Consider the following 94,961-nt stretch of genomic DNA (forward strand, 5'->3'; position numbering starts at 1 on the left):
GGTGTGGCGTTGGCTGCGGGGCTCGCGGCCGTGCTCGTCCTGCAGGGACGAACGTCCACCAAGCCCAATGCGGTGCGCGAGTATCGCACGGCCATCGGACAGACGGACACGGTCCGCTTGAGTGACGGCACGCAGGTGGTGCTGGCACCGGGCAGCAGCATGGCGCTCGATGTAGACTATGGGGACGCGTCGCGGCAGCTCACGTTGGAGGGCGCTGCGCATTTCACCGTGGTGCATGACGACGCGCGCCCATTTGTTGTACGCGCCGGCAACGTGCTGGTGCGCGACATCGGTACGGCCTTCACCGTGAAGGCGCTGGATGCAGGGAGTGCCACCGTGGCTGTCACCGAAGGGCGCGTGGCCGTCGCACCGCGTGGTCCCGCCTCACGCGAGGTGGAGCTCGCCGCCGGTGACTTGGGCGAGGTGTTCTCTGATACGGTGCGTATCGCGCGCGGTGGTGTGGATGCCACGGTGCTCAACTGGACACGCGGAGAACTCAGTTATCGCGATGCGTCACTGGCTGAGGTGCGTGCCGACCTCGCGCGCTGGTTTGGAGTCACCCTGGTGATCGCCGACCGCGAATTGATGTCGCGTTCCATCACCACCCGTTTTCGCACGGACTCCCTGGCGCCTGTTCTCGACGTACTGTCACTCGCGTTGGGCGCGGATCTCATTCAGCGGGGCGACACGGTGCAGCTCGTGCCCGCAGGCGAGACACCTCCGTCCGGACGATGACGGCCGGCGGCCTGTCCGTTCGGGCCGCGCTGATTGGCGCGATCCTTGTGTTGGCTGTGCCGCGGCGCGCCGATGCGCGATTTGCCGATGCGCGACTTGCCGATGCGCGATTTGCCGATGCGCGATTTGCCGATGCGCGATTTGCCGATGCGCGGCACGCGCCGGCGGAGCCCGGCTGTCTTACGCGGGTCACGGCCAGCGAGCGCGCGGCGTTGTGGGCGGCGCCGCTGGATCGTGTGGTGACGCTACGTCTGCCACAGGCCTCACTGCGCGCCGCGCTCGATGAGTTGGCGGAACGCAGCGGAATTTCGTTGTCCTACAGTGCCGAGTTGCTGCCGGTCGAACGCAACGTGTGTGTGCAGGTGGACCGCGTCCCGCTTGGGGCGGTGCTCGATCACCTGTTGCAGGGAGCAGCCCTGCGTGCGGTCGTCGTGGGCGCCACGGATATCGTGCTCGCGCCGGTGCGCACAACCACGCCACCCGCCGTCATGCCGCCCTCGGCAATGGCGGTCAGAACGCAGAGTGTCCGCGCCCCCAGTCTGCTCGATCGGGTGGTGGTGACCGGATCGCCGGATGGTGTGGCCCAGCGCGGTTCGCCGTTTGCGCTCGATGTGGTGGAGGGTGACGCACTGTCGGCGCACGGCGTGCGCACACTGGGCGATGCTCTGGAGTTGTCGGTGCCGGGCGTCTGGATGTGGGCCACCAGTGCGGGGTCGGTGAGCGCGCGTTTCGGGAGCATTCGTGGCGCCAGCTCTTTTGGCGTCACGGCGCCCAAGGTGTATGTGGATGGCGTGGAGGTGGCCAACCCCTTGCTGGTCATGCAGCTCGATGCCACGCGCATTGCCCGGGTGGAGATCATCCGCGGGCCCCAAGGGGCTGCGCTGTATGGCGCGGATGCCATCAGTGGTGTGGTTCATGTGCTCACGCGCTACGATGGCACCAGCGAGGGGCAGACAGATGTGCATGTCTCGAGCATGGCTGGTGTGACCAGCGCCGGCCTGGTTGCGCGCGATCCTCTCGTGCAGGACCACGCGGTCACGCTGCGTCGCGGCACGGCGGCGCGCAGCATCAGCGCGGGCGTCAACCTGGGCACGGTGGGTGAGTTTCAGCCCGGTGCCGCTGAACGACGGGTGCTGGCCGACGTGAACGCCCGCTACACCCAGCAACGTGCCGTATGGAACGGTCTCGTGCGCTTCACGCGGCAGGAGACGGATGGCGGACTGCTGGACAGCGCCACCTCACTGGGAATTCGCATTCCCATCGGTCCGCGTGACAGCGCGCTGGGACAGCAAGTGTCGCAGTACACGGCCGGCGGGAGCGTGTCCTTCATGCCGTCGCTGCGCTGGACACACACCTTCATTGCCGGCGTCGATGGCTACGCCTTGCAGGGGCTTTCCGGTGCTGCGGTTCCCGGTCCGCTTGGCAGTACCACCGTGTCGGCACTCGGCGATTCCAACGGCTCCGCCAACCGTCTCACCACGCGACTGCGCAGTGTCGGGCGCTACGACATTCGGCCCGGACTGCTTGGGACACTGACACTGGGCGCTGAACAGATCAGCACCAGCGAGTCGGTCTCGCGCGCGCCTGACCTGTCGGTCCTGTCGATCACGGGCGGCGGTTTGGGCGACTCGACGCGCAACGGTGGCCGTGGGCCCGCGGGGAGCGGCGCCGATAGTGTGCGGTATACGGCGCCCGGTGTGCGCCTGGTCGATCTCGAAAGTCAGTACGTGAGTCGCGGCCTGCTGGTGCAGGGGCAACTGGCCTGGCAGGATCGCTGGTTCCTGTCGGCCGGTGGGCGTGTGGAGCGCACGACGGGCGCAACACCCGAGGCACAGACGTCATTCCTGCCCATGCTTGGCGCTGCCTACGTCCGCGATGTGGGCGCGCTGACGCTCAAGACGCGCGCGGCCTTTGGGACGGGCATCAGGCCAGCTCGCACGGTGCTGCGCTCGGGGACCTGGATGGGTCAGGTCGGCGCTGGTGGCGGCGGCTCGCTGGAAGGCGCAGGCGGGCGACTGGGCGCCGTGTCGGGCGTGCCGGTGACGGCGCGCAGCGCATCCGGCCTCGATGCCGAACGGCAGCGTGGCGTGGAGTATGGTGTGGACGTGCATGCCGGCACGCGTGTGGCCTTGCATCTGACGCGGTTTGATCAGTGGGCCGACGGTCTCATTCAGGCGGTGCCCGTCATCACCAACACGCTCACGGGAAGCGGCCGCGTGGTGAAGAGCATGCGCTACTCGCTGCAGAACGTCGGGGCCATCACCAATCGCGGATGGGAGGTGGAAGGCCAGACGCGTCTGTCGCGACTGACGCTCGCCGGAACCCTCACTCTGGTGGACAGTCGTGTGGCGCAGGTGGCGCGCAGTTATGCCGGCGAGCTGCGTGCCGGTGATCGCATGTTCGACGTGCCATCGCGCACGGCCAGTCTCAGTGCAAGCTGGAACGCGGGACGATGGGCTCTGAGCAGCAGTCTCTCGCACGCGGCCGACTGGCTGTCGTACGACCGCGCGTCATTGGGAGTCGTACTGGCCGACTCCACCGACGTGCGGTTGCTCGAGGGGGCAGCCATGCGCAACTACTGGACGGCGTACGATGGCGTGACGCGCTGGCGCGCCAACCTGCAGGTGCGCCTGCGCGGCGCACTCACTGCGGTGCTGGCCGGTGACAACCTGCTCAACGTGCAGGGCGGTGCGCCGGACAATACCGCGCTGCTCATGGGACGTACGATCACCTTTGGTGTGCGCACGCGGTTCTGATGACCCGACGCGCGCGGCGACCATGCGCGCGGCGAATACCTGCGGTGACTACGCGTGACGGCGCGCTACTGCGGACGGGAAACGCCGATGTCGTCGAGCTGCACGGTGCCGGCTCGCTTGCGATCGAAAACCAGGCGTAGCGCGCGCAGCCTGGTGACATCGAGTGCGCTGTTGGCCTCGCGGAATGCCGCAAGCGGCGCGACATAGGTCTGCATGATGGGTTCCGCCAGGGTGGGGAACTGCGACTTGTCGCGGCCCCGTCGGCGATAGATGTAGCTCTCGATGGGCAGGCGCACCGCGCCGAAGGTGCTGAGGGGCAGCCGGGCCACGCGCCCGTCCGCGTCTTCCAGTTCGAGTGTGAAGTCGGGCGGGACCGTGTCCTTGGGCGGCTTGCCGGACGACTTGCCTGCCGCAGTGGGTTTCGGCGGCGTGGCCTTGCCTGCGCTGTCGCTCTTGGTGCTATCGCGCTTGCTGGTGTCACGCGGTACTCGGCGCGGCCCCGGCTTCTGGTCCGTGGTTCCCACGGTCAGGAGCAACGCATGTTGCGGCGTCAGCGAGAGCGCACGGGACAGCGAGTCGCTGAGTGACACGGTGAAGCGCGCGGGCCAACGCGGGGCCGTGGTGTCCTTGCCCACCGGTGTGTTGTTCCAGCCCAGTGTTGCCGCGTTGCTGCGGAAGGTGGCCGCGCGTGAGCGCGAGGGCATATCGGACTCGCGCCAGGTGCTGAGCGAGTCGCCGAGCAGGCGCACGCCGGGCACTGAACCACTGCTCACGTCCACATCCTCTTCGAAGGTGGCCAGCATGGTCGTGCGGGCGTCGGCGTAGCGGGTGAGATACATGGTGGGCGGCAGCCAGTCTCCGGCGCTGCGGTGATCGCGGAAGATCATGCGGTACTCGTCGCGGCCGTTGAGCGTGGCCTCGAGGAAGCCGCCAATGACCACACGGCCAAATCGCCGCTGCTCTTCGCCATCGATGAGGGCCTTGAGCTGCAGCGCACGCACGGAGTAGTCACCATTGTCGCGGTCGTTCCACACGGTGTTCCACTGTCCGTGATTGGCGCGGTGCATCCAGATGGCGCTCTTGAACTCGGGGCCCGGGCGCGTGAAGCGGAAGCGATTGTACTGCGTGAGGCCCATGAAGCTGCTCACGTCGCCATCGTGCGAGCCATGAATGACGAGGTAGCTGTAGTCGTGCACCGGCGTGGGTTGCTCGGCGGGACGATACTGGCCGTCCACCGGCGCAATGGCCACCAGCGCCTTGATGTTGAAGTTGAAGTTGAAACGCTGCGTGGCGTCGTCCGGGTAGGCCGGCAGGCGGTTGAAGGCGCCGGCAATGGCCACCGCCTCTCCACCGCGTGAGTGCCCCATGAGCGCGATGCGGGACATGTCCACCTTGCCGGCCAGTGGCTTGCCGGCGCTGTCGTTGAGCGCCCGAAACACTTCGAGATGCTTGAGCAACATCCAGCCACGCGCGTCGTTTTCACCGCGTATGCCGCCGTTCAGGAAATTCTCGTCGATGGACGCGAGAATGAAACCGCGCGAAGCGAGGAGTTCACCCAACCATTGATAGCCCGGATCGGAGTACTCCGTCATATCGTGATTGCCGTGCACGACGAGCACGAGGGGAAACGGCCCCGTGCCTTCGGGATACCACACGCGCGCATTGAGCGGGAAAGCGGTGTTGTCGTAGCCCCAGTACTTCTTGCGACTCTTTGCCGCCGCCGGCTCCATGCGGGCGTAAGGCGACGCGTCCACCGTACCGGTACGGTAGGTGATGGAATCGCGATACTCCGGCCGACGCCGATCCTTGCCGCTGCCGTAGTACAGGAAGCGGACGGCGTGTGTGCCTTTCTCCCCCGGGTTGGGCGCCGTGATACTGCGCTTGGCCAGCACGGTGCTGGCGTCACTGGGCGCAATGGTGAGGGGTTGCGCACAGGCGCCGAGGGCAAGGGCCAGCGTGGCGAAGACCGACGTCGTCAGGCGAGTCGGCAAACGGAAAACGCGCGGGGGCATCATGCCGAGAGATTACGACGCGGACAGGCGAAATGCGACTCTGGCCACGGGACTCGCGGCGGCCCGGTTCGTCCCCCAGTTTTCCGCATGGACCGTCGCCATTTCGTTTCCGCCCTCGCCAGCGCGTCGGCGCTGCCCGCCCTGTCCGTGACCTACGCGCCGGACGCCGTGCGTCGCCTGATTGACGCCACGCAGGTGGCCGGTGATCGGCCGCTGCCGGACTTCTCCGGTCTGACCCGCGGACGCACCGCTGAAGCCCTCGCCGCCGATGAGGACTTCTGGGAGCCCATTCAGCGCGCCTTCGACGTCGATCGCACCTGGGTGAATCTCAACAACGGGGGCTGTTCGCCGGCGCCGTCGCAGGTCATGGCCAAGCTGGAGCGCGACCTGCGCTTTTCGAACGAGCTGCCCGTGATTCACATGTGGCAGACGCTCGAGCCGCGCATCGAGGTGGTGCGCCGCGAGCTGGCGCAGGATTTCGGCTGTGATCCGGAAGAGATGGCCGTCACGCGCAACGCCTCCGAGTCGCTCATCACGCTGATCTACGGGCTCGATCTCAAACGCGGCGACGAGGTGCTGATCAGCAACCAGAACTACGGGCGCATGATCAACGCCTGGAAGCAGCGGGCCGCGCGTGAAGGCATCGTGATCAAGGAGATTTCGTTTCCGGTGCCGTGCACGGACCCGCAGCGCATCGTCGATGCCTTCGCGGCGGGCATCACACCGCGCACCCGTGTCATGGAGATCACGCACATCACCAACCTCACGGGACAGATTCTGCCGGTGAAGGAGTTGGTGACCATGGCCCGCGCACGCGGCGTGCAGACCTTCGTCGACGGCGCGCATGCCTACGCGCATTTCCCGTTCACTCGCGATACGCTCGACTGCGACTACTACGGCACCAGTCTGCACAAGTGGCTCACGGCGCCCATCGGCACAGGCTTTCTGTATATGCGACGCGATCGCATTCGGTCGATCTGGCCGCTCATGGCCCAGAATCCCGGGCAGGAAGGCGATATTCGCAAGTTCGAGGAGATCGGCACCCACCCGGCGGCCAACCACAATGCCGTGGCCATGGCCACGGCCTTTCATCGCGCCATCGGAGCCGATCGCAAGGTGGCGCGGCTGCGCTTCCTCCGGGATCGCTGGGCCAAACGCCTGATGGCTGAAGGGCAGGGCCGCGTGAAGGTGCTCACCCCGCTTGATTCGCCCTGGGGGGCAGGTATCGGCTTCCTCTCCATCGACGGCATGGATCACGACGCCCTGGGCAGCTGGCTCTTCGCCAAGCACCGGGTGGTGCAGACGCCCATCACGCACGCCGAGTTCCGCGGCATCCGTGTCACACCGAACGTGTACACCACGCTCGATGAAGTCGACCAGTTCTCGGAGCTCGTGCTGCGCGCACTGCGCGAGGGCATGCGATGAGGCCCGCGTCTCGCACCACGGCGTTGATGATCGCCGGGCTGCTCGGTGGGCACATGCTGGTGTCGCCGACGCTCGCTGCGCAGACCGCGCGGTCCCGCGCCTTCGAAGGCAGTGTCAGCATGCGTGCCACATTGCCTTCGCCCAATGGGCCGCAAACGCAGGTGATGGAGTACCTGGTCCGTGACGGCAAGGCGCGTGTGAACGTGGCGGGTGGGGCCATGAGTTTGCTGGTCCTGCCGGCTGAGTCCCGTGCGTATCTGCTCATGGCTGCGCAGGCGAGCTATCGCGAGATGCCGCTGCCTGCCGCCGCGAATTCCGGCGCGTCCGTCAGTGCGACGCCGCCGGGAGGCACTGCACGCGGCCCGGCGCCGGTCGTCACGAGCACACGACTTGGGCGCACGGAAACGATCGCGGGACTGCGCTGTGACGTCATGCGCATGGTGATGCGTGTCGCCGAGCGGGCCGATTCGCTGGAACTCTGCGTGACCACGGAGCTGGGTGAGTATGTCAATCCGCTCACCCTGATGCGCGGAGGAACCGATCCAGTGCAGGACGCCCTTCCGCCCGGCGGATTCCCGCTGCGTGTGGCGCGCTCAGACGGCACCGTGATGCTGGAGGTGACCAAGGTGGAGCGGCGGCGGCTTGACCCGGCTTTGTTCAGCGTACCGCTCGACTATACCCGGGTGGAGGCGCCGCGGCGGCGCTGAGCGGGATTGTGGGCCACGCCCGTCCCCGGCGTAGCGGATGGACACGGGCGGCAGGTGCTGAAACCTTGCTGCGCCCACCCCGTTAGGGAGAACAGCACCCGGCACCTGCGTTCTGTCCCCGTTGGGTCAGACCGTCATGACCGCCGGCTTTCATCCCCGGAGGACCCATGATCTCCTTCCTGTTGTCTTTTGCGATCGCCAGTGTGCTGGCCATCGTGTTGCATGGTTCGACCCGCAAGTTCGTGCGCAGCCGCCTGCGCTACGTGGATGCCATCCAGAAGGGTGGTGCGCCGTGGCTGGCCGGTGGCGCCGTCTTCCTCGTGGGCAGTCTGTTTGCCGGTCTGCTGCCGCTGGTCGGCCTGGGTACGGCGCTGACCGCCGGCCTCGCGGTTGGCGCGGGTGTGGCCGCAGGTGCCCGCGATATTCGCCAGGGCACTTCGCCGGTGGTTTACGGCCCCTGAGGCGCCGTCGTCGGGCGTCAGCGCCCCGGAATGCCATCCTCCCGCACGAGCAGGGCGATGGCGCCGGCGAAGTCGAGCATGAGCACATCACCCTCGCCATGCACGATGCGCACGGTCGCCGAATGCGGCGCCGCCGGATTGTCGGTGTGCAGCAGATCCCCGTCGCGGCGGTAGCGCAGTTCGATCACCTGATCGCGGCCGCCCACATCCACGTGATACCGCAGCTGCCCTTGAGGAAGAAACTCCATGCGCACGCCGGGCGCGAAATCAAGCGAAGGGTCGGCGCGCATCAGACGCCAGATACCGAGCAACCAGTCTTCCATCATGGGTGAACGATAATGCGCGGGACCATGACCCGCCGTGCGCTGACGGTGCTGCGCGCCGCCTCGCTCGCCACCGCGTGCGGCATGGCAGCGCTGACGTTCCCGACCGTGGCAACGATTAGCTGGGCGCAGGGCGCCACAACCGGGCCGGCCGCCGCTTCTACCCTGCGGGCCGACCATCGCGACTGGGACGCCGTGTTGCGCCGCCATGTGCGTGATGGCCGCGTGGACTATGACGGCGTGGCGCGCGACAGCGCGTTTGCACGCTATCTGGCGTGGTTGCCCACCGTGGCCGTGGACGCGCTCGACGAGGACGATCGCCTCGCGTACTGGATCAACGCCTACAATGCGTGGACCGTGCAGCTCATTGTGTCGAGTGGTGAACGCGAAACCATTCGCAATCTGCACAAGACCCTGGGCGTGTTCCGACTCAAGGGCCCATGGAGCGTGCCGTTGGTCAAGGCCGCAGGCAAGACCTGGACGCTGGACGAGGTGGAACACCGCATTCTGCGCACACAGTTCCGGGAGCCGCGCATTCACTTTGCCATCGTCCCTGCGGCCCGCGGGGCGGCGCCGCTTCGCAGCGAAGCCTACCTGGGCGCCACACTCGACGAGCAGCTGAACGAGCAGGCGCGCGTGTTTCTGGCCGACACGACACGCAACCGCTACAACGGTCGGGTGCTCTGGCTCAGCCCCGTCATCCTGCAGTATCGCAGCGACTTCGGCGCCAACAACGTGGAACTGGGCAAGTACTTCGCCCCCTTCTTTCCCGCCGCACGGGACGTGCTGGAGAAAGGGCGGTTTCCACTTGGCGCCACGAGTTTCGACTGGCGTCTGAACGGCCCGGTGGACCCGGCCCGCACCAAGGCGTCGGGCAAGGCCATGTGACGGGCATGTGACGGGCATGTGACGGGACTGAGGCACGGGGCGTCTGAACAAAACCGACCTCTCACCCGGAGCCTGTCATGTCGCCATCACGTCGTCGTCCCCGCGCTCACGCCCTGCGTCTCGATGTCTCGTCCATCGCCCAGGGCGGCCTGGCCTTTCTGCTCGCGTACGTAGTGGCCTACTTCGTCAGCGCCATCTGAAGCGACATCTGAGCGGCGAAGCACGCCGCCCGTGCAGACCGGCCACGGCCGATCTGCACTGACGGAATTGCCGTTCAGCGCCAGGCATCGGTGAGGCGACCCGATGCATCGCGCGTTCGTGGTACCCAGCAGAGCGCGACCAACTGAAGGTGCACATCGGCCGCCTTGGCCTTCACGACGGTCGTCTCCAGTGTTTCCTGTTGGGCATCGTAGGCCGCACCCAGGGCATCGACCTCTTCCTGCAGGCGCGCCTCGAGGTCCGCGTATTGCTGCCGCGCCGCCTCCAATGACTCGGCCGCCCGCGTGACATCGCTGGCCTGCTGCACCGCGCGTCCGGCACCGCGCGACGCCGTGGCGACCTTGCCCAGTGTGCCCACGCCCACCTTGCCGCGGCCGAAGATGGCGCCGAGGATGGCACCACCCACCGAGATGGCCGTGTCCATCTTGGCCTGCGACGCCTGCTGCTGCTCGCGTTGCACGGCCTGCTCGGCCTTGCGCACCTTCTCCACGGCGGTGGCCAGCTTGCTGCTGTACTTGCTGCGCAGCGCCGCGATCTTTTCGTCGCGCAGTTCGTGCGCGTGCACCTGCAATCGAATGCGGAAGTCGCGTTCCGATTCGCCGGGGTTTGAGGTGAGCTTGAGTGCGGCGCTCTTGAACAGCGTGACCTGTTCGTTGGCCACGAGCCATTTCTGCAGCGTCTTGCTCCAGGCGGCGTAGCTCTTGGCCGACGTCGCGATGGCCGGCACGTTGCCAAACTGCGCGCTGCCGACGGCCGAACGCGTGAGTTGTGACGGGTCGAGTTCCACGCGCTCACTGCCATCCCACTCCACCGCAATCGGGCCGTCGTTGACGGTGGTGAGCAGCGCCACACGCCGTTGTTCGGCCACGCCGAGCCTAGCGTTGGTGAGTTGCACATCGGCCAGGCCCAGCACCGCTGGCGTGTACAGCAGATCGCCGGTGTCCTGTGTGGGTGTGAGGAAGTATTGCGGCACGTCGTGTGGCAACACCGGCGGGCTGCTGCCAACGGAGGCAGGGCCCACTGCACCGGCCGGCGAAGACGCGGCGCCCTGCCCATTGGCCAACGCCGCGTTAGGGGCAGCCGGTGTGGCCGCACCCGCAGACTGCGCGGCCGTCACCTGCCGGATCTGATCGCGCGTCATGGGGCCAGCGAGATACGACAGCGTCCAGCGCGTTTCGAAGGTCACGGGTCCGGCCTCGTGCACGCTGTGCATGAGGAACACGCGCTTGCCGAGTCCCGCGATGGTCTGCTCCATGGCGGCGCGGTCGAAGGGCTGACCACCCGACACGCCTTCGAGTCCCTCCATCACGCGCATCTTGTCGCGCTCGGTTTGCAAGCGGCCGATGAACCAGGTGCCGGTGTTGGACAGACCGCGGTAGTCGAGATCGACCGGGTTCTGCGTGGCGAGCACCACACCCAGGCCGTAGGCGCGCGCCTGCTTGAGCAGCGTGAGCAGCAGCACCTTGCTGGGCGGGTTGGCCACCGGCGGCATGTAGCCGAATAGCTCGTCGATGTACAGAATGGCGCGCAGTGACCCGGTGCCCGGCTGTGCGCGCACCCACGCCAGAATGTCCGCCAGCAGCAGCGTCATGAAGAACATGCGCTCGGCGTCATTCAGGTGCGCGATGGAAATGACCGAGCCACGCGGCTTGCCCTGCGGCGTATACAGCAGGCTGGCGGTGTCCAGCGCTTCGCCCTGCATCCAGGTCTGAAAGCCGGGTGCTGCCAGCAGGTTGTTGAGTTGCATGGCGAGCGCCATGCGATCCTTGGGAGGAAACACCGTGTCCAGCGGCATCACGCCCACGGTGCTGAATGGTGGCGATTGAATGCCGCCAATCAGTCCGGCCAGATCGAGACTGCGTCCCTCGCGCCAGGCATGGTGCAGAAGATTCGCGAGCAGGATGTGTTCGCGGCTCGTAATGGGATCGGCATCGATGCCAAGCAGCGCGAGCAGCGAGGTCGCGGTGGCATTCACCCGTTCCTGCAAGGCCTCGGCATCCTGCTGCACGGCTGGTGGCGGCGCATCGAAGGCCTTGAGCAACGAGAGCGGCCGACCGGCGGTGCTGCCCGGTGTGTAAATGGTCACATCGGCGGCGTCCATGCAGCGCTGAATGCGCGCGCCGTCCTGGCCCCAACCAGCCAGACCATTGCGCCACAGCGTGGCCTGTTGTTCGGCGAACTGCTCGGGCGTGAGCCCGTTGTTGGTGGCCTGCTGCGGGTCCACCCAGGGGCGGAAGTCCGAGGGAGCCAACGCGGGAAAGCGCAGCGCCAGATTGCCCAGATCTCCCTTGGGATCTACGGCGATGACCGGCACTCGATCAATGAGCGCCTCTTCCAGCAGACCCACACCAAGGCCCGTCTTGCCACTGCCGGTCATGCCGATGATGACGGCATGAGTGGTGAGATCCTTGGCGTCACACAGGACGAACTCGTCGCGGCGTGTGCGGGTGCCGAGGTCGTACTGTTTGCCGAGGTAGAACGCGCCCAGGGTTTCGAAATCAGTCACGGTTCGGTGTTGCCGGAGAATCGGGGAGTCGCAGCTGCTGCAGCGTGGCGGCGGCGTGACGACGGATGTTCTCGATGTCCCAGGGTTGCACCGTGGCGGGCGCGCCATCCACCGTCTTGGTCTGTGAGCGCACCGAGTCCCCGGCAAAAGTGACGTCGAGTTCCACGCGCATGGTGGTGGGCGACTTGGCCGACTGCTGCACGGTCTGCGTGCGGATTTCGCGGAAGGCGGTGAGTGCGCCATCGGCGGTGAAGCGCAGCGTGCGTTCGGCGCGTCCATCGGTGCCGAAGCTGACCTGCTCGGTGATTTCGGTGATTTGCCCGTCCACGATGTTGCTGGACCAGGCGATCTGTTCATCACCGTTCTGCCACGCACCGGTGTCAGCGGCGGCCGCGGCGAGCGCGGTGGCTGCCGCGCTGTCAGTGGACGCATTGGGTGCTTTGTCGCCGGCGACGCAGGCCAGGAGCGGCAGCATCAGCAGCCACGGCGAGCGGCGCAGAACGGGAGACCGCAGGCGGGCGTTGCGGCGCGCCAAGGGGAGGAGAGGCGTCATGGAAGGAGGGCAGTAGGAGAGCAAGACGGACCTCGTACTGCGCTCAAGATACATCACCCTCGCCTAGGCCGGAGTGGGCTCCGGCCGCAGAGGCCGCAAGGCGCGCTCCACATCGCTCATGGCTTCGACCCGTCGGTGCAGATCCTGCACGACGGCCAACTGTTCGGTGAGGTTGCCGGGCGTAAGGGCTTCCGACTCGAGTCGCAGCAAGTCGAGACGAATGCTCTCGAGCGCAGCGACGGCCGTGCCCAGTCGCGCCTGGACCTGCTGTCGCTCGGCGTCGAGTGCCGCGACCTGACGGGTGCGCGCATCAGGACGCAGGGCGGTATCATGGCGCAGCGCGCGCATTTCGTCGGAGAGGTGATGTGCGCGGGCGCGCAGGGCCGCGGCTTCCTGCGCGAGCGCTGCGGTGGCAGCCGGCAGGGCCGCGAGCTGTGCCTGGGTCTCCTGTCCGAGTCGGGCGAGAATGGCGCCCGCCTCGTTGCCGAGCTGCCACTCCGTGGGTGCGCTGGCCGCAACGGACGGCGACACGACGTTTGCGGGCGTGAGACGCGCGGTCAGCCAGCGTGCGGCGGGCAGTCGCACATGGCGCTGCAGCCAGGCACCGAGTCCGGTGCTGCGGCGCAGTCCGGCCAGTCCGCGTTGAACGAGCACCGGAGGGGCAAGCCAGGTGGCCAATGCGCCAAACCACTCGATGACGGTTGGCAATTCGAGAGAGTCCATGGTGCCCTGCGCAAAGGCCAGTGCGGCGCCAAGCAGTAACAGGCTGCCGGCCTGCAGCGCGGGTATGGCGCGTGTGGGCGGCACCGAGGGCGCGGCCAGGGCCTGCGCCACGTCATCGGGCGCATTGCCCTCTCGCAATGCCCGCCGAACGAGCAGGGGCAACTCGGCCGAGCGAACCGTCGTGGCCACGGCCGCAAAAACCAGCACGCTCTCCACGATGGCCCTCATGATGCCGCGACTCAACGATCCGGCTTCCTCGCCGAGGATGAGAAAGAATCCAACCAGCGAGAGGGTGACGGACCAGTCGAGCAGCGTAGCGCTGGACTGCGCCGCGTGACGGGTCTCGCGCAGCGTCGGATGCTCGTCGCGCGCGGGCGGTTCGCGGTCGAGCGCGGCTACAAAATGCGCGGCCGTCGCAAAGCGCTCCGTTGCCATGGGCGCGAGGCACTGATCGATGGCGTCAGCCAGCGCGGCCGGCAACTGTGGCGCGAAGTGGCGCACGGCCGGTGGACGAGAAACGGCCTGCTGCGCCACGATGGCCATGGCGGACTGGCCGTCCACCGGGTAGCGACCGGTTGCGGCGAGATAGAGCGTGACACCCAGGGCATAGAGGTCGGCACGCCCGTCGAGCGCGTCGCCGAGCGCCTGTTCGGGGGCCATGAAGCGGGCGGTACCCGCCACCTCGCCCGACACGTCCGGACCATGCACTTGCTGCGCGATGCCAAAATCGGCAATGAGGGCGCGGCCCGTGTCCTTTTCGATCAGGATGTTCTCGGGTTTGACATCGCGGTGCACCACGCCGCGCTCGTGCGCGTAGCCAAGGGCCCAACCCACTTCGCGCCCGATGCGCTGGACCAGGTCGGGCGGGAGCGGTCCGCTGCGCCGCAGGCGGTCGGCCAATGTTTCGCCCTGCACGTAGGCCATGACAAACCACGCCAGCTCCCCCGACTCGGCCACCTCGTGAATGGGCACGATATGCGGGTGGAAGCACTGCGCCGCCGTGCGTGCTTCGCGCAGAAAGCGGCGGCGCATGGCCTCGCGGGCCCCAAGGGTGGGCGCCAGCAGCTTGATGGCGACCGGTCGCTCCAGCAGGACGTCGCGGGCAAGGAACACAATCCCCATGCCGCCGCGGCCGATTTCCCGTTCGAGCGAAAAACGGCCGGCGAGCGCCGCCTGCAGCGCGAGAAAGGCCGGGTCAGGGCGAGGGGAGGGCGAGAGGCTCATGTGGGGGCCTACGGAGAAAGGGCCGGCGTGGGTTTCGGCGCACGGCCAAGGCGCACGGCCCGTCGCCGGTCAGAACTCGCGGCGCTTCATCTCGCGGAAGATTTCCTTGGCGTCGCTGTCCTCGGCTTCCTGCTTGCTGCGCGTGGCCTCGAGGGTTGGGTCGTAAGGCTGGCGGGTGGGCTTCTTGGCCTGCGTGGCCTTCTGCTGGGTCTTCTTGAGCAGGGCCTTGAGCTGCGCGTCCTTCATCAGCGCTCCGGGGGAGGTGGGGACAAACACGAACCCCTCCACGTTGCGCGTCGTCCGGACCGATGTAAAGGCGGTGGGCGGGTCGGGACCGGGCCGTGACCGCCCGGAAAAAAATCAGTGTTGACACTTGTGCGAAGGCGCACTAGCGTCTAGCAGCGTTCAGATCCGTGGGGGAACCCATGGGTCCGGGACGTCACGCGGTTGTCGATTGGTAACCGTGACCCGCGCGGGGGTTTGGTCCGCGAACCAACACGAGTGCTCGGTGCGTACGGCAGGGCCGGACTCCGAACACACAGCAACAGGAGCAGTGCCATGCGTACGACCGGCAAGGTGAAGTGGTTCAACGACGCCAAGGGCTTTGGTTTCATCACGCCCGACGACGGCTCGAAGGATTGCTTCGTCCACCACTCGGCCATTCAGGGCGGCGGTTTCCGCACCCTGGCCGAGGGCGAGCGTGTCGAGTTCGACATCGTGCAGGGCCAGAAGGGCCCCGCCGCCGAGCAGGTCGTGAAGCTCCGCGGCTAAGCCGCGACGCTTCAAGGATCCGCACCGCGGGCCGCCAGTCATCGACTGGCGGCCCGTCGTGTTTTCAGCCGTGCCGTTGCCCAGTGTGCAGGGCCTGTGTTCAGTGCGGCCCGATGCGCAGGGACTTGGTGGCGAGCTGCACTTCGCGGAGGAAGCTCACGAGGCCCGCAATGAGACAGAGCATGCTGGCCACAAAGAGCGTGGAGACTACCTGCGCCGCGTTGAAGGAGCGCAGGGCGCTCACGAACAGCAGCGCAATGAGCAGGCAGACGAGCAGCGCCGCCAGGGTGCACAGCCCGATGGCGCGATTGATATGCCGCGCGCGACGCGACAGCATGCGCAGATCGCCGCTGGTGACGTGCTTGTGTTCACCGGTCAGGTCGGGCAGATGCCCTTCGAGCAGCCGCGCGCGATCGATGACGCGTGCCAGGCGATTGGTGAGCACACCAAGCAGCGCCGAGATGCCGGTGAGCATGAACACCGGCGCGATAGCGAGCTGAATGACGTGAGCGATGGCTTCGATGCGGACGTCGGTCTGCATGCGCGGAATGTACGGGGTCCTGGCCGGGCGAACAGGGGGCGGTTGAGGGGCCGGCAGTCGGGATTGGGTTGATGTGACTGGCCGGCCTTCCGTCCGCGCCGACAGCGCGCGAGGATTGACCATGCCGATCATTCCCCCAGCCCTCGCGCCGGCCACCTGCGTCATGTGCCACGCGGCGCTCGATGTGTTGCGCGCGCGTGAAGCCAGGACCTGCCGCAAGCCTGGCTGCGTGCACGGCTTTGCCATGCTGCCTGCCCATGCCAAGTGTCGGCAGTGTGGGGTGCCGTTGCCCTTGGAGAGGCAGGGCATTGGTGACTGCGGCGCGCTGGCCTGTATGCAGCAGGCTACACAGCAGCGCCTGTCCGCCGCACGTGCCGCCCACGAGGCGGCCTGGGAACGCGGACGGGCCCTGGTGGCCGACGCGGAGGCGGCGCGCGGGAGCACGCCGGAGGAGGCCGCGCATCATGGGGTGGCCATTGTGCCGCGCAATCATGTGCGCTCCACCCGCATGCGGCAGAAGCGGCGGCGCGAGCTGGAGGCGCATGTGCGGCAAAAGCTTGTGGACATGCGTGAGTTGACGGCCGAGCAGATCGCGCGGCACCGGGCGCAGCCAGAGCCGCTGCCTGCCGAGCTGGGGCCGTTGTTTGGCGCGGCCTGCGCGGCGTGCCGCGGCCACTGCTGCCGTGGCGCCGGGACTCACGCGTTCATCAACGAGCGCACGCTGCAGGAGTATCTGGCACGACATCCGGGCGCCTCGGACGACGAGGTGGTGGCAGCCTATCTCTCGTACGTGCCACCACGCAGTCAGCTGCCTGGTTGCGTGTATCAGGGGCCCAGGGGCTGCACCCTGCCACGTGACATGCGTTCAGCCATCTGCAATTCGCATCTCTGCCATGGTCTCGAGCGTGCGCTCGCGCATCACCGTGAGGTCGCGCCACTGCACGCCCTGCATGTGCTGCACCGCGAGGGGCAGACGGTGTCGTATCGGCGCCTGGTGGTGCTGCCATCTCCCGACTGAGTCCAATGAGACGGAACGCACAACGGCCCGGAGGATGTCGGCGCGTGATGCCGATGTCCTCCGGGCCGCTGCGTTGGCGAGTGTGCGTTACTTGATCTCGCTGTTGCCGCGGTAGTAGTCGCCCAGCAGATGCTCGGCAAAGTACTCCATGAGCATGCGCTGGTTGTACGTGCCCACGGCGCCGCGGTAGCCGTGCGGCTCGCCCGGGTAGATGTACAGGTCGAAGCGCTTGTTGGCGCGCATCAGCGCATTGGCGAGCTTGATGGTGCCACCCGGGTGCACGTTGTTGTCGAGGTCACCCGTGATGAGCGCGAGGTTGCCCTTGAGGTTGGCCGCGAGTTCGTGATTGGTGGGCACGCGAATGTCGAAGCGCACGTTGTCGAAATTCGTGCTGTCCTGTGCGACCTCACGCACCGAACCGCCGTTGCCGCCACCATTGTTGCCCGGCCCGCCGCGACGCTGCTGGGCGTTGGCTGCACCCGCGCGCGCACCACCACGGGCACTGTCCGCGCGTGCGACCACGCGCACCCCGTGGTTCCACTCCGACCAGTTCTGGTTGTAGATGTTGTTGTCGTGATTGCCGGATTCCGACCAGCCCACCTTGAAGAACTCGTTGTACGGCGGCAGCAGCATGGCGGCCGCAGTGAGGAAGCCACCACCTGAGTGGCCGTAAATGCCCACCTTGTCGAGATCGATGAAGCTGTGACGTGCCGCAAGCTGCTCGATGGCCGCCTTCTTGTCGGCCAGCGCGTAGTCGCGCAGGTTGCCGTAGCCGTAGCGGTGGTAGGCCAGTGAACGCAGCGGTGAGCCGCCGCGGTGACCGACCTGAATGACGATGAAGCCCAGCTGCGCCAGCTGCATCTGGCCACCGCCCACGCTGAAGCCGGTGGTGACCGCTTCCGTCTGCGGACCCGGATACACGTAGTTGATGATGGGATACTTCTTCGTGCTGTCGAAGTCGATGGGCTTCCACATGTTGCCGAAGAGTTCCGTCACGCCGTCAGCGGCCTTGACCGAGAACGGCGTGGCGCCCACGAAGCCCAGTTCCTTGAGCTTGCTGAGGTCCATCTCCTCGAGCTTGGTGAGCACGCGGCCCGTCTGCCCGTCACGCACCACCGACACCGGCGGCTGATCCATGCGCGAGTAGGTGTCGTAGATGTAGCGCTTGGTGGGCGAGACGATGCTCGGCGTGCCATTCTCGCCGAGCGTGAGCGCGTGATGCGCATTGCCCGGATCGAGCAGCGTCAGCCCGCTGCCGTTGCCGTTCACGCGATACAGGTGCGTCTGGTAGAGCTGCTCACCCGGCTCACGGCCCTGACCTGCGATCCACACCTGACCCGTGGTGGAGTCGATCTTCACGACGCGGCTGACGTTCCACTGCCCCGTGGTGAGCGGATATTTCTCGCCGCCGTCGAAGTTGTACACGTAGTACATGCCCCAGCCGGTCTTCTGCGACCACCAGAGGAAGTCGCCGCCCTTCTTGAGGTACTGCACCGGCTTGGGCTCGAGCGCGGCACCTTCGATGGCGTCGGTGAGCAGCGTCTTGATGGCCCCCGTGGCAACATCGATTTCGATGAGATCGACGGCACGCTGCGGGCGATCCCGGCGCAGCAGACGCAGCTTGTCGCCACTCACCGGCCAGTGCAGATCCATGAGCGCCTGATCCTTCCACTTGCGCACGTTGATCTGCTTGATGGCCGGCTCGCCGCGGCGGTACACCCAGAGCTCGCTCTGCGTGACGTTCTCCTCGCCGGGCATGGTGTACTTGTAGTGCAGCAGTACGGGGCGCGGATTGGCCAGCACGTTCACGAGGAACAATTCCTTGACCTTGCGCTGGTCGCGGCGCACCACGGCAAAGCTCTTGCCATCGGGCGACCAGGTCCCCTGCGGCCGCACGCGCATGTCGGTGGACGCGTTGTCGTCCTGTTCGTCGTCTTCACCCTGATTCTGCTGACCACCGCCGCCACTGAGTGCATTGAGCTGACGGCGATTTTCGGTGGTGTCGCGGAACCCGAAGCTGTAGTGCTCCGCGCCATCGCTGCTGATCTTCGTGGTGTCGCCCGTCTTCACGTCGACGAAGAACAGGTTGTGATCGCGCGCGAACACGAAGGCGCTGCTGTCGGGGTTGTAGTTCTGGAAGTTGCGGCCGGCGCCGCCACCACCAAAGCCACCGCCACCACCGCCCTGCGTGTCGCGCTCCTCATCAGCCGGCGGGGGCGCGTTGCGCGGCGGACGGCCCAGCGACTTGAGCGTCTCGGTGGCCAGCGTCCACTCGTACCGCACCGTGTCCACCGTGAAGCGGAAGCCCTTGTGGTTCTTGAGGAAGGTGATGGTCTGGAAGGGCAGGTTGGTGGCGTCGTACGGCTTCTTGCTCAGCAGCGTGAGCTGCTCGGCCATCTTGGCCGGATCGAAGAGCAGGCGCTTGCTGCCACCGGTGGGCGACGGCACGTAGAGCATGAAGCGATTGCCGTTCCGGTCGCGCCAGTTGTAGTACATCGTGTCCGACTGGCCGAGGAAGCGCGGCTGCACGCCGAACGTGTAGGTGATGTTGCGCAGCGTGGCCGCATTGAAGCGATTGGCCAGCGCCCAGTTGGCCTTGACCGGACGATTCTCATCGGGCTGCGTGGCCTGTGCGTTGTTCTGGGCTTGGAGCGTGCCGGCCGTGGTGGCCAGCAGGAGGAAGGCGCTCCAGCGTCCACGGGGACGCGTGAGGTGGGACATGGATGGGTCTCCGGGAGGGGTCCGGTGAATTACTCGCGCGGGCGGCGCGACGTTGAGTGGTGGTGAAGCGGGGACCGATTGTCGGCGAGTCGGGGTTAGCGGCCCGCCGTCTTGCGGTGCGCGATAGTCAGATGGTTCGGACCAGGTGACTCAATTGATTGCTGCGCGCCAGATCGCGGATGCGCTGCTCGACCCGCGGGAAGATGGTTTGGGCTTCGTCGGTGAAGCGCGTGAACAGCGCTTTGAGGTCGGCGGTCGAGAGCTGCCGTCCCTGGGCGTAATACTGATCGGCCGCGTGGCCCAGCGCATAAGTGGCGGCAAAGGTCACCGCCATGCCGGAGGCCACGCCCGCGGCCTGGCCTGCGGTGCCGCCCAGCAGACCGCCCAGCGCGCCGCCCAGCAGCCCGCCGGCCAGGCCGCCCAATGAGCGGCGGACCACCTTCTCCAGCACCTGCGCGGCGGCGCCAATGCCGAGTGCGGCGGCAAGGTCTTTCACCTGCGAGGCGTCGAGCGTCTGGCCGTGATGTTGGCCGATGCACTGCACGAGCCGAAGTTGCAGTGGCAGAATGCCGAGGTTGGCGAGGCGATCGGGCAGCAGTTCCAGCGCGGCGGTGAGAATGGCCTGGTCGAGAATGTGCTGGTCGAGTACCGAGGGCGCCGCCGCACCGCTGGTGGTGTTGCTGTCCTGCCCTGACGCCGCCACGGTGCTGACCGCTTCGAGGTCTGGCGCTGCGGCGCGTGCGGCGGGGGCCGTGTCGGCGCCCAGCGTGACGGCCAGTTCGCGCAGGAAGGCGGACTCGCTCGGATTGCGCCAGCCGTTGGCCTGGCAGATGGCAACGGCGGTGTCGTAGGCCAGCTGCCGCGCGGCGGGCGTGGTGAGGTCGGCTGCGAACGTGGCGGGTGTGAGCTCGCCGCGGGTTGCGCGGGCAATGATGGACTCGGTGTCGTCCAGGCCGAGGGCGAGGGCGGCCGTGTTGAGCTGCGCGCGTTCGTCGGGGTCGTGCGAGCCGTCAGCCAGCGCGGCGAGCGTGCCGATGGCCACGATGGCGCGGGCTTCGGCGGGCGCGAGCGCTGGCGGCGTGTTGAAGTCGGTCATGACGGAAGGGAGCGGCGGGAGGTAGCTTGCAGAGGGGCCGTGGCGCAGGCTGCGGCACGGGGCGGCAGGAGAACGTTTGGCTGAGCCCTGAACACTGCATCAAAACACGCAACGAGACGAGGGGACCATGGGACTGTTTGACGGCGCATTGGGTGATGTGGCGGGGTCACTGTTGGGAGGCAAGGGCGGCGACGCGCAGGAATTGGTGGGTGGCCTGCTCAAGCAGTTCGGTGGCCAGGGTGGCGCCAACAACGGATTACTGGCCGCGGCCATGGCGCTGGTGCAGCAGATGGGCGGGCTGGACGGCCTGATTGCCAAGTTCCAGGCGGGTGGTCTGGGCGACGTGGTGCAGAGCTGGGTGGGCACGGGCGCCAACTCGGCATTGAGCGGCGCGCAGCTCGAGCAGGTGCTGGGGCGCGACACGCTGGCCCAGGTGGCGTCACAGGCCGGCATGGCGCCGGCTGAGGCAAGCAGCGGATTGGCGAAGCTGCTGCCGGAGGTGGTGCATCAGCTCACACCCGGTGGCGCGGTGCCGGCCAACAGCGGCGCATTGGTGCAATCGGTATTGGGGATGCTGAAGCGCTGACGCCTTGCCTTTCGGATTCGGTGGAGCGAGGACGCCTCGTGCCCTGCCATGCCCGCATCACCGGTCGGGGCCGGTGATGCGGGCGTCCGTGCCACAGCGTATCGACGGCTCAGCGAATGGCCGTGGCAGGCATCATGGTGTCGACAAATGTGAACCAGGATAGTTGTGTGGCACCACTGAGCACGACCGTGGTGGCGGTTCCGCGCGCCAGGGGCAGTGAGGGCACCGTCAGGAGAACGGGGGCGCTATTGGCCGCGCGCACTTCGAGTGTGACGGTGGCCGGCAGCACGTCCACATAGTTGGCCCCCTCATTGAACTTGAGGTCGGTAAACAACTCGGTGGTGCCGTTCGCAGCGCGGACGTCCAGCATGGGCCCACCGGGCGCCGCGTGGATGACTCGCAGTCGCGCCATACCGCTGTCCGGAATCACTTCGTCATCCAGCACGCGGAGGATGCGCTTGGACATGTTCTCGGACATGAGCACCACGCTGTAGCGATGACCTTCCTGGAGCATTTCGTCGTCCGAGGCGATCGTCGTCGTGTCGCTGAGTGCGACATCGCGCACGTCGAAACGGGCCATGGTGGCGTCGTCCTTTGCGCAGGCGGTCACGGCGACGACGAGGAGGGCGGAGACCGCGAGCCAATGTGTATTGCGCATCTGAATCTCGGCGTAGGGTGTTCGTGGGGAACATTCGGCGTGAACGGCCCACCATGGAGTCTTGTCGCCCCACGATCGGCAGGGAATCGATCAGACGAGTGATCCGGCGGGAACGCCCGCCGAGTTAATGCCGCGTTGCCGCAAAAAACCGCTCTTCGGAGCGATGGAAGAGTGAGCGTGGCCACTCTACACTTCCCCCTGCAGCCCACTCGTCCATGGTCATGGGCGAGACCACGCCGGGGCCGTAGGCCTACGCAAGCAGACGGGACCGCGGCAAATGCACCCAATGCCATTCTCTTCCACGGGCGGGATTCCGCAACACAGCGGACGTGGAGCTGCGCCTTCTCTCTTGACCGGACTTCGCTCATGTTCCATGTGTGGCACACCGTGGTACCCCGCCGGCTCTCGCCCGCCGGCCGATGCGTGACGACGCATGCGATGGCGGGCGTGACGGCGTGTGTGACGAACCCGATGTCGTGCCAGTGGTGGTCCTGACGTGTTGGGCGCTGCCCTGTCTGTGCCGCAGCGTGTCGTCTTCTCCAAGAGAGAACAAGCCATGGGCCCACCGGCTGCCCCCGTTGAGGATCGGCCCCCGCCGGCTTCGACGCATCCGTCTCCCGTGTCGGTTGCCATCATCGATGACAACCGCCTGCTGCGTCGCGGCATGGTGAAGGTGCTGGCCTCGCAACCGGAGTACCGGGTCACCTGTGATGCGAGTGGCGTGGACGAAGCGCTCATCGGCCTCGCGCGTAACGCGCCCCGGTTGGTGCTGCTGGACGTGGGCCTCGCGGATGAAGACAGTGTGGAGTCCTGCGCGCGCCTGACCACGACCATCCCCTCGTCGCGTGTCATTGTCATGGGCATCGATGCCCCGCCTGAGGATTTGGCCGCCTTCATACGGGCGGGGGCCGTGGGTTTCCTCATGAAGGCGGCAACACTCGACGAAATGCTGGAGACCATGCGGCGGGTCGCGGGCGGACAGGACGCCCTGCCGAGCGCTCTCACGCACTCGCTGTTTACGCAGATCATTCAGGATGCCGGTCGCGAGAATCGGGCCATGATGGAGGACGACGTCCGGCTGACCGTGCGCGAGCGGGAGATCATGAGCCTGCTGGGTATCGGATTGAGCAACAAGGAGATTGCGGCGCGTCTCTACATTGCCGTGCACACGGTCAAGAGTCACGTGCACAACATTCTGGAGAAGCTGTCCCTGCGCTCTCGTCTGGAAATTGCGGCGTACTCACGCGGTGGAGAGCGTCAGCATGAACGCTGACGACGCCCGCGCATTGATCGTCGCGCATCGTGTGTGGCACGCTGCGGCTCGGGCTGCATCACCGGGCCAGCCGGCTGGCAAGACGGCCGACGTGGTGCTCACGGCGCTCGAGTCCGGCCTGCGGCGCTGGGTCGGCGCCGAGGGCTATGCGGCGCTGCTCAATCGCTGTGTGAGCGACACGCAGCAGCGGCATCCGGTGTTGCAGGCGTTCCCCGAGTTTGCGGAACTCGATCCGGACCTGGCGCCCGATGCGCTGCACGCGGCGGTGGTCGCGCTGCTCGAGTGCATGATGCATGAACTCAGTGAAGTGGTCGGATGGGAACTTGGCATCCGGCTGCTGGAACTGAGTGTAGCGCCGCTGTTTCGTGGTCTTCCATCCGCTGAATCGCAGGAGGCCGTATCATGAGCCGCACCGCAACACAGGACGGGTCACCGGGTGTGGCCATGGCGCTGTTGCCAACCGGCGTCCCCGGACTGGATGACATTCTGGGCGGTGGCCTGCCGGCGTTCTCCTTCTCGCTGATTGCTGGTGGTCCCGGCAGCGGGAAGACCACGATGGCCATGCAGATGCTGTTTGCCACGTCCACGGTCGAGCGGCCCGGTCTGTTCATCACGCTGCTCGGCGAAACATCGCTCAAACTACTGCGCTACCAGCAGACCTTCGACTTCTTCGACGTCAGCGCCATCGGCACGCGGGTGCATCTGCTCAATCTCAGCGAGGAAGCGCTGGACGGCGATCTGGATGCGGTGCTGGCGCGTATCGTGCACGACGTGACGGCGCTGCGTCCCGGCATGGTGGTGGTGGATTCCTTCCGCTCCCTGGTGCAGAGCTATCGCTCGGATGACCGGCTCTCTCGTGTGGCCGGCTTTGTGCAACGGCTTGCTCTGCACCTGACCACCTGGCACATCACGTCGGTGCTCATCGGCGAATCGCATCAGCTGGAGGCGGCCGATCCCGTCTACACGGTGGCAGATGGCATTCTGCTGCTGAGTCAGGACGTGGAGCGCAATTCGATCGTGCGGAAGCTCCAAGTGGTCAAAGCGCGCGGTCTTCGTCACCTGCCGGGCTTGCACACGCTGCGCATCACCGAAGAGGGCATACGGGCCTTCCCCCGCGCGCCGGTGCGTCTCGATCTGCATTTGCCCGCGACGTCGCACCGACTGTCCTCGGGCATCCCAGCCCTCGACGCCATCATGGGGGGCGGCATTCCGGTGGGAGACTCGCTTGTGCTCACCGGTCCGACCGGGTCGGGCAAGACGACCTTCGCCATGCAGTTCGTGCGGGCCGGTCTCGCCGCAGGGGAGACGGCCGTCGTCGCGATCTTTGAAGAACGACCCGAGGTGTATCTGGCACGCGCCGACCGATTCGGGCCGGAAATCCGTGACGCGGTGGCCGCTGATCGTCTGCGCGTCATCTATCTTCGCCCGCTCGATCTGTCGGTGGACGAAACGCTGCAGGAGATTCGCGATGCTGTGCAGACACTGAGCGCCGTGCGGGTGGTCATTGACTCCATCAATGGATTCGAGATGGCCCTCGCGCCCACGTTCCGCGCCGACTTTCGCGAATCGCTGTATCGACTCATCGGGGCGCTCACGCGGCTTGGCGTGACGATCTACTCGACGGTCGAGACGGAAGCGCTGCATGGTGGCACGCTGACGGGATACCACGTGTCGTTCCTGACGGACATCATCATCAGCCAGCGCTATCTCGAAATGGAGGGTGCGCTTCGCAAGGCATTGCTGGTGGTGAAAATGCGCGGAAGTGACCACAGTCGCGCGTTCCGCCTGTATGAGTTGTCGTCGTCGGGTGTCGACGTCGGTTCCACGCTCACGGCCTTTGATGCCGTGTCCGGTGGGCATCCGATGCGAGCGCTGCGGAGCGCGCCGTAGCGCCGTGATGGCACATGGAGGGCCCGAACGGCGAGAACCCATCCTCCGAGCGATGGTTCGATGGGAGGGTCAGCCGCCATGTTCATGACACGGGCCACCATCACTCGCGCCAGCTGAAGGTGGCGTATTTCGAATGGAGGGAAGGATGACACCGAAGGCGTACGCTGTGCCTGGAAATCGCGGCACGGCCATGTCCATGGACCCGATGCTGGCGACCGATGCGTCATCGGGTGTGGTGATGCACAACGGTCGAGTGTTCGTGGACGTCAATGCGGAAGCTCTGCGTCTGCTTGGGGCCACACATCGCGCACAAGTCATCGGCCAGCCGGTGCGGGCGACGCTCGAACGGCCGTACCTCAAGTCCGTGGCGCACCAACTGCTGCACGGCCGACCGGTCGATGGACGGCCACCTTTCGTGCGCGAGCCGGTGTACGGCTTCGATGGCCTCGTGCGTGTGGTGGAATCGCATGCCCAGCTCGTGCAGCGCGACGGCGTCGTCCTGGCCGTCCTGGTGTTTCGGGACATCGCGGATCGGCTACAGGCCGAGGGGCGTGCGCATGATGAGGCGCTGCACGCGCTGGAACTGCGGCACCTGCGCCGCACGCGTGACCTGGCGGGTGGCGTGGCCCATGAGCTCAACAACACACTGCAGGTCATCGTCGGGTACGCGAGTATGCTGGCGGAGCAGTCGCCCGAGTCCGAGCAACGACTCGACGCCGAGGCCGTGCTGGCAGCGGCCTCACGGGGCGCTCTCATTGTGCAACGTCTGCTGCAGTACGCGCAGGGCGCACCGCACGCCGCCCGCCCGTCGAATCTGTGCGAGATGGCGGAACAGGCAGCGGAACGTTTTGCGTCGGGCACCGTCGAGGTGCGGGCCGCGCGTCCTGCCATGGCCATCATGCTCGATCCGCGCCAACTGCAAATCATGCTTGATATCCTTCTGTCCAATGCAACGCGTGCTACGCGACGGGGCGGGCGCGTGCGTATTGACGTGCAGGAGGCGGTGAGCGGCGGCGGTCAAACGGCCTGCGATGGTCGGGACATGCCCCGCGGGCGCTACGCGGTGTTGACTGTCACGGATACGGGCATCGGCATGCCGATGCCGGTTCAGGCGCAGGTCGGTGTGCCGTTCATGTCGCGCTGGCCGGTCGGCGACGGCGCCGGGTTGGGTCTGTCGGCGGTGCTCGGCATGGTCGCACAGCACGGCGGATTCCTCACCTTCAGCAGCCGTGAGGCACAGGGGTCGAGCTTCCGGCTGTGGTTTCCGTTACCCACGGCCATGCGACGCCTGGCACCCACAGACGTCAAGCAGGACGTGGTGGTCGTGGAGCATGATGCGGCGCAGCGTGATGCCCTGGCCCGTACGTTGGAGCGGGCCGGCTACACCGTGCGGGCGTGTCGTTCGGGTGAGGAGGTGCTGGCGTCGATGCGACATGGCGCGCCTCCGGCGGTGCTGCTCTGCAGTGCGCACTTGCCAGGCGGCGGCGCTGCGAAGGTGCTGCAGCAGCTCGCGGTGGCGTGGTCGCATGTCCCCGTGCTCGTGCTGGGGACCTATGGCGCGACGCTGGCGACCTCGTCGGAGAGCCCGTTGGCCGCCGTGCCTTCGCGCGACGGCGCCCCTGTACGCTGGTTGCGCGGCCCCGCACCGGATTCGGTGTTGCTGATGCATGTGCAGGATCTGCTGCTGGCGTCGGAGTCCTGACACGCTCACGCAGTGCCCGCGCGGACGTGGTCCATTCTCGCTAGAATAGCTGGAGCCTGTTGCAGCGTGGCCCAAGTCGCCGTGCTGATCTGGCGCATGGCATGGTGGCTGGCCGAAACGACGGGGCAATATGGGACTAATCGACGGCGCATTGGGTGAGGTGGCGGGCTCACGGCTGGACCGCAAGGGTGGCGATGCACATGAACTGGTGTACACCGGTGCCAGCGCGGCGCTGAGCAGTGCGCAGCCTGCGCAGGTGATCGAACTGGGTACTCTGGCGCAGGTGGTGGTGTGAGCGCGCGAGGGAACGCTGCGATGATGTGGCCATGTGTCCTGGTGTGTGGTGGTCTTCTTGTGGGATCGGCGTCGATGGTTGGCGCGCAGAATCAAGAGGCCGCCCGCGGAACACTTGTTGGTGTTGTGCTCGACGCTGACGGGCGCGGCCTTGGCGACGTCGATGTGATAATGGGTCAGGACGAGCGTCGCACACGGAGTGATTCGTTGGGGCGATTCCTGCTTCGTGATTTGCCGGTTGGCCGCGCCACATTGCGCGTACGTCGCATAGGATACCGGCCGTTGGAGCAACGAATTGCGGTGCGTGCCGGGGAGCAGGATGTTGTCGTGGAGCTATTGCGTTACGCGCAGGCGATGGACACCGTGCGGGTCTTCGATCAGCACGCATGTGACCCGACGTCGCTGGCGGGTTTTGAATGTCGTCGGCGTGCCGGCGTGGGCTACTTCCGCGATGCGGGCGAGATACGTGCCCTGCGCGCCACTGATATGGCCGACCTGTTTGACGGCGTGCCGGGGATTCGTCGGCAGTTTGAACGGGACGGACCGCATGGCGGCGAGTTTCTTCCAGTGCCAGTGACCAGCCGCTGCATGGTGCGACTGTGGAACGGGCAGCCCGAAATGGAGCGTGGTGCATCGCTGGGCAAAGGCGACGTTACGTGGAAGCCAGATCGCATCTGGCGGCCACAGGACATCGTCGCACTTGAGGTCTACGATGTGTATGCCAAGGTGCCCGAGCGATACCGCGGCGCAGCGTGGCCGGCGGACTCGCCGCAGCCCTGCGTGCTGGTGATCTATTGGACGCGGGGCGCGGCCAAGCGGTAGAGGGCGTTGCTGCTATACAGCGCTATGGTGCGCTCGGTGTCATCGCGATGGTGACTTCAAGTGGTCTGATATCGCCGCACCGCCTATTGCGGGTGACCGTCAGGTCGGTCCGCGTCGTGGCAGCATAGCCCGGCGCTTCTACCTGTACGGTATATGTACCGGAGCGTTCAGAGGCTCCAAGGTAGAGTCGCTCGTTCGGCCGAGAGTAGTCGATTGTGAGTATTTCGGTGTATGCCCCTTCCGTTGCCGTGACGGTTGCCATCTGCTCGAGAGATCTTTGGGTTCTCGCGTCAACCACACGGATCCGGAGACCATGCAATGCAGCGCCTCCACAATCGCCGTTGCTGCAACCGCCGAGCCAGATTGTCAGGGCGGCCACTGCCAGGGCGCGATTCAGGCGATTGCCACGTAGTACGACGGATTGATTCATGGGGGGAAGTCTTCGGGATTGGATGGGTCACTCCAGGATCCACTCGGTAATGTACCGCGACACCCGACAGCGCGTCGCGAATTCGACTCCTTCATGCTCTGCAGATTGCATGGCTGTCACGCCATCTGCGCGCCGTAGGCGCGCTGATTGTCACGTCAGCGCAGTTCGATTCATTCATGGGCGTCAAAGTGGGACCAGTGGCGTGACGTGGAGCACGGTTTGAAGGAAAGGTGACAGACGTGGATCCGCTTGATGCTGTACTGGGATTGCAGTTGGACGGTGCCACGATTACTCGTTACAGTATTCAGCGCCGCCTGACGATGCTCGCAATGTCTCTCTCGGCATTGCTTCTGCACGAGGATATGAACGTGAAATCACATGTTGGCTGGCTGGTCTCGTCTTCGAAATGGCGATCAGCGGATCTCTGTTCGATCTCGTCGACAGTTCAAGTACCTACGACTGGACTTCCGGGGATGACGATACCGTTTCCATCTCTGGTGCAACGCTGCTCGGTATCCTGAGAAGCTGCCGCTTCCACACTCCCAGTCGAACGCAGGTGTCTCGATCGGGCGAATTGGTGTATTGCTTGGACGGGACGCTGACTTCTGCGAGTTCGGCGCCCGTCGCGTACCAGTCCAGTTTCGCCACCTACTTGTCTCTCACCTACGATTTCTCGGTGACGCTGCCAAGTCTCACGGATGTCCGCGCGCTCTGGCGGAAGAACCTCTACAATCTCTAGGAGGGAGACTGGATCGTGCGTTATCTCATCCTTGGTCTGTTCGCACTGGCGGGCCTGGCCTGCTCCAAAACGGATCCGGTTGGCGGCGAAGGATTTATTTGGCCGCCAATGGCTGCGGTTGAAGGGCGCGTAGTTTCACAATCTGGCGCGGGGATCGGGAACGCCACGATTACAGTGACCGCGCTGCGCGAGAGGCCGGTACTTGACATACAGGTTGGAATAGCGGCTGACACTGACGGGTATTTCAAGTTCCTCGTTCAAGCACCCGGCGACTTCTCAGTGCCAAGCATTGACACCGCGAGTGTGCAGCTTGCAACGCAGCGTCCCGGTGCCAACTCCGCTGCGCAGATCGATACGGTGTTGCTGCGATTCAGTCCCAGGATTGCTGGTGTACCGTCGCCAGTGGTGAACAGACTCGACGTAAGGTGGCGAGGGCAGTAAGCCGTGTCTGTTCAGGTCAACGCGGCGAACTCTGATCTCCGGACGGTGATCAACGTTACCCCGTTCGACGTCAACCCGTGCACTCGACGTGGAGTGCACGGTCTCACGGGCGTGCGCGCTCTCTGGCGGAAGAACTTCTACAACCTCTAGAAGGAGAGTGGGTTGTGCATTACCTCATCCTTGGCCTGTTCGCACTGGTGGGCATGGCCTGCTCCAAGCAAGATCCAGTCGACGGCGAAGGATTCATTTGGCCGCCAATGGCTACGGTCGAAGGGCGCGTAGTTTCACAGTCTGGCGTGGGTATCGGGAACGCCACAATTACAGTGACCGCACTGCGCGAACGACCGATACTCAGTGTGGGAGTCCCTGTCACAGCTGACGCTAACGGGTATTTCAAGTTCTCTGCTGAACTACTTGGAGACTTCTCAGTGCCCAGCATAGACACCGCAAGTGTGCAGCTTGCAACGCAGCGTCCCGGTGCCAATCCGAGTTCGCAGATCGATACGGTGTTGCTGCGATTCAGCCAGAGGGGTACTGGCTTGCCATCGCCAGCGGTGAACAGGTTCGATCTGAGGTGGCGAGGGCAGTAAGCCGCGATCTCAGTGGGTCACCGGTAGTTGTGCCCCTTCACATGCTGCTCGCCACCACCCAGTTCGAGGGCCTTGAACTGCTTGGCGCGCACGTTGACCACATGCTGCTCCACCTGCAGCGTGCCGCGAATGAGCAGCAGGGGTGAGGTGGAGATGAGCAGCGCATGCTGCTCGAAGCGGTCGGGTGTGACAATCACGTTGATCATGCCGGTTTCGTCTTCGAGGGTGAGAAACACGAAGCCCTTGGCGGTGCCGGGCCGCTGTCGGCAAATGACGAGACCGGCCACGGCCACAGGCTGACCATCCCGGCCGTCGGTCTGTGTCTGCTGCGCGGTGTACACGCCGTTGCGCGCGAGATGCGCGCGCACATGCACCATGGGATGGCCGGCCAGCGACAGGCCGGTCATGCGATAGTCGGCTTCGGTGAGTTCGACCGGCGTGAAGGCCGGCACGGCCGCCGGGGCGGCGTGCTGCGTACGCGGGGCCAGGGGCAGCTCGGGAGCACGCGTGGCGGCCATGACGTCCCAGAGCGCCACGCGGCGGCGACGCGCGGGCGGCTCGTGGGCGTAGAGACCGTCAAAGGCACCGGCTTCGGCGAGACGACGCCAGGCGGCGCGGTCGAGCGTGACGCGACGCACGGCGTCGGCGAGATCGACAAAGGGCCCGTCGCGCAATGCGGCTTCGAGATTGCGGCGGGCCTTGGCGCCGAGGCCGCGGACGAGGCGGAGGCCGAGGCGGACGGCAACGGGTGGCGGTGCTGTGGCCGAGGGCCTGTCAGCTTTGCGCTCTGAGTTGAAGTTGCTGAGTGCTGAGTTCTTTTCGGCGTTGTTGGGGGTGCTGCGCCAACGCACAATGCCGTCGTTGGGGATGAGGCTGCGGCCATCGGCGAGCTCGAGGCTGTGGTCCCATACGCTGCGCGTGAGATCGATGGGCAGGACCTGCACCCCATGACGTTTGGCGTCTTCGATGAGCGTGCCCGGCGCGTAGAACCCCATGGGCTGCGCGTTGAGAATGGCGCAGAGATACTCGGGCGCGTAGTAGTGACGCAGCCAGGCGGTGGCGTACACGATGAGCGCAAAACTCGCTGCGTGGCTTTCGGGAAAACCGTAGTCGGCAAAGGCGTTGATCTGATTGTAAATGCGCAGTCCCGTTTCTTCGGGAATGCCGTTGCGCGCCATGCCGGCAATGAGTTCTTCGCAAATGGCGGCCATGCGCTCGCGCGAACGCTTGTGACCCATGGCGCGGCGCAGCTGATCGGCCTGCGTGGGCGTGAAGCCCGCCGCCGTGATGGCCACCTGCATGCCCTGCTCCTGAAACAGCGGCACGCCCAGCGTGCGCCGCAGCACCGGCTCGAGCGAGGGGTGCGGGTACACGATGGGTTCCTGTCCGGCGCGCCGGCGCAGATAGGGATGCACCATCTCGCCCTGAATGGGGCCGGGCCGAATGAGGGCCACTTCCACCACGAGGTCGTAGAAACAGCGCGGCCGGAGACGCGGCAGCGTGTTCATCTGCGCACGGCTTTCGATCTGAAACAGGCCCACCGTGTCGGCGCGGCACATGACGTCGTACACGGCCGGATCGCTCATGTCGAGTTGCCCGAGGTCCACGTTCACACCACGCGTGTGCCGGATGTAGAGCAGACAATCCTGCACCACGGTGAGCATGCCGAGTCCGAGCAGGTCGATTTTCACGAGGCCCACCGGGTCGAGATCGTCCTTCTCCCATTGCACGACGGTGCGACCCGGCATGGACGCGGGCTCGAGGGGCACGATGGAGCCAAGGGGTTCCTCCGCGAGAATGAAGCCGCCCACGTGAATGGAGCGGTGACGCGGTAGTTCGTGCAGGCCGTCCACGACGTGCGCGAGTTGCTGCACCCGCGGGTCGTTGGCGTCGAGACCGGCGCGCTCGAGCATCGCGCGCCCGGTGATGCCCTCGCGTGAGCCGGTGGTGCGATTGCGACCGTGTTCGTGTGCGTGTGCGTGTTCGTGTGCGTGTTTGGCGGCGGGTTCCTCGCCTCCAGCCATCTGCTGATCAGCACCCTTGTCGGCTCCCTTGGCCAGCGGGCCAAGCGCTTCACGCGCATCACCGGCCAGCTTGCGCTCCACGCGGGTGTCCATGAGTTGCTGCCAGGTGGCGTCGCGTGCGCTGATGGTACGCGGTGCACGCTGTGCGTTGGGCGAGCCATGGGGTTCGTAACTCGCGCCGGGCACCGGACGGTCGGAGGCCGTGAGCGGGCGACGGGGCGCGGGTGGTTTCGCGTCCGTTTCCTTGGCGGTCAGCTCATTGGCCGTGGTCGCGTCGTCCACCACACGCAGTGCGTTGGCCGTACTGCGCGCGCTGAAGCGATCACTGAGTGCCGCGAGCACATCGGCCTGCTGCGTGGAGAAGCCCAGCACGCGGGCAGCGTCACGCACCGCGCTGCGCCCGCGCCAGGTGATTTGTTCACACACCATGGCCGCGTGCTCGCGCCCGTAGCGATTGTACACGTACTGCAGCACGCGCTCACGATCGCGGTGCGCAAAATCGATGTCGATGTCGGGCGGCTCCTGACGGTTCTCACTGAGGAAGCGCTCAAACAGCAGCCCCATGCGCACGGGGTCGACGGCGGTGATGCCAAGGCAGTAGCACACGGCGGAGTTGGCGGCCGAGCCCCGGCCCTGGCAGAGAATGCCTTCACGTCGCGCGAAGCGCACGATGTCCCACACGATGAGGAAGTAGCCCGCGAGGTCGAGCTTGCGGATCATGCCCAGTTCGTGCGCCAGTTGCCGCTCGTGTTTGGGCGTGCGCTCTGTGCCCCAGCGTTCGTGCGCGCCGTGCTCCACGAGACGCGTGAGATACTCCTGCGCCGTGACACCCGGTGGCAGCGGAAAGGCGGGCATGCTGGGCCTCAGCTGCTCGAGACGAAACGCGCAGCGCTCGGCAATGCTCAGCGTGGCGCGCACGCCCTCTTCGGCACCACGCCAGCGCCGGTACACCAGCGCCGGTGCCTTGAGCGCCCACTCGGCGTTGGGACGCAGACGTGTGCCCATGCTGTCGAGCGTGCGACCATGGCGCAGAGCCCCCAGCACGTCGTGCACGATGCGGGCGTCGGGGGTGGCGTAGTGCACGTTGTTGGTGACCACCCAGGGCACACCGAGTCGCGCGGCGAGTGGCCGCAGCTGCTGCACGAGCGCGCGTTCTTCGGGCAGTCGGTGATCCCAGCACTCGATGGCGAGATGCTCACCAAACACATCACGCAATTCGGTGGCGGCCGTCCAGGCATCCTGTTCGCGTCCCTCGGCCAGCAGTTGCGGAATCCATCCGTTGGGGCAGCCGCTGAGTGCCGTGACTCCCTGCGTGTGGCGTGTGACCAGCGCCCAGGGCACCGAGGGCCGCCCACGTTCACTGTCCATGCGCGCGCGGGTGATGAGCGAGGCGATGTTGCGATAGCCCTCCCGTGTTTCGGCCAGCAGCACAAGATGGGTGCGGCGCTCGCCCACACTGCGCCCCTGCGCGCGGGCCGCGCCCAGTTCGGGCATGCGCACGGTGAGTTCGGCGCCCAGGATGCCGCCAATGCCGGCCGCCGCGCAGGCGGTGCCGAAGCGCACCACGCCACCCAGATCGTCGTGGTCCGTGAGGGCGAGGGCCGGGTAGCCCAGTTCGGCCGCCCGCTCGGCCAGCGCCTCCGGCAGGGACGCCCCGTCGAGCAGGGAGAGCGCCGAGTGGCAGTGCAGTTCGGCGTACTGGCGGACAGGTCGCGCCGGAGTCGAGCGGGAGGCGGGGCGCATAGCAGACACTCAAAGATACCGAATAAATGCCGAACATTCAAGGTTTCCTGGTCACCCCGGCGAAGACCGGCACGCCCGTCCCGCCTGTCAGCGCATCAACAACCACACCCCCACACCGTACAGCAACAGCAGCGCCGCCCCGCCGCCCCGCGAGACGGCCGCCGGGCGCTGCGGTCCAAGTACGGTGAGCACCACCCCTACGGCCATGAGCGCCACCGCCATCAGCGCAGTCAACAGATGCGACGCGTCCGCCACACTCAGCAGCGCGCCGGGTGGATGCAGCGGATCCAGTGCGGCAAATACGAGCATGTTCACGGCGTTGCTGCCGAAGAGATTGCCGATGGCCAGGTCATAGGCCTTGAGTCGCACGGCCGCCAACGATGTCACGAGTTCCGGCAGCGAGGTGCTGAGCCCCACCAGCACGGTGCCCACCACCGTCGCCCCCAGTCCCGACTGCTCGGCCAGCACATGTGCCAGGCGCGCGAAGTGTGGCGCGACCAGCACGATGGTCAGCGCACTGGCCAGCAAGCCGGCCACTGCGCGCGGCATGGACATGGCCCCCACCAGATCGCGATGACTGTCCGGCAGCGGCCGATCCTGATTGATGCGATAGGCCACGACGGATACCAGCACATAGACCAGCAGTATGAGCAGCGAGCCGATCCCCACACCCAGCACGCGCAGGGACGGACGAACAATGAGTGTGATGGCGACCAAAATGGTGAGCAGGATACCGAGGGCGGCGTTGAGACTGTGGGTTCGTGAGGCGCCACCAAACAGCGCCCGTCCGCCGGGCGACAGAGTCACGATGCCGAGCAGGAGCATGTTGGCCATGCTGCTGCCGAGCAGATCGCCCACCGCAAGGTCCACCACGCCGAGTCGCACGGCGGCGACGTCGGTGACTATCTCCGGCAGCGATGTGGCCAGGGCCAACAGCACGGAGCCGACCCACACACCACTCAGCTTCGTGCGGTCGGCAATGGTGTCGCCCGTGCGCGCCAGGACCACACCGCAGGCCACAATGACCATTGCCGTGGCCATGAACTGTAGAACGAGCGTGCCGGTTGACAATGTAAGGGCCGCTCAGCGTGCGAGTCGGTACAGCAGGACGGGCACGGTCGCGCTGCGCAGCACCTTGTCGGCCACGCTGCCAAGCAGGCTGCGGCCGAGCGGCCCGCGCGCGTGGGTGGCCAGCGCAATGAGACCGGCGTCGCACTGCGTCGCGTGTTCGACGATCAATGTGGCGATGTCCATACCCACCGGAACTCGCAGTTCGCAGGCCACTCCCGTAGCGCGCAGCGTCGTGGCGTGTTCGGCCAGATAGCTGGCGGCGCGATGTTCCTGTTCGGCGAGGTCGCGCTCGTATGTGCTGGCCGTGGCGATGCGCCGCAACATGGGATGCAGGGGACTGGCTACGCGCGTCAGCACATAGTGTGGGCTGTCCCCCAGCAAGGTCCGTACCGGTGCCATGACGTCGTCCGCCGCCCTGGTGCCGTCGAAGGTGACCATGACGCGCGAGAGTGCCGGGCGATGGGTCTGCAGCGATGTAGCGATGGACTGCGCGGCTGGTGCAGGGGCGTCCAGTCCGCCCTGCTCCAGATCAGGCGATCGCACGATCAACACTGGGACATGGCACAGACGCAGCAGCACATCGGCCACTGAGCCAAGCCAGAGGCGCGAGGCGCCGCCGCGACCGTGCGTGGTGAGGACGAGCGCGACTGCGCCCGTGTCGTGGACGTGCGCGGCCAGGGTGGCGGCGGGTGTGCCGTCCAACACCATGATTGACACCTCGAGATCTGGGACCTGCGCGGCAATGCCGTCGCGAACCGCAGCGAGATAGTCTCGAGCCGAAGCACGAAGCGTCACTTGCTGCTCGGCGCGCCACGACGCATCAGGAACCGGGGCACCCGACACGGCCCGCACGTCGACGGCTGGCGGAACGACCGTCACGATGTCGAGTGCGAACCCGCGTGCGGTGGCGAGTTCGGTCGCGAACGGAACGGCCGCTTCGGCCTCGAGCGATCCATCAAGAGCGAGGAGTAACGTCGGCATACCAGCCTCGGGTTCGGATGAAAACCTTCTCGATTTCGACGGCGACGTACACGACGGATGCGACGCCCACGCACAGCCCCCACTCCGCCAGGCTGAGTGGCGCAATGCGGAAGAGCTGCGCCAGGGCCGGCGTGTGGGTGATGGCCACCTGCAGCACGAAGGTCAGCAGCACGGCACCCAGCAGCAGCGGATTGCTGAACGGCCCAATGCGCCAAAGCGGATGGCGCTCGGAGCGTACGGCCAGCACATGTGCGAGTTGCGAGAGGGTGAGCACAGTGAAGGTGAGCGTCTGCCAGCGGGCATTGTTCTGTCGCAGCGCCCAGGCCTGCGTGCCCAGGGCAAGACCCGCCATGAGCAGTCCCACCCACACCGCGTGCTGCCAGAGCCCGTGGGCAAAGATGCTTTCCGACGGCGGGCGGGGCGGGCGCTGCATGACGTCGGGCTCCGCGCGTTCCGCCGTGAGGGCGAGCCCCGGTAATCCGTCGGTCACGAGGTTCATCCACAGGATGTGCATGGGCAAGAGCGGCAGCGGCAATCCCAGCAGCGGCGCGAGAAACAGCGTCCAGATCTCACCGCTGTTGGTGGACAGCACGAAGCGCACGAAGCGGCGGATGTTGTCGTAGATGCGACGGCCTTCGCGCACCGCACGCACGATGGTGGCGAAGTTGTCGTCGAGCAGCACCATGTGCGCGGCCTCGCGCGCCACATCGGTGCCGCCACGCCCCATGGCCACACCGATGTTCGCCTGCCGGAGGGCGGGCGCATCGTTGACACCGTCGCCCGTCATGGCCGCATACTCACCACGCGCCTGCAGGGCCTGCACGATGCGCAGCTTGTCCTCCGGCGCGACGCGCGCAAACACGCGCGTATCGGCGAGGGCCACGCGCAGGGCCCCGTCGTCCATGCCGGCCACCTCGCGACCGCTCAGCACCGGCGCTGTGCTGTCAATACCAACCCGCGCCGCAATGGCGCGCGCGGTGGCGGGGTGATCGCCGGTGATCATGACCACCTGAATGCCGGCGCTGCGGCACTGCGCCACCGCCTGGGCCGCTTCCTCGCGCGGCGGGTCGAGCAGCCCCACGAGCGCGAGGAGTGTGAAGTGGCGCTCCAGCGTGTTTGCATCGAGTGCGGAACCGGCGACGTGGTCGGTGTCGCCGGGGGGCAGCGAACGAACTGCCACCGCCAGCACGCGCAGTCCCTCGGCCGCCATGGTCTCCGCTTCCTGCATGGCCTCGGCGGCGTGCGCCGATGCCTGGCAACGTGGCAGGACCTGCTCCGGTGCGCCCTTCATGCAGGCCACGAGCGTGTCACCATGTGCGTGCACGGTGGTCATGCGTGCGCGCTCTGACGTGAAGGGGATCTCGTTCACGCGCGGCCAACATTGCCGCAGTGTGGCGAGGTCCACACCGTGCGACAGCGCGTGCTGCAACAGCGCGGTTTCGGTGGGATCGCCAAGCAGGCTGCCGTCGGGTTGTGGTGTGGCATCGTTGCAGAGGACCACGGCCTCGGCCAGCGACAGTACCGGCGCACCTTCTGTTGCGGCGTCACTCGCCTCGTGCTCATTGATGGCGCGCACGCGATCTACCTGCATGCGGTTCTGCGTGAGTGTGCCGGTCTTGTCGGTGCAGATGAAGGTCACCGAGCCCAGGGTCTCGACCGCTGGCAGTCGGCGGATGAGGGCCTGCTGCCGCACCATGCGACGGGCGCCGAGTGCAAGGGCCACCGTGATCACGGCCGGCAGTGCTTCGGGAATGGCCGCCACGGCAAGACTGAGTGCGGTCATGAACATGAGTCCCGCGTCTTCTCCGCGCAGCAGCCCCGCGGCAAAGATCACGGCGCAGAGCCCCAGCACCAGCACCGCGAGGCGGCGTCCGAAGGCGGCGAGGCGCAATTGCAGCGGTGAGCGCGGGTCCTGCTGCGCCCCCAGCATCGCCGCAATGCGTCCAAGCTCGGTGCGCATGCCGGTGGTCACCACCACACCTTCCGCGCGACCGGCCGTCACGGTGGTGCCCTTGTAGGCAAGATTGCGGCGATCGCCCAGTGGCAACTCGGCGTCGTCGAGTGCGGCGGTGTGCTTCTCCACCGCCAGCGATTCGCCGGTGAGCGCCGATTCATCCACGGCGAGACGCTGGATGTGCAGCAGCCGCAGGTCGGCGGGCACCACGTTGCCGGCTTCGAGCAGCACCAGATCGCCGGGCACGAGGCGGTGGGCGGCAATGCTCTGTTCGCGGCCCGCTCGCCGGACCCGCGCGCTGGGCGCGGCCATCTGTCCAAGCGCGGCCAATGCCTGCTCCGCGCGATACTCCTGCACAAAACCCAACACCGCATTCAGCAGCACAATGGCCACGATGGCGAGCGTGTCTTCGGCTTCGCCCACCAGCATGGCGACAAGGGCTGCGCCGATCAGCACGAGCACCATCACGTCGCCAAACTGTGCAAGCAGCATGCGCAACGCACTGCGGCGCGCCGCGGTCACGAGCAGGTTGTCACCGTACTGCGCGCGGCGCGTCTCGGCCTCGTGGTCCGTAAGGCCGTCGGCGCGCGAGTCGATCAGGCGCAGGACCGACTCCGGGGTCTGCTGATGCCAGGTTGGCGGTGGCAGGTCGTGGATGGCCATGGTCGGACTATGCGTCGGTGTTGTCGACTTGGCCAGCATAGTGGAATAGGGTCTGGCGCGAGGAACCTGAAGAACTGTGCTTGCGGACACTTCGGTGAGCTTTGAGCTGTGAGTTCGAGTTTTGTGTTTGCAGTTCTTCAGACGCAAAGCGCGATACTCAAACACAGAACCCGAAACTGATCAGTTTCGAGTTCTGTGTTCAGGTTTCGGGTTGTGGGTTGGGTGAGATGCTGACGCAGTCCCGTAGCTGACACTCAGTCATACCACCCGTGCACATACCAGGCGGCGCGGTCCTGGTAAATGAGCAACTCGCCATCGGGGTCGGCCACGGTGCGCCAGTAGTCGCGCGCGTAGTGTTCGCCGCGCCACCAATCGCCGCTCAGACGTTCAGGGCCGAGCACGTCGACGACATGCAGACGACGACCGCGCCACCAGATGGCTTGCGGTATGCCGCGTGGGGCTTCCACTTCGATGGCCTCGGCGGGTGTGAGCAGACGCAGCACGGCGGATACGCGCGGTGACGTGTGCGGCGTCGCTTGCGGTGTGGCCTGCGGCAGCGGCGCCGCCGCGAGTGCGATGGCATCGGCGCTCACCCAGGCTCCCGTTTGCTCGGGGCGATGGGTGTCACGCGCTTCGGGATGCACCACGACATCACCGCGATGCTCGGGGTCGAGTGTGGCGCGCAGCCGTGCGAGCACGGCCTCGGCATTCATGGCGGCGTCGCGCCACGAGGGCACGAGCAGATCGCCCTGATCGGCAGCGAGTGGGGCCGTGGCGGGAATGCCGAGTGTCACGCCGATGACGGGCGCGGGAATGTTCCAGCGTTCGAGCAGGGCGCGACACTGATCGAAGAGCGGCTCGAGGCGCGCGAGTGGCCGTGCCGGCCGCACTTCGCGCGTGATGCTGCGCTGCGGGATGGCGAGCAGATCGCGCGGACCTTCGCGGCGTGTGCCCGTGTGATGTGGCGCGTGATGTGGCGCGTGATGTGGCGTATGATGTTCAGCGATATGTTCGGCCACGCGCGCCGGTCGCTGTGATGATGTCCATGTGCTCTCGTTGTGCGTGTTGTCGTCGCTGGTCTCCGGCACCTGTGTGTGGTCCTGCATGTCGGAGCCGATGGCTTCGAGCGGATACGAACGGCCGGCATCAAGCACGAGCGTGATGGACACGGCCGCTGCCGCCCGACCGTCGTGCACACAGTCGTGCAGCAGCCGCTGCAACTGCGCGCGCACGGCAAAGAGAATGGGCTCGGCGCGCTCAACGGCGGCCGGCAGTTCGATGCTGGCATGCCGCGCGGCTTCGACGCGCACGAGTCCGGGACGACGCGGGTCTTTGCCCTGCGCCAGTCGCCAGGCACTGAGTCCCTCGGGGCCCCAGCGCTGCTCCACATCGCCGGCATCGAGTGCGGCGAAGGCGCCAATGGTGCGCAGCCCCAGCAGCGTGAGCGCCTCGCGCAGTTCGTCGGGCATGGGCAACAGCCCCAGCGGCGCCGGCGCGAGATAGGCGCCGCATCCGCCGGGTGGCAGACACACGGCGTCTACGCTGGGTTGCGTGCTGGTACGCGGCGCCCAGGTGGCCGCTCGTGCCGCCACACAACTGTCGGCAATGGCCACGCGTGCCTCGGGATGCCATTGCCGCGCAATGTGCAGCAGGGTCTCGGCGAGTTGCCGCTCCCCGCCCAGCGCGGCAAAGCCGCTGGCGCCCACCCACCAGAGGCCGGGCGCACCGTGCACGGGTGTGACCTGCGGACCGGCGGCCAACAGCGCGGTGGTGGCTGCGAGCACCGCGTCCTGCACGGCGTGCTCGTCCCATGGACGCACGTCGAGCGCGGCGCAGCGGGCGCGGGCCTCGGCAATGGTCATGCCCGCCCGCACCCCGGCGCGACCGGCGGCCAGTGACACCACCTTGAGCCGAGTGTCCACCGCCAGTGCGCGCGGCACCGCGTCCCAGTGCGGCGGGTCAGGAGGACGGCTGACGGGGACGTCGCCCGAACGTGGATTCGGCCGCGCGGCGCCGCCCGCGGTACGTGGTCCAGTCGCGGATGCCACGTTGCTCGCGCTCCTCGCGGCGCTGGATGCGCTGTTCGCTCCACTGGTCGAGGCCGCGCCCGGTATTCCCGAGACCGGCGTTGCCGCTGATCGGCCGCGCTGCGGGGAGCGGGAGTCGGTCGCCGGGGTCGGCCTCGAGTCCGGCAGCAACTCGAGCTGGATGTCCCGGAAGCTCAGTTCCGTACAGGTCGCGACTGCCGACGCCGAGTCCGCCCCAGGTGACGGGATGCTCGGCGTGGTCGACGAACTGGCCGGTGTCGGCGCTGTGGCTGACACTGTGGTCGGTGCTGTTGCCGCGGGCGGCCCAGGGACGACGCGCGCTGCGCGCCACCCCGCGCCGATCGGGAATCTCGGGATGCGCACACACGCGACGCGCCAGGATGACGACACGATCCACCTCGACAGACTGATGCGGGAGTCCGGGGCCGCCGCGTTCCACGACGACTCGAACCGTGTTGGGGCGGGCGTCGGATGCGGTGACCCGCGACGCCGGAAGACGCAGCTGCATACGCAGACGCAGGGTGCCGGCCATGCGACTGCCGCGAGACTCGCCGGCCCGCTGTGAGCTGAGCACCACGCAGGCGGCATCGCGCTCGCGGGCCAGCTGGGCCAGCCGCACGCCATGCACACGCGAGAGAGCCGGGGGCTCGTCGAGCACGACAAGCCCGAAGACCCCGCTGCGCAGCAGCAGGTCGGCAGTCCAGGCCGCGCGATGCCGCTGGGCATGGGTGAGGCGAATGACCACCAGGCGCTTGCCCAGACCGGCGAGGGTGGCCGGGGCGAGCGTGCGGCCCACGTCGATCCAGGCCACCCAACCGCCACCCTGCAGCACAGTGGCCGCCACCTGCCGCACGAGGGCGGTCTTGCCCACCGCCAGCGCCCCCGTGAGTTCGGTGACCCGCCCCCGCGGAATGCCGCCGCCCAGTGCCCGGTCGAGCGCGGCCACCCCGGTGTGCCAGGGCGCGCCCGGGGCACGCCCGGTGGCAACGACCGCCTGCACACGGGCCTGCACACCGGCCAGCGCGTCGCTGGGTGGTGGACCGCTTGGCGGTGGACCGCCTGGCGGCGTGGAGGGAGAGACGAACGGCAGCGGCAGGGCGCTCATGATACCAAACAAAAACCGAAAGTCAACGGGAGAAAAAGACCGCCGAGTGGCGGTGCGAGGGCGTCAGGTGAAGAGTGGCAGCTGATTGGTTGATGGCTGTATGTCGTTGTGTATTTCTTTATCTGGCTCCTCACGGGCGTCGTCGTAGCGGTACACCCGGAAGCGCAGACCATGCCGGGCACAGAGCCGCTCCATGGCCTCGCGCAGTCCCGTGCGGTAGGTCTCGCGGGCGTACACACTGTCGCGGTAGGTGGCCTCGTAGCGGGCGGCGAGCTCGGGAAACTGCTCCCGCACCACCGGCAGGTAACGCCGTCGGGACGCGGCCCGCAGCCGCAGGGCGCAGGCCCCGAGGCTCCTGGCCCCCGTGTCCGCCACCCGGGCCACCAGCTCGGCCAACTGCTCTGGCGCGTCGGTGATGCCCGGTAGAATGGGCATGCAGTTCACGCTGACCTCCACCCCCGCCTCGGCCAGCCGGCGAATGCCGCGCAGACGGGCCTCCGGTGTGGGCGCGCGCGGTTCGATGCGACGGGCCAGCTCGCGGTCGACCGTGATGAGCGAGACGTGCACGGCCACGGTGTTGTGTCGGGCCAGGTGCTGCAGCAGCGGGATGTCGCGGGTGACCAGCGGGCTCTTGGTGATGATGACGATGGACAGGCCGCGCACCACCTCCAGGGCCTCGAGCACCGAGCGCGTGACGGCAAAGCGCCGCTCGGCCGGCTGATACGGGTCGGTGGCCGAGCCGATGACCAGCGAATCCCCGGCCTTTGGAGCGCGAGAAGACCGCAGGGCCTCGCGCACACGCGCCGCCGCATGCTCCTTGACCAGCACCCGTCGCTCGAAGGCCTGCCAGGGCGGCATCGACTCGGCCACCGCCCGACCCACCGGTCCCGCCCGCTCGAGCGTGTAGCGATGTGTGTCCCGCGCGTAGCAGTAGGCGCAGCCGAAGGCACAGCCCACATACGGGTTGATGGACCAGAAGCCCATGTGGGTGGCCGACGGCGGGTTGAAGATCCCTCCGCCGGGCGCGGCGTGGTACTGCAGGTCGGCCTGCACGGTGAGCGGCCGGAGCGGCGGCGGGAGGACCGGGAGGGCGAGCGACATGCTTGACCCTACCGAATAAAATCCGAAGCCGCAAGAGACAGGGTGACCGACGGTGGTGTTCGGTCTCCGGGCGCCCTACTCTATAGCATGACGCCTGCCCCGGTACTTTCCGACATCGAGGTCCAGCGCCAATTGGGCGCCCTGCCCGGATGGTCCCGCAAAGGGGCCGTGCTGCAGAAGACCTATCATTTTGCCGACTTCCCGGCCGGCATCGCCTTTCTGGCGCGTGTGGCCGAGGTGGCGGAGGCCCTGCAACACCACCCGGACATCGACGTGCGCTACACGCGGGTGACCTTCCTGCTCAGCACCCACGACAGTGGTGGCATCACGGCCAAGGATTTCGAGTTGGCCACCCGCATCGAGCAACTGGCCGCCGAACCCTGAGTGGGGCGCGGCGGCCAGTCTTGACTCGGGTGCGGGTGCGTGTGTGCGCGGTCAGCGCCCGCGGCGCAGGGTGACGCTGCCGTTGACGGTGCTGGCCCGCACACGGGTGCGGCCGTCGCCCACCGTACCGCGCAACTTGCGTGGCGAGAGCGTGCCCGAGATGGTGATCGGGAAATCGGTGGTGACGCGGCCGTTCACGGTGGAGAGTTCGAGCTCGGCGCCGAAGTTGGACGGCAGTTCGAGTGTGATGGCGCCGTTCACCGTTTCGTACTCGAGATCCTCGGCGCGGCCGAGCGACCCCATGGAGACGTCGATGCTGCCGTTGACGGTGCGGGCCCGCACCGGACCACCGGCACTGCGCGCGGTGATGCTGCCGTTGACCGTGCGCGCATCCACTTCGGTGGTCACGTCGCGCACTTCAATGCCGCCGTTGACGGTGTTGAGCACCACGCGCACGCCTTCGGGCACCCGCACGGTGAAGTGCACGGAGACATCGTTGCGATCGTTCCATTTCGAATTGCGTTCCGAGCGGATACCGCGCTCTTCGCAGCTCGAGTTGGGCGTCCAGAGCGCGCAGATGACGATGTCGTCGCCGTAGCTCTTCTGTTCGATGCGCACGTCCTCCGGATCGCCGCGACGCCAGCGCTTTTCACCCGACACTTCGACGCGGCCGCTGCTGCTGCGCAGCACCTCGATGCCGCCGTTGACGTTGTGAATGCGAATGGCGTTGCCGGACGGAATGCGACCGGACCAGGCAAAGGCGTCGTCGCGGCGACGTTCCTGGGCCTCGGCTGACGACGCGAAGAGCGCGAAAGCCGCGGTGGTGACAACGAGCGCGCGTAGCGATCGGGTGGGCATGACAGACTCCCGGAGCGGGCGGTGAACAGTGGACAGGGGCGCCAGGGTCTTCATCGGGCGGGGGAGCGCACGAGTCGGATGTCGCCGTTGAGTGTTGACAGATCGATCTGAAGCGGACCGCCGCTGCCGAGCTGATAGCGACGGGTGTGACGGCCGGACCGCGCACGGGACACTTCGCCCGGCATGAGGGTGAGCGGTACGGCGGACTGCAGTTCACCGGAGTAGGACGACATGGTCAGCTCTCCACGGGCGTCGTCCGGCAGACGCAGGGTGACATCACCCGAGTGCGCGGTAATGCGCACCCAGGCATCACGGGCGAGCAGACCATCCATGCGCACATCGCCGCTGATGGACTCCACCGTGAGACGGTCGATGGGCGCGCCACTGATGGAGACATCCCCGCTGGTGGTGTGCACATCCACTTCGCCGCGTACCTCACGCAGCCGGAGGTCGCCGCTCACGGTCGTGACGCGCAGTCCACTGGACTCGCCTGTCACCGAGATGTCGCCGGTGAGCGTGGCGGCGTTCACGCGGCCGCGCACCTGGTCGATGCGCAGCGTCCCCGAACTGGTGAAGGCGTCCACGCTGCCGCTCAAATCGCGAATGTCGATATCGGCCGAGGTGCCGCGAATGACGAGGCGCACGCCGCGTGGCACGTCCACTTCGAGCAGATCGTCATCGCGTTGACTCCGCGACCGGCTGTCGCTGTCGTCGCGCGGATTCATGGACATGGTGGTGCCGGTGGTGCGCAGCTCGAAGCGCCGATGATCGCCGCGCACGGTGCCGCTGGTGCCGTCCACGCCGCGCACGATGAGACGCCCGTCGCGCACGGTGATGTCCACCACGGCGCTGCTGCCCACGCGCACCGAGGTGTCGTGCTGTGCAGCGGCGCGTGACGGGGGCAGCATCACACACAGCGCGGTAGCCACCGCGAGCCCAGGCAGCAGGCGACGGGAACGCAGGAGGTACCGGTTCACAGCAGGGCCACCCGCCGCAGGAGTTGCAGCTTGGCTTCGAGTGCGCGGTCGAGCTGTCCGGAGAGCAGCGGGCTGCGTGGATCGCGCGCCAGCGCGGCCTTGCTGTCCCCGATGGCCTTGTCGATGATGTCGAGATTGCGGCGCAGCTCACGCACCGTGGCGGTGTCGAGTTCGGCGAAGCGCTCGTCGACGATCTGCCGCAGGGCGCCGATCTCGCGCTCGTAGGTGGCGTCGAGATCGGGCAGGGCATCATCGGCCACGAGTCGCACATTGGACGTGGACCCAACGGCGCGGCGCGACGGCGCAGTGGTCGAGGCCGCGCTGTCGGGCGTATCACGGTTGCTGTTGGCGTCCGGCGGCAGCACGGTGGAAGGGACCTGCGTGGACGGCTGGGCATCGGGCCGTATGGCCACGTCGCTCTGATCCACCAGCGGACGTGCAGGCCGCGTGAGCTGCCAGGTGACGCCGGAGCTCACCGCCACCAGCAGCGTGGCCGCGATGGCCAGAGCGCGGCGCGAGAACGCACGCGGCGAGGAAACGCTCGGCGCGGACGCGAGTTGCGCAGACGCGAGTTGCGCGGACGCGCGCTGTGTGGGCGCCAATTGTGCGGCTGGTGCCACCTGCGCGCTGCCTGACTGGCCGCGGGAGATGGGAATGACCTGGGCTTCGAGCCGCGCTTCAATTTCCGGCCAGACGTCACGCGACAGTGTCATGCCGCTCGGCAGCGCCGCCGCGTCGGCCACGATCTGCTCGAGGTCGGTCACCACCGCGCTGCACATGGGGCATGAGGCCCGATGCGCCGCCATCCACGCCGTGGTCGCGGCGTCGGTGTCGCCTTCGAGCCATGCGCCGAGCGTCGCGTCGAAACGCGCGCAGTCGTCGGCGGAGGGTGGCAGAGGCTGGTGCATGGTGTGGCTCATGAGAGGTCCGGCGTGAGATGCAAACAGGAGTACATGATGAGATCAGCGCGTGAGCGCGGTGCGCAGCAGCATGCGGGCCCGATGCAACTGGGCCTTGCTGCCACCCGGTGTGATACCGAGCTGCTCACCGATTTCTTCGTGGGTGTAGCCTTGCACGTCGTGCAGCACGAAGACCATGCGCGCACCCTTCGGCAAACCGGCGATGGCGCCTTCAAGATCCATGCGATCGCCCAGCGACTCGGTGCGTCCCGGTGCGTCGTCCAGCGCGTCTTCGTCGGCGTGACGGGCCTGATGGATTCCGCCGGCCTTGCGGCGCGACAGAATCACGTTGACGGCGACCCGGTGCAGCCAGGTGCTGAACGCCGACTCACCGCGGAACCCGGGCAGCTTCTGCCAGACGCGGACGAAGACGTCCTGCACCACTTCTTCGGCAAGGCCCCGGTCGCCCAGCATGCGCACGCAGAGGGCAAACACCCGGTCCGCATGGGCGCGATAGACCCGTTCGAACGCCCGACGGTCGCCGCTGGCAGCAGCGGCTACGTCGTCACGCCCCTGACCGGGGGTCAGGGTGAGGTGATGCGTTTCGAAGGTTGGATCGGTCACGCCAAGTGCGAGCAGGGGGACTCCGGAAACTTGTCACCCGATTCGATCATCTGGCGGGCCGAAGGGTTTGAACGACCCGGCGAAATCAGCGCGAATTCAGTTTCCGAGGTCGGCCACGATGCCTGGCAGCTGACTCATGTCGGTCAGCCAATGGTCCGGGGCGGCCGGGGCCAGTTCATCGCGGCTGAAGGGCCCCCAGAGGGCCGCGGCGGTGACCACGCCGGCCGCGCGCCCGGCATGCATGTCGTGGGGGGAGTCGCCCACGAAGATGGCACGGTCCGGGGTGGCCCCGAGGCGCTCGAGCGCCAGGAAGACCGGATCGGGCAGGGGCTTGTGGCGCGCCGTTTCCTCAAAGGTCACCACGGCGTCGAAGGCCTCGCCCAGACCCACGTGTCGCAGTGAGCGCCAGGTCATGCCCTGGCCCTTGCTGGTGACAATGGCCGTGGCGTGCCCTTCACGTCTGGCCCAGGCCAGGGTCTCAAGGACGGCCGGGAACGGGCTGGTGAGGCGCTCCAGGTGCAGGTCCTGATAGTCACGGTACCGCCCCACCATGGCTTCCACGTCGTCCGGCCCCTCGCACCACTCGGCCAGCTGCGTACGCAGCGGCGTGCCAATGCCGGCCACCCATTCGGCCGTGCTTGGTCTGCGCGTGCGGTCGGCAAAGGCGAACTGCATGCACTCGAGCAGCAGACCGATGGAGTCGATGAGCGTGCCGTCGAGATCGAACAGCAGGGCAGGACGCGAGCTGATGGCCATGGTGATGAATCCTAACGGGCCAGCAGCACCAGCATCATGGTGGCGGGGACGTCGGAGGGGACGGGCACTGCCCGGCCTATCAGAAGTGAGTCGGTTGCCGCTTCGGTAGTTACCGTGATTGAATTGGCATTCGCACAGACACAGGCACTGGCCATGAGCCGAGCGAGCACGGGTTCCTGCTGCCAGGCCTCGATCCAGGCGCGCTGTGCGGCGCCGATGTTGGTGGAACCGCTGCGAGCACTGGTCACTGGCGCACGGCGCAGCCAGCGGGCGCAGGCCGACTCGGCGGCCGCGCCCCGCACGAGGCTGAGGCAGCGTCTGGCCGCAACCAGAGGCTCGGCATGTTGCCGGCGACGCGGCACGGGCCAGCTCCGTTCCAGGGCTGCCAGACGCTCCGTGATTTGCATGACGACCTGCGAGGTGGCCATTGCCGACGGTCCGAGCAGGCTGCGAAACTGCGCCGATTCGTGGAGCCGGCGCAGTTGACGCCGCAGCCTGCGTACGGCCTGTCGCGCTTGGGCGCGTGGTATCCGGCGCAGTCGTGAATGCCCTACGGGCGAACGCCAGAGGCGGGCCACACGCAGCAACGCGCGAGGGTGCCGCGAGCTGGTCCAGCGCAGGCTGCCGTCCGCGCGCTTGCGCGCACGCAGCACGAGCGGCTGGTCTTCTCCCGCGATGAGGACCAAGGCGCAGACGACATGGGCGCGCAGGCGTGACGACGCGCGCACCGCCGCGTACAGCGTGGGCGACTGACCGGTGGTTGACGGGACCTCGTGATGCGGCGATGAGTGCAACGGAAGCTGATGCCAACGCTGCAGGACACGCCGCCATGCGGCCTGCCAATCTGCGGCACTCTGCGGCGCCCCGCGTTCTCCGCCAACCAGGTGCCAACCGATCAGACGCTTGCTGAGCACGCGCTGCTCGGCACGCAGCACGGCGGCGACCTGCGCATCCGGTCCGAACGTGTATACGTGCACGGCCCGATGCGGTGAGTGCATGCGCAGTGCGCGTCCCTCACGTTGTACGAGCATGGCGTGGGTCCAGGGCATGTCGAGATGCACCACCACGCCGGCATCCTGCAGGTTGACACCTTCGGCCATGAGGTCGGTGGTGAGTAGCAGGCGTACGCGTTGAATGGCGGGCGGCGGGGGAAGACCGTTGGCCGACGGGGCGAAGAGCCCGATAAGCTCCTGTCGTGGCAGCGGACCGCTGGCGATACGGGCCTGTGTGCCCATGATGGCACCAACGCCGGCTATGTCCGACAGCGCACGAAACAGCGACTGTACGGTGCGCGTGTACTGCGAGAAGGCGACCACGGGCTGCTGCGGATGGCGCGCGAGAATGCCACGCACATGCCCGGCGCGCGCCTGATCACGCGATGACGGTTGTGTGCGGGACATATGGCGGGCCAGAGCGGCCACGGCGTCCAGATGGCGATCGAGCACGGTCAACAGATCACCCGACGCCGCACGGTGGGTGGCGAGGAGTTCCGGAAACGCCAATTGTCCCGCGTCATCTCCAATCACCCAGTGGCGCAGCTCGTCGTTCGTGAGGTGGCGTCCTTCACAGAGGGCATCACGCAGTGCTTCGCCGCGCAGGCGCCGTCTGGTGAGCGCATGCACCAGTGCCGCATCGCTCGAACACCAGGCTCGCAGGAGGCCAAGCCGAATCAGGGCGCCGGCCACTGCCCCATCATGGGCTGGCAGCGGGGACGGCAGTGACAGGATGGCATCGAGGACTTCGCGGTCCTGTGGTTCGCGAATGGTGGCATGCGCCATGCGCCGCGGCCGTGCGTCGCTCCCCGCATCCGTGCCGGTGCCAACGTCCTGCGCCCGGCGGCGTACCACCATGCGCGCGAGACTGTGATCGTCCAACGCATCGAGTCGATGCCCGCGAAAGAGCGCCAGCAGGGCGCGCAGATCACCGGGCCGATTGTGAACCGGGGTGGCCGACAGCAGCAGGACATCACAGGCTGCCACACTGTCTGCCAGCTGCCAATAGCGACGGGTGGCCGCATTGCGCAGATGGTGTGCCTCGTCGATGATCACGAGACTGGACCCTCGCATGGGCAGCGCCGGCGGGGTGGGGCGCGACCAGGCGTGCAGCGAATGAACCTGCACCTGCGCCATGCCGGCGCGTGCCGCGGCCGTCCGCCAGGTGGGCAGGAGTGTTGCCGGTGCCACGACATGCACCGTGTCGTATTGCCGACCCACCGCAAGCGCCACAAAGGTCTTGCCCAACCCCACGTCGTCGGCAAGCAGGGCTCCCCGGTATTCGGCCAGAATGCGTGTGAGCTGCGCGACGGCTTCGTGCTGGTGCGCGCGCAGCGTGATCTCACCAAGCGCCGCGCTGGTGTGCACCGGTGAGAGCGCGTGCGCCATGCGGTGCATGACCGCATGCGGGGTGTTCCAGCGCACTTGCTGCGCTGCGCCGTGTGTTGCGGCTTCAGGCGGACATGCCGAGTCAGTCCGATTGGGCGGGAGCATGCTGATGCCAGGCAAGAAGTGGAGTGATGACGGTGAGCGAGAGGCCGTAGGCCCTGGCAACGGCCGTGTTGAGCAGCGGGGCGGGCAGGTGTTCGCCCGCATGCAGGCGTTTGCCCAGGGGGGCGAGGTCTGCCACGACGCGAGGCCAGGCCTGTGGCACAGGCAGGGCACCGACGGTCCACCCGAGGTAGCGGCGAAAGCCACCGCGTGCCGGTTCGGCCAGCACGTCCAGCCACGCTGCGGCAACATCCGAGGAGAGCAGCGCGAGCGCCGCGTAGGCATCGTCGAGTGTGGCAAGCCGCAGCACGTAGCAGGTGTTGAGCGGCACGGTGGGGTCGTGCGGGGGCAGCAGACGCAGACGCAACTGGCGGCCAATGTCTGCCCACACGAGGCGTGGCAGATCCGCGCGCGCGGCGTCGGTGCGGAACAGGGTCCACCAGGGCTGCGATTGTCGGGCATCGCGGCGCGCCCGCAGTCTCGGGCGCCAGCTCCCCAGCCATCTTGCGGTGGCGGGTGGTAGCGCGGCGAGGGGTTTGCCGAAGGCGTCGTGGGTCCAGATGATGCGCACGTCGTGTTCGTCGGGCTGCGCACTGTGGCGCGGCGTGTCCGCGCCTGGTGCGTGGTTGCCTGGTGCGTCATTGCCTGGTGCGTGATTGCCAGGCGTGTGTGCCGCCACGGGCCCCACGAGTGCCTCGCCGCGCAGGGCCGGTCGCAGCACGGCCCGCTCAATCACCCCCTGGGTTGGTGTGGAGGCTGCGAGCGAGGTGACGGTGGCACCGTCGTCGTGGTGCTCGACCGCATGCACAAGAAACGCCGCGTTGCATCCACACTTGACGCCGAGCAGTGGGCGGCCGAGTGGGCTGTCGGCGAGGGGAGGTCCCGCATGACGGAGCGCGTCGAAGGCGACGCGCGCAGCGGGGGGCAGCAACACCCAGGGCGCAGCCGGGTCGTCGGCTTCCAGCGAGAGCGATGCGGAGGGCATGGCAAAGCGCACGGACGTGTCGCGCGTCACCACGCAGTGCACCATGTCCATGGATGCCGAAGCGGACTCCGAGGGTGCCGCCTTGCTGCTGGAAGACGCGCGCGCATCGGCCGGCTGCCGACGCTGCGCGACCAGCAGGGAAGGGTAAGTGGCGGCATCGAACAGCGCCGGTGCATCGCTCCAGTCGTGCAGCGCCCGAATGTGCGTGTCATGCAGCAGCAGGCGTCGCACGCCGCCACCGGACAGATTGCGCCAGAGTTTGGCCGGCAGCAGTAGGGCCAGGGTGGCACCGGGCCGCAGTAATTGCACCGCGCGTTCAACGAAGGCCACGGCGAGGTCGGCCTGTGCGGCAAAGCCGGCACCGGCGCCAGCGCGGGAAGCGCCTACTCGCCACGTGGCGTGCCGCATGGCGCGGAATTCGGTGCGCAGATACGTGCGCTCGTTGGCCGCCATGGCGTGTGGACGCACCCACGGGGGGTTGCCCACCAGCAGGTCGAATCCGCCGGCGGCGGCCACATCGGCAAACATGGACGCAAAGCGGAAGGGCAACGCTCCGCCCAGCTGCAGGCGATGACGCTGTGTCTGCAACTCGCGCGAGCGCTGACGCAGCCAGTCCAGACGTGCGACATCGGCGCGGGCAGGGCGACGGCGTTGTCCGAAGAGGTCACGGCCGCGCAGCATGCTGACGAGCTGACGGCGTTCTCGGCGGAGTGCGTCGAGATGGCGCGAGAGTTCCGTGATGGCGCGCTCCCTTTCTTCCGCATCCAGCGAAAGGGCGGTGCGCAGCTTCCGCGGTCCGGTGGCACGTGCATAGCGCTCACGCAGTCGCGCGAGCTGTCCGGCCGATGGAGCGGCAAACTGCAGCGTGCCGCCGGTCAGGGCGTCGCCGACGCGGATGTGGTGATCGAGATTGGGCAGTGGGGCAATGTCTTCAATGCGCGGGGCATCACAGGCAATGACCACCGACAGCCAGAGGCGCAGCTCGCAGAGCCAGACCGCCATGGGCTGCTTGTCCACGCCGAAGATGCAGCGGGCGAGAATGGCCCGTCGCCGTTCGTGCTCGCTGCGTGGGTCGCCGGCCGCCGCCGCTCTCGCATCGAGTGTTTCGAGAGCTTGCACGAGAAACGCTCCCGACCCGCAGGCCGGATCGAGTACGCGCAGACCGGTCCAGAATTCCGGCGTGTCCTGCCCGCACCGGGCTTCGAGAGTGCAGACGAGTGCCGCGTCCACGGCCTGCGCCACCAGATGTGGCGGCGTGTAGAAGCTGCCCGATCGCTTGCGTTCGTCTTCGGCCATCAGCCCTTCAAACGCGCGACCAAGCATTTCCGGGTCGACGGCCGCCTCCGACCACGCGGACGACTCTTCGCGCGCCGTGAAGCGATAGCGGTCGAGCAGTCCGCCCAGCAAGGCGGTGAGTGCGTCGTCGCTGAAGTCGAGATGGTGATGCCGACGTTCGAGTGCGGTGGGCGAGAACAGACCGCCATTCAGAAAGGGCACCGCGCCAAAACGCCGAGCCTCGGTGGCGCGATGACGCCGTGGTGTGTTGAGTGTGCCGAAGAACAACGGGCGCAGAACGCGCGCATGGATGCCACCGCCGGATTCCAGCACGCGGACGGCCTCGTGCAGCAGAAAGTCCCGACGCGCGTCCAGCCAGCCCTTGGCTTCGAGAAACGACAGGAAGAGACAGCGCGATGCGGTGAGCAGCGCCAGTTCGCGGCGTTCAGCAGGGGTAGGCAGCAAACCCTGACGTGATCGTGCGCTGTGTCGCCGTGACGCGTCGGTGTGCAGGGATTGGGCCAGCGTGCCCACGCGCTGCTCCAGCTCCCGATAGAAGCGACGAGAGAGTGCGTCCCGCCCCAGAATGTCGGCGAGTCGCGCGTGATGTGCGTGCGCATCGGTCTCTGTGATGGCGGCGAGGCTGCGCAGCGTATCCGCGTCCGAATCGAGCACTCGGCGGCAGTCGACACGCAGGGCGGTGAGACGCAGGCCACGCGCGTGATCGATCACGGCGGCCAGACACAGGTGCTGCCGTGTGTGATCGAGCAGACAGATGCACCACAGTCCGGTTGGGGCCACGCGTTTGAGCGCCGTGGCGACGGCCAGTGCGCGCTCTCGCAGATCACCGGTCCCCTGCAGTGCATCAGGCGGCGTCAGTGTGGCCACCAGGAGACGCAGCCCGCCGGGTCGGACATGCAAAGCGGCCTGGTCGCAGAGTGCGTGAATGCCCAGTTCACGCCGGAGGGCGGCGGAGAGCGGAACGGGCGTGTCGAGGAACCCCAATGCGCGGGCGAGCGGACGCAGGGCCTCGAACGAGTCGGCGCGTGAAAGCGCGAGGGCGGCGGCGCGGAGAGTGAGCACGCCGCCATGATGTGGTGGAGCTGCGCGGCGTGTTGCACCACTTTCTTGCGCATTGGATTCTGAGAACGCAGTGCGTCCTGCGCGTTATCTTCTCCTGATGTCCGAGACGGCCGCGCGCGACAATGTGCACGAAGCAGCGCCACAAGTCCCCGTCAATCCGCAAGGCGTGCGGCGGGAGGTGGCCGCCGTGTTTCTGCGGCTTGGTTTGACGGCCTTTGGCGGACCGGCGGCGCACATCGCGGCCTTGGAGGACGAACTGGTCACGCGGCGGCGTTGGCTCAGTCGCGAGGCCTTTGTCGATCTGGTCGGGGCCACCAACCTCATTCCCGGTCCCAATTCCACCGAGCTGGCCATTCATCTGGGCTATCTGCGGGCAGGTTGGGTGGGGCTGCTGCTGGCGGGCGGCTGCTTTCTGGTGCCGGCTGTGCTGCTGGTGTGGCTGGCTGCCTGGGCCTATGTGCGCTACGGCACGCGGGTGGAAGTGGCGGCGCTGCTGCAGGGCATGCAGCCGGCCGTGCTGGCGGTGGTGGTGCAGGCGCTCTGGCGGCTCAAGGCCAGTGTCATGCGCACATCGGGCACGCTGGTGCTGGCGCTGGTGGCGGTGGCGGCCGCGCTGGCCGGTGTTTCCGAGTTCGTCATTCTGGGTGGCGCGCTGCTGGTGGGCGTGCTGAACGCCTGGCGGGCCGCCAACCATCCCGGTGTGGCCTCAGGCTTTACCCTGGCAACGGGCGGCCTGTCGTCGGCCCCTGCCTGGTCCCTGCGTGATACCGGGCAGGTACTGGCCACTACTGGCGTGAGCGCGGCGAGCGCGGGCGCGGCCGGGATTGGTGCCGGCACCCTGTTTGTGAGCTTCGCGACCATCGGCAGCGTGCTGTTTGGCAGTGGCTATGTGCTGCTGGCCTTCGTGCGCCGCGAGTTCGTCGAGCGGTTGGGCGTGCTCACCGACGCCCAGGCGCTCGATGCCATTGCCATGGGGCAGGTCACGCCCGGTCCGGTGTTCAGTGCGGCCACCTTTGTGGGCTACGTGGTGGACGGCCATGCCGGCGCCATGGCGGCCACGGCGGGCATCTTTCTCCCGGCGTTCGTTGCCGTGGCGCTCTCCGCCCCGTTGGTGCACCGGCTGCAGCAGTGGCCGGCGGGACGACATCTGCTCGACGCCGTGAATGCCGCCTCCCTGGCTCTCATGGCCGCCGTCGTCGTGACGCTGGCCCGCGCGCTCGGCGTGGACCTTCGCACCCTGGCTATCTTGCTGGTGGCCTCGTTGGTGCTGATCGGTACGCGCGTCGGGTCGGGATGGGTCCTGCTGGGCGGTGCAGTCGCAGGCTTTCTCCTGTTCGGTGGCGTGACCTGGGCGCCGTGACGGGCGGCGCCGCAGTCCCTCACCTCGACACTCTCCCCATCATGCGCAGCTGCTGGCTCAACGGTTCTTTCGTTCCGGAAGATCAGGCTCAGGTGTCCATCTTCGACCGCGGTCTGCTCTTCGGTGATGGAGTGTACGAAGTGGCCGCCGTGTTCAATGGCCGCCTGCTCGATGCCGATCGCCACCTCGTGCGACTCGAGCGCTCGCAGCGTGAACTGTCGCTGCCCGCGCCGTACTCATCGGCTACCTGGCTCGACGTCATGCAGGAACTGGCCACACGCAACGACATCACCGAGGGTCTGGTGTACCTGCAGGTCACACGCGGTGTGGCCGAGCGGGACTTTGCGTTCCCGTCGGCCATCAAGCCCACCGCCTTTGCCTGGGCGCGTCCCAAGCGTCTTTCGGACGATCCGAACGCGTCGGGACTCACGGTGCATGTCGTACCCGACATTCGCTGGGGACGTTGCGACATCAAGAGCACCGCCATGCTGGCCCAGGTGCTGGCCAAGCAGGCGGCGCGCGAAGCGGGTGCCGGCGAAGCGCTCATGCACGAGAACGGTGTCGTCACTGAAGGCGGATCCAGCAACGTGTGGATCGTGAACCAGGGTGAGCTGCAAACCCGTCCGGTGTCACACGACATTCTGGCCGGCATCACGCGCGACGTGGTCGTTGAGGTCGCGCGTGAACTGGGTCTCGTCGTACGCGAGCGGGCGTTCACGGTGGAACAGGCCATGGCGGCGGACGAGTGTTTCCTCACCAGTGCCACATCGTTTGTCCTGCCCATCACACGCATTGATCAGCACGTGGTGGGCAACGGCCAGCCGGGTCCCATCACGCAGCGCGTGCGGGCGGCCTATCTCGCACGCGCCGAGCGTCTGACGGCGTCCGCCGCCACGGTCGCGTGAGCATGCGGGACCGGGGCCTGCGTGAGCCGGCCCCACTGCCGCCAGGCGCGCGGGTTGCACTGGTGTCGCCATCGGGACCCCTCAACGGACCGCATGAGTTGGCGCGCGCCGTGTCCACGGTCGAATCATTTGGCTGGGTGCCAGCGCCCGGCGCGCATGCCTTGGCCCGCAGTGGGTACTTTGCCGGCGACGACGACGCGCGCGCGTCCGATCTGATACGCGCGCTCGAAGACGATGACGTACATGGCATCTGGTGCCTGCGCGGTGGCTACGGCGCGGCGCGGCTCCTGCCTGTCCTCGAGGACGTGGTGCGTCATGCCTCCCCTGACGTACCGCCCAAGCCGCTCATCGGATTCTCCGACATCACGGCCCTGCACGCGCTGTGGCAACGCCATGGGTGGGTGAGTTTTCACGGTCCGGTGGCGCGTGGTCAGCTGTCCGCATTTTCGCGCGAGGCCTTTCGCACCATCGTGGCCCAGGGGCGTGAGGCCACGTGGATGGCCGAATCGGCGTCAGTGATCCATCCGGGCCGGGCAACCGGTCGTCTGGCGGGCGGCAATCTCGCCCTGGTGGCGTCACTGGTGGGGACGCCCTGGGCCTGCCGCTTCGATGGCGCCTTGGTGGTGCTGGAAGATGTCGGCGAAGCCACGTATCGGCTCGACCGCATGCTGACGCAGCTGCTGCTGTCCGGCGCCCTCGACGGCTGTGTCGGCCTCGTGCTGGGCCACTTCACCGACTGCCCCGACACCACGGCGGACGGCACGCGCAGCATTGAGGCCGTGGTGCAGGATGTGGCCGAACGTTTGCAGGTTCCGGCCCTGCTGGGCGTTCCGATTGGCCATATTGAAGAACAGTGGACGCTGCCGTTTGGCGCCATGGCCACGCTGGATGCCGACGCCCGCACGCTGCACGTCCATCGTCACGATCGTCCGTTCACGGGTTCCCCCACACCATCCGCCCGATGAAGACCGCACAGCAACTGATCGCCGAAGCGAAGGCGCAGATCACCGAAATCACCGCGCGTGAAGTGCAGGACGCGCTGGCCCGCGGCGAGTCGATCACCCTCATCGATATTCGCGAGCAAAACGAGTGGGCCATGGGTCACGCCGCACCCGCCGAGTATATCGGGCGTGGCGTACTCGAGAGTCAGATCGAGGCCAAGGTGCCACGTGACGCGCGCGTCGTGCTCATGTGCGCCAGTGGCAACCGCTCGGCCCTGGCCGCGCTGACGCTGCGCGACATGGGCTACCAGAACGTGGCGTCGTTGGCCGGCGGCTATCGCGACTGGGTGGCCAGCGGCGGCGCCGTCGCCGAGTGAGGTCGTTGGGACTCGAGCGTGACCTGCGACAGGCGGACATTGCCCGTCTGTCGCAGCGCTTGCTGACGCGCGAGCCCTTGGACGCCACTACCGTCGCCGACACCAGTCGGCGTCTGGCGGCCGTGGCGGCGGTGCTGCGCGTGGCTGACGAGGTGCCGGAGCTGCTGTTCATCCGGCGCGCTGACAAGGATGGCGACCCGTGGAGCGGCCACATGGCCTTTCCGGGCGGTCGTTTCGAGCCGCATGATGACTCGCTCGAGACCACGGCCATTCGGGAGACGCGCGAAGAGTTGTCGCTCGACCTCAGGCAGGGGCAACTGCTCGGGCGACTCGATGATCTCGCGCCGCAGAACCCCACGTTGCCGCCGCTCATCATCCGTCCGTTCGTGGCGGTGGTGGCGCCCGATGTCACCTTCGTGCCGAACGTGGAAGTCGCGGCCACGTACTGGGTACCGCTCAACGCGCTGCGTGACGACACCGCACGTGCGGAACACATTCTGTCGGTAGACGGTGTTCGTGCGCGGTTTCCGGGATACCGCGTGGCCGAGCATGTGGTCTGGGGACTGACCGAACGCATCGTGCGTCAATTGCTCTCCCTCATTGATCAGTAGTCGCGCTCTCGTTCTCTCCCACCGTTCGCGAGGTTCCGTCGTGAAACGCACTTCACTCCCCAGTGTGCGCCCTCAGCTGAGTCATCACGTGCCGCCGCGCGCGCGTCGCCTGCGCGCGTCGCTCGTTGCGCTGTGCGCCAGCGCAGCGCTTGCCTCCTGCGCTTCGTCTTCGCGAGTGGACGACCGCATCTCGCCCATGGCCGGCAAGCGTGCGGAAGGACAGCGCGGCATGGTGGCCGCATCGCACCCGGACGCGGCTGCTGCTGGTGCGCAGATCCTCGCGCAGGGTGGCAATGCCGTGGACGCGTTTGTCGCCACGGCCTTTGCGCTCTCCGTGACGGACATTTCGCAGACGGGGCTCGGCGGAGGTGGCGCCATGACGTACTACAACGCCAAGACACGTCGCGCCGAACATCTGTCGTTCTATCCGCGCAGCGGCGCCGATCCGGCATGGGCGCGGCCTGAACCCGCGGGGACGCGGGCGGTGGGCCGTGCTGCTGCCACGCCGGGCATGGTGGCGGGTTTGCTCGAAGCGCACGCCAAGTGGGGCAAGCTCACGCGCGCCCAGGTCATGGCTCCGGCCATGCGCCTTGCACGCGAAGGGTTCATTGTTTCGCCGTTGCTGGCGCGCACCATTGCCAGCTCCCGCGCCAAGCTGCAGGCGGACGCGGAAGCGGCCGCGCTGTTTCTGCCCAACGGTCAACCGCTGCGGCCCGGCGACCTGCTCGTGCAGCCGCAACTCGCGGCAACCTTCGACCAGATTCTCGCGCAGGGGCGCGATGGGTTCTACCGCGGACGTGTTGCGGAGGCGCTGGCGGGCAAGGTGCAGTCCCTCGGTGGACTGATCAGCGCGGGTGATATGGCGGCCTATCCCGTGGCCAGCATGCGTCCGCTCTGTGCACCGTGGCGGCAATTCACCGTGCTGGGCGCGCCGCCGCCAATGGGCGGCGCTGTCGTGCTGCAGATGTTGCAGATGGCCGAGTACAGCGGGGTGGCCACGGCGGGCGGGTTCACGAATTCGCCTGAGGCCGTGGTGCGCATGGCGGACATCATGCGTCTGGGCAACGCTGACGGTTATCGCTGGCGTGGCGATCCGTTCTCGCTGCGTGTGCCGGCGCGCGGCATGACGCATCCCACCTATGCGCAGGAACGTGCGCAGCAGGTTGGTGCAGCCATGCCCGATACCGCGCGGGCCGGCAATGCTGTTGCGCTGGACTCGGCCACGGTGCCCTCGGTGTGTCAGCGCTTCGAACCATATCCGGCCTCGGTTGCCGGTGTGGCGCCAGCGGACGCGCCGGCAGACGCGGCCGAGGGGGAGAGCTTCACCTCGCACCTGGCGGTCGTGGACGCGGAGGGCAACGCCGTGTCCGCGACGACCACCGTGGGAGTCCTGTTTGGTTCCGGCGTGTACACCGGCGGATTCTTTCTCAACTCCTCGGCGAGCAACTTCGATGCCCGCACGCGTGGCGTGAATCGCTATGCCAACAGCACCATGTCTCCGACGGTCATTCTCGAGGGAGACAAGGTGCGACTGGTCATTGGTGCGGCCGGTTCCCAGTATATCCAGCCGGCCATTACGCAGGTCACGCTGCGTACACTGGCCTTTGGTGAAGACCCCTTCGTGGCCATCGCCGCGCCGCGCATTCATGCCAGCGCCAACAGCACCGACGTGGAAGTGGAGCCGGGTTTCACGTCGGCAGTGTACCAGGCGCTGGTGGCGCGCGGCTACAAGACGGTGAGTCGCGTGGCGGACATCACGTTTGGCGGCGTGCATGGCGTGTATGTCGCGCCCAATGGCCGGCGCATTGGTATTGCCGATCCGCGCCGCGACGGCGTCGCCGTCGGCAACTGACGCGATACCGCCGACGTCGGGCCCAGCGCGGGCCCGGCGTCGGCGCTCAGTGTTGTGATGGCGAGAGGTCGTCGTGCAGTCCATGCTCGCGGGCGAGGTCGCCAAGACCGGTGCGATCACGCACGCCCACCTTGCCGAACACATTGGCGAGGTGTGTGCCCGCGGTGCGCGCCGTAATGCCAAGCGCGGCGCCGATTTCCTTGTTGGAAAGCCGGCGGGCCACGAGCCGCACGATGTCGAGTTCGCGTGCGGTGAGGGCAGCGAACGGTGAGTCCGTGCGTGCCGGTACGGTGCCGGAAGGCGCGGCCGACACACCACCCGCGCGCGGAATGGCCGCCTGTGCGTTCGAGAGCGCGCCCAGCTCGCTGAGCAGTGCGCGAGCCATGTTGACCGAAGGTGCAGCGTCGAGCGACTCAAACACTGACAGCGCCGCACGCGCTTCATGCACAGCATCCGTGCTGGCGCCTCGCGTCTTGTGCATGACGGCCAAACGAAGTCGGGCCGTGGCCGCGTCAAACGGATAGGGGACGGCCTCGAGCTGGTTGATGGCGTCGTGCAACGCATCAACGGCTTCAGCCATGTGGCCAACCTGCATGGCCAGTTCGCCATCGATGACACGAACCCAGGCCGTGCCCACGGCATGGGAAAGACGGGACGCGTCACTGGCCAGTCGATCACGAAGACGGCGCAGTGTGGCATGATCGCGCAGCTCGAGGGCGACCATGGCCATGGTGGGCAGCAAGCGATGTACCGCCCAGGCGATGTAGCCTGTGCTATCGGCCAGCGCGAGCGCGCGCTCGCCCAGCGCGAGCGCTTCACGATGTGCACCGCGCGCATGCAGCAGGCGGGTGCGGGCCACAAAGGCCGGCAGAATACCGTGCACCTCGAACGGCCGGTGTGCATCGGCCAAGGCGGCACCGGACACCTCCCAGGCCTCGTCCACCAGACGCGCGGCGGCATCCAGCTGTCCGCGCTGCAGCAGGATGCCGCTCACCCAATGGGCCATGCGCGAGACAATGGTGGACTGTTCGAGCATGCGAGCCAACACCAGGCCGCGATCGCCGTCTGCGAGTGCACGCTGCCATTCCCCGGTCCCGGCGCGGTACTCGAGCATCACCTCGAGCGTGCGCAGCTCCAACAGGGGTGAGGCAAGCTGCCGGGCCAGCTGCTCGGCGGCCGCGAGGTGCTGACCGAGTGCCGTGGTATTGGAGGTGAGACCAGCCAGCACGGCGGCGGCCCAATGCGCCGACCATTGCAGATTGGGTTCCCCAGTGGCCTCGGCGTGCTGCACCGCGGCGCGGGCATGGGTCCACGCGCGATGCGCCGGGCCCGTCCAGATATGCAGCATGAGCTGCATGCGGTGCGCGCGGGCGAGCAACAGCATGTCGCTGCTGGCCTCCGCGGCGGCCAGCGCATCACGCACGTCGCTTTTGGCGGCGTCCACCAGCCCAAGCGCCTGACGGCAGTCGCTGCGAGCCAGCAAGGCGCGGCCATGCAATACGCGGTCGCCGGTTTGTGCGGCCAGCGCGCAGGCAATGTCGAAGTGTCCCAGTGCTTCTTCCCGTCGCGCGAGTCCCTGCAGCGATAGGCCGATGCGGCGCTCCGCCATGGCACGGGCGCGGGTGTCGCCGCGGGCCGCGGCCAGATCGCGGGCCCGCATGTTGAGCTGTGCAGCGCGCTGGTAGTCGGGGAGTCGCCGATACACCCGGGCCAGGTCGTCCACGAGCGCCGCCAAAGTCTCAGGCGTGGTGGCATGTGGATCTCGATCTGCGCGGTCGAGCGCCGCCTGGAGAAAGGCGGCGCCCTCCCGACGCGCGCGCCGCGATACGGCACGCAGCCCGGCATCGATCAGCCAGGGGATGGCACGTCCCGAGTCACGGTCCGGATCGGCCTGCATCCAGTGTGCTGCCACGGCTTCGACGTCTGGTGCGGACAGTCCTTCGAGCGTCCGCGCAATCAGAGCATGCCAGCGACGGACCTGCACGAGGCCGATGCGCTGCAACAGCGCCAACTGCAAGAGTGGATGGGAAAACTCGTAGCTGATCTCGGGTCCCTGTGCCCGATCAAGCACGAGGCGCTCGTGACGCAGACGATCAAGCGTACGCTCGGTCTGTGCTGGGTCCCAACCCATCACTTCGCGCGTGCACGCCAGCACCAGATCGTGTGTGGCGCTGCTGCCGGCCACAGACAGGAGCTCGGCCAACTGACGTGCCTCGCCGTCCAGTCGAGCCAGTCGCGCCTCCATGACCTCGTGCAGCGAGGGCGGCAGTTGCACGTGCGCGGCCTGCCAGCCCACCCACTCACCGGCGTCTTCGCGCAGGGCGTGACGACGCATGAGTTCTTCGAGTATCTGCTCCACGAAGAACGGATTGCCGCGCGCCACGGCCTGAAGGCGTTGCACGAGCGGTGCGCAGGTGGCAGTGCTGACTGCAAAGCGCCTGGCCACCATGTCCTGCACAGCACTGGATGCCAGTGGTGGCAGCGTCAACTCCAGCACCGCCTGATGGGAACGCAGCGAGCGCAAGGCGGTGCGCAGGCTGTCGGGCAGCGGCACATCGGTTTCGTTCCAACTCGCCACAAGGACAACGCGCAATGAGTGAATCTGCCGGCCGAGATAGTGCAATAGTTCAATCGTCGCATGGTCAGCCCACTGCAGATTCTCGAGTGTGAGCAGGAGAGGTTGCCGATCACCCAGCGCCTTGAGACAGGCCAGTACGCTGGCGTGCAATCGCACGCGCTGCTCAGCCGCTGGGCTGTAGTCCAGTACGGCGTGATCGCCATGGTTGCCGCGCGCGAGCAGACTGGGGGCGAGTGCCGCCAGCACGGCCGAGCTGCCACGTGTGAGCCGCGTGACGATGGCGGCATCGAGCGCAGACAGGACCGGTGTGAGCGCGTCGGCAAAGGGCGCATACGGGATGGCCGTCTCGAGCGGATAGGCGCGGCCCGTGGCACAGCACAGGCCTTCCTGCGCGGCATGCCGCTGCACCTCCTGCATGAGACGTGTCTTGCCCACACCACCGTCGCCCGACAGGAACACCAGTCGCCCCTGGCCACCCGTGACTTCACGAATGGCGGTGTGCAGCTGCGCGAGTTCCGTGTCCCGTCCAACGAAGGGCAGCGTATGCATGGATCAGAAGGCCTGATTGAATCCGATGTAGAGCCCCGAGGCGCCGCTTCGCCCTCGAGCGTAGTCTACACGGATTGCCGTGCGCTGCACGGCATCCAGCTGCAGGCGCAATCCGGCGCCGTACGTGGGCAATGGCAGTGCGCCTGGCAGGTCGGGAAGGTGTGATGCCACTGCGCCCAGTCCAGCGAATGCCACCGCGCCCACGCGCTTCCTGATCGGGCTGCGATACTCCATTTGCGACGCAATGAGCCAGTGTTCACGATAACGGCCACGCGCATATCCGCGCAGTATGTCGCCGCCGCCCGCGAGCGCGAGTTGGTCAAACGGCGCGCCGCCCGAGGTTCCGACAACAAGCGCCTGCACGGCAAGCACCTGGCCGTGGCCGATTGGCACGTGCCGCCGGGTGTCGACGCGCAGTCGCTGGTAATCGAAGGCCGCGCCTGGCAGCGAGGTAGTCAGGCTCCATTGTGTGACGCCACCGGAACGCGGTGCGAAGAGGCCGTCGCGTGAGTCATGCAACACACCAAAACTTGCCTCCGCGATGCGTCCACCGTCCGAACCGACGGGCAGTGGCTGCGCGACCAGCGCGCGCACCGCGTCGCCATTCTGAATGGATTGCTGCATCCAGCGAAGGCCTGCCGTGCCATACCAGGCCCCGCGGACTCGCCGTTGCACCGTGAATACCGCTTCCAGACTGCGCGAAGCGTATTGCATGCCCGTGTCGCTGGTGGAGCGGTCTCCAATGCCGTGGTAGGGCATGGGAAAGCGCTGCCAGGCCAGCAACCCGTGCCAGCGCCAGGTGTTGTGGGCGGTCCAGCGTTCGCCTTCTGCACTGGCACGCATCTGTCCTTGGGTGGAGCGCACGATCGTGGCCACGAGGGCCGTGGGCCGTGCGTGCTCCGATGGTGGAGGTTCATACACCCCGAGCACGGTGGCGCCCAACTGCAGGCCCGTTTCGGGAGAGGAGCCGATGGCGGGTAGCGGTTGCAGCCGACGGCGTCCTCCCGGCGACTCACTGTGTGCGTCTTGAGCCCCGGCGGCACGGCACATCATGGATAGCGCTCCGATGAGGGACAACAGGGCGCGGCGGCATATGCGGGACATGGCAGGCGGGGTTGGGGACAGGTGTCGCCTGCATGGTGCGACGTATCGGCGCGCCTGTCGCTACGTCACATGACGTAGACCGGAGGTGACGTGCACTGCCGCCGGCCGTGCGCTCCCGAATGGTGGGCTTGCCACAATCTTTAGGTGACACTAAATATTGGCCATGCAGCAACCGAATCATGAAATTCCCGGGGACGTCGGCCGCGAGTCCTCTCCACGGTCGTCGCCCGCGGCACCGGAACCCGGCTGGCGGCGGGCCCGCCTCGCGCCATCGCTCGCCGAGGTGCACCGCTCGGTGGAGGTCAACGGCGCGACCTGGTTCCGCAAGTTGCTGGCCTTTGCGGGACCCGGATATCTGGTGGCGGTGGGCTACATGGACCCCGGCAACTGGGCCACCGATCTCGCCGGCGGCTCGCGCTTCGGCTACGCCCTGCTGTCGGTCATTCTGCTGTCCAACCTGATGGCCGTGCTCTTGCAGGGATTGGCCTCCAAGCTGGGCATCGTGACGGGGCGGGATCTCGCGCAGGCCTGCCGCGATCACTACTCACCGCGCGTGGCCTTTTCGCTCTGGGTGCTCTGCGAGCTGGCCATTGCGGCCTGTGATCTGGCCGAGGTCATTGGTACCGCCATCGCCCTCAACCTGCTGTTCGACATCCCGCTGCCCTGGGGCATTGCCATCACCGCCCTCGACGTGATGATCGTGCTCTGGCTGCAGAATCGCGGTTTCCGCATGCTCGAGGCCCTGGTCATTGCGCTCGTGGCCGTGGTTGGCGGGTGTTTTGTGTTCGAGTTGTTCATTTCGCGACCCGACCTCGGCGCGGTGGCCCGCGGCTTCGTGCCCACCAGCGAAATTGTGCGGAACCCCGAGATGCTCTACATCGCGATTGGCATTCTCGGTGCCACCGTCATGCCGCACAATCTCTACCTGCACTCGTCCATCGTGCAGACGCGCAAGTATGAGGAGAGCGCCGAAGGCAAGCGTGAAGCAGTGCGCTTTGCCTTCCTCGACTCCACCATTGCCCTCACGTTTGCGCTCTTCATCAACGCCGCCATTCTCATCGTCGCGGCGGCCACTTTCCATACGTCCGGCAATACGCAGGTCGCTGAAATTCAGGACGCCTATCAACTGCTCACGCCGCTGCTCGGGGTGGCCGGTGCCAGCGCCGTCTTCGCATTGGCCCTGCTGGCCAGTGGTCAGAACTCCACACTCACCGGTACGCTCGCGGGCCAGATCGTGATGGAGGGATTCCTTGACCTCCGTATCCGGCCCTGGTTGCGTCGTCTCATTACGCGCGCGATTGCCATCGTGCCGGCGGCCATCGTTGCGATAATTTACGGGGAAAGTGGAACGGCCAAGTTGCTGGTGTTCAGTCAGGTCGTGCTCTCACTGCAGTTGTCGTTCGCGGTGTTCCCTCTCGTGCGCTTCACGTCCGACCGGGTCAAGATGGGTGAGTTCGTCAATTCGCCAGCCCTGCGTTTCAGCGCCTACGGGGTGGCGACAGTCATCGCCTCCCTGAACGTGTGGCTGCTGGTCCAGACGGTGAAGGAGTGGCTGACCTGATGTACACACGCATTCTCGTGCCACTCGAGCACTCCAGCTACGATGGCGTCATCGTGGACCACGTGCGTCGGCTGGCGACGCTCTGTCAATCGTCGCTGGTGCTGATCCACGTGGCCGATGGGTGGGCCGCGCGACATCAGCGTTCCCTGCAGTTGCGCGAGTCGGAGGAGATGCGTGCCGATCGCGAGTACATCGAGCAGTGGTGTGCCACGTTGCGTGCCGAGGGCTTTGAAACGGAGTCCATTCTGGCTGGTGGTGATCCGGCTACGGAAATCGCCTCGGCGGCCGAGCGTGAGGCCTGTGACCTGATTGCCATGGCCGTACACGGACACAAGGGTCTGCAGGACGTGTTGTATGGCACCACGGCAAACGGCGTACGGCACAAGACCATGGTGCCCGTCTTGATGGTGCGGGGTCCCGCTGGCGGCCGCCCGCGCTGATCTTTCGTCCATGCCTGCACGCCCCACGCCACCCGCCGCGTCGGTCAAAGCGCCGCCGCCGCTCACCGAGCCCGTTGAGGATTACCTCAAGGCCATCTACGAACTGGAGACGCGCTCCGGTGCGGCTGCCACATCCGACGTGGCGCAGGCGCTCCAGGTGGCGCCGGCCTCCGTCACCGGAATGATCCGCCGCCTCGCCACGCAGGGCCTGCTGGATCATGTCCCGTATCGCGGCGTGCAACTCACGGCACTCGGGCGTCGTGCGGCGCTTCGCACCATTCGGCGGCATCGCATTCTCGAGACGTATCTCACGCAGGTGCTGGGGTACGCCTGGGACCGCGTACACGACGAAGCCGAACGTTTGGAGCACGCCGCCAGCGACGATCTTATTGAGCGCATGTCGGCCGCACTCGGCCATCCCACGGCCGATCCGCACGGCGCGCCCATTCCCACCGCAGACGGCCGGGTGGATGAACGCATGCATCGCACCATTGCCGATCTGGCCGTGGGCGAGACCGTGCGCATGCTGCGCGTAAGTGACAAGGATCCGGAGCTGTTGCGCTATCTGGCCGGTATTGCCTTGCAGCCGGGCGTGGAAGTCACGCTGCTCAGTCGTGCGCCGTTCGACGGGCCGCTCACCTTGCGTGTGGGTGAGGGCGAACCCGTAGTGGGCAGCACGCTGGCGGCGCAGGTGCTCATTGAAGCTTTGCCCGCACCATCGGCGACGGCCGCTCCGGCTCGGTCGGATGACACGGGCAAGGCAACCGACACCAAGCCCCGCTCAGCGCGCAAGTCCGCGCGCTGAGCAGAGCGAGCCGCTCATGGCTCAGCGTGCACGCGTGCTGACGTACTCGCGCGTGGCCGCAGACAGCTTGGCCGTCTTGAGCAGATAGCGCAGGCGTGATCCATCAGCGCGGGCTTGCGCACGCTGCCCCGCTTCTACGTTGAGCCACAGGGCATCGGCAAGCGCCATTGCTTCCGTGTCCGTGTCGCCGGCCTGCGACGCTTCGTCGGCCAGCTTGTTCATGACCATGGCCGCTTCGCGCGTGTAGGACAGGGAATACAGCGAGTGAGCCAGACCGAACACGGCGTCCTTCGGCAGGCGACCCGCGTCGCGCTCGAGCGCCGCGGCAATGACGAACTCGCGACGCGCGAGATCGAAGTCGCCAGCCTCGAGCGCCTTGCGCGCCTTGAGCATGTGTTCGTTGTCATCCGAGACGGTGTGACGCGTTTCGGCAATGGGAGCCGCCGGGCGCGCCACATCGACGGCGCGCAGCTGGGCGGGGGCGGTTACGACAAGGGCGGCGGCGAGCATGATGTTCAGCATGAGTCGATCTCCTCGAGCAAGCCGTGGTGAAGACTGCAACAGGCCGGGCAACCGCGGGGCCTGTAGTCATTCGAACGGATCTTTCGTGTCCGGGTTTTACTGGCGGGTCCGCACGCCACCGGCTGTGACAAGGCGCCTGCCGCTTGCGCCCACGCGCACGGCAGACCGGTCCGTTCCGGGTAGCTCACTACTGAGTCGGCGACAAGTGTCTATCTTTGACACATGACACCGGACGCACGCGACGACGCCCCCCTCGAGCCGAGCGCCATCACGCCGCGCGCCATCACGCCGCGCGCCATCACGCCGCGCGCGCTCCATGACGCCAGCCGATACCGGCCTACGCTCGGCGCGGTCGACCTGCATCTCTTCAATGAGGGCCGCCATCTTCGCCTCTGGGAGAAGCTGGGCGCACATCCCTGTCGCGTCGACGGCGAACACGGTACCGCCTTTGCCGTGTGGGCGCCCAACGCCACCGACGTCAGCGTCATCGGCGACTTCAACGACTGGCGTGGCGGCGAGCATCGCCTGCGCCGGCTCGGTGGCAGCGGTGTGTTCGAGGGCTTCATTCCCGGCGTTGGCCCCGGCGCGCTCTACAAATACGAAATCGGTACACGCCGGGGTGATGTGCGCGTCAAGACCGATCCGTTTGCGGCCAAGATGGAGCAGGCTCCGGGCTTTGCTTCCATCGTGCAGGCACGCAGCGACTACAGCTGGCAGGACGGCGCCTGGCTGGCGCAACGCGCCGATGCCGATCCGTTGCGCGAGCCCATGCTGGTGTACGAAGTCCATCTGGGCTCATGGATGCGGGACATGGACGGTCAGCCCCTCAGCTACCGTGACATCGCGCCCCGACTGGCGGAGCATGTGCGACGTCTGGGCTTCACGCATGTCGAACTGCTGCCGGTGCAGGAACATCCATTTGGCGGGTCATGGGGCTATCAGGTTGGCGGATACTATGCGCCCACCTCGCGCTACGGCTCGCCTGATGACTTCCGGTACTTCGTGGACGTGTTGCATCAGGCGGGCATTGGCGTGCTGCTGGACTGGGTGCCGGCGCACTTCCCGCGTGATGACTGGGCGCTGCGACGCTTTGATGGCACGGCGTGTTACGAGCACGAAGATCCCCGTCTCGGCGACCACCCGGAGTGGGGCACCCACATCTTCAACTACGGCCGCCACGAGGTGCGTAATTTTCTCGTGGCCAACGCGCTCTACTGGATCGAGATGTTTCACATCGACGGGCTGCGCGTGGATGCGGTCGCGTCCATGCTGTATCTCGACTACGGACGCGAAGCGGGACAGTGGGTGCGCAATCGTCTCGGCGGTCGGGAGAATCTCGAGGCCGTCGCCTTTCTGCGGCAGCTCAACCAGGCAGTGCACACCCTGCATCCGGGTGTGGTGATGATTGCCGAGGAGAGTACGGCGTGGCCACACGTCACCGCACCGATTGCCGAGGGGGGGCTGGGCTTCACGCTCAAGTGGAACATGGGGTGGATGCACGACACCCTGGACTACTTCCGTGTCGATCCCTTCTTCCGCAAGGGCGCGCATGACAAGCTGACGTTCGCCATGATGTACGAGTACAGCGAACGTTTCGTGAATCCGCTGTCGCACGATGAGGTGGTGCATCTCAAGAAGTCGCTGCTCGAGAAGATGCCGGGCGACGTGTGGCAGAAGTTGGCCAACCTGCGTGCGCTCATTGGCTACTCCGTCACGCGTCCGGGCAAGTCGCTGTTTTTCATGGGCACGGAGCTGGGGTCGCCCCATGAGTGGAACCACGACCGCGCCTTGGAGTGGTCGCTGCTCGAGGATCCGCGTCGTCGCGGTCTCTTCGAGTACATGGAGGCCCTCGGCGCGCTTTATCGTCAGCACGCCTGCTTCTGGCGCGCGGATCACGAGCCGCAGGGATTCCGGTGGATCGACGTGGCCGATCGTGAACAGTCCGTGCTGTCGTATGTGCGCGCAGACGGCAGTGGCGAAGCCGAGTCGCACGCGCTGGTCATTCTCAACCTCACCCCGGTGCCGCGCCCCGGCTACCGCATCGGTGCGCCGAAGGCGGGCACCTACCGGTTGGCGCTCAACAGTGACGACGCCCGTTTCGGTGGCAGTGCGTTTCCGGTGGACACGCGCGTGACCACGGACAACGAACCCTGGCACGGTTACCTGCAGTCGCTGGTCGTTTCGCTGCCTCCCCTTGGCATGCTCGTGCTGCTGCCGGAGCCAGGAAGCACATCGGCTGCTGTGGTCGATTCGGCTCCGCAGGTGACAAAGACGAGAAAGTCCAAAGTCACCAAGCCTGCGGAGACCAAGGCCAAAACCGCCAAGCCCAAAACCGCCAAAGCCCAAACGGCCAAAGCCCAAACGGCCAAAGCCAAAACGGCCAAACCGCGCAAATCGCGTGGCACCGACACCAGTGGAGAGCAGGCGTGAGCGGTCGGCGTTCGGTGTGGATGTTTGGGCTGCTCTCGGCTGTGGCCATCGCCGTCTGCGTTCGCCTGGGGTTCTGGCAACTGCGTCGCCTTGAGGAGCGGCGCGCCCAGAACGCCATCGTGGAAGGGCGCGGTGCGGCGCCACCGCTGACGCTGGCCGAACTGCAGGGGCAGGACACGTCCGTCACGCATTGGCGACGCGTGCGGGTAGAGGGCGTCGCGGACTATGCCAACGAGATGGTGCATGCGACGCGCTCGCAGAACGGCAGCCCGGGTGTGCACTTGCTCACGCCCATCCGCCCCATCGACGGTTCGTGGGGCGACACGGCCATTGTGCTGATTCGCGGCTATCTGTACGCGCCGGATGGTCGCACGGTCGACCTGGACAAGGCCCGCGAGTCGGATACGCTGCGACTCGAGGCTCTGGTCACCTCGTTCCCCCCACCGCGCCCGGGTATGGCGCGCATGGTGTCGGGTGGTCGCGCCATGCGCCTGATGGACCGCGATACGCTCGCGCTGCTGATGCAGCAGCCGCTTGGGCCCATGGTACTGCTCGCGCTTGGCGACACCATCATGACGGACATCGTGCGGCCCACACGGGTGCCGCCACCGGCCATTACCGATGGACCGCACCTGTCATACGCGCTGCAGTGGTTCGGCTTTGCGACGGTGTTCGCGGTGGGCTTTGTGGTCTTCGCCCGCGGACGGAAGCGGCGGGGCGCTGGCCCCAAGGCGCAGGCCCCCGCCACTCCGATGTCTTCTCACACGCCGTAGTAGTCGCGGTACCAGGCCACGAAGTTGGCCACACCCGTTTCGATGGGCGTGGCGGGCGCAAAGCCCACGTCGTCCACCAGCGCCTGTACATCGGCGAACGTGGCCGGCACATCGCCCGCCTGCATGGGCAGCATGCGCTTCTCCGCCGTGCGGCCCAATGCCTGCTCGAGCGTCCCGATGAGATGCATGAGCTCCACCGGGTTGTTGTTGCCGATGTTGTACACGCGCCAGGGCGCGCGGCTGCTGCCCGGGTCGGGACGCATGGAGTCCCACTGCGGGTTGGGCGGCGCGATGTGATCACTGGTGCGAATCACGCCTTCGACGATGTCGTCGATGTAGGTGAAATCGCGCTGCATGCGGCCGTGATTGAACACATCAATGGGTCGCCCTTCGAGAATGGCCTTGGTGAACAGGAACAGGGCCATGTCCGGCCGTCCCCAGGGACCATACACCGTGAAAAAGCGCAGGCCGGTGGTAGGCAGCGCGTACAGATGGCTGTACGTGTGCGCCATCAGCTCGTTGGCCTTCTTGGTGGCCGCGTACAGTGACAGCGGGTGATCGACATTCTGCCGCACCGAGAACGGCATGGCGGTGTTGGCGCCATACACACTCGATGACGACGCATACGTCAGATGCTGTACCCCGTGGTGCCGGCAGCCCTCGAGAATGTGCAGGAAGCCCACGAGGTTGCTGTCGATGTAGGCGTGCGGGTTGGTCAGCGAATAGCGTACGCCCGCCTGCGCGGCGAGATGAATGACACGATCGAAGCGTTCCTCGCGGAATAGCCGCTCCACCGCCTCACGGTCGGCCAGTTCACCGCGCACCATGCGGAAGCCGTCGCGCGTGGCGAGACGCGCCAGACGTGCCTCCTTGAGCGTCGGATCGTAGTAGTCATTCACATTGTCGAAGCCCACCACTTCGTCGCCGCGCGCCAGCAGTCGCTCGGAGGTGTGATAGCCGATGAAGCCGGCGGCGCCGGTAACCAGTAGCTTGGCCATGAGCAATGGGTGGAGTGAAGGGTGATGTGACCCGCGAATGACGACTCAGCGCGTGGCCTCGCCACGCGGGCGGCGCTGCAACAGCAGCACGGCCGCCATGATGAGCACCCCGCCGACAATCGTGCCGGCGCCAAGGGGCTGCTGCAGAACCACAATACCGAGCAGCGTGGTCCAGAACGGTTCCACGGTCGACGTGATGGCCGTACGCACCGGGCCAAGCAGTCGGAGGCCACTGAGGAAGCCGAGAAACGCGACGGCACCAAGCACACCCTGCAGCACACTCGCCCCAAACGCGAGACCGCTCGGGATCTGCCACAGGCTGCCCGTACTTGCGGACCAGGCCACGAAGCACAGCGCGCCGCCCACACCAATGGCGCGTGCGACGTCATATGCGTCGCGCCCCTGCTGTATGTGGTTGAGATACGGGATGTACAGCGCGTAGACCACCGCCGCGGCGAGAATGACGGCCAGCCCCACCGGATCGAGACTGGCCGTGCTTGGCGCGCCCACCATGGCCGCCACGCCACCCAGCGCCAGGCCGAGCGCAGCCACACGCAAACGGTCGAGCGGTTCGAGTCCGCGCGCCGCGCTCAGCAGCGCGACCCACGCGGGATACGTGTAGAAAAGAAAGCTGGCCGTGGATGCCGGCAACCAGCGCAGCGCCGCCAACGCCAGCGTGGCCACCAGCGCCTGACCGCCGCCCGTGGGTAGCAGAATGCGCGGATGGTACCATGGCGTCATCAGCACGGAGGACGGATCGGACGACGAAGCCGTAGACGAACCCGTGGACGACCCGGTGCGACGCAAGGCGCCCATGGCCAGCAGCAACACGGCGCTGGTGAGATAGCGCCACGACTGCACGCTTTCGAGTGCCATGCCCTCAGCGGTGGCCAGCACCGTGAGGGGGGAAATGGAACCGAAGGCACAGGCCGACGCCATCACCGCCAGCGTGCCACGCCAGCGGGCCGCCGAGGCGTCACTCACAACAGCTTGCCACCCAGGAACATGTAGGCCACGCTGAAGTAGAGACTGATGGCCGACACATCGACAATGGTGGCCACAAACGGCGCCGAGGCGCTGGCCGGGTCAAACCCCAGACGCTTGAGCAGGAAGGGCAGCATGGATCCGCTCAGCGAGCCGATGGTCACGACGGCCAGCAGCGTCACGCCAACCGTGAAGGCGATGAGCCATGAGAACTCGCCGTAGTCGTAAAGTCCGGTGGCGTTCCACAACGCGATGCGTGTGATGGCAATGACGCCAAGCATCGTGCCCAGCACGAGACCGGCCGGCAGTTCACGCAGCACGATGCGCCACCAGTCGCGCAGATGCACCTCGCCCAGCGCCATGGCGCGGATGATGAGCGAGGTGGCCTGCGAGCCGGCATTGCCACCCGAGCTCATGACCAGCGGAATGAACTGCGACAGAAACACGGCGTCACTCAGCGAATGCTCATAGCGCGTCATGACGGAGGCCGTGAAGAACTCGCTCAGTGCGAGAATGGCCAGCCAGCCGCCACGCTTGCGTACATTCTGCCAGAGCCCCACCTGCATATAGGGCTCTTCGAGCGCTTCCATGCCGCCAAACTTCTGCGCGTCTTCGGTCTGCTCTTCCTGGATGACGTCGATGACGTCGTCGACGGTGACCACACCCAGCAGGCGCCGCTGCCCATCCACCACCGGCAGCGCCACGAGGTCGTAGTTGGAGGTCACCTGCGACACTTCTTCCTGCGGTGTGTCGGGCGCGACGCTCACCACCTCGGTCCACGCGTGTTCGCTGATGCGCGAGCCCTCGGGCGCCGCCAGCAACTCACGCAGCGACAACACGCCGCGCAGCCGGCCGTTCGCGTCGGTCGTGTAGATCGTGTACATCGCCTCGCGCCGACCGCCACGCGCCATCGCGCGCACGGCGCGCAGTGATTCCTCCACCGTGAGCGTCTCTTCCACCGACACGAACTCGGTGGTCATCAGACCACCGGCCGTGTAGGGATCGTACTGCAGCAGCCGTTCGGTTTCGGCCTTCTCCTTGGGCTCGAGCTCCTGGAGAATTTCGTCGGCCGTTTCCTCGTCCAGTTCTTCGAGCGCATCCGCGCGCTCGTCCGGATCCATCTCGGCCACGATCTCGGCCGCTTCGCCGGCGGGGAGCTCCTCCAGTACCATCGTGCGGAGGTCTTCGTCGAGGTACTCCAGCACCTCGGCCGCACGTTCGCGAGGCAACGCCGCCAATAGCGCGCGCACCGCAGCCTCCGGCATGGCCTCGGCCACGTCGGCGAGGTCGGCCGGATGCATTTCCTCCGTCTGCGGGCCGACACTCTCCGGATGCTCCTCGAGGAGTTCGAGCAGATCCGGAACGATCAGCGCCGCAAGCGGCCGGTCTTCGTTGGCTCGTGGCGTCATGGGCGAAGGGGCGGCGGGCTGAGGGGCAACTTAGCGGTCCCCCTGCGAGGCGCAAAGCATGACGGCAGTTAACGTTCCGGCTCGGACTCCCGGTCGCCCAGGACGGGCAGGCCCGCGGACTCGGTGCGCAACCCGGCCAGCGTCAGTCCGGCGGCGGCCAGGGCCTCCTCGATGACCACGGCGGGCAGCGCAGCGCCCGCCTCGAGCACCGCCCCGCGCATGCTCACCTCAGCACTTTCCACGCCCGGGATGCTGCCCAGCGCCGTGCGGGCGGCGCGCACCGCGTGTACCGAAAGCAGGCCGTCGATCTGCACGTGGATGCGCTGTCGTGTCATCTTTCAATTTCCACGGCTCACGTCTCCCGTTCAATGCCCGGCTGTGGTTCCGCCTTTACCCGTTGCCTGCATGCTGCGTGTTGCCTTCATCGGCCTCGGTGCCATCGGGGCCCCCATGGCGCGCCACCTGGCGCACCCGGATTTCGACCTTGTCGTTTGGAACCGCACGCGGGCCAAGGCCGACGCCTTTGCTGCGGCCACTGGAGCTCGTGTTGCCAACACGCCGGCCGACGCGGCGGTGGGCCGTGACGTGGTCGTGACCTGTCTGCCCGTCTCACGCGACGTGCAGTCGCTGCTGGATGGTCCTGACGGGATATTGGCCACCATGAAGAGCGGCGCCGTGCTGGTGGACTGCACCTCGGGTGATGGCGCCACGTCGCGGCAGATCGCCGCACAGTTGGCCGTGCATGGCGTGGGCTTTCTCGATGCGCCCGTCTCGGGCGGCGTGGCCGGCGCCGAGCAGGGCACCCTCACGGTCATGGTGGGCGGCGACGCCGACATCCTCGCCACCGTGCGTCCGGTGCTCGAGCGCTTCGGACAGCGTATCGTCCACTGCGGCCCCGTTGGCGCGGGCGATGCACTCAAGGCCGTCAACAACGCGCTGCTGGCCATGCACATCTGGGGCACGGCCGAAGGGCTGGTGGCGCTCGAGAAGGCGGGGGTGAACGCCGATGTGGCGCTCGAAGTGCTCAACACCTCCAGTGGTCGCTCCAACGCGAGCATGAATCTCTTCCCGGATCGCGTGCTCACGCGCGCCTTCCCGCGCACGTTCCGTCTGGCGCTGCTCGACAAGGATGTGGGCATCGCCGCCGCCCTCGCACGCGACACGCAGGTGGTGGCGCCGTTGCTGCAACTCACGTCAGAGCTGTTCCGTCAGGCGCATCGTGAGCTGGGCGAGGAGGCCGATCACGTGGAGGCGGTGCAGGTGGTCGAGCGTCTTGCCGGCGCCACCATTCGCGGGCGTGGAGCGGCGGACACATGAATCACACCCATGCCGCGCCGTTGCACGCTGCACCGACCATTGCCTCGCTCGATGCCATTCGCGCGCAGTTCCCCGCGCTGGCGCGGCGTGAAGGCGATGTGCCGGTGGCGTACTTCGACGGACCCGGTGGCACGCAGGTGCCACGTGCGGTGGTCGACGCCATGACGTACTACCTGCTGCATCACAACGCCAACACCCACTGGGCCTATCCCACCAGCGTGGAAACGGACGCCTTGCTGGCGCAGGCGCGCGCCACGCTGGCCGATTTCCTCGGCGCCTCCGCTGACGAGATCGCGTTTGGCAGCAACATGACCACGCTGCTGTTTCACATCGCGCGCGCCATCGGACGGCAGTTGCAGCCGGGCGACGAAATCATCGTCACGGAGCTCGACCACCACGCCAATGTGGCGCCCTGGCAGGCGCTGGCACGCGAGCGCGGGGTGGTGCTCAAGTGGTTGCCGCTCGATCTGACCACCTTCCGCCACGAGGCCGGTGCCCTCACGCGCCTCTTGTCGCCGCGCACGAAAGTGGTGGCCATCGGGGCCGCGTCCAACATGCTGGGCACCATCAGCGATGTGGCCGCGCTCGTAGCCGAGGCTCGCGCCGCTGGTGCACTCACCGTGGTCGACGCGGTGCACTACGCGCCACATGCACTGGTTGACGCGGCCGCACTCGATGCGGACTTCGTGCTCTGCAGTGCCTACAAGTTCTACGGTCCGCATGTGGGTGTGGTGTACGGACGCGCGTCCACGGTGGCATCGCTCGATGTGCCGCGCCTCGAGCCGGCGCCTGACTGGGTGCCCGAGTGCCTCGAAACCGGCACGCAGAATCATGAGGGTATTGTCGGCGCTGCGGCGGCGGTGGAGTTTCTCGCCTCACTCAGCGGGGACGCGGGCGCACCGCGCCGCGAACGTCTGGCCCAGGCCATGGCCGGGCTGCATGAGCGGGGTGAGGCGCTGCTGCAGCAACTGTGGGATGGTCTGCAGGCCATCGATGGCGTGACCGTGTACGGCCCGCCGCCCGGGACACCGCGCACCCCCACCGTCTCGTTCCGCGTGCACGGTGTGCCGTCGGAAGACGTGTCACGTGCGCTCGCGCCGCGTGGCCTGTATGTGTCGCACGGCGACTTCTACGCCAGCACCATCGCACGCCGGCTTGGCGTGAGCGACGAAGGACTCGTGCGCGCGGGCTGTGCCTGCTACACCAGCGCTGATGAAGTGCAGCGCCTCGTGAGCAGCGTGGCCGATGTCGTGCGGGGCGCGCGCTGAATGCCACCGGCCATACGTTCCCAGGCACGCCGCAGTCTCTCCATGGCCATGCTGGTTCTGGTGGCGGTGTCCTGCAAGGCCGACAGTCGCGCACCCGATGGCGCACTGACGGCGCCGTCGGCCGAGTTTCTCGTGGCCGCGGGCGACTCCACGTACTGGATTCGCAGCAATGACGAGGGCATGCGGGTGCGCAGTGCTCCCATTCTGCTCACGCAGGTCGACGGGCGGCTCTTCGAGATCTTCATCGGTGACGAAGGCGCCGAGTATCCCGAGGCGTCGTTTGCCACCGCGCGGCTGTGGTCGCGGGCCATCGAGTCGCGCGACAGCACGCTGCTTTTTGCTGACAGCACCGTGCTCCGCGAACTCGCAGCCTGGCGCAAGGCGAATCCACGCGAAAGCGAAATCGATCCCAGCGCCGACGATGTGCCGGACGATCCGCAGACCATCGTGCAGGACGACATCGAAATCATCGACGCCCACGGCCCCTATCTCACCTTCGAGCACCTGCTCGACGTGGACATCGACGGCGGGCCCGAGCACATCCATACCGGCCGCCGCTATGTCGTGGACGTGCGCACGGGACATCGCGCCAGCCTGGCCGACGTGCTGGGCGCAGAGGAGGCGGCCCGCGCGTTGGCAACGGCCCGCGCCAGTCTCACACAACTCACCGACAGCATTCGCGCAGCGGGAGCCTCGGGCGACGAGCGCGCAGCGGCGGCGGTGGAGTCGCTCGACAGCTTTGTCTTCGACAGCACCAGCTTCGGTATCACCGATGCCGGTCGTGAGCCCGCCATTGCCTTCATGGTGCCGGGCAAGGGTCCGGACGGCGAGGCGCTGGCCATGTATCTGCCGCCCATTCGCGTAAAGGCCCCCGTGTGGTGGACGCCGGTGCAGCGCATGCTGCCCGAATGGGCCGCGGACTCCTCGCTGGTGCGCTGGCGGCGGGAGCGCTACGACGTGCTGGCGCGGCCATCGGCAGAAGGCGACCTGCTTGCGCTTTCGCTGCAGGCCAAGGGCGCTCGCGATACGCTGGGCACCTGGCCCGTTACGACGGTTGCCGCGCCGGCGTATCAGCTCATCGCTCTCGAGTCGCCCCCACTCGACAGCGCGGCCCGTGCCGCGCTCGCGCGGGCCTTTGATGTATCCACCGCGCTCGATGGACTCGTGCAGCGCGCGCGGTTTTCCCCTTCACGCGGCCCCGCCTCACGCGCTTTCGCACCGCGCGGTTCCGCAGGACGCAGGTCTCCGTTTCGCAGCACCTCAACGCCTCACACACTCCTGCAGAGCGTGTCGCACACTTTGAACCGTCCATGACCGACCGCGCTCCGCGCCCCGTCTCCGCCTCCCAGCACGAGACCAGTGAACTCATCATGCCGCAGGATGCCAACATCCTCGGCCACGCCTTCGGTGGCGCCATCATGGCCATGGTGGACAAGGCCGCAGCGGTGTCTGCCTTCCGTCATGCCCGCACGGCCTGCGTCACCGCCAGCATTGATCGGGTGGACTTCCGCGAACCCATTCACGTGGGCGATCTGGTGACCTGCAAGGCCTCCGTGAACTTCGTGGGCACCACGAGCATGGAAATCGGTGTGCGGGTGGAAGCCGAAGATCTCATCAGCGGCGCGCGGCGACACACCAATACCTGCTACCTGACGTTCGTGGCCATCGACCGTAATGGTCGGCCGGTGCCCATTCCCAAGGTGCTGCCGGAAACCGACGAACAGCAGCGACGTCACGAGGCCGCGCAGGCCCGCCGCCGCCGTCGCCTCGAAGAGCGTCAGGACGAGAAGCGCCAGGATGACCAGCGGCTCGACGACGCACGGGACGCCAGCCGCTGACCCTGGCCCCGTATGTCGTCTACTGAAGCACTGCGCATTCCCAATTTCCGACGCTACATCCTCGCGCTGTTCACACTGACCCTGGGCATTCAAATCCAGGGCACGGTGGTGGGGTGGCAGATCTACGACCTCACGCGCGATCCGCTCGCGCTGGGGCTGGTGGGGTTGGCGGAGGCACTGCCGGCCATCAGCATGGCGCTCTACGCGGGCCATGTGGCGGACAACCACGACCGGCGCCGCATTGCACTCATCGCCCTGAGTGTGCTGGTCGGCTGCTCGCTCGCCCTCTGGTGGTTGGCGGCGCCCACGCCGGCCGGACTCGGTGCGCTCACTTCTCCGGCTCGCGTGCGCGCCATCTACGCGGTGATCGTGGTGAGTGGCGTGGCGCGGGCGTTTCTGCAGCCATCACGGCAGGCACTCAGCGCGGAACTCGTGCCGCGCGAGTTGTACAAGAACGCCGTGACCTGGCGCAGCGGTTCGTGGCAGATGGCGGCCGTGCTTGGTCCGGCCCTCGGAGGCCTGCTGTACGCGGCGGGTGGCCTGACGCTCAGCTACGCCGTGGACGCCGCGCTCATGGCGCTGGCGGTGGTGTGGCTGCTGCGTGTGAAGCATCGCTCGCCGGTGCGCGAAACGAGCAACGAACCGATCTCGCGCAGCATCATGGGCGGCCTGCGCTTTGTGTTCGGCGACGCGCTGCTGCTTTCGGCGCTCACACTCGATCTGTTCTCGGTCCTCTTTGGCGGGGCCATTGCGCTGCTGCCGATTTTTGCCGGAGACATTCTGAATGCCGGCCCCACCGGCCTTGGACTCCTGCGGGCCGCACCGGCCGTCGGGGCCGTGGTGTCGAGCGTGCTGCTCACGCGCTTTCCGCCCTTTGCGCACACGGGGCGCAACCTGCTCATGGCCGTGAGCGCCTATGGCCTCTTCACCATTGGCTTCGGGCTCAGTCGCTCATTGCCGCTGTCCGTGGCCATGTTGGTGCTGGCCGGCGCGAGTGACATGGTCAGTGTGGTCATTCGCAGTCTCATGCTGCAGATGCGCACACCCGAGGCCCTGCTGGGACGCGTGTCGAGCGTGAATCAGATCTTCATCGGCAGCTCGAACGAAATCGGCGCCTTTGAAAGCGGCCTGACCGCACGCTGGTGGGGTGCGGTGGCCTCGGTGGTGGTGGGTGGTGTGGCCACGCTCGGTGTCGTGGCCACCGTGGCCTGGCGTGTCCCGTCGCTGCGTCGACTCAAACAGTTGGCGAGCTGAGCGCCGCCGCCAGTTCTTCCGTCAGCGGGATCTCCACTTCGGTGCCGTCCTTGGCCACCTGCGTGGCGGCAAACACCTGACGCGCCTCGCGCTCGAGTTCGCGCGCGTTCTGTGAGTAGCGTGCCGAGATGTGCGTGAGCACCAGCTGCCGCACACCCGCGGCCTTTGCCACCTCGGCGGCTTCACGCGCCGTGCTGTGCCCGGTTTCCAGCGCACGCTGCGCTTCCTCGTCGGCAAAGGTGGCCTCGTGGATGAGCACGTCGGCGTCCTGCGCCGCGGCAATGGTGGCCGCGCAGGGGCGCGTGTCACCCGTCAGCACGATGCGCCGTCCACGACGTGGTTCGCCCACCAGCACCGAGGCCGGGATGATGCGACCGTCCTCGAGCGTGACGGACTCACCGCGATGAATGCGCCCCCAGAGCGGACCCTCCGGAATGCCCAGCTCACGGGCCAGATCGGGGTTGAATCGCCCCTTTCGCTCCTCTTCGATCAATGCATAGCCCAGTGACACCGAGGGCCCGTGCTCAACGGGAAAGGCCTCAATGCGGTACTCACCGCGTGACAGCGAGGCTCCACTGTCGAGCTCGGTTATGTCTATGGGAAATGTGGTGCGCTCGCCACCCAAACTGATGCATTGACGCAACGTCTTGGCCGCTCCACGGGGGGTCCACACCCGCAGCCGCTCCGTTCGCGCCTGGAGGGACAGCGTACGGATGAGTCCGGTAACACCGAGGATGTGGTCGGAGTGCGTGTGCGTAATGAAGAGGTCTTCAAACGCAAACGACACCCCGTAGCGCATCATCTGACGCTGTGTGCCCTCGCCGCAGTCGAAGAGCATGGTCTGCCCTTCCCGAATGATGGCAAGGGAACTGACCCCCCGTTCAACGGTGGGGCGGGAGGCGGCGGTGCCGAGAAAGCGGACGAGCAAAGGCATGGCCCCAATATAGGCGGGTCGGCCGTTGGACCCGGCCCTGAAGCCGGCGTCACCCGCGCCGGAGGGCAGGTGGTGGACTCATGTGGAAACCTCAGCTGCGGGTCAACCTGACTGAGCGGTCCGGCCCGCCCTTTGCAGAGAGATGTGTGTGAGTTCCCTGCGACGACTGCAGGTGCCGCCTGGCGCCGCGCGGCCGCTGCATCAATCGTTCACTTCCGGACGGCCGGGGGGCGTATGACCGGAAAGAGCCGACGCGGATTCGCGTCCATGGACCCCGCGCGACAGCGCGAGATTGCCAGTAAGGGTGGGCGTGCAGCCCACGAGATGGGAACGGCCCACGAGTGGTCGTCGGATGAAGCCCGCGAGGCGGGTCGGAAGGGTGGCGTGACCGTGAGCCGCGACCGCGCGCACATGGCGGCCATTGGTCGCGAGGGGGGCGAGTCGCGTTCGGCAGCGGCGCGCACGGCTCGTACGCAGCAGCCCGTGCGCGGCAGTGAGCGCGGCGGTGAACGCGAAATTCCCATGCCCATTGCTGCACGCAGCGATGCGCGGGGCGATTCGCGGGGCGATTCGCGGGGCGATTCGCGGGCGGATGTCGGCCGCGATCGTGTGCCGGCGGTCCGGCCGGCCATCCCCATCGATCGTGGCAAGACCGAGGGACCACGCGCGTCCACTTGAGTGTTGCTTTCCATTCGTAAGTCGTAGGACAACGGCGCCGAGTTCTCCGTGAGAACCTCGGCGCCGTTGTTTTTCTGGCTGAAGTGGATTCTGCCCGATCCGTGTCATCCGCGACAAGGTAGCTCGACCCAAACGGCCTCTCTCTGCGCCCTCCGTCCCTCCGTCACTCTGCGTGAGCTGTTGACGGTCTGGCTTCTGCACCGACGCTTGTTGCCAAGGCGAGATCGTCAACAGCTCACGCAGAGAAGGGGAGGAAGGGAGGGCGCAGAGAGAACCGGCTCGGGTTGCACAGCCTTGTCGCGGATGACGCGGATTGGGCGGAAACCACACGGATCAATCATGAGAGCCAATCCGTAGACGATCGACCTCTCTGCGCTCTCTGCGGTTCTCTTGCAGTTCTCTGCGTGAGCTGTTGACGGTCTGGCTTCTACACCGACGCTTGTTGCCAAGGCGAGATCGCTAACAGCTCACGGAGATAAGGAAGAAAGGAGGTCGCAGAGAGCAGCTGTCTGGGTTGAACCGCCTTGTCGCGGATGACGCGGATTGGGCGGAAACCACACGGATCAGACATGAGAGCCACTACACACCCGTGCGGGCCCTTTTCTGCTACGGAGTGCGCGTGCAGCTAGGCGGGAAAGCGCGTCGCCAGCGCATCCAATCGTGTGCGGTCGACATTGCGACCGGAGACCAGCGCCACCACCGGTCCATGACTCGAGAATGCCAGCGCTTCCGGCCCGGCGCCATCACGCAACATGCAGCCGTGTTGCAGCGCAGCCACCGTCACGGCGCCCGCGCCTTCCACGGTGAGCCCCAGCGTGCGCTCGAGCCACAGCATGCTCCGTGCGAGATCGTCTTCGCGCACGAGGCCCAGTTGGTCGGCGCAGGTCTGACCGATGTGCAGTGCGTCTTCATCGACCTGCCCGGCGAGGCCATCGGCCAGCGTGGGAGTGACGGGAATGTCCACCACCTGGCCGGCGCGCACGCTCCGGGTCATGGCCGATGTTTCTTCGCTCTGCACCCCGATGACTCGCACCTCTGGGGCGAGACGACGCAGTACGGCGCCCATGCCACCCAGCAAGCCGCCGCCCCCGGTGCAGATGAGCACCGTGCGCACATCGGGACGCTCAGCGAGAATCTCCAGCGCGACGGTGCCCTGTCCGGCCAGCAGGTCGAGCCCGAGACAGGGATTGATGAAGCGCAGCCCCTCGCGCTCCGCGTGCGCCTTGGCCAGCACCATGGCCGCGTCGTAGTCGGGCGCGTCGTCATTGACCACCGCGCCCAGGGCGCGAATACCGTCCTTCTTGACCTGTGGGGCGGTGCTGGGCACATAAAGCATGGCCGGCGCCCCGAACGCCTGCGCGGCAAATGCCACCCCCAGACCATGATTGCCGGCGCTCGAGGCCACCACACCCCGCGATCGATCCTCGGCGCTCATGCGTGAGAGCACGGTGTACGCTCCGCGCACCTTGAATGAGCCGGTGGGGTTCTCCAGTTCGAGCTTGAGCAGCACCTCCACACCCAGCGCCTCGGACAGCGGCGCGCAGGGAACAAGGCGGCTCGGCTTCATGATGGCCTGCAGCCCGGCGGCGGCGGAGTGCACCGATTCGACTGCAGGCAGGATGCGAGGATCGAGCGTGGTCATGCCTGGAATGTACTGTGCGGGCCCATGGCTCTGCCTACAGCAGTCGTGTGCCCTGCACGCGGGCGATGTAGCCTGCCACGTCGAACTTGAGCTTCGCGCGTGACGTGACCATGGGCCGGATGCCACCCCAGATTGGCTTGTTGCCCCAGGGCCGGTCCCAGAGCCCGAGACACCACATGATGCCGCCCACGCTGTTCGGATCCCGTCCGTCGAGCGCGTACTTGTCGTTGAGGTGAAACAGCCAGGCGCGCGCCTGCTCGTACGACTCCGTCCAAAGCAGCACCGTCTTGCCCCAGAGCATGCGCGGATAGTTGTGAATGATGCCCTCGTTCACCAACTCTGTCTGCGCTGCGTTCCACAGGGCGTCGCCCGTGCGCGCCTGCTCCAGCGTGTCGAGGTCATAGAGCACAGGCCGCGGGTCGTTGACGTGCTCCTGCATGGTGCGCTGCACCCATGCGGGCAGGCTGTCCAACTGATCGAAACGCGGCGTGCGGATGCACCAGTTGAACGACAGCTCGCGCCAGGTGGTGACCTGTTGCACGAAGGCGTCGACACTGGCGCGGTCTGCGCCGGACATGCGCGCCGCGCGCACCACTTCAGCGCCTGAGACGTGCCCGAAGTGCAGGTAGGGCGAAAGGCGCGACGTGCCCAGCGCGTCACTGGCTTCGTTGCGATGCGTGTCGTAGCCCGGCAGCGCCTGCTGCACGAAGCGCGAGAGATGCTGCAACGCGGCGCTTCGTCCTCCGGACATGGGTAGCGCCCGCACACTGTGGTCGATCTCGCAGCCGGCCACGGCGGCCGCAATCTCTTCGTCGCTCATGCGCGCGAGCGGCAGCGCGACCAGTCCGCCGCCTTCAGCCACGATAGCACGCAGTGACGCGGCAAGCGACGGGGACACCGCCACGGTGGGCCAGGCCTCAGCCATCGGCTCGAGACTGTGATCGAGCACCTTGGCAATCTTGGGGCGAATGGTGCGGGCGGCGAATTCCGCCTTCTCAAAGAGCCCGCTCGGCACCGAGCACACACTGTCGATGGCCAGCACACGGCAGTCGCAGCGTTCAGCCAGTCGCAGGCTGCGCTCCAGCACACCCGCCGTGGGAAACAGGTCGGTGAACACCACATAGGCTCGCGCGGCGAGGCGATCGACAACCCGCCGATCATCGTCGCGCCGGGCACGCAGCACGAACTGGTAGTGCAGTCCGAGCGATTCAGCGCGGCGTGCCGTCTCACGTGCACCCTGCAGCATGAACGTGTGGTGACGGTCGCTCGCGTGCGGATACGTGGGGTCGAGCCCCTGATGAATGACGAGCGGCAATTGCAGGCGGTTGGCCGTGCGTATCGCTGCGCGCAGCGCCCAGTTCTCGTCGAGGCGATGTGTGGATTGCATCCAGTACAGCACGTACTCGCCGCCTGGGCGATACGTCTTGCCGTTCAGGTCGCGTGTGCGCGGCACGAGTTGGTCGCGCACATAGTCGCTGTCGAGAGCGTGCATCGTCGTCGGCATGGCTGGCGTCATCATACGGGTGCGCAACGCGTGCGCACCAGCGGCGGTGCCCGCGGCACTACCCGCGCCGTGGTTGGTCGGTCATTGCCTACCTTGACACTCGACTGCGACCGGCTAGCTTCCCGTCTGTTACCGGTATGGCCCCGCGCCGTTGGAGCGGGGCCTTTGCTGTCCGGGACATCTGGGGCTGTAGCTCAGCTGGGAGAGCGCTGCATTCGCATTGCAGAGGTCAGGGGTTCGAGCCCCCTCAGCTCCACTTGGTAGGCCGGTTTGCTGGGTAGTTTTCGGCCAAACTGACCGAACTGTGACAGAAAACCCACTGGTGTGACGCCGGAACCCGGTGCATCGTCCAGTGTACAACGAGACAAGCCCGCCGCTGATCCGTAGGACGGAGAGTTCCAAAGACAGCGCGCGTGGCACCTGTGTAACCCCCCGACCGGCAACGGTGCGGGGGGTTCGCTTTTTTCTGTCGGGTGCGCAGCAGGCGCTGGCTCAGGGCCCCGTGTCGCCACCGCCCAGAATGGCCGCACCATCCCGCCGCATGGCCTGCATGAGCTCCACGAAGAGGCGGTTCTCTTCGTCCTCCACTTGGCCAGCAAAATCACTCATGGCGGTGAAGCCCAGGCTGCCGAGAAAGCGCATGATGGCGCTTTCGCGCACATGGGTGTTGAGCACCCGCTCGCTCAGCGTCTGTCCGTCAGGGCCCGTGCGCAGTCCCAATTTGAAATAGGTGCCCGAGCCTTCGAAGGGGCTCTTGATGGCGCTGCTGAGCATCTTCTCGGCAAAGAGCGGCAGATGCCACTTGGGCTCGCGCGTAAAACGCATGGCCCAGGCCCGCTCGCGCGGCGTGTCGATGTGCACGAACTCGCCGTGCAACTCCGTCACACCCACCATCCAGGGGCCAAACTTGGCCAGGGCATCAACACTGATGTTGAGCGTGTCCGGCATGCGCGGCGGTGCACCTGTTGCACTGCGATTGATGGGCAGCAACTCACCACGCAGTGAGCGGAAGCGCATGGTCAGCACCCGGTTCACTGCGCGCGCATCAAACCACTCGGCGCCCGTGTTGTCCGTGAGCCGATAGCGATAGCGCGAGGGCTCCACGTACTTGGCCAGGAAGCGCGCGTACGCGGGAAACCAGGGGCGAATGCCCTCGCTGTCCACACGCATCTGCAACGTGATCAGCGTGGAGCCGTCGTTCTGCGGAACGGTGAAAATCGAGTCGAGTCGCACCATGCGTCCGACCACGGCCATGCTGCGCGGCGATGCGGCACGATAATCCACACGCAGCGCCTGCGCCGGACGCTCGGCGCTGGCAAAGAGTGCCTTGATCATGTCCTCCATGCGACCCGGCGGCATGCTGCCCACGTGATGCTCCACGGCCGTCTGCCAGGTCCAGAGATCACTGGCTCGCTGTGTGAGGCTGATGTCGTGGCGTTGATCGCCAAGCCGCGAGGGTACGGGCAAGTTGCTGCCGGCCTCGAACACGTAGCGATTGCCCACGAAGCGACCCTGATATTCCACGCGTCGCTCGGCCCCGCTGCGGCTGGTGCGCAAACCCGTCCACACCGAGGTGTCGCCCACCACCTTGGATGGCGCGAAGGCGTAACGCGCCATGCGCAGACGTGACTGCTGCACCTTGCGGCTGCGCGTGACGTTGGTGAAACGGTACTCGAACCCGGTCGTGAGCCCGTCGAGGTTGGCGCGGGCGGTGGCCGGGTCGCTGCCGGCGGCCAGGGCCGCCCCACGGCAGCCCGTCGTGCCGACCAATACCGCGGCCAGCCCCAGCGCGAGGGCAGGGCGTCGGGCGAACCGGAGAGAAATGGGCATGAAGTAGAAGTACGCCACTCGACGCCATGTATACCAGCGGGGTTTAGATTGCATGGTCATCCTTACCCGTACACTCGTGTCCGAAACTCCGAATTCCGTTTCGTCCCCGCTGCCGACGCCGTCTGTGACGCCGCCGGCAGTCCCGTCAGCAGAGCTGCCCGCCGACGCGAGCGCTGCCGCTGGCCCTGGCGCTGCGCCACGCCGCGATTTCATTCGCGAAATGGTGGCGGAGGACGTGGCCACCGGTCGCTTTGGCCGTGCACCCGCCACGCGTTTCCCGCCGGAGCCCAACGGCTTCCTGCACATGGGACACGCCAAGTCCATCTGCCTCAACTTCGGCATCGCGAAGGAGTTTGGCGGCACCTGCAATCTGCGATTCGACGACACGAATCCGGCCACGGAAGACATTCGCTACGTCGAGTCCATCAAGCGCGACGTGCAGTGGCTTGGGTTCCAGTGGGACGGCGAGTACTACGCCTCGGACTATTTCGAGAAGCTATACGAAATCGCCGAGTCGCTGGTGCTGCGTGGCAAGGCCTACGTGGACGACCAGAACGAGGAGCAGATCCGCACCAACCGCGGCACCGTCACCTCGCCGGGCACGCCGAGTCCCTGGCGTGATCGGTCACCCGAGGAGAATCTCGACCTGCTGCGTCGCATGAAGGCGGGTGAGTTCCCCGACGGGTCGCGTGTGCTGCGCGCAAAAATCGACATGGCGCATCCCAACATGGTGATGCGTGATCCGCTGCTGCTGCGCATTCGGCACGCGCATCACTATCGGCGCGGCAACGACTGGTGCATCTACCCGCTCTATGACTTCGCCCATGGTCTGAGTGACGCCATCGAGGGCATCACGCGTTCGCTGTGCACACTGGAGTTCAAGGACGCGCGCGACATCTACGACTGGCTGGTGCACGAGGCGGGGTATGTGAATCCGCCCACGCAGATCGAGTTCGCGCGACTCGAGCTCGACTATACTGTGCTGAGCAAGCGCAAGCTGCTGCGGCTGGTGAACGAGGGGCACGTGAAGGGCTGGGATGATCCGCGCATGCCCACCATTGCCGGCATGCGTCGGCGTGGCGTGCGGCCCGAGGCCATTCGTGCCTTCGCCGAGGTCATTGGTGTGGCGCGCAAGGACGCGCGGGTGGAGTACGCCACCTACGAGCATGCGGTGCGCAACGACCTCAACATGGAAGTGCCGCGTCGTCTCTGTGTGCTCAACCCGCTCAAGGTGGTGCTCACCAACTACCCCGAAGGCCAGGTCGAGCAGCTCGAGGCGCAGGACTATCCGCACGACGTGCCCAAGACCGGTTCGCGCACGGTGCCGTTCTCACGCGAGCTGTATGTGGACCGCGACGACTTCATGGAGGATCCGCCGAAGAAGTTCTATCGGCTGGCGCCGGGCCGTGAAGTGCGCCTGCGTTTCGGCTATCTCATTACCTGCAACGAGGTGGTGAAGAACGAGGCGGGCGAGGTGGTGGAGCTGCGCTGCACCTACGATCCCGCCACGCGCAGCGGCAACGCGCCCGATGGCCGCAAGGTGCAGGGCACCATTCACTGGGTCAGCGCACCACACGCGGCGAGCGTGGAAGTGCGTCTCTACGATCGCCTCTTCACGCAGCCCGACCCGGATCAGGTGCCTGAGGGGCAGGACTTCCTGAGTGTGCTCAACCCGGAGTCGCTGGTGGTCATTCCTGACGCCAAGGCGGAACCGAGCGTGCTGAACGACCCGTTGGGGTCGCGCTACCAGTTCGAGCGCGTGGGCTATTTCTACGCTGAGCCGGAGGACAGCACGAGCGAGAAGCGGGTATTCAATCGCATCGTGGGGTTGCGCGACAGTTGGGCGAAGGAAGTGAAGAAGGGGTGAAGGGTATGCCCGCCACATCACCCCGTCTCTGGACGGTTGAGGAGGTTCAGGCTCTGCAGGAGCATGACCCGCACCACCGGTATGAGGTGGTGGACGGGGAACTGCTTGTGAGCCCGTCACCGAGGCGTTCACATCAGCGTGCAGTGACCCATTTGCTGCGCGTGCTGAGTGAGTACGCGGAACGGAGCGGGCTAGGTGAGGCACTGACCTCGCCCAGTGACGTGTTCTACGATGAGCAAACCTCCGTGCAGCCGGACGTCTTCGTTATCCCCCTTGTGAACGGGCGGCCTGCCACGGACGAAATGGTGATGCGTCCGATGCTCGTGGTCGAGGTGCTCTCCCCTAGCACGGCTCGATATGATCGGCTGACCAAGCGTCGGTTCTATCAGCGGATGAAGTTTGAGTATTGGATCGTTGATCTCGATTCGGAGCTTATCGAGCGATGGACACCGGAGGCCGAGCGCCCGGAGATCTGCGCGGATCGGCTCGTATGGCAGCCTGTTGTCTCCGTTGAGCCGCTGGTGCTGGACGTGCCAGCCTATATGCGAAAGGCCCTTGGGGTTGCCGGAGGACAGGGGCCGTCCCATCGGTCCTGAGCCCCCGCTGCCCCTTCCCCTCGAGGCGGGTTCGCCTATATTAGGAGGCTCACCGGTTCCTTGGGCCGGGTGAAGCCAGCTGCCCCTTAGCTCAACTGGCAGAGCGTCTGACTCTGGATCAGAAGGTTCCTGGTTCGACCCCAGGAGGGGCAATACGATAAGGCCGTGTTCCGTAAGCAGTTACGGGATGCGGCTTTTTCGTTCACTTCGGACTCATTGAGGACCACATGCCGTCTGCGTCGATCGTGGGATTGATCCTTCTGTCTGTTCTTGGCGCTGGTGCCGCGCAGGCCCAGCACGTCACCCGTACTGCGCTGGCCTACCGCAGCCTGTCAGAGCCAGGCACGCCGTTTCAGGCGGTCCACGTCCTGGACAGCGTGGCGGTCAAATCGAACAAGACGCGGAACGCGTGGATGGGTATTGCCGTCGGGGCTGCGCTTGGTGGCAGCACCGCATATGTCCTGAGCAAGCGAAGCTGCTCAAACGTGTGTGACGACCCCGCACCGGTCATTGCACCCACGGTCCTTTTCACGATACTTGGCGGCATCGGAGGAGGTACCGTGGTCCATTTGTTCGGTCGGTCGAGGAGGGCACCCGGCGCCAAGGCCCTGAGCGTGTCTCAAGTCGCCTCTCGCAGACTTCGCTGACAAGAGGGCTTGGTGTTTGCTTCGGTGGCCAGCGCCGCCTCAGTGATGCTGGTGACTCCCGCGCATGCTGCCGTTGGCGATGCCCAGATGATGCACCGTGTGATGATCGCCGAGCGTGAGCATGCCCACGAATCCCAGTGCGCGGATGCGCGACTGCATGGTGCGGTCATCGGTGCGCGTCGCACGAATGGTGACGCGCGCGCCGGTCGGTGTGCTGGTCGCGCTCCACGTGAACCCATCAGCGGGTGCGATGGTGGCGCCGTGCGACAGCGCCATGCGACGGATGGCCTCGCGCACGCGACCGGTACCCTGCACGTCGAATACGGCACCGCCTTCCACCGGCGTCATGCGCACCTCGGCGCGCAGGGTCACGTCGTCCATGTCGCGCAGATGCGCACGCAGGGCCTCGAGGTCCACCTTGCTCCAGTCGGTGGTCGGATCGGCGTCGAGCAGCCGTACAATCTCCGCGATGGTGGCAAAGGCCTCCTGCCCGGCGCGGGTGGGGCGGGCCGATGCGGTGGCGGTCGGCGGTTCATGCGTCATACCCGGCTGATGCGTCATGCCCGGCATGTGCTGCATAGCTGATGGCGCTGACGCTGGCGCTGACGCTGGCGCTGACGCTGGCGCTCGCTCCGCGGCCGCCATCGCGCCGCCGTGCATGGCCGCCATGCCGCGCTTCACGAGCTCCGTGATCTCCGCGGCGTGCTGCTGCAGCAAGGCCACGGTGGCCGGGTCGTCGGATGTCTCCACGACCTCCATACCCTTGGCGGTCGCCTGGGCCTGTCGGACAATCTTCTTGCCGTTCTGCAGCACTCCGCGCAGCGCCGGTGTGGACATGGGCAGGTTCGGATCGTGACCCGCCGCCACGAACGCGCCCGTCATGGTCACGTGACGCTGAATCTGCGTCACCATGGTCGGGTCGTCGGACTCCGTGACTGTGCGTACGCCGTTGGGCAGGTTGACCACCGTGCGACGCAGCTTGTCGTGGTTGACCATGAGCTGGTGCACCACCTGCATGACTTCGGCGGTAGTGGAGTCCCGGTGCATCATGCCGCGGCCCTGCGCGGGCAGCGCGGCAGCGCCAAGGCCCAGAGCGCAGGTGGCCCAGCCAACAACACGCGTGACCTGACGATCGAAACGCATGATCGGATCTCCCGGATAACGGACAGAAGCAGGGAGTTTGGCGCCCAGGATGCGAGCGTCTGTCTGGAGCATACTGGCGACCGACCGTTTCCGAAGAGACTTTGGTCACATCCGAAACATACCGCGCGCCTTCAGGTTGCTCCGTCATCCAATTGCTTACAACTCCACGTGACTCCGCTCGACGAACTCCCGCTGTTTGCTGACCTGTCGCCGGCGACACGTGCCCGGCTCTCGGCCGGCAGTGCCCTGCGCCACTTTCCGGCGGGCGCGACCCTGTTTCGTGCAGGCGATGCGGTAACCGGACTGTACGTCGTGCTCTCCGGACGCGTGCGTGTCGTGCGGTCGCGTGATGGTCGGCAGAGTGTGGTGCATACCGAGGGGGCAGGCGGCACACTGGCGGAGGTGCCGTTGTTTGCAGGTGGCGGGTTGCCGGCCACCGCCATCGCCGATGTGGACGCGCGCTGCCTGCACATTCCGAAAGAGTTGCTCACGCAGGTCATGCGCGACGATCCCGACGTGGCGCAGTTGTTTCTGCGGCGTCTGGCGCTGCGCGTACGTCAGGTGGTTGATCGACTCGACAGTCTGTCCACGCAGTCTGTCACGGGACGTCTTGCCACGCTGCTGCTGGTGCGATCTCACGGCGCCACCGACCGACCGTTCTCACTGGGCATGACGCAGGCGGCAGCAGCCGAAGAACTCGGCACCGTGCGTGAGGTGCTGGTGCGCGCCATCGCCAGTCTGCGCCGCGAGGGGCTGATCGCGCCGGCGGGGCGTGGGCAATTCGTGATTCGAAACGTCGAAGCGCTGAGGCGGCGGGCTAGTGAGTGAGCGTAAATCTGTCGTGCTACAGTTTGGGTCTGATGGCCGTGCTGTCGAGTCCGGCCCTCAACCCTCGCGCGAGCTTGACCGCGTCGTCATGAGCCCAGAAGTGCATGAAAAACAAGCGAGGGTCGTCGTCGAGCATGTGATTGTGCAGGCTCGTCACATCGATGTCATTGGCGCGCAGGGCGCGAATGACACGATTGACCTCGCCAGCTGTCATGACAAAATCACCCGTGATGGCCGCGCGCCCGTTCCCGGTGGGCTGAAAGTTCATGACGGTGCCGAGTCCCATGGCGCCGGGAATGGCATGACCGCCAGACGTGATGGTTTCCGGGCGCGGTGCACTGACCTGATACACGCCGCCGTTGCTGCGACCGACATGACCAAGGGCTGCGGCAATGGCCACTGTATCGAGGTCGACCGGTGCTGCCGGCGAGGGGGCCGGTACTGCTGCCGGTGTGGACGTAAGCGCCACCGCCTCACGTACCGCTTCCGCGATCTGCACCGCGTCGCCCCGCGCGTGCACGTGCATGTACAGAATGCGCGGCGACTCCCGCATGACGTGGTGATGCACCGCCGTCTGTTCCACGCCGCCTTGCTGGAGACGTGACATCACACGGGGGAGCTCCTCCTCGGTCAGCACGAGGTCACCCATGGCCATCACGTCGGTGCCAGTGCCGGTGGCATGCATGGCAATCCATCCGCCCAAGGCCAACGCGGGGCGCAGCACCACATCGCCACGTGCGTCGCGGACGGTGACGCTGAGGTCCGAACGCGGGAAGTTGTAGCGATGCAGTTCGTCCCCCTGGATCACACCAGCCCGGCCCATCGTCGAGTCCACTGCCGGCCAATCCACCGTCGTGGTTTCGGAGGCCGATGGCACGGACGAGTCACCTGGCGTGGGTGGCGCCTCATCAACAGCGCCGCATCCGAGGGCCACGGCCGCGAGGGCTCCCGTGACCATCATAGCAGGCATACGAAGGCTTACAGGTGATGACACGATCATGAGACATGATCCTCGGAGGCGGGAACGGAAGGAGGCATCACAACGCCGCGAAGGGGCTGCGCATTAAGTTAATGCGCCGCCGTCGGCTCCTGTGCCTGCCGTCCTGCTCCCGCTACCATGACCCGCCTCTCGCACTCCATTCTCGGAGCGCTGCTTTCCTCGTTCGTCGTGTGTAGCACGGCTCGATCTGCCGCTGCGCAACTCCCCGTGCAGCCCGCCACGGCGGCCACTGCCGCCCCGCGCCCCACCTTGCGCACAGCACGCAAGACCGCGGCCATCAGGCTCGATGGCCGCCTCGATGAGCCTCTCTGGGCCACGGCCGATTCGATTGCCGATTTTGTGCAATTGGAGCCGGTGCAGGGTGGCCTGCCAACCGGACGCACCGTGGTACGCGTGCTCACCAATGCCGACGAAGTGGTGATTGGTATCCGGGCGGATGACCCCGAACCCTCGCGCATCGTGGCCTTCGCGCGCGAGCGGGACGCCTCGCTGAACAACGAGGATCACTTCAAGGTGGTCGTTGACACATATCGTGACGGGCGTTCCGGCTATGTGTTTGCCGTCAACGCCAACGGCGCCCGCTACGACGCGCTGGTCTCAAACCAAGGCGAGTCGGAAAACGCCAACTGGGATGCCGTTTGGGATGCCGCCGCGACCCGTACGGCGACTGGCTGGTCGGCGGAGTTTGTGATTCCGGTGCAGAGCCTGCAATTCGCCACGGGCCTCTCCACCTGGGGCTTCAATGTGCAGCGTCGCATACAGCGCCATCTGGAGAACATCCGTTGGGCCAGCCCCATCCGCGACATCAAGATCACGCAGACGTCGCGGGCCGGTGAGCTGACGGATTTGCCCGCTTTCAACTTGGGGACGGGCTTGAGCGTGCGCCCCTCGGTCACGGGCGGTTCCGGTGTACCCGCCCCACAGGCGCCACGTCGCGATGAACGGGACCTGAGCTTCGACATCACGCAGGCCATCGGGGCCAATACGCTGGCCTCTCTCACGGTCAACACCGACTTCGCTGAAACAGAGGTGGACTCGCGTCGCACCAATCTCACGCGCTTCCCCATCGTGTTTCCGGAGAAGCGCACATTTTTCCTGCAGGGTGCGGACATCTTCGACTTTGGTTCGGGGACGGGCGACGACATGCGGGCTTTCTTCAGTCGTCGCATCGGATTGCTCAATGGCAACGAGGTCCCCATTCGCGGCGGGCTCAAGGTCACGGGCCGCGGCAACGGCGCCAACGTCGGTGCGCTCGTGCTGCGCACAGGAGACATGAGTGGGCGGGCGTTTGCCGAGGGTACCAGCCCGCCGGGCACGGAGGCTACGCTTGGCGTGCTGCGCTACAAGCAGAATGTGCTGCGTGAGTCGGCCATTGGCGTGCTGGCCGCCTTCGGTGACCCGCTGGAGCGGGCGAACAGTTGGACTGCCGGTGTTGATGCCGTCTACCAGACCTCGCGTTTTCGCGGCAACAAGAATCTCGTGGCAGCCGCGTGGGCCATGCAGACCAATCGCGAGGGACTCGCCGGCGAGCGCTCAGCGTTTGACGCACGGCTGGCCTATCCCAACGACATCTGGGATCTCGGTCTTACGTTCAAGCGCCTCGGAGACGGCTTCGATCCGTCACTGGGCTTTGTGCCACGTCCGGCCGCGCAAATCATTCAACTGACGGCGAACTACATTCCCCGCCCCCGGCGGCGGATCATGGGGATGCGTGTGCGTCAGATGGTCAATGAGTTCCAGCCCCGTGTCGTCACGGATCTCAATGGCACGTGGGAGAGCTACCGGCTGTTCTTTGCGCCAATCAATTGGCGCCTCGAGAGCGGCGACCGGTTTGAGTTCAACTTCAACCCGACCGGTGAACGATTGGTGGCGCCGTTTGCCATCGCGCCCGGCGTCGCGATTCCGGCGGGTTCCTATCACTGGCATCGATTTCGCCTCGAAGGCGGACTGGCGCCCAAGCGGCGCTTCAGCGGACAACTGACCTGGTGGTTCGGGCCGTTCTATACGGGATATCTGGACGAGGTCATTCTGACCAGCGCCTGGAAGCCGTCGCCGCTGATCAACTTCGAGTTCAACATGACGCGCAACATCGGACGGCTGGCGCAGGGCAACTTTACACAAGATCTGTACGGCACGCGCATGCGGGTGAATGTGTCACCCAACCTGCAGTTCAACAGCTACGCGCAGTACGACAATCAGTCGGACACCTTCGGCGCCAACACGCGGTTACGGTGGACCTTCTCCCCGCTCGGCGACCTCTTCGTGGTGTACAACCACAATTTGCGCCATGACATCGACCCGGAGACCGGTCGCCCGTATGCGACCTCGGCCTTGAGTGACCCCACTCGACGCCTCGATCCGCGCTGGGGCTTTGCCTCCAATCAGTTGCTGGTGAAGGTGCAGTACGCGTTTCGGTACTGACCCCTTCCCCCGGCACCCAAATGGCAGTGTACATTACAGGCGTGTCTCGGCTCCGTTGGTCCCGTTGGACCGCTTTCCTTCTGGCGCTGGTTGCCTGCCTCACGTCGCCCGGTCTTGCCCTGGCGCACGGTGTCGCGCACGCCCATGCTGCCGAGGCGCATCACGAAGAGCGGCGCAACGGCGGTCACGAGCAGGTGGCGCAGCCCGAGCCCGACCACGCGCACGAGCTTGCTGGCCATCAAGGCCACGACGCCCCGGTGCCAGTGCACTCCGGAGACGACGTCCCGGTGCTGAGCGGCCCGGAACACGGTCACCAGCACGATCACGTCCGTGTGGAATCAGCCTCTGCCGTCCGCAGCGATACGCGTGACGGCATGGACGCGCCAGTAGTGAGTGCGCCGGTCGACGCGGCGCTTCCGTCGGAGACGCTCTCGTTGGCTCCGCCTACTCGCTGGGATGCCGCGGCGCTGGCGCGTCCCGCACCGGACTCGGGACCACCACCCACCCTGCGAGCCCCTCCGACCCGCTGACCTCGACACCGCGGTCGTGCGCCATCTGCGCACGTCTGCGCGGTGCGTCGGTGGTCGCGTCCAACGCGACCGTCCCCGAGGGACGCGGCTCGCGCATTCGGCCGGTGCCGCAACGCCTTCGGGAACGTCAGCCCCTCGTTCTCGTGGTCACGTCGTATCGTTGGCGCCGGTATCTGCCTGCCGCCGCCGTCTGCCTGCTGTGCGTCCCCTTGGCCGCGGTCACCGCGCAAGAGCGCGCTGAACGCGTCGCGGCGTTGGATTTGGAGCGTGCGCGCGCAGCGGCCCTCCGAATCGATCCCACCGTTCGTTCGGCGCGCGAGGCGGTTAGCAGGATGCTGAAAAAGCTG

Annotated in this window: 76 protein-coding genes, 2 tRNA genes and 1 pseudogene (1 of these 79 only partly in view); 42 read left to right on the forward strand and 37 right to left on the reverse strand. The window is 66.7% G+C overall.

All coding sequences use genetic code 11. The annotated features are described in order from the left end of the window. Together B2747_RS11235 and B2747_RS11240 are read left to right on the forward strand one after the other, a co-directional pair. On the forward strand, nt 1–735 hold the 3' portion of the coding sequence (locus B2747_RS11235) for a FecR family protein (RefSeq protein ID WP_291160581.1). 408 nt of this gene lie to the left of the window's left edge; only the last 735 of its 1,143 coding nucleotides appear in the window; its start codon lies beyond the left edge, outside the window; it ends in the stop codon at nt 733–735. Beyond that, complete coding sequence (locus B2747_RS11240) at nt 732–3,491, forward strand: TonB-dependent receptor (protein WP_291160584.1); 2,760 nt, start codon at nt 732–734, stop codon at nt 3,489–3,491. Before B2747_RS11235 ends, B2747_RS11240 begins: the two co-directional genes overlap by 4 nt. 65 nt (nt 3,492–3,556) lie before the next feature. Here B2747_RS11240 and B2747_RS11245 read toward each other — a convergent pair whose 3' ends face one another. After that, a complete protein-coding gene (locus B2747_RS11245; RefSeq protein ID WP_291160587.1) occupies nt 3,557–5,506 on the reverse strand; it encodes an alpha/beta hydrolase family protein in 1,950 nt (649 codons plus the stop codon). An 84-nt stretch (nt 5,507–5,590) separates the two neighbouring features. On the opposite strand from B2747_RS11245, the gene B2747_RS11250 reads away from it, so the two are divergent. The 3 genes from B2747_RS11250 (at nt 5,591) to B2747_RS11260 (ending at nt 8,096) form a co-directional block, all read left to right on the forward strand. After that, nucleotides 5,591–6,928 carry an aminotransferase class V-fold PLP-dependent enzyme gene (locus B2747_RS11250; protein WP_291160589.1) on the forward strand — a complete coding sequence of 446 codons (1,338 nt, stop codon included), beginning with the start codon at nt 5,591–5,593 and terminating at the stop codon, nt 6,926–6,928. Further along, nucleotides 6,925–7,635 (forward strand): DUF4412 domain-containing protein, encoded by a 711-nt coding sequence (locus B2747_RS11255; RefSeq protein WP_291160594.1) that lies wholly within the window; start codon nt 6,925–6,927, stop codon nt 7,633–7,635. Before B2747_RS11250 ends, B2747_RS11255 begins: the two co-directional genes overlap by 4 nt. 167 nt (nt 7,636–7,802) lie before the next feature. Next, a complete protein-coding gene (locus B2747_RS11260; protein ID WP_291160597.1) occupies nt 7,803–8,096 on the forward strand; it encodes a hypothetical protein in 294 nt (97 codons plus the stop codon). A gap of 17 nt (nt 8,097–8,113) precedes the next feature. On the opposite strand, the gene B2747_RS11265 is transcribed toward B2747_RS11260, so the two are convergent. Continuing rightward, nucleotides 8,114–8,422, reverse strand: coding sequence for a hypothetical protein (locus B2747_RS11265; protein WP_291160600.1), 309 nt, complete (start codon nt 8,420–8,422; stop codon nt 8,114–8,116). A 24-nt stretch (nt 8,423–8,446) separates the two neighbouring features. On the opposite strand from B2747_RS11265, the gene B2747_RS11270 reads away from it, so the two are divergent. Together B2747_RS11270 and B2747_RS11275 are read left to right on the forward strand one after the other, a co-directional pair. Continuing rightward, nucleotides 8,447–9,307, forward strand: a complete 861-nt coding sequence (locus B2747_RS11270; RefSeq protein ID WP_291160603.1) for a DUF547 domain-containing protein — start codon at nt 8,447–8,449, stop codon at nt 9,305–9,307. Between the two features lie 77 nt (nt 9,308–9,384). Next, entirely contained in the window at nt 9,385–9,507 is a 123-nt protein-coding gene (locus tag B2747_RS11275) for a hypothetical protein (RefSeq protein ID WP_291160606.1), read from the forward strand. A gap of 74 nt (nt 9,508–9,581) precedes the next feature. Here the strand turns inward: B2747_RS11275 and B2747_RS11280 are convergent, their stop codons facing one another. The 4 genes from B2747_RS11280 to B2747_RS11295 form a co-directional block, all read right to left on the reverse strand. Beyond that, complete coding sequence (locus B2747_RS11280) at nt 9,582–12,032, reverse strand: ATP-binding protein (protein WP_291160609.1); 2,451 nt, start codon at nt 12,030–12,032, stop codon at nt 9,582–9,584. Beyond that, nucleotides 12,025–12,585: a hypothetical protein gene (locus tag B2747_RS11285; RefSeq protein ID WP_291160612.1), complete on the reverse strand. Its 561-nt coding sequence runs from the start codon at nt 12,583–12,585 to the stop codon at nt 12,025–12,027. Before B2747_RS11285 ends, B2747_RS11280 begins: the two co-directional genes overlap by 8 nt. 63 nt (nt 12,586–12,648) lie before the next feature. Next, nucleotides 12,649–14,532 carry a serine/threonine-protein kinase gene (locus B2747_RS11290; RefSeq protein ID WP_291160616.1) on the reverse strand — a complete coding sequence of 628 codons (1,884 nt, stop codon included), beginning with the start codon at nt 14,530–14,532 and terminating at the stop codon, nt 12,649–12,651. A 69-nt stretch (nt 14,533–14,601) separates the two neighbouring features. Then, on the reverse strand, nt 14,602–14,778 hold the full coding sequence (locus B2747_RS11295) for a hypothetical protein (RefSeq protein ID WP_291160619.1): 177 nt from the start codon (nt 14,776–14,778) through the stop codon (nt 14,602–14,604). A gap of 312 nt (nt 14,779–15,090) precedes the next feature. Between B2747_RS11295 and B2747_RS11300 the strand changes: the two genes are divergently transcribed. Then, a complete protein-coding gene (locus tag B2747_RS11300; RefSeq protein ID WP_291160622.1) occupies nt 15,091–15,303 on the forward strand; it encodes a cold shock domain-containing protein in 213 nt (70 codons plus the stop codon). Nucleotides 15,304–15,403: 100 nt separating this feature from the next. On the opposite strand, the gene B2747_RS11305 is transcribed toward B2747_RS11300, so the two are convergent. Further along, a complete protein-coding gene (locus B2747_RS11305; RefSeq protein WP_291160625.1) occupies nt 15,404–15,844 on the reverse strand; it encodes a DUF2721 domain-containing protein in 441 nt (146 codons plus the stop codon). Between the two features lie 121 nt (nt 15,845–15,965). Between B2747_RS11305 and B2747_RS11310 the strand changes: the two genes are divergently transcribed. Then, nucleotides 15,966–16,862, forward strand: coding sequence for a hypothetical protein (locus B2747_RS11310; protein ID WP_291160628.1), 897 nt, complete (start codon nt 15,966–15,968; stop codon nt 16,860–16,862). Between the two features lie 87 nt (nt 16,863–16,949). On the opposite strand, the gene B2747_RS11315 is transcribed toward B2747_RS11310, so the two are convergent. Further along, entirely contained in the window at nt 16,950–19,583 is a 2,634-nt protein-coding gene (locus B2747_RS11315; RefSeq protein ID WP_291160631.1) for a S9 family peptidase, read from the reverse strand. A 127-nt stretch (nt 19,584–19,710) separates the two neighbouring features. Next, on the reverse strand, nt 19,711–20,679 hold the full coding sequence (locus B2747_RS11320; protein ID WP_291160634.1) for a DUF533 domain-containing protein: 969 nt from the start codon (nt 20,677–20,679) through the stop codon (nt 19,711–19,713). A gap of 127 nt (nt 20,680–20,806) precedes the next feature. Between B2747_RS11320 and B2747_RS11325 the strand changes: the two genes are divergently transcribed. Then, on the forward strand, nt 20,807–21,265 hold the full coding sequence (locus B2747_RS11325) for a YidB family protein (protein ID WP_291160636.1): 459 nt from the start codon (nt 20,807–20,809) through the stop codon (nt 21,263–21,265). A 109-nt stretch (nt 21,266–21,374) separates the two neighbouring features. On the opposite strand, the gene B2747_RS11330 is transcribed toward B2747_RS11325, so the two are convergent. Further along, nucleotides 21,375–21,923 (reverse strand): DUF4397 domain-containing protein, encoded by a 549-nt coding sequence (locus B2747_RS11330; protein WP_291160638.1) that lies wholly within the window; start codon nt 21,921–21,923, stop codon nt 21,375–21,377. Between the two features lie 619 nt (nt 21,924–22,542). Here B2747_RS11330 and B2747_RS11335 point away from each other — a divergent pair. The 6 genes from B2747_RS11335 (at nt 22,543) to B2747_RS11360 (ending at nt 27,904) form a co-directional block, all read left to right on the forward strand. Next, nucleotides 22,543–23,196 (forward strand): LuxR C-terminal-related transcriptional regulator, encoded by a 654-nt coding sequence (locus tag B2747_RS11335; protein WP_291160640.1) that lies wholly within the window; start codon nt 22,543–22,545, stop codon nt 23,194–23,196. Continuing rightward, on the forward strand, nt 23,186–23,602 hold the full coding sequence (locus tag B2747_RS11340) for a hypothetical protein (RefSeq protein ID WP_291160643.1): 417 nt from the start codon (nt 23,186–23,188) through the stop codon (nt 23,600–23,602). The genes B2747_RS11335 and B2747_RS11340 overlap by 11 nt, the downstream gene beginning before the upstream one ends. Further along, the gene (locus B2747_RS11345) at nt 23,599–25,086 is read left to right on the forward strand and encodes an ATPase domain-containing protein (protein ID WP_291160646.1); all 1,488 of its coding nucleotides are present in this window, start codon (nt 23,599–23,601) and stop codon (nt 25,084–25,086) included. The genes B2747_RS11340 and B2747_RS11345 overlap by 4 nt, the downstream gene beginning before the upstream one ends. Nucleotides 25,087–25,252: 166 nt before the next feature. After that, nucleotides 25,253–26,788 carry a two-component system sensor histidine kinase NtrB gene (locus B2747_RS11350; protein ID WP_291160648.1) on the forward strand — a complete coding sequence of 512 codons (1,536 nt, stop codon included), beginning with the start codon at nt 25,253–25,255 and terminating at the stop codon, nt 26,786–26,788. A gap of 130 nt (nt 26,789–26,918) precedes the next feature. Further along, a complete protein-coding gene (locus B2747_RS11355; RefSeq protein WP_291160650.1) occupies nt 26,919–27,083 on the forward strand; it encodes a hypothetical protein in 165 nt (54 codons plus the stop codon). A gap of 20 nt (nt 27,084–27,103) precedes the next feature. Then, on the forward strand, nt 27,104–27,904 hold the full coding sequence (locus tag B2747_RS11360; protein WP_291160653.1) for a carboxypeptidase-like regulatory domain-containing protein: 801 nt from the start codon (nt 27,104–27,106) through the stop codon (nt 27,902–27,904). Between the two features lie 2,217 nt (nt 27,905–30,121). Here B2747_RS11360 and B2747_RS11365 read toward each other — a convergent pair. From B2747_RS11365 to B2747_RS11395, 7 genes are all read right to left on the reverse strand, one after another. Beyond that, complete coding sequence (locus tag B2747_RS11365; protein WP_291160655.1) at nt 30,122–33,871, reverse strand: DNA polymerase III subunit alpha; 3,750 nt, start codon at nt 33,869–33,871, stop codon at nt 30,122–30,124. Nucleotides 33,872–33,958: 87 nt separating this feature from the next. Further along, nucleotides 33,959–34,912, reverse strand: a complete 954-nt coding sequence (locus B2747_RS11370; RefSeq protein ID WP_291160658.1) for a sodium:calcium antiporter — start codon at nt 34,910–34,912, stop codon at nt 33,959–33,961. A gap of 42 nt (nt 34,913–34,954) precedes the next feature. Next, on the reverse strand, nt 34,955–35,923 hold the full coding sequence (locus B2747_RS11375; RefSeq protein ID WP_291160661.1) for a universal stress protein: 969 nt from the start codon (nt 35,921–35,923) through the stop codon (nt 34,955–34,957). Continuing rightward, nucleotides 35,898–38,540 (reverse strand): cation-translocating P-type ATPase, encoded by a 2,643-nt coding sequence (locus B2747_RS11380; RefSeq protein WP_291160664.1) that lies wholly within the window; start codon nt 38,538–38,540, stop codon nt 35,898–35,900. Before B2747_RS11380 ends, B2747_RS11375 begins: the two co-directional genes overlap by 26 nt. 254 nt (nt 38,541–38,794) lie before the next feature. Next, the gene (locus tag B2747_RS11385; RefSeq protein ID WP_291160667.1) at nt 38,795–40,480 is read right to left on the reverse strand and encodes a DUF6504 family protein; all 1,686 of its coding nucleotides are present in this window, start codon (nt 40,478–40,480) and stop codon (nt 38,795–38,797) included. Nucleotides 40,481–40,499: 19 nt separating this feature from the next. Then, nucleotides 40,500–41,693: a hypothetical protein gene (locus B2747_RS11390; RefSeq protein ID WP_291160670.1), complete on the reverse strand. Its 1,194-nt coding sequence runs from the start codon at nt 41,691–41,693 to the stop codon at nt 40,500–40,502. 63 nt (nt 41,694–41,756) lie between these two features. Beyond that, complete coding sequence (locus tag B2747_RS11395; protein ID WP_291160672.1) at nt 41,757–42,794, reverse strand: SPL family radical SAM protein; 1,038 nt, start codon at nt 42,792–42,794, stop codon at nt 41,757–41,759. Nucleotides 42,795–42,881: 87 nt separating this feature from the next. Here B2747_RS11395 and B2747_RS11400 point away from each other — a divergent pair, with 87 nt between their 5' ends. Then, entirely contained in the window at nt 42,882–43,178 is a 297-nt protein-coding gene (locus tag B2747_RS11400; protein WP_291160674.1) for a 4a-hydroxytetrahydrobiopterin dehydratase, read from the forward strand. A 51-nt stretch (nt 43,179–43,229) separates the two neighbouring features. Here the strand turns inward: B2747_RS11400 and B2747_RS11405 are convergent, their stop codons facing one another. From B2747_RS11405 to B2747_RS11435, 7 genes are all read right to left on the reverse strand, one after another. Next, nucleotides 43,230–44,036 (reverse strand): DUF4097 family beta strand repeat-containing protein, encoded by an 807-nt coding sequence (locus B2747_RS11405; protein ID WP_291160677.1) that lies wholly within the window; start codon nt 44,034–44,036, stop codon nt 43,230–43,232. Between the two features lie 50 nt (nt 44,037–44,086). Continuing rightward, on the reverse strand, nt 44,087–45,013 hold the full coding sequence (locus B2747_RS11410) for a DUF4097 family beta strand repeat-containing protein (RefSeq protein ID WP_291160679.1): 927 nt from the start codon (nt 45,011–45,013) through the stop codon (nt 44,087–44,089). Then, nucleotides 45,010–45,921 carry a hypothetical protein gene (locus tag B2747_RS11415; RefSeq protein WP_291160681.1) on the reverse strand — a complete coding sequence of 304 codons (912 nt, stop codon included), beginning with the start codon at nt 45,919–45,921 and terminating at the stop codon, nt 45,010–45,012. The genes B2747_RS11410 and B2747_RS11415 overlap by 4 nt, the downstream gene beginning before the upstream one ends. Nucleotides 45,922–45,975: 54 nt before the next feature. Then, entirely contained in the window at nt 45,976–46,536 is a 561-nt protein-coding gene (locus tag B2747_RS11420; RefSeq protein WP_291160683.1) for an RNA polymerase sigma factor, read from the reverse strand. 96 nt (nt 46,537–46,632) lie between these two features. After that, a complete protein-coding gene (locus tag B2747_RS11425) occupies nt 46,633–47,292 on the reverse strand; it encodes an HAD family hydrolase (RefSeq protein ID WP_291160685.1) in 660 nt (219 codons plus the stop codon). An 11-nt stretch (nt 47,293–47,303) separates the two neighbouring features. Continuing rightward, entirely contained in the window at nt 47,304–49,778 is a 2,475-nt protein-coding gene (locus B2747_RS11430; RefSeq protein ID WP_291160687.1) for a DEAD/DEAH box helicase, read from the reverse strand. Continuing rightward, nucleotides 49,756–53,118 carry an Eco57I restriction-modification methylase domain-containing protein gene (locus B2747_RS11435; protein WP_291160691.1) on the reverse strand — a complete coding sequence of 1,121 codons (3,363 nt, stop codon included), beginning with the start codon at nt 53,116–53,118 and terminating at the stop codon, nt 49,756–49,758. Before B2747_RS11435 ends, B2747_RS11430 begins: the two co-directional genes overlap by 23 nt. 97 nt (nt 53,119–53,215) lie before the next feature. Between B2747_RS11435 and chrA the strand changes: the two genes are divergently transcribed. Genes chrA through B2747_RS11465 form a run of 6 tightly spaced genes read left to right on the forward strand, consistent with a single transcriptional unit; the run spans nt 53,216 to nt 59,164 of the window. Further along, complete coding sequence (chrA, locus tag B2747_RS11440) at nt 53,216–54,478, forward strand: chromate efflux transporter (RefSeq protein WP_291160694.1); 1,263 nt, start codon at nt 53,216–53,218, stop codon at nt 54,476–54,478. Nucleotides 54,479–54,519: 41 nt separating this feature from the next. Beyond that, on the forward strand, nt 54,520–55,383 hold the full coding sequence (locus B2747_RS11445; protein WP_291160697.1) for a D-amino-acid transaminase: 864 nt from the start codon (nt 54,520–54,522) through the stop codon (nt 55,381–55,383). A 2-nt stretch (nt 55,384–55,385) separates the two neighbouring features. Continuing rightward, entirely contained in the window at nt 55,386–56,348 is a 963-nt protein-coding gene (locus B2747_RS11450; RefSeq protein ID WP_291160800.1) for a S66 peptidase family protein, read from the forward strand. After that, on the forward strand, nt 56,345–56,701 hold the full coding sequence (locus B2747_RS11455; protein ID WP_291160700.1) for a rhodanese-like domain-containing protein: 357 nt from the start codon (nt 56,345–56,347) through the stop codon (nt 56,699–56,701). Before B2747_RS11450 ends, B2747_RS11455 begins: the two co-directional genes overlap by 4 nt. Next, nucleotides 56,698–57,312, forward strand: coding sequence for an NUDIX hydrolase (locus B2747_RS11460; protein ID WP_291160704.1), 615 nt, complete (start codon nt 56,698–56,700; stop codon nt 57,310–57,312). The genes B2747_RS11455 and B2747_RS11460 overlap by 4 nt, the downstream gene beginning before the upstream one ends. 40 nt (nt 57,313–57,352) lie before the next feature. Next, nucleotides 57,353–59,164 (forward strand): gamma-glutamyltransferase family protein, encoded by a 1,812-nt coding sequence (locus B2747_RS11465; protein ID WP_291160707.1) that lies wholly within the window; start codon nt 57,353–57,355, stop codon nt 59,162–59,164. A 46-nt stretch (nt 59,165–59,210) separates the two neighbouring features. Here the strand turns inward: B2747_RS11465 and B2747_RS11470 are convergent, their stop codons facing one another. Both B2747_RS11470 and B2747_RS11475 read right to left on the reverse strand, forming a co-directional pair. After that, on the reverse strand, nt 59,211–62,291 hold the full coding sequence (locus B2747_RS11470; protein ID WP_291160710.1) for a helix-turn-helix transcriptional regulator: 3,081 nt from the start codon (nt 62,289–62,291) through the stop codon (nt 59,211–59,213). 3 nt (nt 62,292–62,294) lie between these two features. Next, nucleotides 62,295–63,395: a BamA/TamA family outer membrane protein gene (locus B2747_RS11475; protein ID WP_291160713.1), complete on the reverse strand. Its 1,101-nt coding sequence runs from the start codon at nt 63,393–63,395 to the stop codon at nt 62,295–62,297. Between the two features lie 163 nt (nt 63,396–63,558). On the opposite strand from B2747_RS11475, the gene B2747_RS11480 reads away from it, so the two are divergent. Genes B2747_RS11480 through B2747_RS11490 form a run of 3 tightly spaced genes read left to right on the forward strand, consistent with a single transcriptional unit; the run spans nt 63,559 to nt 66,201 of the window. Next, nucleotides 63,559–64,956 (forward strand): Nramp family divalent metal transporter, encoded by a 1,398-nt coding sequence (locus tag B2747_RS11480; protein WP_291160716.1) that lies wholly within the window; start codon nt 63,559–63,561, stop codon nt 64,954–64,956. Continuing rightward, nucleotides 64,944–65,396, forward strand: coding sequence for a universal stress protein (locus tag B2747_RS11485; RefSeq protein WP_291160718.1), 453 nt, complete (start codon nt 64,944–64,946; stop codon nt 65,394–65,396). Before B2747_RS11480 ends, B2747_RS11485 begins: the two co-directional genes overlap by 13 nt. A 10-nt stretch (nt 65,397–65,406) precedes the next feature. Next, on the forward strand, nt 65,407–66,201 hold the full coding sequence (locus B2747_RS11490) for a metal-dependent transcriptional regulator (RefSeq protein WP_291160720.1): 795 nt from the start codon (nt 65,407–65,409) through the stop codon (nt 66,199–66,201). 21 nt (nt 66,202–66,222) lie between these two features. Here the strand turns inward: B2747_RS11490 and B2747_RS11495 are convergent, their stop codons facing one another. Next, entirely contained in the window at nt 66,223–66,723 is a 501-nt protein-coding gene (locus B2747_RS11495; RefSeq protein WP_291160723.1) for a hypothetical protein, read from the reverse strand. Nucleotides 66,724–66,945: 222 nt separating this feature from the next. On the opposite strand from B2747_RS11495, the gene glgB reads away from it, so the two are divergent. Continuing rightward, the gene (glgB, locus tag B2747_RS11500; RefSeq protein ID WP_291160726.1) at nt 66,946–69,153 is read left to right on the forward strand and encodes a 1,4-alpha-glucan branching protein GlgB; all 2,208 of its coding nucleotides are present in this window, start codon (nt 66,946–66,948) and stop codon (nt 69,151–69,153) included. Then, nucleotides 69,150–69,926: an SURF1 family protein gene (locus B2747_RS11505; protein ID WP_291160728.1), complete on the forward strand. Its 777-nt coding sequence runs from the start codon at nt 69,150–69,152 to the stop codon at nt 69,924–69,926. Before glgB ends, B2747_RS11505 begins: the two co-directional genes overlap by 4 nt. Here the strand turns inward: B2747_RS11505 and B2747_RS11510 are convergent. The 4 genes from B2747_RS11510 to B2747_RS11525 form a co-directional block, all read right to left on the reverse strand. Then, a complete protein-coding gene (locus B2747_RS11510) occupies nt 69,914–70,924 on the reverse strand; it encodes an NAD-dependent epimerase (RefSeq protein WP_291160731.1) in 1,011 nt (336 codons plus the stop codon). The two genes, B2747_RS11505 and B2747_RS11510, sit on opposite strands and share 13 nt — an antisense overlap. Nucleotides 70,925–70,969: 45 nt before the next feature. After that, nucleotides 70,970–71,908: a DMT family transporter gene (locus tag B2747_RS11515; RefSeq protein WP_291160733.1), complete on the reverse strand. Its 939-nt coding sequence runs from the start codon at nt 71,906–71,908 to the stop codon at nt 70,970–70,972. Continuing rightward, the gene (gene mgtE / locus B2747_RS11520) at nt 71,905–73,317 is read right to left on the reverse strand and encodes a magnesium transporter (RefSeq protein WP_291160736.1); all 1,413 of its coding nucleotides are present in this window, start codon (nt 73,315–73,317) and stop codon (nt 71,905–71,907) included. The genes B2747_RS11515 and mgtE overlap by 4 nt, the downstream gene beginning before the upstream one ends. A 68-nt stretch (nt 73,318–73,385) precedes the next feature. After that, entirely contained in the window at nt 73,386–73,652 is a 267-nt protein-coding gene (locus B2747_RS11525) for a hypothetical protein (protein ID WP_291160739.1), read from the reverse strand. A gap of 70 nt (nt 73,653–73,722) precedes the next feature. Here B2747_RS11525 and B2747_RS11530 point away from each other — a divergent pair, with 70 nt between their 5' ends. The 5 genes from B2747_RS11530 to B2747_RS11550 are packed head-to-tail and all read left to right on the forward strand — an operon-like array spanning nt 73,723 to nt 78,994. Next, nucleotides 73,723–74,634 carry an NAD(P)-dependent oxidoreductase gene (locus tag B2747_RS11530; protein ID WP_291160742.1) on the forward strand — a complete coding sequence of 304 codons (912 nt, stop codon included), beginning with the start codon at nt 73,723–73,725 and terminating at the stop codon, nt 74,632–74,634. After that, entirely contained in the window at nt 74,631–75,902 is a 1,272-nt protein-coding gene (locus tag B2747_RS11535) for a cysteine desulfurase-like protein (protein WP_291160745.1), read from the forward strand. Before B2747_RS11530 ends, B2747_RS11535 begins: the two co-directional genes overlap by 4 nt. A gap of 42 nt (nt 75,903–75,944) precedes the next feature. Further along, entirely contained in the window at nt 75,945–77,216 is a 1,272-nt protein-coding gene (locus B2747_RS11540; RefSeq protein WP_291160748.1) for a hypothetical protein, read from the forward strand. Then, nucleotides 77,213–77,740: an acyl-CoA thioesterase gene (locus B2747_RS11545; RefSeq protein WP_291160751.1), complete on the forward strand. Its 528-nt coding sequence runs from the start codon at nt 77,213–77,215 to the stop codon at nt 77,738–77,740. The genes B2747_RS11540 and B2747_RS11545 overlap by 4 nt, the downstream gene beginning before the upstream one ends. Before the next feature lie 12 nt (nt 77,741–77,752). Further along, nucleotides 77,753–78,994: an MFS transporter gene (locus tag B2747_RS11550; protein ID WP_291160754.1), complete on the forward strand. Its 1,242-nt coding sequence runs from the start codon at nt 77,753–77,755 to the stop codon at nt 78,992–78,994. On the opposite strand, the gene rnz is transcribed toward B2747_RS11550, so the two are convergent. Continuing rightward, entirely contained in the window at nt 78,975–79,928 is a 954-nt protein-coding gene (rnz, locus tag B2747_RS11555; protein ID WP_291160758.1) for a ribonuclease Z, read from the reverse strand. The two genes, B2747_RS11550 and rnz, sit on opposite strands and share 20 nt — an antisense overlap. 234 nt (nt 79,929–80,162) lie before the next feature. Here rnz and B2747_RS20155 point away from each other — a divergent pair. Beyond that, nucleotides 80,163–80,390: pseudogene (locus B2747_RS20155) on the forward strand (KGG domain-containing protein); the annotation flags it as partial. A gap of 841 nt (nt 80,391–81,231) precedes the next feature. On the opposite strand, the gene B2747_RS11565 reads toward B2747_RS20155, so the two are convergent. Both B2747_RS11565 and B2747_RS11570 read right to left on the reverse strand, forming a co-directional pair. Beyond that, entirely contained in the window at nt 81,232–82,248 is a 1,017-nt protein-coding gene (locus B2747_RS11565) for a threonine ammonia-lyase (RefSeq protein WP_291160764.1), read from the reverse strand. Between the two features lie 34 nt (nt 82,249–82,282). Continuing rightward, a complete protein-coding gene (locus tag B2747_RS11570) occupies nt 82,283–83,752 on the reverse strand; it encodes a deoxyribodipyrimidine photo-lyase (protein ID WP_291160767.1) in 1,470 nt (489 codons plus the stop codon). A 183-nt stretch (nt 83,753–83,935) separates the two neighbouring features. On the opposite strand from B2747_RS11570, the gene B2747_RS11575 reads away from it, so the two are divergent. Next, a tRNA-Ala gene (locus B2747_RS11575) sits at nt 83,936–84,008 on the forward strand. A 236-nt stretch (nt 84,009–84,244) separates the two neighbouring features. Here the strand turns inward: B2747_RS11575 and B2747_RS11580 are convergent. Further along, nucleotides 84,245–85,582, reverse strand: coding sequence for a hypothetical protein (locus tag B2747_RS11580; RefSeq protein WP_291160769.1), 1,338 nt, complete (start codon nt 85,580–85,582; stop codon nt 84,245–84,247). 154 nt (nt 85,583–85,736) lie between these two features. On the opposite strand from B2747_RS11580, the gene B2747_RS11585 reads away from it, so the two are divergent. The 3 genes from B2747_RS11585 to B2747_RS11595 all read left to right on the forward strand — a co-directional run bounded on the left by B2747_RS11585 (nt 85,737) and on the right by B2747_RS11595 (nt 88,198). Next, complete coding sequence (locus B2747_RS11585; RefSeq protein WP_343125897.1) at nt 85,737–87,449, forward strand: glutamine--tRNA ligase/YqeY domain fusion protein; 1,713 nt, start codon at nt 85,737–85,739, stop codon at nt 87,447–87,449. Nucleotides 87,450–87,454: 5 nt separating this feature from the next. Next, the gene (locus B2747_RS11590) at nt 87,455–88,045 is read left to right on the forward strand and encodes a Uma2 family endonuclease (protein WP_291160774.1); all 591 of its coding nucleotides are present in this window, start codon (nt 87,455–87,457) and stop codon (nt 88,043–88,045) included. A gap of 80 nt (nt 88,046–88,125) precedes the next feature. Next, a tRNA-Gln gene (locus B2747_RS11595) sits at nt 88,126–88,198 on the forward strand. Between the two features lie 533 nt (nt 88,199–88,731). On the opposite strand, the gene B2747_RS11600 is transcribed toward B2747_RS11595, so the two are convergent. After that, complete coding sequence (locus B2747_RS11600; protein ID WP_291160777.1) at nt 88,732–89,835, reverse strand: hypothetical protein; 1,104 nt, start codon at nt 89,833–89,835, stop codon at nt 88,732–88,734. A 168-nt stretch (nt 89,836–90,003) separates the two neighbouring features. On the opposite strand from B2747_RS11600, the gene B2747_RS11605 reads away from it, so the two are divergent. Continuing rightward, a complete protein-coding gene (locus B2747_RS11605; RefSeq protein ID WP_291160780.1) occupies nt 90,004–90,663 on the forward strand; it encodes a Crp/Fnr family transcriptional regulator in 660 nt (219 codons plus the stop codon). Nucleotides 90,664–90,679: 16 nt separating this feature from the next. On the opposite strand, the gene B2747_RS11610 is transcribed toward B2747_RS11605, so the two are convergent. Beyond that, nucleotides 90,680–91,624: a DUF1259 domain-containing protein gene (locus tag B2747_RS11610; RefSeq protein WP_291160783.1), complete on the reverse strand. Its 945-nt coding sequence runs from the start codon at nt 91,622–91,624 to the stop codon at nt 90,680–90,682. 156 nt (nt 91,625–91,780) lie between these two features. Between B2747_RS11610 and B2747_RS11615 the strand changes: the two genes are divergently transcribed. The 3 genes from B2747_RS11615 to B2747_RS11625 all read left to right on the forward strand — a co-directional run. Then, entirely contained in the window at nt 91,781–94,084 is a 2,304-nt protein-coding gene (locus B2747_RS11615) for a carbohydrate binding family 9 domain-containing protein (protein WP_291160786.1), read from the forward strand. 41 nt (nt 94,085–94,125) lie between these two features. Next, on the forward strand, nt 94,126–94,614 hold the full coding sequence (locus tag B2747_RS11620) for a hypothetical protein (RefSeq protein WP_291160789.1): 489 nt from the start codon (nt 94,126–94,128) through the stop codon (nt 94,612–94,614). Between the two features lie 50 nt (nt 94,615–94,664). Next, nucleotides 94,665–94,961, forward strand: a 297-nt coding sequence (locus B2747_RS11625; protein ID WP_291160792.1) for a hypothetical protein, incomplete at its 3' end; no start/stop codon positions are given.

Origin of the sequence: Gemmatimonas sp. UBA7669 (genome assembly GCF_002483225.1) — a bacterium.
GTDB lineage: Bacteria > Gemmatimonadota > Gemmatimonadetes > Gemmatimonadales > Gemmatimonadaceae > Gemmatimonas.

Coding starts and splice junctions, on each gene's coding strand:
- B2747_RS11285 (WP_291160612.1), bottom strand. CDS start 12,585: ATGACGCCTCTCCTCCCCTTGGCGCGCCGCAACGCCCGCCTGCGGTCT.
- glgB (WP_291160726.1), top strand. CDS start 66,946: ATGACACCGGACGCACGCGACGACGCCCCCCTCGAGCCGAGCGCCATC.
- B2747_RS11240 (WP_291160584.1), top strand. CDS start 732: ATGACGGCCGGCGGCCTGTCCGTTCGGGCCGCGCTGATTGGCGCGATC.
- B2747_RS11300 (WP_291160622.1), top strand. CDS start 15,091: ATGCGTACGACCGGCAAGGTGAAGTGGTTCAACGACGCCAAGGGCTTT.
- B2747_RS11395 (WP_291160672.1), bottom strand. CDS start 42,794: ATGTCGCTCGCCCTCCCGGTCCTCCCGCCGCCGCTCCGGCCGCTCACC.
- B2747_RS11250 (WP_291160589.1), top strand. CDS start 5,591: ATGGACCGTCGCCATTTCGTTTCCGCCCTCGCCAGCGCGTCGGCGCTG.
- B2747_RS11510 (WP_291160731.1), bottom strand. CDS start 70,924: ATGGCCAAGCTACTGGTTACCGGCGCCGCCGGCTTCATCGGCTATCAC.
- B2747_RS11255 (WP_291160594.1), top strand. CDS start 6,925: ATGAGGCCCGCGTCTCGCACCACGGCGTTGATGATCGCCGGGCTGCTC.
- B2747_RS11490 (WP_291160720.1), top strand. CDS start 65,407: ATGCCTGCACGCCCCACGCCACCCGCCGCGTCGGTCAAAGCGCCGCCG.
- rnz (WP_291160758.1), bottom strand. CDS start 79,928: ATGCCTTTGCTCGTCCGCTTTCTCGGCACCGCCGCCTCCCGCCCCACC.
- B2747_RS11245 (WP_291160587.1), bottom strand. CDS start 5,506: ATGATGCCCCCGCGCGTTTTCCGTTTGCCGACTCGCCTGACGACGTCG.
- B2747_RS11530 (WP_291160742.1), top strand. CDS start 73,723: ATGCTGCGTGTTGCCTTCATCGGCCTCGGTGCCATCGGGGCCCCCATG.
- B2747_RS11545 (WP_291160751.1), top strand. CDS start 77,213: ATGACCGACCGCGCTCCGCGCCCCGTCTCCGCCTCCCAGCACGAGACC.
- B2747_RS11540 (WP_291160748.1), top strand. CDS start 75,945: ATGGCCATGCTGGTTCTGGTGGCGGTGTCCTGCAAGGCCGACAGTCGC.
- B2747_RS11365 (WP_291160655.1), bottom strand. CDS start 33,871: ATGCGCCCCGCCTCCCGCTCGACTCCGGCGCGACCTGTCCGCCAGTAC.
- B2747_RS11525 (WP_291160739.1), bottom strand. CDS start 73,652: ATGACACGACAGCGCATCCACGTGCAGATCGACGGCCTGCTTTCGGTA.
- B2747_RS11290 (WP_291160616.1), bottom strand. CDS start 14,532: ATGAGCCTCTCGCCCTCCCCTCGCCCTGACCCGGCCTTTCTCGCGCTG.
- B2747_RS11550 (WP_291160754.1), top strand. CDS start 77,753: ATGTCGTCTACTGAAGCACTGCGCATTCCCAATTTCCGACGCTACATC.
- B2747_RS11415 (WP_291160681.1), bottom strand. CDS start 45,921: ATGCACCAGCCTCTGCCACCCTCCGCCGACGACTGCGCGCGTTTCGAC.
- B2747_RS11400 (WP_291160674.1), top strand. CDS start 42,882: ATGACGCCTGCCCCGGTACTTTCCGACATCGAGGTCCAGCGCCAATTG.
- mgtE (WP_291160736.1), bottom strand. CDS start 73,317: ATGACGCCACGAGCCAACGAAGACCGGCCGCTTGCGGCGCTGATCGTT.
- B2747_RS11320 (WP_291160634.1), bottom strand. CDS start 20,679: ATGACCGACTTCAACACGCCGCCAGCGCTCGCGCCCGCCGAAGCCCGC.
- B2747_RS11260 (WP_291160597.1), top strand. CDS start 7,803: ATGATCTCCTTCCTGTTGTCTTTTGCGATCGCCAGTGTGCTGGCCATC.
- B2747_RS11470 (WP_291160710.1), bottom strand. CDS start 62,291: ATGCATACGCTGCCCTTCGTTGGACGGGACACGGAACTCGCGCAGCTG.
- B2747_RS11590 (WP_291160774.1), top strand. CDS start 87,455: ATGCCCGCCACATCACCCCGTCTCTGGACGGTTGAGGAGGTTCAGGCT.
- B2747_RS11360 (WP_291160653.1), top strand. CDS start 27,104: ATGATGTGGCCATGTGTCCTGGTGTGTGGTGGTCTTCTTGTGGGATCG.
- B2747_RS11275 (WP_291160606.1), top strand. CDS start 9,385: ATGTCGCCATCACGTCGTCGTCCCCGCGCTCACGCCCTGCGTCTCGAT.
- B2747_RS11265 (WP_291160600.1), bottom strand. CDS start 8,422: ATGATGGAAGACTGGTTGCTCGGTATCTGGCGTCTGATGCGCGCCGAC.
- B2747_RS11330 (WP_291160638.1), bottom strand. CDS start 21,923: ATGCGCAATACACATTGGCTCGCGGTCTCCGCCCTCCTCGTCGTCGCC.
- B2747_RS11475 (WP_291160713.1), bottom strand. CDS start 63,395: ATGTCCCGCATATGCCGCCGCGCCCTGTTGTCCCTCATCGGAGCGCTA.
- B2747_RS11600 (WP_291160777.1), bottom strand. CDS start 89,835: ATGCGTTTCGATCGTCAGGTCACGCGTGTTGTTGGCTGGGCCACCTGC.
- B2747_RS11445 (WP_291160697.1), top strand. CDS start 54,520: ATGCGCAGCTGCTGGCTCAACGGTTCTTTCGTTCCGGAAGATCAGGCT.
- B2747_RS11270 (WP_291160603.1), top strand. CDS start 8,447: ATGACCCGCCGTGCGCTGACGGTGCTGCGCGCCGCCTCGCTCGCCACC.
- B2747_RS11295 (WP_291160619.1), bottom strand. CDS start 14,778: ATGAAGGACGCGCAGCTCAAGGCCCTGCTCAAGAAGACCCAGCAGAAG.
- B2747_RS11615 (WP_291160786.1), top strand. CDS start 91,781: ATGACCCGCCTCTCGCACTCCATTCTCGGAGCGCTGCTTTCCTCGTTC.
- B2747_RS11380 (WP_291160664.1), bottom strand. CDS start 38,540: ATGGCCATCCACGACCTGCCACCGCCAACCTGGCATCAGCAGACCCCG.
- B2747_RS11405 (WP_291160677.1), bottom strand. CDS start 44,036: ATGCCCACCCGATCGCTACGCGCGCTCGTTGTCACCACCGCGGCTTTC.
- B2747_RS11535 (WP_291160745.1), top strand. CDS start 74,631: ATGAATCACACCCATGCCGCGCCGTTGCACGCTGCACCGACCATTGCC.
- B2747_RS11345 (WP_291160646.1), top strand. CDS start 23,599: ATGAGCCGCACCGCAACACAGGACGGGTCACCGGGTGTGGCCATGGCG.
- B2747_RS11495 (WP_291160723.1), bottom strand. CDS start 66,723: ATGCTGAACATCATGCTCGCCGCCGCCCTTGTCGTAACCGCCCCCGCC.
- B2747_RS11315 (WP_291160631.1), bottom strand. CDS start 19,583: ATGTCCCACCTCACGCGTCCCCGTGGACGCTGGAGCGCCTTCCTCCTG.
- B2747_RS11340 (WP_291160643.1), top strand. CDS start 23,186: ATGAACGCTGACGACGCCCGCGCATTGATCGTCGCGCATCGTGTGTGG.
- B2747_RS11580 (WP_291160769.1), bottom strand. CDS start 85,582: ATGCCCATTTCTCTCCGGTTCGCCCGACGCCCTGCCCTCGCGCTGGGG.
- B2747_RS11610 (WP_291160783.1), bottom strand. CDS start 91,624: ATGATGGTCACGGGAGCCCTCGCGGCCGTGGCCCTCGGATGCGGCGCT.
- B2747_RS11305 (WP_291160625.1), bottom strand. CDS start 15,844: ATGCAGACCGACGTCCGCATCGAAGCCATCGCTCACGTCATTCAGCTC.
- B2747_RS11570 (WP_291160767.1), bottom strand. CDS start 83,752: ATGCCGACGACGATGCACGCTCTCGACAGCGACTATGTGCGCGACCAA.
- B2747_RS11425 (WP_291160685.1), bottom strand. CDS start 47,292: ATGGCCATCAGCTCGCGTCCTGCCCTGCTGTTCGATCTCGACGGCACG.
- B2747_RS11430 (WP_291160687.1), bottom strand. CDS start 49,778: ATGCTCCCGCCCAATCGGACTGACTCGGCATGTCCGCCTGAAGCCGCA.
- B2747_RS11325 (WP_291160636.1), top strand. CDS start 20,807: ATGGGACTGTTTGACGGCGCATTGGGTGATGTGGCGGGGTCACTGTTG.
- B2747_RS11480 (WP_291160716.1), top strand. CDS start 63,559: ATGCAGCAACCGAATCATGAAATTCCCGGGGACGTCGGCCGCGAGTCC.
- B2747_RS11375 (WP_291160661.1), bottom strand. CDS start 35,923: ATGCCGACGTTACTCCTCGCTCTTGATGGATCGCTCGAGGCCGAAGCG.
- B2747_RS11390 (WP_291160670.1), bottom strand. CDS start 41,693: ATGAGCGCCCTGCCGCTGCCGTTCGTCTCTCCCTCCACGCCGCCAGGC.
- B2747_RS11565 (WP_291160764.1), bottom strand. CDS start 82,248: ATGACCACGCTCGATCCTCGCATCCTGCCTGCAGTCGAATCGGTGCAC.
- B2747_RS11455 (WP_291160700.1), top strand. CDS start 56,345: ATGAAGACCGCACAGCAACTGATCGCCGAAGCGAAGGCGCAGATCACC.
- B2747_RS11355 (WP_291160650.1), top strand. CDS start 26,919: ATGGGACTAATCGACGGCGCATTGGGTGAGGTGGCGGGCTCACGGCTG.
- B2747_RS11310 (WP_291160628.1), top strand. CDS start 15,966: ATGCCGATCATTCCCCCAGCCCTCGCGCCGGCCACCTGCGTCATGTGC.
- B2747_RS11370 (WP_291160658.1), bottom strand. CDS start 34,912: ATGGCCACGGCAATGGTCATTGTGGCCTGCGGTGTGGTCCTGGCGCGC.
- chrA (WP_291160694.1), top strand. CDS start 53,216: ATGTCCGAGACGGCCGCGCGCGACAATGTGCACGAAGCAGCGCCACAA.
- B2747_RS11450 (WP_291160800.1), top strand. CDS start 55,386: ATGCGGGACCGGGGCCTGCGTGAGCCGGCCCCACTGCCGCCAGGCGCG.